At 72.2% G+C, this 113,738-nt stretch carries 102 protein-coding genes and 2 pseudogenes (2 of these 104 running past the window's edge); 46 read left to right on the top strand and 58 right to left on the bottom strand.

Features of this window, described 5'->3' with window-relative positions; translation table 11 throughout:
- Both OG247_RS05880 and OG247_RS05875 read left to right on the top strand, forming a co-directional pair.
- Nucleotides 1-15 carry the 3' portion of a bifunctional glycosyltransferase/CDP-glycerol:glycerophosphate glycerophosphotransferase gene (locus tag OG247_RS05880; protein WP_327251208.1) on the top strand. Its footprint begins 3,561 nt before the window's first position, so only the last 15 of its 3,576 coding nucleotides appear in the window; the start codon falls outside the window, past its left edge; it ends in the stop codon at nt 13-15.
- Between the two features lie 124 nt (nt 16-139).
- Nucleotides 140-622: a VOC family protein gene (locus tag OG247_RS05875; RefSeq protein WP_327251207.1), complete on the top strand. Its 483-nt coding sequence runs from the start codon at nt 140-142 to the stop codon at nt 620-622.
- Between the two features lie 59 nt (nt 623-681).
- On the opposite strand, the gene OG247_RS05870 is transcribed toward OG247_RS05875, so the two are convergent.
- Entirely contained in the window at nt 682-1,422 is a 741-nt protein-coding gene (locus OG247_RS05870; RefSeq protein ID WP_327251206.1) for an SIR2 family NAD-dependent protein deacylase, read from the bottom strand.
- A gap of 117 nt (nt 1,423-1,539) precedes the next feature.
- On the opposite strand from OG247_RS05870, the gene OG247_RS05865 reads away from it, so the two are divergent.
- Nucleotides 1,540-2,418 carry an ATP-grasp domain-containing protein gene (locus OG247_RS05865; RefSeq protein ID WP_327251205.1) on the top strand — a complete coding sequence of 293 codons (879 nt, stop codon included), beginning with the start codon at nt 1,540-1,542 and terminating at the stop codon, nt 2,416-2,418.
- A 97-nt stretch (nt 2,419-2,515) separates the two neighbouring features.
- Entirely contained in the window at nt 2,516-3,385 is an 870-nt protein-coding gene (locus tag OG247_RS05860; RefSeq protein WP_327251204.1) for a GNAT family N-acetyltransferase, read from the top strand.
- A gap of 8 nt (nt 3,386-3,393) precedes the next feature.
- On the opposite strand, the gene OG247_RS05855 is transcribed toward OG247_RS05860, so the two are convergent.
- From OG247_RS05855 to OG247_RS05845, 3 genes are all read right to left on the bottom strand, one after another.
- Nucleotides 3,394-3,837, bottom strand: coding sequence for a subtilase-type protease inhibitor (locus OG247_RS05855; protein WP_327251203.1), 444 nt, complete (start codon nt 3,835-3,837; stop codon nt 3,394-3,396).
- 186 nt (nt 3,838-4,023) lie between these two features.
- Nucleotides 4,024-4,482 (bottom strand): Crp/Fnr family transcriptional regulator, encoded by a 459-nt coding sequence (locus OG247_RS05850; protein ID WP_327251202.1) that lies wholly within the window; start codon nt 4,480-4,482, stop codon nt 4,024-4,026.
- A 130-nt stretch (nt 4,483-4,612) separates the two neighbouring features.
- A complete protein-coding gene (locus tag OG247_RS05845; protein WP_327251201.1) occupies nt 4,613-4,915 on the bottom strand; it encodes a hypothetical protein in 303 nt (100 codons plus the stop codon).
- 378 nt (nt 4,916-5,293) lie between these two features.
- On the opposite strand from OG247_RS05845, the gene OG247_RS05840 reads away from it, so the two are divergent.
- Nucleotides 5,294-8,026 (top strand): DNRLRE domain-containing protein, encoded by a 2,733-nt coding sequence (locus tag OG247_RS05840; protein WP_327251200.1) that lies wholly within the window; start codon nt 5,294-5,296, stop codon nt 8,024-8,026.
- 16 nt (nt 8,027-8,042) lie between these two features.
- On the opposite strand, the gene OG247_RS05835 is transcribed toward OG247_RS05840, so the two are convergent.
- A complete protein-coding gene (locus OG247_RS05835; RefSeq protein WP_327251199.1) occupies nt 8,043-8,312 on the bottom strand; it encodes an ArsR/SmtB family transcription factor in 270 nt (89 codons plus the stop codon).
- 36 nt (nt 8,313-8,348) lie between these two features.
- On the opposite strand from OG247_RS05835, the gene OG247_RS05830 reads away from it, so the two are divergent.
- Complete coding sequence (locus OG247_RS05830; protein ID WP_327251198.1) at nt 8,349-10,205, top strand: heavy metal translocating P-type ATPase; 1,857 nt, start codon at nt 8,349-8,351, stop codon at nt 10,203-10,205.
- Here the strand turns inward: OG247_RS05830 and OG247_RS05825 are convergent.
- On the bottom strand, nt 10,193-10,693 hold the full coding sequence (locus tag OG247_RS05825; protein WP_327251197.1) for a DUF3224 domain-containing protein: 501 nt from the start codon (nt 10,691-10,693) through the stop codon (nt 10,193-10,195). The two genes, OG247_RS05830 and OG247_RS05825, sit on opposite strands and share 13 nt — an antisense overlap.
- 102 nt (nt 10,694-10,795) lie before the next feature.
- Between OG247_RS05825 and OG247_RS05820 the strand changes: the two genes are divergently transcribed.
- A complete protein-coding gene (locus OG247_RS05820) occupies nt 10,796-11,863 on the top strand; it encodes a helix-turn-helix transcriptional regulator (protein WP_327251196.1) in 1,068 nt (355 codons plus the stop codon).
- Between the two features lie 80 nt (nt 11,864-11,943).
- Nucleotides 11,944-13,809: a hypothetical protein gene (locus OG247_RS05815; RefSeq protein ID WP_327251195.1), complete on the top strand. Its 1,866-nt coding sequence runs from the start codon at nt 11,944-11,946 to the stop codon at nt 13,807-13,809.
- Here the strand turns inward: OG247_RS05815 and OG247_RS05810 are convergent.
- Together OG247_RS05810 and OG247_RS05805 are read right to left on the bottom strand one after the other, a co-directional pair.
- On the bottom strand, nt 13,806-14,180 hold the full coding sequence (locus OG247_RS05810; protein ID WP_327251194.1) for a S26 family signal peptidase: 375 nt from the start codon (nt 14,178-14,180) through the stop codon (nt 13,806-13,808). The two genes, OG247_RS05815 and OG247_RS05810, sit on opposite strands and share 4 nt — an antisense overlap.
- A gap of 54 nt (nt 14,181-14,234) precedes the next feature.
- Nucleotides 14,235-14,708: a hypothetical protein gene (locus tag OG247_RS05805; protein WP_327251193.1), complete on the bottom strand. Its 474-nt coding sequence runs from the start codon at nt 14,706-14,708 to the stop codon at nt 14,235-14,237.
- Between the two features lie 154 nt (nt 14,709-14,862).
- Between OG247_RS05805 and OG247_RS05800 the strand changes: the two genes are divergently transcribed.
- Nucleotides 14,863-15,222 (top strand): hypothetical protein, encoded by a 360-nt coding sequence (locus tag OG247_RS05800; RefSeq protein ID WP_327251192.1) that lies wholly within the window; start codon nt 14,863-14,865, stop codon nt 15,220-15,222.
- Here the strand turns inward: OG247_RS05800 and OG247_RS05795 are convergent.
- From OG247_RS05795 to OG247_RS05785, 3 genes are all read right to left on the bottom strand, one after another.
- The gene (locus OG247_RS05795) at nt 15,171-15,734 is read right to left on the bottom strand and encodes an adenylate kinase (protein WP_327251191.1); all 564 of its coding nucleotides are present in this window, start codon (nt 15,732-15,734) and stop codon (nt 15,171-15,173) included. The genes OG247_RS05800 and OG247_RS05795 overlap by 52 nt on opposite strands.
- A 31-nt stretch (nt 15,735-15,765) precedes the next feature.
- Nucleotides 15,766-16,602 (bottom strand): MerR family transcriptional regulator, encoded by an 837-nt coding sequence (locus OG247_RS05790; protein ID WP_327251190.1) that lies wholly within the window; start codon nt 16,600-16,602, stop codon nt 15,766-15,768.
- 163 nt (nt 16,603-16,765) lie between these two features.
- Nucleotides 16,766-17,269, bottom strand: coding sequence for a hypothetical protein (locus OG247_RS05785; protein WP_327251189.1), 504 nt, complete (start codon nt 17,267-17,269; stop codon nt 16,766-16,768).
- Nucleotides 17,270-17,637: 368 nt separating this feature from the next.
- Between OG247_RS05785 and OG247_RS05780 the strand changes: the two genes are divergently transcribed.
- The 3 genes from OG247_RS05780 (at nt 17,638) to OG247_RS05770 (ending at nt 20,526) form a co-directional block, all read left to right on the top strand.
- A complete protein-coding gene (locus OG247_RS05780; protein WP_327251188.1) occupies nt 17,638-19,035 on the top strand; it encodes an MFS transporter in 1,398 nt (465 codons plus the stop codon).
- 387 nt (nt 19,036-19,422) lie between these two features.
- Nucleotides 19,423-20,184 carry a peptidoglycan-binding protein gene (locus OG247_RS05775; protein WP_327251187.1) on the top strand — a complete coding sequence of 254 codons (762 nt, stop codon included), beginning with the start codon at nt 19,423-19,425 and terminating at the stop codon, nt 20,182-20,184.
- Nucleotides 20,185-20,190: 6 nt separating this feature from the next.
- Nucleotides 20,191-20,526 (top strand): hypothetical protein, encoded by a 336-nt coding sequence (locus tag OG247_RS05770; protein WP_327251186.1) that lies wholly within the window; start codon nt 20,191-20,193, stop codon nt 20,524-20,526.
- Between the two features lie 151 nt (nt 20,527-20,677).
- On the opposite strand, the gene OG247_RS05765 is transcribed toward OG247_RS05770, so the two are convergent.
- Complete coding sequence (locus OG247_RS05765) at nt 20,678-21,421, bottom strand: SDR family NAD(P)-dependent oxidoreductase (protein WP_327251185.1); 744 nt, start codon at nt 21,419-21,421, stop codon at nt 20,678-20,680.
- A 328-nt stretch (nt 21,422-21,749) separates the two neighbouring features.
- Here OG247_RS05765 and OG247_RS05760 point away from each other — a divergent pair, with 328 nt between their 5' ends.
- On the top strand, nt 21,750-22,808 hold the full coding sequence (locus OG247_RS05760; RefSeq protein WP_327251184.1) for a LacI family DNA-binding transcriptional regulator: 1,059 nt from the start codon (nt 21,750-21,752) through the stop codon (nt 22,806-22,808).
- 28 nt (nt 22,809-22,836) lie between these two features.
- On the opposite strand, the gene OG247_RS05755 is transcribed toward OG247_RS05760, so the two are convergent.
- Nucleotides 22,837-23,352 carry a putative immunity protein gene (locus tag OG247_RS05755; protein ID WP_327251183.1) on the bottom strand — a complete coding sequence of 172 codons (516 nt, stop codon included), beginning with the start codon at nt 23,350-23,352 and terminating at the stop codon, nt 22,837-22,839.
- A gap of 75 nt (nt 23,353-23,427) precedes the next feature.
- Nucleotides 23,428-24,747, bottom strand: coding sequence for an ROK family transcriptional regulator (locus OG247_RS05750; protein WP_327251182.1), 1,320 nt, complete (start codon nt 24,745-24,747; stop codon nt 23,428-23,430).
- A gap of 284 nt (nt 24,748-25,031) precedes the next feature.
- Between OG247_RS05750 and OG247_RS05745 the strand changes: the two genes are divergently transcribed.
- Entirely contained in the window at nt 25,032-25,973 is a 942-nt protein-coding gene (locus tag OG247_RS05745; protein WP_442813227.1) for an NADP-dependent oxidoreductase, read from the top strand.
- Nucleotides 25,974-26,072: 99 nt separating this feature from the next.
- Here the strand turns inward: OG247_RS05745 and OG247_RS05740 are convergent, their stop codons facing one another.
- From OG247_RS05740 to OG247_RS05705, 8 genes are all read right to left on the bottom strand, one after another.
- Entirely contained in the window at nt 26,073-27,194 is a 1,122-nt protein-coding gene (locus OG247_RS05740) for a hypothetical protein (RefSeq protein WP_327251181.1), read from the bottom strand.
- Between the two features lie 40 nt (nt 27,195-27,234).
- Nucleotides 27,235-28,308 (bottom strand): DUF1996 domain-containing protein, encoded by a 1,074-nt coding sequence (locus tag OG247_RS05735; protein WP_327251180.1) that lies wholly within the window; start codon nt 28,306-28,308, stop codon nt 27,235-27,237.
- 121 nt (nt 28,309-28,429) lie between these two features.
- Nucleotides 28,430-30,619, bottom strand: a complete 2,190-nt coding sequence (locus OG247_RS05730; RefSeq protein WP_327251179.1) for a discoidin domain-containing protein — start codon at nt 30,617-30,619, stop codon at nt 28,430-28,432.
- 326 nt (nt 30,620-30,945) lie between these two features.
- Nucleotides 30,946-34,236 (bottom strand): poly(A) polymerase, encoded by a 3,291-nt coding sequence (locus tag OG247_RS05725; protein ID WP_327251178.1) that lies wholly within the window; start codon nt 34,234-34,236, stop codon nt 30,946-30,948.
- Nucleotides 34,236-36,134, bottom strand: coding sequence for an RNA ligase family protein (locus tag OG247_RS05720; RefSeq protein WP_327251177.1), 1,899 nt, complete (start codon nt 36,132-36,134; stop codon nt 34,236-34,238). Before OG247_RS05720 ends, OG247_RS05725 begins: the two co-directional genes overlap by 1 nt.
- A gap of 75 nt (nt 36,135-36,209) precedes the next feature.
- A complete protein-coding gene (locus tag OG247_RS05715) occupies nt 36,210-36,875 on the bottom strand; it encodes an NAD(P)-dependent oxidoreductase (RefSeq protein WP_327251176.1) in 666 nt (221 codons plus the stop codon).
- A gap of 225 nt (nt 36,876-37,100) precedes the next feature.
- Nucleotides 37,101-37,583, bottom strand: coding sequence for a hypothetical protein (locus OG247_RS05710; protein WP_327251175.1), 483 nt, complete (start codon nt 37,581-37,583; stop codon nt 37,101-37,103).
- A gap of 105 nt (nt 37,584-37,688) precedes the next feature.
- Nucleotides 37,689-39,440 (bottom strand): VanW family protein, encoded by a 1,752-nt coding sequence (locus OG247_RS05705; protein WP_327251174.1) that lies wholly within the window; start codon nt 39,438-39,440, stop codon nt 37,689-37,691.
- A 289-nt stretch (nt 39,441-39,729) separates the two neighbouring features.
- Between OG247_RS05705 and OG247_RS05700 the strand changes: the two genes are divergently transcribed.
- Both OG247_RS05700 and OG247_RS05695 read left to right on the top strand, forming a co-directional pair.
- Nucleotides 39,730-40,875 carry an NUDIX hydrolase gene (locus OG247_RS05700; protein WP_327251173.1) on the top strand — a complete coding sequence of 382 codons (1,146 nt, stop codon included), beginning with the start codon at nt 39,730-39,732 and terminating at the stop codon, nt 40,873-40,875.
- Between the two features lie 54 nt (nt 40,876-40,929).
- Nucleotides 40,930-41,466 (top strand): SRPBCC family protein, encoded by a 537-nt coding sequence (locus tag OG247_RS05695; RefSeq protein WP_327251172.1) that lies wholly within the window; start codon nt 40,930-40,932, stop codon nt 41,464-41,466.
- Between the two features lie 85 nt (nt 41,467-41,551).
- Here the strand turns inward: OG247_RS05695 and OG247_RS05690 are convergent, their stop codons facing one another.
- Nucleotides 41,552-42,541, bottom strand: coding sequence for a hypothetical protein (locus OG247_RS05690; RefSeq protein WP_327251171.1), 990 nt, complete (start codon nt 42,539-42,541; stop codon nt 41,552-41,554).
- Between the two features lie 240 nt (nt 42,542-42,781).
- On the opposite strand from OG247_RS05690, the gene OG247_RS05685 reads away from it, so the two are divergent.
- A complete protein-coding gene (locus OG247_RS05685; protein WP_327251170.1) occupies nt 42,782-43,309 on the top strand; it encodes a hypothetical protein in 528 nt (175 codons plus the stop codon).
- Nucleotides 43,310-43,404: 95 nt separating this feature from the next.
- Here OG247_RS05685 and OG247_RS05680 read toward each other — a convergent pair whose 3' ends face one another.
- Both OG247_RS05680 and OG247_RS05675 read right to left on the bottom strand, forming a co-directional pair.
- A complete protein-coding gene (locus tag OG247_RS05680; RefSeq protein WP_388495697.1) occupies nt 43,405-44,907 on the bottom strand; it encodes a DEAD/DEAH box helicase in 1,503 nt (500 codons plus the stop codon).
- Nucleotides 44,908-45,001: 94 nt separating this feature from the next.
- Nucleotides 45,002-45,496 (bottom strand): MarR family transcriptional regulator, encoded by a 495-nt coding sequence (locus tag OG247_RS05675; RefSeq protein WP_327251169.1) that lies wholly within the window; start codon nt 45,494-45,496, stop codon nt 45,002-45,004.
- 105 nt (nt 45,497-45,601) lie between these two features.
- Here OG247_RS05675 and OG247_RS05670 point away from each other — a divergent pair, with 105 nt between their 5' ends.
- A complete protein-coding gene (locus OG247_RS05670; protein WP_327251168.1) occupies nt 45,602-45,970 on the top strand; it encodes an HGxxPAAW family protein in 369 nt (122 codons plus the stop codon).
- Here OG247_RS05670 and OG247_RS05665 read toward each other — a convergent pair.
- The gene (locus tag OG247_RS05665) at nt 45,888-46,937 is read right to left on the bottom strand and encodes a 2-oxoglutarate and iron-dependent oxygenase domain-containing protein (protein WP_327251167.1); all 1,050 of its coding nucleotides are present in this window, start codon (nt 46,935-46,937) and stop codon (nt 45,888-45,890) included. The two genes, OG247_RS05670 and OG247_RS05665, sit on opposite strands and share 83 nt — an antisense overlap.
- A 222-nt stretch (nt 46,938-47,159) precedes the next feature.
- On the opposite strand from OG247_RS05665, the gene OG247_RS05660 reads away from it, so the two are divergent.
- Nucleotides 47,160-47,366, top strand: a complete 207-nt coding sequence (locus tag OG247_RS05660) for a cold-shock protein (protein ID WP_112449244.1) — start codon at nt 47,160-47,162, stop codon at nt 47,364-47,366.
- 95 nt (nt 47,367-47,461) lie between these two features.
- Nucleotides 47,462-47,992: an AAA family ATPase gene (locus tag OG247_RS05655; RefSeq protein WP_327257352.1), complete on the top strand. Its 531-nt coding sequence runs from the start codon at nt 47,462-47,464 to the stop codon at nt 47,990-47,992.
- A gap of 149 nt (nt 47,993-48,141) precedes the next feature.
- On the opposite strand, the gene OG247_RS05650 is transcribed toward OG247_RS05655, so the two are convergent.
- Together OG247_RS05650 and OG247_RS05645 are read right to left on the bottom strand one after the other, a co-directional pair.
- Nucleotides 48,142-48,834 carry a TetR family transcriptional regulator gene (locus OG247_RS05650; protein ID WP_327251166.1) on the bottom strand — a complete coding sequence of 231 codons (693 nt, stop codon included), beginning with the start codon at nt 48,832-48,834 and terminating at the stop codon, nt 48,142-48,144.
- A complete protein-coding gene (locus OG247_RS05645; RefSeq protein WP_327251165.1) occupies nt 48,831-49,184 on the bottom strand; it encodes a DUF1304 domain-containing protein in 354 nt (117 codons plus the stop codon). The genes OG247_RS05650 and OG247_RS05645 overlap by 4 nt, the downstream gene beginning before the upstream one ends.
- A gap of 112 nt (nt 49,185-49,296) precedes the next feature.
- Here OG247_RS05645 and OG247_RS05640 point away from each other — a divergent pair, with 112 nt between their 5' ends.
- Nucleotides 49,297-50,331 carry a BtrH N-terminal domain-containing protein gene (locus tag OG247_RS05640; protein WP_327251164.1) on the top strand — a complete coding sequence of 345 codons (1,035 nt, stop codon included), beginning with the start codon at nt 49,297-49,299 and terminating at the stop codon, nt 50,329-50,331.
- A 119-nt stretch (nt 50,332-50,450) separates the two neighbouring features.
- A complete protein-coding gene (locus OG247_RS05635; protein ID WP_327251163.1) occupies nt 50,451-52,190 on the top strand; it encodes a cation:proton antiporter in 1,740 nt (579 codons plus the stop codon).
- A gap of 40 nt (nt 52,191-52,230) precedes the next feature.
- Here the strand turns inward: OG247_RS05635 and OG247_RS05630 are convergent, their stop codons facing one another.
- The 3 genes from OG247_RS05630 to OG247_RS05620 all read right to left on the bottom strand — a co-directional run bounded on the left by OG247_RS05630 (nt 52,231) and on the right by OG247_RS05620 (nt 54,136).
- The gene (locus OG247_RS05630) at nt 52,231-52,455 is read right to left on the bottom strand and encodes a ferredoxin (RefSeq protein ID WP_327257351.1); all 225 of its coding nucleotides are present in this window, start codon (nt 52,453-52,455) and stop codon (nt 52,231-52,233) included.
- A 41-nt stretch (nt 52,456-52,496) separates the two neighbouring features.
- Nucleotides 52,497-53,687 (bottom strand): cytochrome P450, encoded by a 1,191-nt coding sequence (locus OG247_RS05625; RefSeq protein WP_327251162.1) that lies wholly within the window; start codon nt 53,685-53,687, stop codon nt 52,497-52,499.
- Nucleotides 53,688-53,797: 110 nt separating this feature from the next.
- Nucleotides 53,798-54,136, bottom strand: a complete 339-nt coding sequence (locus OG247_RS05620; protein ID WP_327251161.1) for a thioredoxin family protein — start codon at nt 54,134-54,136, stop codon at nt 53,798-53,800.
- A gap of 101 nt (nt 54,137-54,237) precedes the next feature.
- Here OG247_RS05620 and OG247_RS05615 point away from each other — a divergent pair, with 101 nt between their 5' ends.
- Nucleotides 54,238-54,507 (top strand): hypothetical protein, encoded by a 270-nt coding sequence (locus OG247_RS05615; RefSeq protein WP_327251160.1) that lies wholly within the window; start codon nt 54,238-54,240, stop codon nt 54,505-54,507.
- A gap of 4 nt (nt 54,508-54,511) precedes the next feature.
- Here OG247_RS05615 and OG247_RS05610 read toward each other — a convergent pair whose 3' ends face one another.
- Nucleotides 54,512-54,886: a DoxX family protein gene (locus OG247_RS05610; protein ID WP_327251159.1), complete on the bottom strand. Its 375-nt coding sequence runs from the start codon at nt 54,884-54,886 to the stop codon at nt 54,512-54,514.
- Between the two features lie 204 nt (nt 54,887-55,090).
- On the opposite strand from OG247_RS05610, the gene OG247_RS05605 reads away from it, so the two are divergent.
- A complete protein-coding gene (locus OG247_RS05605; RefSeq protein WP_327251158.1) occupies nt 55,091-55,450 on the top strand; it encodes a YciI family protein in 360 nt (119 codons plus the stop codon).
- A gap of 86 nt (nt 55,451-55,536) precedes the next feature.
- On the top strand, nt 55,537-56,766 hold the full coding sequence (locus OG247_RS05600; protein WP_327251157.1) for an RNA polymerase sigma factor: 1,230 nt from the start codon (nt 55,537-55,539) through the stop codon (nt 56,764-56,766).
- 31 nt (nt 56,767-56,797) lie between these two features.
- Here the strand turns inward: OG247_RS05600 and OG247_RS05595 are convergent, their stop codons facing one another.
- Entirely contained in the window at nt 56,798-58,282 is a 1,485-nt protein-coding gene (locus tag OG247_RS05595; RefSeq protein ID WP_327251156.1) for a condensation domain-containing protein, read from the bottom strand.
- Nucleotides 58,283-58,448: 166 nt separating this feature from the next.
- On the bottom strand, nt 58,449-58,880 hold the full coding sequence (locus OG247_RS05590) for a hypothetical protein (RefSeq protein ID WP_327251155.1): 432 nt from the start codon (nt 58,878-58,880) through the stop codon (nt 58,449-58,451).
- 49 nt (nt 58,881-58,929) lie between these two features.
- Here OG247_RS05590 and OG247_RS05585 point away from each other — a divergent pair, with 49 nt between their 5' ends.
- Nucleotides 58,930-59,679, top strand: coding sequence for a hypothetical protein (locus OG247_RS05585; protein WP_327251154.1), 750 nt, complete (start codon nt 58,930-58,932; stop codon nt 59,677-59,679).
- Nucleotides 59,680-59,719: 40 nt separating this feature from the next.
- On the opposite strand, the gene OG247_RS05580 is transcribed toward OG247_RS05585, so the two are convergent.
- From OG247_RS05580 to OG247_RS05570, 3 genes are read right to left on the bottom strand one after another with little or no spacing between them, the layout of a single operon-like run.
- Nucleotides 59,720-60,718: an ABC transporter ATP-binding protein gene (locus tag OG247_RS05580; RefSeq protein ID WP_327251153.1), complete on the bottom strand. Its 999-nt coding sequence runs from the start codon at nt 60,716-60,718 to the stop codon at nt 59,720-59,722.
- Nucleotides 60,715-63,531: a hypothetical protein gene (locus tag OG247_RS05575; RefSeq protein ID WP_327251152.1), complete on the bottom strand. Its 2,817-nt coding sequence runs from the start codon at nt 63,529-63,531 to the stop codon at nt 60,715-60,717. The genes OG247_RS05580 and OG247_RS05575 overlap by 4 nt, the downstream gene beginning before the upstream one ends.
- The gene (locus OG247_RS05570; RefSeq protein ID WP_327251151.1) at nt 63,528-66,875 is read right to left on the bottom strand and encodes an FtsX-like permease family protein; all 3,348 of its coding nucleotides are present in this window, start codon (nt 66,873-66,875) and stop codon (nt 63,528-63,530) included. The genes OG247_RS05575 and OG247_RS05570 overlap by 4 nt, the downstream gene beginning before the upstream one ends.
- A gap of 277 nt (nt 66,876-67,152) precedes the next feature.
- On the opposite strand from OG247_RS05570, the gene OG247_RS05565 reads away from it, so the two are divergent.
- Complete coding sequence (locus OG247_RS05565; protein ID WP_327257350.1) at nt 67,153-67,866, top strand: ABC transporter ATP-binding protein; 714 nt, start codon at nt 67,153-67,155, stop codon at nt 67,864-67,866.
- A gap of 64 nt (nt 67,867-67,930) precedes the next feature.
- On the opposite strand, the gene OG247_RS05560 is transcribed toward OG247_RS05565, so the two are convergent.
- Nucleotides 67,931-70,240, bottom strand: coding sequence for an ABC transporter permease (locus tag OG247_RS05560; RefSeq protein WP_327251150.1), 2,310 nt, complete (start codon nt 70,238-70,240; stop codon nt 67,931-67,933).
- The gene (locus tag OG247_RS05555) at nt 70,237-71,022 is read right to left on the bottom strand and encodes an ABC transporter ATP-binding protein (protein ID WP_327251149.1); all 786 of its coding nucleotides are present in this window, start codon (nt 71,020-71,022) and stop codon (nt 70,237-70,239) included. The genes OG247_RS05560 and OG247_RS05555 overlap by 4 nt, the downstream gene beginning before the upstream one ends.
- A 186-nt stretch (nt 71,023-71,208) precedes the next feature.
- Between OG247_RS05555 and OG247_RS05550 the strand changes: the two genes are divergently transcribed.
- Both OG247_RS05550 and OG247_RS05545 read left to right on the top strand, forming a co-directional pair.
- Nucleotides 71,209-72,132 (top strand): sensor histidine kinase, encoded by a 924-nt coding sequence (locus tag OG247_RS05550; RefSeq protein WP_327251148.1) that lies wholly within the window; start codon nt 71,209-71,211, stop codon nt 72,130-72,132.
- Entirely contained in the window at nt 72,129-72,845 is a 717-nt protein-coding gene (locus tag OG247_RS05545) for a response regulator transcription factor (RefSeq protein ID WP_327251147.1), read from the top strand. The genes OG247_RS05550 and OG247_RS05545 overlap by 4 nt, the downstream gene beginning before the upstream one ends.
- A gap of 94 nt (nt 72,846-72,939) precedes the next feature.
- Here the strand turns inward: OG247_RS05545 and OG247_RS05540 are convergent, their stop codons facing one another.
- The 3 genes from OG247_RS05540 to OG247_RS05530 form a co-directional block, all read right to left on the bottom strand.
- A complete protein-coding gene (locus tag OG247_RS05540) occupies nt 72,940-73,443 on the bottom strand; it encodes a GNAT family N-acetyltransferase (RefSeq protein ID WP_327251146.1) in 504 nt (167 codons plus the stop codon).
- 64 nt (nt 73,444-73,507) lie between these two features.
- A complete protein-coding gene (locus OG247_RS05535) occupies nt 73,508-75,421 on the bottom strand; it encodes a helix-turn-helix domain-containing protein (RefSeq protein WP_327251145.1) in 1,914 nt (637 codons plus the stop codon).
- Between the two features lie 97 nt (nt 75,422-75,518).
- Entirely contained in the window at nt 75,519-76,910 is a 1,392-nt protein-coding gene (locus tag OG247_RS05530) for an MFS transporter (RefSeq protein WP_327257349.1), read from the bottom strand.
- A 622-nt stretch (nt 76,911-77,532) separates the two neighbouring features.
- On the opposite strand from OG247_RS05530, the gene OG247_RS05525 reads away from it, so the two are divergent.
- A complete protein-coding gene (locus OG247_RS05525) occupies nt 77,533-77,682 on the top strand; it encodes a hypothetical protein (RefSeq protein ID WP_327251144.1) in 150 nt (49 codons plus the stop codon).
- Between the two features lie 122 nt (nt 77,683-77,804).
- Here the strand turns inward: OG247_RS05525 and OG247_RS05520 are convergent.
- A pseudogene (locus OG247_RS05520) lies at nt 77,805-78,465 on the bottom strand (DUF4394 domain-containing protein); the annotation flags it as partial.
- Nucleotides 78,466-78,482: 17 nt separating this feature from the next.
- Between OG247_RS05520 and OG247_RS44765 the strand changes: the two are divergent.
- Nucleotides 78,483-79,004, top strand: coding sequence for a transposase (locus OG247_RS44765; protein ID WP_442813583.1), 522 nt, complete (start codon nt 78,483-78,485; stop codon nt 79,002-79,004).
- Here the strand turns inward: OG247_RS44765 and OG247_RS05515 are convergent.
- Together OG247_RS05515 and OG247_RS05510 are read right to left on the bottom strand one after the other, a co-directional pair.
- Entirely contained in the window at nt 78,909-80,258 is a 1,350-nt protein-coding gene (locus OG247_RS05515) for a sensor histidine kinase (RefSeq protein WP_327251143.1), read from the bottom strand. The two genes, OG247_RS44765 and OG247_RS05515, sit on opposite strands and share 96 nt — an antisense overlap.
- Nucleotides 80,255-80,908: a response regulator transcription factor gene (locus OG247_RS05510; protein ID WP_327251142.1), complete on the bottom strand. Its 654-nt coding sequence runs from the start codon at nt 80,906-80,908 to the stop codon at nt 80,255-80,257. The genes OG247_RS05515 and OG247_RS05510 overlap by 4 nt, the downstream gene beginning before the upstream one ends.
- A gap of 192 nt (nt 80,909-81,100) precedes the next feature.
- Between OG247_RS05510 and OG247_RS05505 the strand changes: the two genes are divergently transcribed.
- From OG247_RS05505 to OG247_RS44760, 5 genes are all read left to right on the top strand, one after another.
- Nucleotides 81,101-81,685 carry a hypothetical protein gene (locus tag OG247_RS05505; RefSeq protein ID WP_267039866.1) on the top strand — a complete coding sequence of 195 codons (585 nt, stop codon included), beginning with the start codon at nt 81,101-81,103 and terminating at the stop codon, nt 81,683-81,685.
- A gap of 28 nt (nt 81,686-81,713) precedes the next feature.
- Nucleotides 81,714-82,994 carry a peptidoglycan-binding domain-containing protein gene (locus OG247_RS05500; RefSeq protein WP_327251141.1) on the top strand — a complete coding sequence of 427 codons (1,281 nt, stop codon included), beginning with the start codon at nt 81,714-81,716 and terminating at the stop codon, nt 82,992-82,994.
- Nucleotides 82,991-83,728: an ABC transporter ATP-binding protein gene (locus OG247_RS05495; RefSeq protein WP_327251140.1), complete on the top strand. Its 738-nt coding sequence runs from the start codon at nt 82,991-82,993 to the stop codon at nt 83,726-83,728. Before OG247_RS05500 ends, OG247_RS05495 begins: the two co-directional genes overlap by 4 nt.
- Entirely contained in the window at nt 83,725-84,954 is a 1,230-nt protein-coding gene (locus tag OG247_RS05490) for an ABC transporter permease (RefSeq protein ID WP_327251139.1), read from the top strand. Before OG247_RS05495 ends, OG247_RS05490 begins: the two co-directional genes overlap by 4 nt.
- Before the next feature lie 610 nt (nt 84,955-85,564).
- Nucleotides 85,565-85,885: a hypothetical protein gene (locus tag OG247_RS44760; RefSeq protein WP_442813226.1), complete on the top strand. Its 321-nt coding sequence runs from the start codon at nt 85,565-85,567 to the stop codon at nt 85,883-85,885.
- Between the two features lie 208 nt (nt 85,886-86,093).
- Here OG247_RS44760 and manA read toward each other — a convergent pair whose 3' ends face one another.
- The 4 genes from manA to mmsA form a co-directional block, all read right to left on the bottom strand.
- Entirely contained in the window at nt 86,094-87,245 is a 1,152-nt protein-coding gene (manA, locus tag OG247_RS05480; protein ID WP_327251138.1) for a mannose-6-phosphate isomerase, class I, read from the bottom strand.
- 184 nt (nt 87,246-87,429) lie between these two features.
- Nucleotides 87,430-88,539 (bottom strand): sugar-binding protein, encoded by a 1,110-nt coding sequence (locus OG247_RS05475; protein ID WP_327251137.1) that lies wholly within the window; start codon nt 88,537-88,539, stop codon nt 87,430-87,432.
- 82 nt (nt 88,540-88,621) lie between these two features.
- Nucleotides 88,622-89,944: a multiple monosaccharide ABC transporter permease gene (mmsB, locus tag OG247_RS05470; protein ID WP_327251136.1), complete on the bottom strand. Its 1,323-nt coding sequence runs from the start codon at nt 89,942-89,944 to the stop codon at nt 88,622-88,624.
- Complete coding sequence (gene mmsA / locus OG247_RS05465; protein WP_267039711.1) at nt 89,941-91,488, bottom strand: multiple monosaccharide ABC transporter ATP-binding protein; 1,548 nt, start codon at nt 91,486-91,488, stop codon at nt 89,941-89,943. The genes mmsB and mmsA overlap by 4 nt, the downstream gene beginning before the upstream one ends.
- 273 nt (nt 91,489-91,761) lie before the next feature.
- Between mmsA and OG247_RS05460 the strand changes: the two genes are divergently transcribed.
- Nucleotides 91,762-92,979, top strand: coding sequence for an ROK family transcriptional regulator (locus OG247_RS05460; protein ID WP_327251135.1), 1,218 nt, complete (start codon nt 91,762-91,764; stop codon nt 92,977-92,979).
- A gap of 40 nt (nt 92,980-93,019) precedes the next feature.
- Entirely contained in the window at nt 93,020-93,943 is a 924-nt protein-coding gene (locus OG247_RS05455; RefSeq protein ID WP_327251134.1) for an ROK family protein, read from the top strand.
- Nucleotides 93,944-94,450: 507 nt separating this feature from the next.
- On the opposite strand, the gene OG247_RS05450 is transcribed toward OG247_RS05455, so the two are convergent.
- Nucleotides 94,451-96,799, bottom strand: coding sequence for an ATP-binding protein (locus tag OG247_RS05450; protein ID WP_327251133.1), 2,349 nt, complete (start codon nt 96,797-96,799; stop codon nt 94,451-94,453).
- Between the two features lie 605 nt (nt 96,800-97,404).
- Nucleotides 97,405-98,571, bottom strand: a complete 1,167-nt coding sequence (locus OG247_RS05445; RefSeq protein WP_327257348.1) for an extracellular solute-binding protein — start codon at nt 98,569-98,571, stop codon at nt 97,405-97,407.
- Nucleotides 98,572-98,936: 365 nt separating this feature from the next.
- Here OG247_RS05445 and OG247_RS05440 point away from each other — a divergent pair, with 365 nt between their 5' ends.
- The 3 genes from OG247_RS05440 to OG247_RS05430 all read left to right on the top strand — a co-directional run bounded on the left by OG247_RS05440 (nt 98,937) and on the right by OG247_RS05430 (nt 102,825).
- Nucleotides 98,937-99,107, top strand: a complete 171-nt coding sequence (locus OG247_RS05440) for an FCD domain-containing protein (protein ID WP_327251132.1) — start codon at nt 98,937-98,939, stop codon at nt 99,105-99,107.
- 819 nt (nt 99,108-99,926) lie between these two features.
- Nucleotides 99,927-101,396 carry a hypothetical protein gene (locus OG247_RS05435; RefSeq protein WP_327251131.1) on the top strand — a complete coding sequence of 490 codons (1,470 nt, stop codon included), beginning with the start codon at nt 99,927-99,929 and terminating at the stop codon, nt 101,394-101,396.
- 265 nt (nt 101,397-101,661) lie between these two features.
- Nucleotides 101,662-102,825 (top strand): ricin-type beta-trefoil lectin domain protein, encoded by a 1,164-nt coding sequence (locus tag OG247_RS05430; RefSeq protein WP_327251130.1) that lies wholly within the window; start codon nt 101,662-101,664, stop codon nt 102,823-102,825.
- A 14-nt stretch (nt 102,826-102,839) separates the two neighbouring features.
- Here the strand turns inward: OG247_RS05430 and OG247_RS05425 are convergent, their stop codons facing one another.
- The 3 genes and pseudogenes from OG247_RS05425 to OG247_RS44755 all read right to left on the bottom strand — a co-directional run.
- The gene (locus OG247_RS05425) at nt 102,840-103,361 is read right to left on the bottom strand and encodes a hypothetical protein (protein WP_327251129.1); all 522 of its coding nucleotides are present in this window, start codon (nt 103,359-103,361) and stop codon (nt 102,840-102,842) included.
- 226 nt (nt 103,362-103,587) lie between these two features.
- Nucleotides 103,588-103,956 (bottom strand): hypothetical protein, encoded by a 369-nt coding sequence (locus OG247_RS05420; protein WP_327251128.1) that lies wholly within the window; start codon nt 103,954-103,956, stop codon nt 103,588-103,590.
- A 51-nt stretch (nt 103,957-104,007) separates the two neighbouring features.
- Nucleotides 104,008-104,073, bottom strand: a pseudogene (locus OG247_RS44755) (hypothetical protein); the annotation flags it as partial.
- Here OG247_RS44755 and OG247_RS05415 point away from each other — a divergent pair.
- From OG247_RS05415 to OG247_RS05405, 3 genes are all read left to right on the top strand, one after another.
- Entirely contained in the window at nt 104,064-104,351 is a 288-nt protein-coding gene (locus tag OG247_RS05415) for an RICIN domain-containing protein (protein WP_327251127.1), read from the top strand. The pseudogene OG247_RS44755 and the gene OG247_RS05415 overlap by 10 nt on opposite strands.
- A gap of 130 nt (nt 104,352-104,481) precedes the next feature.
- Nucleotides 104,482-105,429 (top strand): hypothetical protein, encoded by a 948-nt coding sequence (locus OG247_RS05410; protein WP_327251126.1) that lies wholly within the window; start codon nt 104,482-104,484, stop codon nt 105,427-105,429.
- Between the two features lie 369 nt (nt 105,430-105,798).
- Nucleotides 105,799-107,871 carry a glycoside hydrolase family 27 protein gene (locus tag OG247_RS05405; protein WP_327251125.1) on the top strand — a complete coding sequence of 691 codons (2,073 nt, stop codon included), beginning with the start codon at nt 105,799-105,801 and terminating at the stop codon, nt 107,869-107,871.
- Nucleotides 107,872-107,987: 116 nt separating this feature from the next.
- Here OG247_RS05405 and OG247_RS05400 read toward each other — a convergent pair whose 3' ends face one another.
- Complete coding sequence (locus OG247_RS05400; protein WP_327251124.1) at nt 107,988-108,425, bottom strand: ATP-binding protein; 438 nt, start codon at nt 108,423-108,425, stop codon at nt 107,988-107,990.
- A gap of 354 nt (nt 108,426-108,779) precedes the next feature.
- Between OG247_RS05400 and OG247_RS05395 the strand changes: the two genes are divergently transcribed.
- Nucleotides 108,780-109,049 (top strand): hypothetical protein, encoded by a 270-nt coding sequence (locus OG247_RS05395; RefSeq protein WP_327251123.1) that lies wholly within the window; start codon nt 108,780-108,782, stop codon nt 109,047-109,049.
- 85 nt (nt 109,050-109,134) lie between these two features.
- Nucleotides 109,135-109,584: an ATP-binding protein gene (locus OG247_RS05390; RefSeq protein ID WP_327251122.1), complete on the top strand. Its 450-nt coding sequence runs from the start codon at nt 109,135-109,137 to the stop codon at nt 109,582-109,584.
- 89 nt (nt 109,585-109,673) lie between these two features.
- On the opposite strand, the gene OG247_RS05385 is transcribed toward OG247_RS05390, so the two are convergent.
- The 3 genes from OG247_RS05385 to OG247_RS05375 form a co-directional block, all read right to left on the bottom strand.
- Nucleotides 109,674-110,729, bottom strand: coding sequence for a substrate-binding domain-containing protein (locus OG247_RS05385; RefSeq protein WP_327251121.1), 1,056 nt, complete (start codon nt 110,727-110,729; stop codon nt 109,674-109,676).
- A 344-nt stretch (nt 110,730-111,073) separates the two neighbouring features.
- A complete protein-coding gene (locus tag OG247_RS05380; protein ID WP_267039729.1) occupies nt 111,074-111,853 on the bottom strand; it encodes a sugar phosphate isomerase/epimerase family protein in 780 nt (259 codons plus the stop codon).
- 5 nt (nt 111,854-111,858) lie between these two features.
- Nucleotides 111,859-113,738, bottom strand: the 3' portion of a protein-coding gene (locus OG247_RS05375; protein WP_327251120.1) for a DUF2264 domain-containing protein. The gene runs 76 nt beyond the window's last position; the window shows 1,880 of its 1,956 coding nt (coding positions 77-1,956); its start codon lies beyond the right edge, outside the window; it ends in the stop codon at nt 111,859-111,861.

Below are 113,738 nucleotides of genomic sequence, written 5' to 3'. Positions count from 1 at the left end.
ATGCTCGACATGTAACCCGCAGGAGTGCATTCCGGGCTGGACACGGACCGGTCCCGACCCCACCGATGAGTTTCGGGGCCGGGACCGGTCTGTATGTGCGGGACGGATTTCCCCACCCCGCACACTCTGGAGGCAAGTCATGGCCAGCACCCCCTTCACCACGTGTCTGTGGTTCGACGGTGCGGCGGAGGCCGCAGCCGACTACTACCTGTCGGTCTTCAAGGACGGCGAGCGCGGCCGCGTCGGCCTCTACCCCGAGGGGAGCCCCGGCGTCGCGGGTGAGGTCATGGTCGTCGAGTTCGAGATCAACGGCCAGAAGTTCGTCGGCCTCAACGGCGGCCCCCAGTTCCCCTTCACCGAGGCGGTCTCCTTCCAGATCCACTGCGCCGACGACGCCGAGGCGGACTACTACTACGAGGCGCTGACCGCGGACGGCGGCCAGGAATCCGCCTGCGGCTGGGTCAAGGACAAGTTCGGGCTGTCGTGGCAGGTCATCCCGGCCGGGGCCATCGAGCTGATCTCCGACCCCGACCCGGGACGGGCCGCACGGGCGACGGCCGCGATGATGAAGATGAAGAAGCTCGACGTGGCGGAGATGCGGCGGGCGGCCGACGAGGGCTGAGGCGAGCCGAGGCGGGCTGAGGCGGGCCGGCAAGGACCGGCGCCGCTCGGCCCGGCCGGCTAGAGGAGCGCGCCGTCCGCGGCGATCCGCGCCAGCAGGGCGGGCAGCGCCGTCCCGATGGGCTCGCGGATCACCTCGTCGGCGAGGGAGTCGTACGGGGTCTCCTGCGCGTTCACGATGATCAGGCGGGCCCCGGCCTCCGCGGCCATCCCGGCCAGCGAGGCCGCGGGCTGCACCTGGAGCGTCGAGCCCACCGCCACGAAGACCTGGCACCCCTTGGCGACCGCGACGGCCCGCGCCAGCACCTCGGGATCCAGCCGCTCCCCGAACATCACGGTCGCCGCCTTCAGGATCCCGCCACACCCGAGGCAGGCCGGATCCGGGTCCCCGGCGGCCACCCGGGCCAGCGCCTCGTCCATCCCCGAACGGGCATGACAGGCCGTGCACACCACGGACCGCGCCGTGCCGTGCAGTTCGAACACCTTGCGCGCGGAGGTCCCGGCGAGCTGCTGCAGACCGTCCACGTTCTGGGTGATCACCCGCAGCGGGATCCCGGCGCGCTCCAGCTCGGCGACGGCGAGGTGAGCGGCGTTCGGCCGCGCCCCCAGGGCCCCGATCTCGGCGCGCATCAGCCAGGACCGGCGCCGGATCTCCGGATCGGCCATGTAGTACGCGTAGGTCACGAGCTTCTCGGCGTCGGCCTCCCGCCGCCACAACCCCTGCGGCCCCCGGTAGTCGGGAATCCCCGAATCGGTGGACATCCCGGCCCCACTGAACACTGCGACGAGCGGCTTTCCCATGGGGCCGACTCTAGGCAGCCCGGACGGCGTTCTCCACGGGTTTCTCCCGCGTCACCACAGGGGGGCGACCGGTGCATCCGGGACTCGGCTGCGCGCGGACATCCGTAGGGTGGCGGCATGTCGACCACCGTCCTGTACTGCTCCGATCCGCTGAACGAGCGCCGGGCCGACGCCCACTTCGCCGAGGAGGCACGCGCGGTGCGCGCCGCCGGGGGCGCCGTCGGGCTCATCGACCACGACGCGCTGCTCGCCCGCGACGCCGGCCGGGCCGTGGCACGGGTGCCCGCCGGGGCGGGGGCGCTCTGGTACCGGGGCTGGATGATCCCGGCGGCCCGGTACGCCGAGCTCGACGCGGCCCTGCGCGAGCGCGGATGCGCACTGCGCGTCGCTCCGGACGCGTACCGGCGCGCCCATGAACTCCCGGGCTGGTACGAGGCGTTCGCCGGGCTGACCCCGCCCAGTCGGTGGCTGGCGACACCCCCGGGCCGGACCCCGGAGCCGGACCGGCTCGCGGGCGCCGCCGCGGCGCTCCCCTCCCGCGCCGGCATCGTCAAGGACTACGTCAAATCCCGCAAGCACCAGTGGGCCGAGGCCTGTCACCTCCCCGACCTCGCGGACCGGGCCGCCGTCCACCGCGTGGTGAACCGCTTCGTGGAACTCCAGGGCGAGGACCTGGCCGGCGGGGTGGTGCTGCGCGCCTTCGAACAGTTCACGGCGGCCGAGGGCGTGGCCACCGAGGTGCGGGTCTGGTGGCGCGACGGTGAGCCCCGGCTGGTCACCGCCCACCCCGACAGCCCGTACGCCGAGGCCGCGGCGCCGGACCTCGGACCAGTGCGGGCCGCCGTCGCGGAACTCGGCTGCGCCTTCGTCACCACGGACCTCGCGCTGCGCGCGGACGGAGCCTGGCGGGTCGTGGAGGTGGGCGACGGGCAGGTGAGCGATCTGCACCGGGAGGCCGACCTCGAGGCGTTCACCCGTCTCCTGACGGGTGGTTGAGCCCGGCCGGGCCCCGATCCGGGCGGCCCCCGCGCCCCTTGCGGGCCTCGCGCGGGGGCGCACGGGTCGCAGGGGTGGATCTGGTACAACATCGGACATGACGGGACTGACTGGATTCGAGATCAACGGCGCGAGCGCCGCCGACATGGCGCTGCTCCGGGACTGGGCCGACGAGGAGGGCTGGAATCCCGGGGACTCCGACCGGTTCGCGTTCGCCGTCGCCGATCCGGGCGGTTTCCTCGTCGGGCGGCTCCGCGGGGAGCCCGTCGCCTGCATCTCGGCGGTCCGGTACGGCGCCGGCTTCGGTTTCATCGGCTTCTACATCGCCCGGCCCGACGTCCGCGGTCAGGGCTACGGGATCCGGCTGTGGAAGGCCGGAATGGAGCGGCTCGACGGGCGGCTCGTCGGCCTGGACGGGGTGGTCGAGCAGCAGCACAACTACCGCAAGTCCGGCTTCCGCTCGGCCTGGAACAACGTCCGCCACGAGGGGGTTCCGCGGACGGCCGGGGAACCCCCGCCCCAGGCGCCGTCCGGGGTGCGGATCGTGGACGCCGCCACCCTGCCCTTCGGGCAACTCGCCGCGTACGACCGGAGGTTCTTCCCCGAGCCGCGCGACGCCTTCCTCGCCGCCTGGGTCGGTCTACCCGGCCGTACCGCCCTCGCCGCGGTCCGGGACGGCCGGGTCGAGGGGCTCGGCGTCGTCCGGCCGGGCAGCGGCGCCCCGCGGATCGGCCCGCTCTACGCCGCCGACCCGGCCGTCGCCGCCGCCCTGCTGTTCCGGCTCGCCGAGCGGACTCCCGACGGCAAGGTCGCCGTGGACGTACCGGACGCCCATCCGCGGGCCGCCGCCCTACTGGGCGGACTGGGCCTGACCCCGACCTTCGAGACCGCCCGGATGTACACCGGCCAGGAGCCGGACCTCGACCTGACCGGCATGTACGGGGTCACGAGTCTGGAGCTGGGCTGATCTGCGGCTCAGATGGTGAAGACCGTGCCGGTGGTGTTCCACAGGGCGCACGGGTTGGCGTAGGTGTAGGAGTAGTTCATCCGGCGGCCCTGCCACACGCCTTCGGCGGTGACGGTCAGCGGGCTCCACTCCCGGGTACACGCCGCGTCGGGGCGCGGCTCGGCGAGCGCGTCCAGCTCGGGGGCGTACGCCTGTAACTCGGCGCACGCCGCGTCCGGGTCCGGGTGGGTTCCGCCGGGCCGGGGCGCGCAGACCAGCGTGACCGCGCGCAGCACCGTACCGCTCGCCGCGTCCTCGCCGTCGGTGACGCTCAGGACGAGCGCGGACGGGGCGTACAGGCTTTCGGTGCCGGCGGGCGCGGCTCCGGCGACGCCCGAGCCGGTGAGGGCGGTGAGGGCGGTGAGCCCCATGGCGGCGGACGACAGTCCCAGGGTCCTGGTGACGGATCGCATGTCGAACACTCCTCGCGTCGTTGCGTCGGATAACGGACGCGAGTCTTGCCCATGCGGAACCGGAACGCCCGTTCGCACCTCTACTTCTCGTCACGCAGCGCGCACGCATGACCGCAGACCGCAGTGGGTCGGAGGCGGCTGACCTGTGGGGGAGCGGTCGGCGGAATCGGCCCGAACCCGTCCGGATCAGCTGGCGGCGAGACGTGGCGCGTACAGGTCCATGAGGCGGGTCCGCGTCTGGTGCAGCCGCAGCGCGAGCACCCGTCCGACCCAGTGGCCGAGGGCGGACCCGAAGGCCGGGTCGGCGTCCATGAGCATCCGTACGGTCGTGGCGTCGAACTCGTACGCGCGGACCGGCGTCATGGCCTCGGCGCCCAACTGCCACACGTACGGCGGGAACAGCCACGACCAGCCGACCAGTTCTCCGGGGCCCAGGCTCTCGATGGGCGTGGGCCGGCGACCCGGTACCGGGATCTCCAAGGTCACCGTGCCGGAGCGCACGATCCAGAAGGAGTCCGCCCTGGTGCCCTCGTCGAAGATCCGCGCGCCCTCGCGGAAATTGACCTCACGGGCGTGCGACATGAGCCGTCCACGGTGTTCGGTCGACAGGACGGCAGCGATCCGGATGGGGGAAGGTGTGCTCACGACGGCCTCCGATCGGGACCCCCCGCTCCCCCCAGTGTCGCCGACGCCGGACCGAATCCGGGGCGTCCGTCTCCGGAGAATTGTCCGATTTTCGGCGGCGCAAACCCCGCGGACCGCGAGTGCGGCCCGGCTACTCCTCCGCACCGGCCTCCAGGCAGGCCAGCTCCATGGCGTCGAGGACGGCCTCGTGGCTGCGCCCGCTCAGTTCGGAGACGTTCTCGATCTGTGCCGTCGCCCAGGCCGCCAGGGTCATCACCAGCACGCGGAGCCCGTCCGTGCCGTACTCCGCGAGGACCTCGTCGGCGGCGTGCATCGCTTCCTCGGGCACCTGCTCCGGTGGTTCGAGCCCGGCCAGACCGCGGAGCAGGGTCAGGGTGCGGCGGGAGATCTCGGGGGTCATCCTCGCCAGCCGCGTGTCTTCTTCGTCGCTCATCCCGCTCCGCCCCTCCGGTCCCGCGCCCGCGTACGTCCCCGGGCGTGCGCTCCCGCCCGTGCCGTGCCGTCCTCCCAGGGCACCGTAGAGGGGCGCGGGCCCGGGTGGGGCGGCAATCGCGAGAACGGACCCGGCGTCCCACGGAGCGGACGCGTCGCGGACGGGCGGGTCCGGGCTCGTCGGGGGCCGGGTCCGGCTTCGGGGTGCGGGCGGGCGGTGTGACTTGGCATGTGATGCGTCAAGTGCGGTGAACGGAACCGGGATTCCCCCTAGGGTGCCGTGGTCACGGTCGTGGACATCCGTACGATGGTTTCCAGCCATTCGATGTGCCGCACTCCGTATTCCGTTTTCGCTTTCGTTTTCCGAACTGGGGGGTTCATGCGTAGATCCAGAGGGCTGGCCACAGCTCTCACCCTGGCGCTGGCCGGCACCTGCACGGCCATGGGCCTCGGCCTCGTCGAAGAGGCCGCGGCCATCACCCCGCCGGTGGCCTTCACCGCCGACGAACTGCCCACCTGGCAGGCCAACGGTGTCGTCTGGGCCCTGGCCGAGGCGGGCGACCAGGTCTTCGTCGGCGGCACCTTCTCCGAGGTCCGCCCGCCGGACGGCGCCGCCGGAACCGAGCAGGAGGCGGTGAACTTCGCGACGCTCGATGCCGCGACGGGCGCCCCGACCTCCTGCAAGCTGTCCTTCACCGTGGGCTCCGGAACCGCCACCGTCCGTGCGCTCGTCCTCTCGCCGGACAAAGCGACCCTGTACGCGGGCGGCTACTTCGGCGCCGTCAACGGCACCGCGGTCTCCAGCCTCGCCGCCATCGACGTGGCGACCTGCACCGTGAAGACCGGCTTCCGGCCCGCCTTCGCGGCCACCGTCCGGGCCCTCGCCGTCACCGGCGACACCGTGTACGCGGGCGGCGACTTCCTCACCGTCGCGGGCCAGCCGCGCGAGCGGTTCGCCGCCGTCGACGCGGCCGACGGCACGCTGAAGCCCTTCACCGCGAACGCCGACGAGCCGGGCCGGGCCGTAGAGCTCACCCCCGACGGCGAGAACGTGGTCCTGGGCGGTGACTTCTTCACCGTGGGCGGTACGAACAGCCACGCCCTCGCCGTCGTCGACGCGACCACCGGCGCCGTCACCAAGGCCTACCCCGGGTTCGTCGATACCAACTCGGTGGTCAAGGACATCGCCACCGACGCCACCGGCTTCTACACCGCCAACGAGGGAACGGGCGGAGGCGTCTTCGACGGCCGGATCGCCCTCAACCTGAGCGACTTCGGCCAGCGCTGGCGCGACACCTGCCTCGGCGCGACCCAGGCCGTGCTCCCGTACCAGGACGTGCTTTACAGCGCCTCGCACGCGCACGACTGCTCCAGCATCGGCGAGTTCCCGGACGGCCAGCGCCACCACCTGCTGGCCCAGCCGACCACCGCGACCGGCAAGCTGGGCTGGGCTCCCGACACCAACGACGGCATCGGCGAGGGCATCGGCCCGCGCGTGATGGCGGTCGGCTCCAAGGGCGGCGTCCGGTACCTCTGGGTGGGCGGCGAGTTCACCACCGTCAACGGTTCGGCGCAGCAGAGCCTGACGCGCTTCGCCTCCACCGGGGACACGGGCGCGCCCAGCGTCCCGGTGGCGAGCGCCGTGAGCTTCAAGCCCGGTGAGGTGCAGGTGCGCTGGCGCACCAGCCTCGACCTGGACGACGGCACGCTCACGTACAAGGTCTACCGCAACGCCGCGGCCACGCCGATCGCCACGGTCGCGGCGGACTCGCTGTTCTTCCGCCGCCCGCAGGCCTCCTGGACCGACACCACCGTCACCGCGGGACAGACCTACACCTACCGGGTGACCGCCACCGACGCGGCCGGCAACACCAGCGCCCTGTCGGGCACGGCGAGCGTGACCGTGCCGAACTCGCCCGACGCGTACCCCAGTGCGGTCCGCGCGGACGGCGCCCAGTTGTTCTGGCGCTACGACGAGTCGGCCCTGCCCTTCGTCGCGGACTCCTCGGACGGCGGCAATCAGAGCGGTGTGCACCTGAACGCACCCGCCCTGCGCCAGACGCCCGGTGCGGTCTCGGGCGCGAGCACGGCCATCGGCTTCAACGGCACGGACACCCAGGTGTACGGGGACCGCCGCCAGAACGTCGGCTCCACGTACAGCATCGAGACCTGGTTCAAGACGAACACCACGAGGGGCGGCAAGCTCGTCGGGTTCGGCAACAACCAGTCGCGCGGCAGCAGTCAGTACGACAAGCACGTCTACATGACCAACGACGGCCGGCTCGTCTACGGCGTCTACAGCGGCGGAACCCACACCGTCACGACCGCCGCCGCGTACAACGACAACCAGTGGCACCACGTCGTCGCGACCCAGGGCCCGGGCGGCATGACCCTGTACGTGGACGGAGTCCAGAAGGGCACGCTGGGCTTCACCGCGCACGAGAACTTCGCGGGCTACTGGCACGTGGGCGGCGACAGCCTCGGCGGCTGGCCGGACCGTCCGATCAGCGAGTACTGGGCGGGCCGGCTGGACGAGACGGCCGTCTACCCGACGGTCCTGAGCGCGGCCCAGGTGCAGAACCACCACACCCTGGCCTCCGCCCCGGCCGACTCGGTCGTCGTGGTCCAGGCCGCTGAGGACACGTACGCCAACGCGGGCGCCCCGACCACCAATTACGGGACGTCCGGCTCGCTCGCGGTGCGCGGAACCTCGTTCTACGCGGGCTACCTGCGGTTCAACCTGCCCGCGGCCCCCGCCGGCACGGTGCTCAAGGCGGCCACGCTGAGCGTGAAGACCAGCACCATGAGCGGCGCCGGTACGACGGACACGGTGTCCGTGCTCCCGGTCACCGGCTCCTGGACCGAAGCCGGGACCACGTACGCAAACCGCCCGGCACTCGGGGGCCCGGCGCTCGGCAGCTTCGCGGGCGTCCCGGAGGGGTCGGCCGTCCACACGACCGGCCTGGACAAGACCGCTCTCGCGGGCGCGCTCGGCAGCGCGTACAGCCTGGCGCTGAGCAGCGCCGGGACGGACGCGCTGTGGCTGTGGTCCTCCGAGGCCGCGGCCAACGAGGGCAGCCCGAAGCTGACGCTCACCTTCGGCGCGCCGTAGCGGGACCGGGCGGTTCCTACGGGCGTCCGCCGTGGTGGACGTGCGCCAGGATCTGCCGGAGCAGGGCCGCGACGTGCGCGTCGTGGAGTTCGTAGATCACGCTGCGTCCGTCGCGGCGGCCGGTCACCAGGTCGAGGTGGCGCAGGAGCCGCAGATGGTTCGAGACGGTGGGCTGGCCGAGGTCGAGTGCCTCGGCCAGCTCGCCGACCGAGCAGGGGGCGTGCAGCAGACGGGCGAGGATGCGGATCCTGGCCGGGGAGGCCAGGCCCTGCAGGACTTCGGCCACGGCGGCGGCGTCCGGTTCGGTGAGCGGCCCGGTTCCATGCCGGTCACCGGCTACGCAGGCCCCGCCCCGCAGGCCCTCTTCATCGCGGCGTACGCCTTCGGCGGGTTCTTCACCTTCCGTGAGGCCCTGCTCGCCGTACGCGGCGGCCGCTTCCAGGTCGACTTCCTCATGCTCGTCGCCGCGGCCGGCGCCGCCGCGATCGGGCGGTGGGAGGAGGGCGCCGTCCTGCTCGTCCTCTTCAGCCTCGGCCACGCCCTGGAGGGCTACGCCATGGGCCGGGCCCGCCGCTCCATCGAAGCCCTCGGCGCGCTGGCCCCGCGTACCGCCCTGGTGCGCCGGGGTCCGGGGGCGCCGGTGGAGGTCCCGGTCGAGGAGCTGGCCGTGGGCGACACCGTCGTCGTCCGCCCCCACACCCGCGTTCCGGCCGACGGTTTCGTCGCCGCGGGCACCAGCAGCGTCGACCAGTCGCCCATCACCGGCGAGAGCGTCCCCGCCGACAAGGCCCCCGTCGCCGACCGGGCCGCCGCCCTCGCCGACCCGGGCGCGACCGGCCCCGAGAGCCGCGTCTACGCAGGCACGGTCAACGGCTCCGGCACCCTCGACATCGCGGTCACCCGCCTCGCCGGGGAAAACACCCTGGCCAGGGTCGTCAAGCTGGTCCAGGACGCCGAGGAGCGCACCTCGCCGACCCAGCGGTTCACCGAGCGGTTCACGAAGTTCTTCGTACCGGGCGTCCTCGTGCTCGTCGCCGTCCTGCTCGCCGTCGGCGCGCTCACCGGCGAGCCCTTCGCCGACACCTTCTACCGCGCCATGGCCGTCCTCGTCGCCGCCAGCCCCTGCGCCCTGGCCATCGCCACACCGGCCGCCGTGCTCAGCGCGGTGGGCCGGGCGGCACGCGGGGGAGTACTGGTCAAGGGCGGGGCGCCGCTGGAGGAGTTCGGCCGGCTGCGGACCATCGCCTTCGACAAGACCGGCACCCTGACCGAGGGCCGGCCGCGCCTCACCGAGATCGAGCCCGTCCACGCCGCCGGACGCGAGGAGCTGCTGCGCACCGCCGTCGCCGCGCAGCGCCTCAGCGACCACCCCCTGGCCCAGGCCGTGGTCCGCGACGGCGCGGGACTCCTGGAGGGGGCCGCCACCTCCGAGGCGGGGAGCCTGCGGGCCGTCATCGGCCGCGGAGTCGTCGCCGAGCTCGACGGGGAGGCCGTCCACATCGGCAGCCTCGCCTACGCGGACACCCTCGCGGGCCCGCCCGTACCGGCTCGGCTCCGCGACCGTACGGAGGAACTCGCCCGGACCGGCCGCACCACCATGCTGGTCCGCCGCGGCAACCGCTGGCTCGGCACGCTCGGCCTGATGGACGCCCCGCGCCCCGAAGCCGCCGCGGCGGTGGCCGCCCTGCGGGGGCTCGGGGTGCAGCGGACCGTGATGCTGTCGGGCGACGACCAGCGGGTGGCCGACGCGGTGGGCCGCGCGATCGGCATGGACGAGGTCCGGGGCGGTCTGCTGCCCGAGGGCAAGGTCGCCGAGGTGACCCGGCTGCGCCGCACGGCCCGTACGGCGATGATCGGCGACGGCGTCAACGACGCCCCGGCCATGGCCGGGGCCACCGTCGGCGTGGCGATGGGCGCGGCCGGTTCGGTCGTGGCCCTGGAGACCGCGGACATCGCCCTGATGTCCGACGACCTGCGCAGGCTCCCCTTCATCACCGGCCTGAGCCGCCGCGCGAGCCGCGTCATCCGGCAGAACCTCTGGCTGAGCCTCGGCATCGTGGCCGTGCTCGTCCCGGCCACCGCCCTGGGCCTCGGCATCGGCCCGGCGGTCCTGGTCCACGAGGGCTCCACCCTCGTGGTCGTCGCGAACGCGCTGCGCCTGTTGCGCTACGCCGACTGATCAGCGGTCGCGGTGCCCCCGCCGTCGGAGGAGTGGTCGAAGGCGTGGTCGAAGGCGTATTCCACCGAGGTGTCGCCGTAGCGGTGGGCGAAGGAGCCGGAGCCGGCGAGGCCGGTGAGGCCGCCGGTGCCCGAGCCGGGGACCACGGTGAAGCGGCAGAGGGTGCCGGTGGTGTCGAAGGTGCCGTGTTCCTCCAGGACGAAGGAGCCTTCGCGGCCGTCGACGGCGCCGGTGACCAGCTCCATGCCGGTGAAGGTGCCGGTGCTCTCCCCGGCGTAGGCCACGGTGTAGGCGCAGGTCGTCGCGGGGGCGGTGAGGACCCCGGTGAAGGCGTTGGTGACGGTGGCGCGGGCCAAGCGGGGGAAGACGCCTTCCGGGCCGACCGGGTGCTCCTCCCAGTCCTTGAAGGTGAAGCGGTTCGCGGTGGGTACGGGCGTCGTCGTCGTGGTGGTGTGGGTGGGCGCGGGCGTGTGCGTCGGCGTGGGCACGGGGGCCTCCTGGTTGTGGGATCCGCGGGCCGTCGGCCCGTCCGTGCACAGCCTGGGCGGCTTACCTGACACCTCCTGTCAGGTAAGCGGGACAATGACCGCATGCGCGCCGACCGGCTCCTCTCCCTCCTCCTGCTGCTCCAGAACCGCGGCCGGATGACCGCCCCCGAACTCGCCGCCGAGCTGGAGGTCTCCGTCCGTACGGTGTACCGGGACGTCGAGGCGCTCGGCGCCTCCGGGATCCCCGTCCACACCGAGCGCGGGCCCGCCGGCGGATTCCGGCTCGTCGACGGCTACCGGACCCGCCTCACCGGTCTGACGGACGTCCAGGCCGGCTCCCTGTTCCTCGCCGGCGCCCCCGGCCCCGCCCGGGACCTCGGCCTCGGCGCGGACCTCACCGCCGCCCAACTGAAACTCCAGGCTGCTCTCCCCGCCGAACTCGGCGACCGGGCCCGCCGGATCCAGCAGCGCTTCCACCTCGACGCGCCCGCCTGGTTCCGCGACGCCGACCCCGTACCGCACCTCGCGCAGATCGCCGAGGCGGTGTGGGAACAGCGGGTCCTGACCACCCACTACCGCCGCTGGAGCGGCGCCGTCCACCGCGCGCTGTGGCCGCTCGGACTCGTACTCAAGGGCGGCATCTGGTACTTGGCCGCCGCCCGGGCCGCGGAGCTGGTGGAGGCAGGGGAGGGGGTGGAGCCGGGGCAGGCGGTTGAGCCCGCGGAGGCGGTGGAGCCCGGGGAGGCCGCTCCCGCTCCCGAGAAGGCCGGGGGTGGCGTGCGGACCTACCGGGTGGGCCGGTTCCTCTCCGTGGAGACCCCCGGGCAGCGCTTCGAGCGCCCCGACGGGTTCGAACTCGCCGCGTACTGGGAGGAGTCCGCCCGCCGCCTGGAGGCGGCCACGCGCCGCCGGACCGCCGTCGTACGGCTCTCCCCGCACGCCCGGCGCCTGCTGCCGATGTGGTTCGGGGCGGCGGGCGTCCGCGCCCTCGCCACCGCGGGTCCGCCCGACGCGGAGGGCTGGGCGGAAGCGGAACTCGCCGTCGAGTCCGGCTCCGTGGCCGTCGGCGACCTGCTCCGCCTCGGCGCGGACGCCGAGGTGCTCGGCCCGCCCGAGCTGCGCCGGGCCCTCGCGGACGCGGTGGCCGAACTGGCCGGTCGCTACCGATGAGAATCCGCTTGCGCCGAGCCCGGCGGCCCGGCGAGGATCCACGGCATGACGATGCGAAAGGGCGTTCTGCGCCCGGGGCCGTGAGCCCCCGACCGCCGGGTCCCGAGGGCCCGGCCGACTGTGTGGACGCCTGGCTGGAAGAGGCCGCGCAGGACCGTACCGGCCACGGCTACGGGGCGGCGCGCTCCGCGGTCTTCGACGCCGTACGCCGCGACGCCGACGGCCCCCAGGCGAGGCGGCTCGCCTCCCTGGCATCCGACGCGCGGGGCGGCGTACGGCTGTGGGTGATCCGGCTGCTCACCGATCTGGCATCCGGCGCCGAGCACCGTGCGGCCGGCGCCCGGACCGCGCTGCCCCTGCTGGACGACCCCGACCCGCCCGTGCGGCGCGCCGCCGCCTGGCTGCTCGCCGAAGCGGACCGGGCACGGGCCGAGGAGCTCCTGACCGCCCCCATGGACGGCCCGGGCGCACCCGACCCCGTGGCCCGCCTCGCGCTCGCCGAGGCCCTGCTCGTGCGGGGCGGGGAGGGTCTCGCGGAGCGGCTGCGCACCGACGCCGATCCGGCGGTCAGACTGCGCGCCACCCAGGCTCCCGAAGGCGCAGCCGTCCTCGCGGACCTCGACGCCGCCGGGACGCGGCTCGGCGGCCCCGGCAGCCGGCTGGCATGGCGGATCGGCACCGTGTGGGGGCTGAAGGCGCGCCGTTCCACCGACGAGAGCACCTGCTACGAGCAGGTCGCCCGGCTCGCGGTGCGTCCGGCGCAGGCGGCCCGCGTCGCGGCCGTGGACCTGGCGGAGCAGGCGATGCGTCACTGGCGGGCGGCCCCGGAGGCGCTCGTACCGCACCTGCGGCCGCTGCTGGCGGACCCCTGGTCGGGGCCGGCCGCCGCACACGTGCTCGGGGCCTCGCTGGAGGCAGCCCGGCTGTGCCGGGAGGAGCTGGCGGAGCCGGGCCCCGCCCGGGCGGCGACGGCCACCTTGGCGCTCGCCAGGATCGGGGACGTACGGGCCCTGCCGGAGCTCTGCCGGATCGTCCGCGCGGGGGCGTGCGGGTGGCAGCTCGGGGAGGCCGCCAGGGGGCTCGCCGACGTACCCGGCACGGACCTCGCCACGCTCGTGGAGGCGGCCGCGGCGGCCCTGGACCTGCCCGGGCCCTACGACGCGGGACGGGCACTGCCCGTCCTGAGCGCGTGTGGAGCGGCCGCGGCCCCCGCGGTGCCGGTGCTGGTCAGGATGCTGGCCGGGCTGCTGGCCGGGCTGCTGGCCGGGCCGGCGAGCGGCCGGGCGGACGATGGCCCGCGGAACCAGCAGGCGGGCCGCCTGGCGGGCAGCCTGATCGCCGCGCTCGGAGCCATCGGTCCGGCGGCGGCCCACGCCCTGCCCCTGCTCGACTCGATCCCCGAGAACGGGCCGGGCACCCGGGCCGGGCACACCGCCATGGCCCTGATCCGGATCTCCGGGGACCGCCGCCGGGCGGAAGAGACGCTCGGCAGGCTGGGCGACCGGCCGCGCGACATCGCCCTGGCGGCCCGGATCCTGGAGTGGCTGGCCGACAACGGCGGACTGGAGCCCCACCACCTGGCCCGCCTCGGGGAGAACACCGCCGACGCGGACCGCGCGCACCCGCGACTCCTCGCCACCCTGTGGCTGCACGCCGGGGACGAGCCGACTGGACCGTCGCTGGACGCCTTCCTGGACCATGTGGTGCGCGACGGATTCGGCCCGTACGTCTGCCGGATCCTCGCAGTCCTGGGCCCCGCGGCCGCCCCGGCCCTGCCCACCCTGCGGGCGGCGGCGGAGCAACGCGTCCGCATCCCCATGTACCTCGGCGACCAGGACCAGGAGATGCGCGAGGACGAACGGCTGGCCGAAGCGCTACGGGACACCCTGCGGCGGATCGACGGGCTGAGGCCGGGAGGACCAGGCCCGGGGAAAGAGACGGCCTAACCGGGCCCGCGCGTGCCCGCCGACCCGGCCGCGCGGACCTTTGCCGCCGCGCCGGGGCGGGGGACGTCGTCCACCGCGAGGCAGATGCCGAAGACCCGGTCGTGGCCGGTCCAGCCGTTGACCCGGCCGCGGTTGTTGGAGATCTGGACCCGGCGGCGCGGGGTGTCCACGGCCGTGACGAGGTGCAGGTACACCGTGCCGGAGACCCGGGCCAGCACGATGTCGCCCGGTTCCAGCAGCGGGGGGTGGGCCGGGGCGACACGGACGCGTTGCCGGCTGTGGACGAGCGGGACCATGGACGTGCCGGTGGGCCGGAACTCCACCGTCGCGCCCGCGCGGACACGTTCTGCCTGGACGTCGAGCATTCCCATCGGGCGAGTGTGCCCCGGCGCCGTGCCCGGCGGGTACCGGATTTCGGGCCGCCCTCAGGGAGTCGGTGGCGGTTCGACCTCCAGGAAACGGCGGCGCCGGGGGCCGCGGTACAGCAGACAGACCCAGCCCAACCGTTCGAGGGCGGCCGCGCAGGCCGTGAGGCGTTCCTGCTCCTCCTCGGCCGCGCCGCCGCCCGCCGGGCCGACCCAGGTCACCTCGACGCGGCCGTCCCCGGACGCGGCGGGGCCCACCCGGTAGCCGGTCCGGGTGCGCGGCCGCCCGTCCGGGTCCTGCGGATCCCGGGCCGAGGGCGGGAGGCCCGCCGCCTCCAGTACGAGGGCCACCGCGCGCGGCATCAGGCGCAGTTCCCACGGGGCGGGAACTCCGGCGCCCGACGGGCCGTTGACGAGCCGACGGATCTGCAACAGGCCTGCGTAGGCGGTACGCAGCTCCGCCGCCCGTCCCGCTGCGGAGAGTGCGGGGCCGTCGCCGTCGGCCGGTTCGAAGCCCTGCCCGGGTGTGTTCACGTACGGCTGTCCCCTCTTCCCCTGGTTCCGTCGTCCGATCCGATCCGATCCTGACTGATCCGGTCCGGTCCGGTCCGCTTCTGAGTACCTCACACCCAACGACCTGAGTATCCGGCCCGATTCCCGGGACGGCCCCCGCTGATCGAATGGGGGCATGACCTCCGAGACCGTCACCGGCACCGTGACCGCCACCGCGACCACCGCGAGCCGCCCGCGCATGCAGCAGCACGTGACCACCGCCGGATCGGCTCTGGCCGTGGCCCTGGTCCCGCTCGTGGTCGGGGTCCTGGTCGCCAAGGGTCTCGCCGCGGACCCGCACGCACCGGTCAACGCCCTGATCACCGGCGGCGGTCAGCGCGCCGGTCTGCCGCGGGCGGAGTGGCGCCGCCGCGGCCACGCCACGATGCGCCGGCTGCGCACGGCCCGGCGCGGAACGGTGCGGGGCGCCGTACGGGGTCGGGCCTACGTGATGGGCGGCCGCTCCGTGACGGGCGGCCGCCCGGCCGGTCGCTGAGCCCGCAGCCAGGCTTCGGCGGCCTTCGGGGAGCGCAGCCGCACCACCCGCAGCGGAGCGAACCGCCCGTCGCAGGCCAGCCCGCCGATCTCCGCACGCCGGGCCCCGTACTGGGACCAGGCCCACCACGCGGGGTGGTCGGCGAGCAGCCACTCGCGCCACCGCTCCCGGTTGCCGCCGAACAGCCGCTCCCGCAGCAGGCTGCGGCGCAGCGAGCGCACCAGCACCCGGCGCATGACGGTCCGGCGCGGCTGGTCCAGCCACACCACGGTGTCGGCCCGCCGCCACAGCACCTCGCGCGCGGACTCCGGCCCGTGGGAGTCGAGGATCCACCGGTCGCCCTCCGCGATCCGGGTCAGGTCCGCGAGGTAGGAAGGGCTGACGGCCCACCCCGGCCCGGAGAAGTGCAGCTCGTCCATCTCGTGGTAGGGCAGCGCGAGCAGCCGCCCCAACTCCCGGGCCAGGGTGGACTTGCCGGCTCCGCTGATGCCGACCACGAGGACGCGTTGCATCAGCGGAGCCTAACCGGTGGGGTGCCCGGCCTCAGGCGCCGAGCGGCTCCTGGAGTTCGGTGACCCACTGGTCCCGGTCCTCAGGGCAGGCCAGGGACACCTCGCGCGCGTAGCCGGCGGAGCGCTCCCCGTTCGCGTCGATCCACTGGGCCAGGGCCTGCGCGGTCGGCAGGACGGAGTCCATCGAACCCCGGTGCACGACCGTCGCCGCCCGCTCGACGGCGGGCAGCACGACGATCCGTACCTCGCCGCCGAGGTCCTCCGCACGCACGGAGGCGGCCACCGGCAGCCCGGCGTGGACCAGGACGGCGCCCGGCCGCTCCGGGTCGCCGGCGTCCTCGTAGTACGCGATTCCCGGGGCGGTCGGCGTGACGCCGGTGGCCTCGACGCGGCGGCACAGCTCGTCGTAGAGCGGGCCGATGACCGGGCCGATGTCCTGCCCCTCGTAGCTGCCCGCGACCCCGCTCAACTCGGCGAGGCGGACGGGCGGAAGGCTCTTCACGACGATGTCGATGGAAGACATGGTTCCCTCGTTCTCGATGATCCGGAGCCTCGTCTCGACCTGGGTCAGCCGGGCCGCCGCGGCGGCCATGGCCGACTCCAGTTCCGCCTGCCGCAGCCGCAACATGCCGCGCAGCTCCTCCGCGCTCACCAGCTCGTCGAGTATCGACCCCACCTGTTCCAGGCTGAAGCCGAGTTCCTTGAGCGCGATGACACGGTTGAGGCGGGCGAGCTGCCCGGCCTCGTAGTAGCGGTAGCCGCTGGCGGGGTCGACACGGGCCGGGTGCAGCAGTCCGAGTGCGTCGTAGTGACGCAGCATGCGGACCGACACCCGGCCGTGCTTGGCGAAGTCTCCGATGGTGAACATGACGCCTTCCAGTGCAGGCCCTGACACGGTGTGAGAGTCAAGCGCGCCCAGAATATGCGGCCATCGGGCCAGGTCAGCGGCTCAGGTCAGCAGAGCGGGCCGGCAGATCGGGCCAGTGGCTCAGGTCAGCGGATGGGGTCAGCGGATCGGGCAGCGGCTCGGCTCACCGGCCGGCCTGGCGGATGCAGAGATCCACGATGGAAGGCGGCAGGGAACCTTCCGCGGCCGCGCACAGCTCGTCCGTGCGGGGCAGCGGCGGTACGGGGGCGCGTGCGGGGCGGTCGGGCCGGGCGGCGGCCGTCTTGGGCGGGTGCGCGCGGCGCGGCGCGGCAGGCTTCGAGCGCCGTTCGGCCGCCGGGCGGGGGGCCTTGGCGGCGGGCCGGGCGTGTTCGGGTCGGCCGTCACGGTCGGCGCCGTTCTGATCGGCTTCGGCCCGGTCGGCTTCGGCCCTCGCCGGGAGTTCACCGAGGGGCAGCGGCTTGGCGGCGAGCCCGACCGGATCGGCCGCGGGCGACGCGTCGGCCGGTCGGCCGAGCTCCGGAGCGTCGGCGGGCGGTACGGAGCCGCGCGCGGGCACCTCGGCATCCCGCGGGCCGCCGACCGACACGCAGCCGGCGCTCGCGAGGAGGGCGACGAGGGAGAGGGGCAGGACCCGGCGCAACTGCATCGGACCACCATGCCGCACGGGCCGGAGGCCGGTTCCCGCGCTCGGGCGCGGGAGCGCGCGGAACACGGGGTGGGGAAGCGCCGTGGGCGCCGCCGGAACGGTCCTGCGGGGCCACTGTGATCGTTTCTGCCGTGACGGGAGGTTCACCGGTCCGGGAGAACGCGCACGTGGACGGGGGGTGGACCTGGCGCGGAAATCCGGACAAGGTTCGGATGGGAACGACAGTGCGGATGCCGGGGGAGGCGCGACCCCCGGTGCTCCGCGTTGCCGTGCCGGCTCCCCGGACGGCCCCGCCCGCCCGGCGGGAACGCTCCGGTGGGCCGCCCGCCAGCCTGCCCGCCTGCCTGACCCGTACGGAGTCCCGCCCCATGACCGAAGCCACCGCGCCCGGCAACGAACCGAACGAACCACACGTCCCGGAGCCGAAGCACCCGCCGGGCAACGCCCACACCCCGGCATCGGATTCCGGGCCGGCCGCGGTCCCGGACCGCGTGCCGGACAAGGCCGTCGCCGGATGGCGAGGGTGGGGAGCGGTGGGGGCGGTGGCGCTCGGTATCTTCTGCCTCATCACCTCCGAGTTGCTGCCCGTAGGTCTGCTCACCCCGGTAGGCGCCGATCTCGGTGTGTCCGACGGCACCGCCGGGCTCATGGTCACCGTGCCGGGGCTGGTCGCGGGATTCTGCGCACCCCTCGTCACCGTTGGCGCCGGCCGCCTCGACCGGCGGTGGGTGCTGGTCGTGCTGATCGCCCTGATGGCCGTCGCCAACCTGGTCGCCGCCGTGGCCCAGAACTTCGGGGTGCTGCTGGCGGCCCGGCTGCTCGTAGGGGTCAGCGTCGGCGGGTTCTGGGCCATAGCAGGCGGCCTCGCCGTCCGTCTCGTCCCCGCGCACCAGGTCGGCCGGGCCACCGCGCTCGTCTTCGGCGGAGTCCCCACCGCCTCGGTGCTCGGCGTCCCCGCCGGGACCCTGCTCGGCGAACTCGGAGGCTGGCGCTTCGCCTTCGCGGCCGTGGGCGGGCTCGGAGTCCTCACCCTGGCCGCCCTGCTCCTGCTGCTCCCGCCGTTGCCGCCGACCCGGACCATCACCTTCGCCCAGCTCCCCGCCCTGCTGCGGCGCAACCGCGCGGTCCGGGCCGGGGTGGTCGTCACCTTCCTGGTGGTGACGGGGCAGTTCACGGCCTACACGTTCGTACGGCCGATCCTGCAGGACGTGTCCGGGGTGAACGCCGCCTACGTGAGCACCCTCCTCCTCGGATACGGAGTCGCGGGCGTGGCGGGCAACTTCCTGGCGGGAGCGCGCGACCCGTACCGCACGCTGTTCACCGTGGGTGCCGCCCTCACGGTGATCCTGGCGTTGATCGCCCTCGTGCCGGGAACGGTCGCCGCTACGGTGCTGCTGCTGGCCTGGGGGCTCGTGTACGGCGGGGTCTCGGTCAGCCTCCAGAGCTGGATGATCAAAGCCGCCCCGGACGACGCGGAGGCCGCCTCCTCGTTGATGGTGGCGATGTTCAACCTGGCGATCGCCGCGGGCGCGCTGTCGGGCGGCCTCGCCGTCGACGGCATCTCGGTGCCCGCGGCACCGCTGGCCGGAGCCGCCTTGATGGCCCTGGCGGCCGTCACCGTCCGGGTCACCTCGACGTCCCGCACGGCCACGCGGGCAGTCGCGGGCTCGGGCGCGGGCTCCGGATCTGGATCGGGATCGGGATCGGGCGCGACCGCGTCGGCCGACGTCACCGACCGCGACGCTTCACCGGCCGACCGGCGATAGACCAGCGGCGGGCCCCGGGCCGGGAGTTGGCCGTCCGCGATGCGGACGGTCGACCACCCGGGCCCGACAGAGGGCCGGCGCCCCACAGGACGGTTCCGATGGAGAGGGCATGCCGGGCATGCCCAGACCGGGCGGATGGGGTGGATCGGACATCCGGCTTGACCTGGGGCATCTCCTGGGGAAAGAGTGCGCCGGTCGAACACCGTCATCCGGACCGACCCTGCCCGCGACGTGCCGTGTTCCGGCCGCCCGCGCCGGGACGGGCCCGGTCGCCCGACGGCGTAGGACCTGACCGGCCGGGTACGGGGGCCGACACCGCACCGCCGCGCCGGCCCCCGTACCCGCCGGGAGACAACCGTGTCCCCTGACCCCGATGAGAGTGGGCTCGTGCCCGACGACGATCGCTTGCTCGTACGCCCCTACGTGGCGCCCTCGGGCCCGCTGCCCGGTTCCTCCGCGCCCGCCTGGCCCGAGGAGTCCGGGCGGATGACCGTACCGACGCGCTTCGGGCCGCCCGCAGAGGCGCCCGGGCCTTCGCGCGTACCCGTGTGGGAATCAGGTCCCGCGCAGCAGGCGGCCCCCTCGGTGACCCCCGCGGCGGCCGACCGGCGGGGCAGCCGCCTTCCGTTCCTCGGACTCGCCCTGCTCGCCCTCGGGGCGGCCGGCGCCCTCGCGTTCCTCCTGCGCACCCCCGACCGGGAGCCCCCGCGCGCCGTGGCCCCGCCGGGCCTGTCCGTGCCGGTCCTCCCCGCGCGCAGCCCGGGGGCGGACGAGGAGCCCACCCCGGCCGTGGAGTCCGTACGCCCGTCCGCGCCCGGATCCCCGTCCGCGACGGCTCCGACCGGCGCCGGTCAGCCCTCTGCCGGCCCGTCGGCGGGTCCGAGCCGGGACCCGAAGCCGACGGGCCCGACGGGGCGCCCGACGCCGGGCGAGGGCGGGACCCTGAGCCCGGGGGACCGCGGGGCCGAGGTGCGCGCCCTGCAGGAACGGCTCCACGCGCAGGGGTTCACGTACGTCTCCGTCACCGGGGTGTACGACGAGCAGACCCGGCGCGGTGTCCACCAGCTCCAGCAGAACAGGAGCATCGAGGGCGACCCGCCGGGCATCTACGGACCGGCCACCCGCGCGGCCTTCGCGAGCGAAGGCTGACACCTCATGCATCAAGCAGAGGTACTGCTCGTGGGAGGGCGCGCGGGCGTCGGCGAGACGACCGTGGGACGGGAGGTATCGGCGCGTCCGCGCGCGGCGATGGTCGCGCACTGTGTCATCGAAGGCGACTTCATGGGGCAGGCGCATCCCCCACGGCACTCTGGGCAGGAGCTGGGCTCGGAGCTGGAGTCCGAGTTGGAGAGCAGCGTCCGTAAGGCGCGGACCCAGGATGAGCGGACGCCCCCGGACACGGTGCGTGTGGCGACCGACGGACGATCCGTGGTCGGCATCGCGCACGAGGTGCTGGGCGCCACCAACTGGCTGCCCAGCACCTCTGGTTAGGGCCGGTTAAGGCCTGTCGTCAAACTCCTGTCGTCGCCCGAAGGGCGGCCTGGACGTACTTGGCTTTCGCCCGGTGCGGCGAGAGCGCGTGCCGGGCGTCGCGAGGCAGACGGGAGTTTGACGACAGGCCCTAGGCCGGGGCGGCGTCCGTTCAGCGCCCGCCGGCGACGCGCAGGACCGTACCGGTCGTGTACGCGGCGTCCGCCGACAGCAGCCAGGCGATGGCCGAGGCCACCTCCGCCGGCTGCCCGGCCCGGCCGAGCGGGATCTCGGCGGCCGCCAGCGCGGGGCGGTCGGGGTCCCCCATGGCGGCGTGCATGTCGGTGTCGATGATGCCGGGGGCCACGGCGTTGACCCGGATCCCGTCCGGGCCCAGCTCCTTGGCGAGGCCCAGGGTCAGGGTGTCGGTGGCGGCCTTGGTCGCGGCGTAGTGGACGTAGCGGCCGGGACTGCCGAGGGTGGCGGCCGCGGAGGAGACGTTGACGATCGCCCCGCCGCCCGACTCGGCCATGTCCCGGGCGGCCCGGCGGCAACAGAGCAGGTACCCGAGGAGGTTCACGTCGAGCACGCGGCGCAGGTCCTCGACCCGGATGTCGGCGAGCCGCCCCGGGGTGCCGGTCACCCCGGCGTTGTTGACCAGCCCGGTCACCGTACCGAGCTCGGCTCCGGCGATGTCGAAGAGCCGCTCCACACCGCTCTCCTCGGACGTGTCACCGCGCACGGTCACACACCGCGCGCCGGCCTCCCGTACCCGCTCGGCGGTGGCCTTGGCGGCCGCGTCGTCGTGCAGGTAGCCGAGGACGAGATCGTGCCCGTCGGCGGCGAGCCGGACGCACGTGGCGGCGCCGATACCGCGACTGCCTCCCGTGACGATGGTGATCGGACGACGTGACATATGAGCCTCCTGCATGACGCATTACCCCGTGTCGTGCCCACACCTGGGATCGCGGCAGGCTAACACCGCGATATCCGGCGGACCAGCGGAAACGGCCTCCGGCAGTGACCTGCCGGAGTGCCTGCCGGAGCTCCTGCAGGACCTACCGGGCGAAGTCGCCACAGCGGCCGCGCACCCCGGGGGGACTACCGGCCGGGGGCGTCACCCAGGGGGCGACGGCCGGCTCGCAGCCGAACCGGCCCGGCCGGTCGAAGCGCGAGTGCTGTGCCGCTCCGGGGGCGATCGGGGGTCTGGGTGGGGTGTGAGCGCGGGCGGCTACAGTGCCGCCATGGACGCAGCGAGCACGGCCGCCGGTACTGGCACCGGTACGGCCACCGGCACCGGCACGGCCCCGACCCTGGAGGACGTGGCCCGCGCCGCCGGGGTGTCCCGGGCCACGGTGTCCCGCGTGGTGAACGGGGTCCGCAATGTGGACCCCGCCATCCAGCAGGCGGTCCAGCGGGCCGTCGCCGCGACCGGGTACGTGCCCAACCGTGCGGCCCGCTCACTGGTGACCCGGCGCTCGGGTGCGGTGGCGCTGGTGGTCTCGGGCGCCGGCGCGGACACCGGCCGGGTGTTCCAGGACCCCTTCTTCGGGCGCGTGGTGAGCGGGGTCGTACGGGCCCTGCGCCCGCGCGGTGTGCATCCGGTGCTGCTGTTCGCCGACGGGGAGGCGGACCGCGCGCAGGTGCTCGAATACCTCGCTCAGGGCGGCGGCGACGGGGCCCTGCTCGTCACCACCGACGGCCGCGACCCGCTGCCCGACCTGCTCGCGCGCTCCGGACTGCCCGCGGTGCTCTTCGCCCGCCCGGCTCCCGGGATCCCGCTGGACTGGGTCGACCTGCGCCACCGTGAGGGCGGTGCTCTGGCCGCGCGGCACCTCCTCGCCCGGGGCTGCCGGCGGCTCGTCGCGATCGGCGGCCCGGCGGACGTGCCGGCGAGCCGGGACCGGGTGGCGGGCTTCCGGGAGGCGCTGGCCGGAACGGCGGTACGGGTGGCCGAGGCGGACTTCACGCTGGACGGCGGCGAGCAGGCGATGCGCGCGCTCCTGGCCGAACGCCCGCACGTGGACGGGGTGTTCGCGGCGAACGACCTGATGGCCCAAGGCGCCTGTCTGGTGTTGCGCGAACACGGCCGCCGGATCCCGGAAGACGTGGCGGTGGTCGGCTTCGACGACTCCGGCGCGGCGGTGGCGTCCAGGCCCCGCCTGACGACGGTCCGCCAGCCGGTGGAGGAGATGGCGGCGGAGATGGTCCGCCTCCTCCTCGACCGGGTGTCCGGCACGGCGGCGCCCGAACCGGTGGAGGTGCTCTTCGACCCGGAGCTGGTGGTCCGCGACTCGGCGTGAGCGCTGCCGCCGGCCGTCGGCCCCCGGTTCAGCAGTCGAAGGCCGACCAGCAGATGTCGCTGCGCAACCGCTGGTCGTCGAGCACGAGTTCGCGGATCGCCTCCGGGAGCCGGTCGCGCTGCCACCGGCACTCCCGGCGCCCCGCCGCCTCCCCCTCGCCTTCCGGCGCGGCGGCACGTGCGGCCTTGATCGCGTAGGCGGCCGCGCCGAGCTCGTGCGCGGCGACGTGGGCCACGGCCCCGGCCTGGCCCGCGGCGTACGCGGCATGGCGGGCCGCGCCGCGCAGGTCCCTGGCCGCGCCCATCGCATGGCCGCCCGCCGAGCGCGATTGGGTCATCGTGACCTCGCCGCGCACCCACGCGCGGGCGTGCTCGATCGCCTGACGCGGTCGCGGGTCCTCGGGCCGGGCCGACTCGAACAGGTCGAGGACGTGTTCCGCGCAGGACGCCGCCCACAGGGCGAGGAGGTGATGGTCCGCGTCGGTGAGGGTCCCGCCCCGGCGGATGGTCACGAAGCGGGGGTCCCGGATCTTCGGGAGGATCATGGTGGGCGCTCCTTGGTCCGGCCGGCCGTCAGAGTACGCCGGGGAGGTCCGTGACCGCCCCGGCTCCGCCCGCCCCTACTCCCGCCCCGCCGCCGTCGCGGCGCCCCCGCGGGTCTGGAGGGACGTCTGCCAGCCCGGGGCTTCCGTCGCGGGCTCCGGCGGAGTGCGGCGGCCGCCCGTGGCGAAGAAGGCCGCCAGGGGGAGGGTGGCCGCGCCCACCGTGACCGCGTCCGGGCCCAGTGCGCCCAGGCCGATGGTGACCCGGGCCGCCGGGTGGCGCAGCGAGTAGCGCGTCGCGTGCTCCCGTACCGCCGGGAGGATGTGCGGGCCCAGCATCAGGCCCGCCCAGCCGCCGATCAGGATCCGCTCCGGCTGGAAGAGGTTGATGACGTCCGACAGGCCCGCGCCCAGGTACTCCGCGGTCTCGTCGAGCACGTCGAGTGCGATCGCGTCCCCGGCGCCGGCCGCCGCCAGCAGCGCGGCCAGGGCGTCCTCCTCGTCCCCGGCGCCCGCGTCCCCGCCGCCGCCCCGCTCCGCCCACCGGGCCAGGAGCGACTCGGCTCCCGTGTAGGCCTCCAGGCAGCCCAGGGCCCCGCAGCGGCAGCGCCGCCCGCGGACCTGCACCGTCAGGTGGCCCCACTCCAGGGGCGCGCTCCCGGTGGCGGCGCCGTCCGGGGAACCGTCGGTGATCAGGCTCGCCCCGACGCCGGAGCCGAAGAGCACGACCACCGCGTCCCGGGCCCCGCGTCCCGCGCCGAACCACATCTCCGCCTGGCCGAGCGTGCGCGCCCCGTTGTCGATGATGTACGGGACCCCGGGCGGCACGGCTCCCGTCGCGCGCAGCAGCGCCTCCAGCGGGACCGCGTCCCAGCCGATGGTCTGCCCGTGGACCACGGTTCCGCCCGGCGCGTCGCGGTCGACGATGCCGGGTACGCCGATGCCGACTCCCAGGAGCCGGTCCGTCCCGACCCCCGCCTGCTCCAGGACGGAGGCGATCCCGCTCCGTACGTGGTCGACGATCGGGCCGACGTCGTAACAGCCGCGCGGCTGCAACGGGAGTTCGGCGCGCGCCAGTTCGGTGAGGGTGAGGTCGAACAGCTCGACCCTGACACGGGTTTCGCCCACGTCGACGCCGATCATGTGCGCACTGCCGGGCGCGACGCGCAGCAGCGTACGGGGGCGGCCGCCGTCGGAGTCGACGACGCCGGCCTCCTCCAGCAGCCCGTCCGCGACGAGTTCACCGACCACGTTGCTGACGGAACCCGAGCTCAGCCCGGTCGCGGGGCCCAGTTCCTGCCGGCTCATGGGCCCGCCGAAGTACAACTGCTGCAGCACAACGCTGCGGTTGCCCCTTCGCAGGTCCCGCACCGTACGTCCACCGCGCCCCGCCGTCATGTGGCTCCTTCCGCCCTGACACCGATCGCAACATACCTGTGCGCGGCCCTTGGGCGCGACACTTTCCCGCTACTTAATTCACGTTCTAAATTAATAACTCGGGGGAATGGGGGCGTCGCGTGCCCGGTGGGAGCAGGGTGCCAGCACCCGGCCCCGTGCGCCCCGCCCCTTCCCGAACCGCTCCGCCGCGCCGTGCCCGCCCCTCCTCCCGGGGCGGGCGCGGCTCTTCGTGGTGGGATGGGGGGGCGGGGGGCACGCGACCGGCTCACGGAGAGGCGAGAGGTATGTCCGAGGACCAAGAGGGCACCATGCGGGCGATGACGTACGACACGTACGGCGGAGTGGAGGTGCTCTCCGAGACCCGGATCCAGGTGCCCAAGGTCGGCCCCGGAGAGGTCCTCGTCCGGGTCCGGTGCGCCTCCGTCAACCCCGTCGACTGGAAGATCATGGCGGGCGGGCTCGATGGCCTGATGGACGTCGTGTACCCCGTCGTCCCCGGCTGGGACGTGGCCGGAACGGTCGAGTACGTGGGCATCGACACCCCCGAGTTCACCGCCGGCGACGAGGTCGTGGCCTACGCCCGCAAGGACTACGTCCACGGCGGCACCTTCGCCGAGTTCGTCACCGTGCCCGTACGGGCCCTCGCGCCCAAGCCCGCCTCCCTGACCTGGCAGCAGGCCGCGGGGCTGCCGCTGGCCGGCCTCACCGCGTACCAGCTGCTGACACGGCTGGACACCGGCAAGGAGGACACCGTCCTGGTGCACGGAGCCGCGGGCGGAGTGGGCTCCCTGGGCGTGCAGATCGCCCGCGCGCTTGGGGCCCGCGTCATCGGCACGGCCTCCGCCCGCAACCACGACCGGCTGCGCGAGCTGGGATGCGAACCCGTCGAGTACGGCGACGGCCTCGCGGACCGGGTCCGCGCCCTGGCGCCCGACGGGGTCACCGTCGTCGCCGACTTCGTCGGAGGAGTCCTCGACACCACCCTGGCGGTACTGGCCGAGGGCGGCCGGCACGCCTCCATCGCCGACCACGCCGTGCTCGGAGCCGGAGGCCAGTGGATGTGGGTGCGGCCCGTCGGCGCCGACCTCGCCGAGCTGGGCCGGCTGGCCGACGCCGGTCAGCTCACCGTCACCGTCGCCGAGACCTTCCCGCTGGCCGAACTGGCGGCCGCCTTCGAGCTGAGCCGCGAGGGACACACGGCCGGGAAGATCGTCCTGGAGGTCTGAGCCCGCTGGAGTGCTCCGGCACACGACCGCGCGCCGCCTGGATTGCTTCCGGGCGGCGCGCGGGGTGTGCGTCGGGGCGTCGGGGCGTCGGGCCAGGGATCAGGCGTAGACGCCGAAGCGGAACAAGGAGTAGCCGTAGCCGGTGCCCCGTTGGTTCAGTTCGAGCCGTACGTACCGGCCCGACGCGGAGATGCCGCACGGGCAACCGCCGTAGCCGTCGTTCTGGAACGTCGACGCCGTCGTGGGCCGGTTCAGCGCCACGTTCGTGCCCGACACCGGTGGCGGGACCACCTTCACCGAGTGCTGCTCGACGCCGACGTTGCCGCGGCCGTCCTTGGCCTTGACGTAGAGCTTCCACGCGCCGGTCTTCGCCGGAGCGGTGACCTTGAGCGTCCCGTTGCCCGGATTCGTCGACGGCGCGGAGACCAGGCCGCCGCCCCCGTCGACGTACTTGCCGCCCCAGAGCACCTCGTACGCGAGCTGGTCGCCCTCGGGGTCGGTCGCCGGCGCCTGGACGGTGATCTCCTTGCCGGCCGGGACGGCGCCCGGATCGGCCACGGAGGGCACGGACGCCGTCGGCGGGAGATGGTCGCCCGCCGTGTCGCCGCCGTAGGCCCGCTTGACCGCGTAGAGGTCCAGGTCCGGCGAATTGCGCTTGTAGTACGTCCAGGCACCCACCCAGGCGTCGGTCGAGATGACCGGGTGGTTGGCGTCCATGCGGTGGATGGCCTTCGCCACGTCGTTCACGAACCCCGTGTACGCGTTGCGCTGGTTCTCCAGCTCGGTGCCGGAGGAGCAGTTCTGCAGGCCGAGCACCGACTCGTTTCCGACGTTCCACATCAGAACGGCCGGGTTGTCGCGGTAGGTCTGCACCCACTTGGTGAACTCGGCCAGCATGTTGTTCTTGTACGTCGTGTCCGCGACGTAGTTCGTGCAGCCGCCGCTGCCCGGACCACCGCCGGGCTGGAGCCAGAAACCGGCCACGACCTTGATGTTGTTCGCACCGGCGGCGGCGAACAGCCGGGCGCTGCTCCCGTCCGTGCCCCAGGTGACGCCCTTGACGACGTACGGAGAGCCGTTGACGGTCAGCTGCCAGTTGCCCTGGGAGCCGGTCACCTTGACCACGCTGCTGGCGGCCCGGGCCGGGCCGGCCGGGACCAGGGTGACCGCGCCCGCGAGCAGGGCGGCGGTCGCCACGGTGCCGCGCATGCGGGTGAGCATGCAGGAACCTCCTTGGGAGGAAGTGGGGGGAGCCGGCGCCCTACGGGAGGCGGCCGTCAGGGCCGAGAACGGTGCCGGCCTCCGGGTGGTACTGGTCGAAGCCGCGGTTGTTGCACTGCAGGCCGCCCTTGATGCACTGGTCGACCATGGCCTTCAGCGTGCGCTCGTCCCACGCGTTGAAGAAGTCGTAGTGGAAGGAGTGGCCGGACCCGCTGGCCAGCCTGACCTGCGACATGTCCCCGCTGACCGGGAAGGCCATCTTGAACTCGACCATCGGGACCGCGACCGGGTGGGAGGCGGGGCAGACGTTGTCGTTGTTGCCGGGCTTCGTGACCGGGTAGGCCATGTGCGCCTTGTGGTCCGGTACGTCGAGGTTCTTGCCGTCCCAGCAACTGGGCGACTGCATGCGGATGTTCAGCTGGGTGCCGGCCGGGCAGTTGGCCGGGAACTCGGTGTTCTTGAAGCTGTCACCGCACTCCCAGCCCTCGACCCAGCCCTTGTGCGCGCGGAACTCCGCCGCGGTCTGGGTCGGGCTGCCGACGAGGAACCGCAGACCCTTGGGGAAGGGGCGCACGCTCGTGTAGTCGGTGACCCCGGTCTTGTAGTAGATGACCTGGGGGCCGGTGGGCAGGATCTTCTGGTTGCCGTTGAACAGCGTCGGCATCCAGTAGCCGGACAGGTCGCCGACCGCGGTGCAGGCCGTGCCTCCGGCGCTCAGGGAAGCGGTGGTGCTGTCGGCGTTCGTGCCGGTGTTGCCCATGAAGGTGTGGTCGTGCGAGGCGCCGGGCCGGCCCGCGTACACGATCGGGTCGTCGGGCGCGGTCTTGGTGACCGCACAGTTGGCCTGGAACTCGTGGAAGTAGCGGTCCGGCGGGTTGTTCCAGGACGGGGTCACACCGGTGACCTGCGGAACGGCCGGGATGTACCCGTCGCCGTCGGGGTCGTCTCCCCCGGCCAGCGCCTCCACGGCGGAGTGGTCCATGTTCATGTGGACGGTGCCCGAGTCGGGCGAGGCCTGCGCGGTGAGCGTGGCGGCGCCGAGACCGGCGGCCGCGGTCACGGCGATGGCCGCCGAGACCACGAAGGCGGACAGGGTCCGCGGTCGGAGATGCATCGTTCGGCTCCTTCTGGAGGGAGGGGGTAGAGGGCGCGAGGGTGGGAGAGCGCTCTCTCGGTTGCCCCGGAAAACGCGGGGCGGCCGGTGGCCGCCCCGCGATCCGGGCGTCAGGGGTTGATCAGGGGAAAGAGACGACGGTGGAGGGGATGGTCGAGGTGCCCGAGGTCGGCGCGCCCGTGTTGTTGATGACGTGCTCGTACTGGCCGTTGCCTCCGAGCGAGACCACGAGGATGTCGTGGAACTTCACGCCCGGCTTCACCGGGACCTGGAAACCGTGGTCCTGACGGATCGTCGGGTCGACGTTGTAGTAGCAGTAGCTGCCCAGGCCCCAGCCCTCGTGGGTGTTGACCGAGTCGGCGACCTTGTAGGCGGCGAATCCCTTGACCGAACCGTTCTGGATCGCGGCCTGGTTGGGTGCGTCGTACGCCTTCTCGTTCTGGAAGAAGATCGTGCGGCCGCGCTCGCCGTTCCACTCCACGTCGTACTTGTTGAAGTGCTCGACGAACAGGCCGGTGGCCAGCACGTCGTCACCGTTGACGCGGAACCCGTAGTCGGAGCGGTTGGTCTCCCAGCCCACCCCGTCGCCGTGGTCGGCGCGCCAGATCCAGGTGTGGTCGACGATCGTGTCGTGGTTGTTGATCACCATGCCGGCCGTCGCCTTGCCGGCTCCGGCGCCGCCGACGCGGATGAACACGTCCTGGACGGTGGTCGGGTTCGCCGCGTGGTCCGTGGTGGTGCCGGCCGGGCCGACCTCCAGCAGGCTGGGGGAGTTGACCTGGCCCGCGTCGATCAGGAAACCGGCGAGCTTCACGCCGTCGACGTCGGCGACCTTCATCGCCGTCACCCCGTTGTCCGGGATGATCGTGGCGAGGCCGAGGCCCAGGACGACGGTGTCCGCGCGGTTGACCTGGATGGTCTGGTTGACGTGGTAGACGCCCGGGGTGAAGAGCAGGTGCAGGCCCTGGGCCAGTGCCTGGTTCATCGTCGCGGCGCTCGTGCCGGGCTTGACCACGTAGAACTGGCTCAGTGGGACCGAGGCGCCCTGCGGGGCCCCGTTGCCCCAGGAAGTGCCGCGCGCGTTGGTGCGCTTGGCCGGGACGAAGACCTTGTACTCGGAGCCGTCCAGGTAGAGGAAGGGCTTCTCGCGGGAGACGGGGGTGGTGTCGAGGGTGGTGTAGCGGGGTTCCGGGAAGCTCTGCGCGGGTGCGCCCTGGGTGCCGGAGAAGACCTGGTTCCAGACGCTGTTGGACCAGCCGCCGATGGAGCTGTCACGGGTGTACCACTGCTGCTGCGAGTAGTTGCCGACCTGGCCGTCGATCTTCGAGTCGGCGATGTAGCCGCCCGAGGCCCAGCCGTAGCCGTTCGGGGCCAGGTTGAGGCCGCCCTTGACGTGCATCCGGCGGAACGGGGCGGCCTGGGAGACGGCCCAGCGGTCGGTGCCGTTGACTGGGTTGAGGGCCAGGTTCTCGGCCGAACGCCAGAAGTTCTGGGTGGCGTTGCCGCCGAACCAGCCCGCGTCCACGGTCACGTCACCGTTGATGGTGGTGTCGTCCGGGCTCAGCCCGAGGCCGGAGATCGAGGTGTAGAAGCCGAGCTGAGCGTTGAGCCCGTTGTAGGTACCCGGCTTGAAGAGGAACTGGTAGCGCCCGGAGCCGAACTGCGCCGACTCCTGCTGGGCGAAGACCTCGTCCAGCTTGGCCTGGATGTTCGGCGTGGACGGATCGAAGACGATCACGTTGGGGCCGAGGTCGCCGCCGCCGGGGAGGGTCGGGCCGGTGCCGCCGGTGGTTCCGTAGGCCTGGAACTCCCAGAGGGAGTAGCCGTATCCGGTCGTGCGCTGGGTGCCGTACACGCGGACGTAGCGGGCATTGCCGGTGATGTCGTGGGTCTGGACCCCGCCGGTGGAGTTGGCCGTGGAGTAGGCCGTGGACCAGTTCGTGCCGTCCGTGGACAGCTCGACGCGGTACGCCTTCGCGGCGGCGGTCTCCCAGCGCAGGACGACCTGGCTCAGCTGGGCGGTGGTGCCGAGGTCGACCTGTATCCATTGGGGATCGGCGAACTGGCTCGACCAGCGGGTGCCGTTGTTGCCGTCGACGGCGGCGGAGGCGGGGGTGCCGGCGCCCTCGACGGAGGAGGCGGTCGCGGGCTTGCCCTGGGAGAGGAGCGTGGGCGCGGCTGTCGCCGCGGTGCTCGGGAGGAGCACGAGGAACGTCGCGATCAATGCGGCCGCCAGGGACGCGACGGTCAGCCGGGGTCGGCGCGGGGGGCGACTCGCCCGGTGGGGAGGGTGGGAAGAGAGGAGGGGCATGCGGGGCTACTCCTGACGTCTTGGATCCGGGGGGATCGAAGCGTGAGTGAACTGCCCGGGGCCGGGGCCGTCAAGGGTTTACACGTTCATGAACTGAAGATCCAATGACGTGTCAAACGCGCATCAGGCCTGTGAACTTGGAGTTTCTTCAATCCTTGTGAAAAGTGTTGACGAAAAAACTTCACAGGTCTCTACTGAGGCTCTGACCGCTCCGTCTCGCCGTGCCCGCTGTGGCGGGGCGGAGCTCCGGTCGGGAGCCCTCGCCGTGCATTCGGCGAGGGCGCCCGGTTGTCGGCCGGATGCTGCCGTGCGTTCGTTACTTGTCGTCAGGAGAGGTCGGGAACAGTGCCGCAGTCCGCCCACGTCACCTCGGTGCCGGGAAGCTTCGCCACCCACGGTGCGACGAGCGCGGCCAGCGTGCTCGCGTTCGGCGGTGTGTGACCGAGGCCGATCGCGTAGCGGGCCAGGGTGGCCGTCCGTTCGAAGGGCCGGGGCCAGGCATGGGCGTCCGCGAGGCCCGTCTGCGCCAGGGTGCCGAGCAGGGCGCGCAGCCGGCCGCGCGTGCGGCCCAGGTTGTCCTCGAAGCCGCCGGACCGGGAACCCGTCACCGTGACCACGGCCCAGGCGGCGTGCCGGCGGTGCGGGGGCACGGCGCCCGTGACGGCGAGCTGCGTCGAGGGGCTCTCCTCCAGCGCCTCCCACGCGGCGAACAGCTCCCGTGTCAACAAGTCCGCGGTCCCGGCGCCGACTTGGGTGGTGCAGCTACGCACCGGGGAGGAGGGTGTCAACACCGTGACGGAGCCCTCTCCGCCCTCTCCGCCCTCTCCGCCTTCTCCGTTCGTGCCGGCATCCAGGTCCGGGGCGGGTGCCAGGCTCACCGGGGTGCGCCAGTCCCAGGCGGCCCAAGTGGCGAAGAAGGTGCGCAGCAGGGGGCCGGGGGAGAGGCCGGGGGCGGAGCGGACCGTGTGGGCGGCCAGCACGGACCAGGCGACTCCCGGCAGACCGCCGAAGGGCGCCGAGTCCAGACCCCGGGACCGGGCCCAGGCCTTGACCTCGCGGGCCAGCCCGGCGAACGCCGCGTGCTCCGGGCCCACGAAGGCCCGTACCGCCTCGGCGTCGCTCACCGCACTCAGCGCCACCGCCGCGGCCCCGCCTAGCTCCGCCCGCCGGGCGACCGCCCGGTCCGGCGGCACCGGACCGGTGGCGACCACCACCAGGTCCACGTCCAGCCCGGCCGCGCGCAGCCGCAGGCCCGGCACCCGGGCGCCGGTGACCTCGCGAAGCCGCTCCGCCTGGGGCAGGGCCGACGCCACCAACTCCCGTACGTCCGCCAGGGCGACGGCGCCGGGCAGGGCCGCGACCAGGTCCAGATCCGCGTCCGGCAGCGCGCAGCCCATCCGACGCGAGCCGGCCAGGTGTACGACCCCCTCGGGGAGCGCCGCCGCGATCCGCGCCGCGAGGGCCGCGGCACCGGCCTCGGAACGGGCCGCGGCTCCCGCAAGGGCGGCATCGGCGCCGGCCTTGAAGCCAGCCCCGGCTCCGGCACGAGTCCCGGCCCTGGCCCTCCCCCCGGCTGGGGCTGGGGCTGCGGCTCCGGCTCGGGCGTCGGGCCCGGCTCCGGCTCCTGCCCGTGCTCCGGCTCCTCCTCCGGCCTTTGACGCGGCTCCGGCTCCTGCTTGGTCCCTTTCTTCGGCCCCTGCCTCTGCCTCTGCCCCGGCCCCGGCTCCTGCTCCTGCTCGGTCCCAAGCTCCGGCTCCAGGTTCGGCTCCGGACCCTGCCCCTCCTCCGGCCCTTGCTCCGGCGTCGGCCCCTGCGCCTGCGCCTGCGCCTGCCTCGGCCCCTGCTCCCGCGTCGGACCCCGCCGGCTCCGTGTCGCCGGATCGGGCCGACGTGGGGCGTGGGCGGTCCGGTGCCCAGGTGGTCCTTCCGGTGCCGAGTTCCACCGTCGCCCGGACCTCCATCGGGCCGTCGCCGCGCCGGGACAATACGGCGAGGGAGTCCACGCGCGCCGACCGGCCACCGCCGAGGCGTGCCGCGAACTCCCGCTCCGCACGCCGGGGATCGGGGCTGTGTCCCAGCGTCAGGTGGGGTGTGAACCCCTCGGCCCGGCCCCGGCAGCCCGGGAACCGCGCCGCCAGCGCCCGCCGGAGCTCCTGCCACGGTGCGTCGCCGGCTGCCGCGGGGTCCAGCCACAGGGTCGGGCCGAAGCCGTACACGCCCTCCAGCCGGGCCGTGAACGCGGCGGATTCGGCGGCCGCTTCGGCCAGCAGGGGCAGTGCCGCCTCGAAGGAGGACTCCGGCACGAAGCCGAAGAGCAGGTTCACGTGCGCCGGCCAGCGCTCCGCCTGCGGGTCGTGTGCGCGACGTACCGCCTCCACCGCCTCGTCATGCGGCGCCAGCCACGCCACCGCCGTCCGTGCGGTGGCGTGGACGTCGAGTACCGCGTGTCCGCGTCCGGGCCCGGACCCGTCACCCGTATCGTCTCCGTCGGCCGCGGGGTCGAAGTCCAGGGTGGCCTCGACCCCGTAGTGATCCGAGATGAACAGGCCGTCCGCCGACGCGGAGTCGCCGCGCAGGGCGGCCTCTGCCACGCGAACCCCCGCCGACCGCAACAGGATCCGGTCCAGGCGAGCCGCCCGGCCCGACAACGACCCCACCGCCGCGAGCGGATTGGCGACCGGATCGAAGGTGGGGGTCGAGTCCTGCACCCCGCGCACCTCGGTCCACGCGTCCCGCAGGCCCAGCGTCCCGGCCGGCCCCTCGGATCCCGACCGGCTGTCGTTGAAATCGCCGAGCAGGGCCACGTCGGCCGCCTCGATGCCCGACAATCCCTCGGAAAGTCGGGCCAGTTCGGCCGCGCGGCGGTCCTCGCCCCGCTCCGTGTGATCACTCGTCAGATGGGTGGCCGCGACCACCAGCGGCCCGCCCGCCGTGTTCACGGTCACGGCGACGACCGCCTTGTGCGGACCCAATAGGTGAACGCCCGCCTCCCGCACCGGAAGACGGCTCAGTACCAGCAGCCCGCTCTCCGCCACGTCCCGGCCGCGCGGGTCCGCGGCGACCGTGTACGCGGCCCTGACCCACGGTTCGGCGAGCAGCATGCCGAGCAGCTCGCGCTCCACCTCTTGGAGCGCGATGACATCGGCGTCGGCCGCCGCCAGGTCGGCCAGCAGCAACGGCCTGCGCCGGGCGGTGGCGATGCGCGGGGCGTCGTACCGGTCCCAGAGCGTGTTCCATGTCAACAGGCGTACGCGCGAAGGCTTCAGGGTATGGGTGGCGACCTCGCGCGCCGCCCGCCACGCGCCGTCACCGGAGGCGTCCCACGCGTACGGGGTCCGCGCCGTGAAGAAGGGTGCCCGCAGCAGCCTCGGGTCGCTGACCCTCCCGGCCGCGGTGCTGTCGATGATGTCGACGCCCGTCGCCCGGTCCCACACCAGCTCGCCGTCCGCTTCCACGAACAGCACCCGGTGCCAGGGGATGTCGCCCCCGGGTACGAAGGAGGGCAGGGGGATCCGCTTCGGCGCCGCACCGCGCTGCAGCAGTCCCAGCGTGAACCGGGCGGGATCGAAGCGGGGGTCCCAGCGGACCTGGTGGTAGAGCTCCTCGCTGGTGCGCATCAGCCCTCCCCACGGGTCGTCGTACGGGCCGAAGTGCAGGCTGCTGTACGGGCCGTCGCACGCACCGGCTCAGCGATCGTGCCCGCCGTGTCCTCGACGGCTCCGCCCGCCCCGACGTACCAGGTGCGGTGCGCCTCGCCCGGATAGGGCGGAGCGAACCTGCGCAGCTGCGAGGTCAGCACCTGTTCCGGCACCGGGTGCGCGCGCGTGGAGTTGCGGCGCATCAGCTCCGCCTCCTCGACCAGCAGCACCGCGTGGGTGACCAGCGCGTCCCGCCGCCGGGCGACCGTGCCCGCCAGCCCGCGCTGCCGGGCCGTGAGGGAGGTCGCGTCCCACACCACCGTGCCCCCTCGGCGCGCGGCCGAGGCGAGTGCGGCGTCCAGCCGGTCGAGGCCCTCGCGGAGCACGTCCGCGTTGTCCCGTTGGTCCGCCCGGGAACCCCTGGCGCCGCGCAGGTCGTCGAGGCTGATGTAGGCCTCGACCCCGGGCAGGTCGCGGGCGTAGGTGCTCTTCCCGCTGCCCGAAGGTCCGCAGAGCTGCACGAGCCGGGGGAAGGCGGCGCCGTCCCGCCAGCGCCAGGTCGCCGCGACCGCCTCCTCGGCGCCGGTCAGTCTGCCCTGCCCGAAGGCGTGGCGCGCTTCGGCCCAGCAGCGGTCGGCGGCGTCGTCGTCGCCACCTATGCCGGCTGCGGCGAGGGCCTCTCGGAGTCCGGCCCGCAGCGGGTCCAGCGGCGCGGGCCCGAGCAGCCCGGCCTCCTCGGCGTGCAGCGCGGACCACTCCACGCATTCGCCGGCCCCGTCGCCCTGCTCGCCGCCTTCGCCGGACCCGGGCGACCCGACAGGACCGCCGGGCCCGGAGACCGCGCCCGCCAGTGCGTGCAGCACCCCCAGATCGGCGGCCTCCGCCATCCGTACGAGCCCCGCTCGCCGTTCCGTGTCCGGGTAGGGGAAGGGCTTGCGCAGCGCCGGGTGGAGCCCGACCAGGTCGGCGACCCGTCGTGCGGTGGCCATCCCGAGCGGCCCCGACGCCAGCCGGGATGCGAGCGCGGCGCGCGGTACGCCGTGCAGGGCCGCCGCCAGAACTCCGGCCAGCCGGTCCTCGCCGGACCTGCGCACGCTCAACCCGTCGATGCGGTCCGCCACTTCGGCGACCAGGTCTTCGACTGCCGCCGCCTCGACTCCCGCCGCCTCGACCGCAGGGTCCGCCCCCACCGCGCGGAGCAGCCCGGCCGTGTCCGGATCCGCGCCCGACCGGGCGTCCCACAGAGCGGCCGCCGGACCGAGCCCGTTCACCACCACCTGGGCGTACATCCAGTGCGTGTCCGTCTGCACGTGCCCGCCCCGCACCCATTTGGCCACGCACCGGCCGAAGTCGGCGCGCTCGAAGCCGGCCGTCGTGCGCACGACGTACCCCTCCTGCCGCGCCGTGTCGAGTCGCAGGCGCCGCAGCGCCCGCTCGTCGAAGACGCCGCGCCACAGGACGCGCGGTCCCGGCACGCCGAGGCCGCGCAGGAAGAGCACCGTCCGGTCCCAGTCGAGGCAGTGGTCGCCGTCCCATACCGAGAACCCGTAGAACCACGCGTCGAGTTCCCCGTACGCGAGTGAATGCCGGGCGTAGACGTTCTCCCCGCAGACCCGCCAGCCGGCGGGGATCCCCGGGCCGATACGACTCTGCAGGGCCTTCACCCAGGCCCGCGACGGATGGTGGCCGGAATCGAGAGACCGTGCGTGCAGGCCGTCGGTGTAGAGGGTGGTGTTCTCGCCGTCGAGCTTCTCGGTGACCACGACCTCGCGCCCGGCGAACCCGGCCAGCATGCCGGGCCCGGTGGTCCGCACGTCGTCGGACGTCGCACCCGGAGACCAGGGCAGGTGCGGGGTCCGGGGGTAGTGCGTGCGCATGATCCGCTCCCTGCGGGCCGAGGCTGGTGCACGGTCACTCTAGGGAGGCGGAACGGGCCCGGAACAGCGAATATCTCAGTACCCGATGGTGAACCGCTTGCCCGCGTGCGCGTCGCGCTCGATCTCGTCCAGCAGGGCGACGGCGAAGTCCTCCGTGGAGATCAGACTGTTTCCGTGGTCGTCCACGACCAGGTCGTCGAGCCCCAGCCGGTACGCGCCCGTCCGGGTGCCCGGCTCGATCGTGGAGGCGGGGCTGAGGTTGGTCCAGTGGACCTCCTCCACCGGAACGGTCCGCAGGAAGTCGAGGGCGTCCCCGTGGGCGTGCATGACGGCGACGATCGGCGCCGGAATCCCGGCCTGGTCCCAGACCATCGGTCCGCCGGGGGTGCGCAGGGAGCCCGCCCCGCCGACGGTGACCACGCGCGGCCGGGGCCCGTCCGTACCGAGGGCCTGCACACCGCCGATCAGTGCCTTCGCCGCTCCGACGAGCGTGCCGGGATCCCCGGAGCCCGGACCGTACGCGCTGACCACCACGTCCTGTCCTGCCGAGACCTGGGTCACGGAGGCGGGGTCGAGGACGTTGCCGCGGACGACGGTGACGTCCGCGGAGCTGGCGTCGGACTCGGCGAAGTGCGCGGGATCGCGCACGACGGCCGTGACCTCGTGCCCGCGCCCGAGTGCTTCGTGCAGCACGCGGGATCCGATGGTGCCGGTCGCGCCGAAGAGAGCGATCTTCGCCATGGCCACTCCTGGAGGTGGGGGCTGGAGGGCCCCGGTCGGGGTCCGCCGGGCCCATCCAAGCGAATCCCGCCTCCCGGACCCGGCAGCGCCACGCGGTCAGTGACAGCGGGGCCGGTGGCGCGGCGCGAGTCACGGCGCGGTCAGTTGGGCGCCGCGGTCAATGGCACGCCGCGGCCAAGGGCACGGCACGGTCAGCGGAACAGCACGGTCAGTGGCACAGCACGGTCAGTGGCACAGCGCCACGATGGCCGGGTCCACCGTCCCCCGGGCCGCCGCGCAGAGCGGCGCCATGTCGTACGTGCGGTTCGGCGCGGGACGGGAGCCGCGGCCCTTCGCGGCCGGAGCCGCGGGCTTCTTCGGCGCGGCCCGCCGGGCCCGCTCCGGCCGGCGCCGCGGTGCGGCGGGCTTCACCCGGCTGCGCGCCCGGGCGGCCGGCGCCGCGGGCGCGGCCGGCCGCGGGGCGACGGCGGCTCCGGGCAAGGCGTTCGGGGGCTCGTCCGGCACCGGATCCGTGTGCTGCTCGGCCCCCGGCAGCGCCCCCAGCGGCCGGGCCTCGGTCGCCGCTCCCGGCAGGTCCGTCCGTACCTCGGCCGGCGCGGGCCGTGCTCCGGGCCCGGGAACGGCGCCCGGCCCGGCGGCCGGGCCCACGGTCACACATCCGGTCACACACCCGGCCGCCACGGCCAGCGCGACAATGATCAGGGGCACCCTCGGTCCCCGGCGCGACTCCATCCGCCCACCCTGCCCGACGAACGCCCGCTCACCCGCACGCGCTCACCCGCACGGGTGGTCCGGGCTCCTCGGCAGGGGGACTCAGCCGCAGGTCACGCTGTCCCTCGGTGTGTAACGGGTCTTCATCGTCTCCCGCTTGACCTCTTGCCCGCCCTTCACGAACACCCGGTCGACGGCGACGTCGAAGCCCTCCAGCGGGGACTGCGGTTCGCACTTCGGGCCGGTGTCCGTGCGCGTGGCGGGCGGCTTGACGTTCGTCCGCGGCCCCTTGGCCGCGCGGATCTCGTCGTACCGCTTCGTTCCCAGGAAGGTGATGGTGATCGAGGTGTCGGTCGCCTCGGCCTGGATGTAGAGGGCCTTGCCCGAGTCGTTGGCGAAGCGCAGGTCCAGGCTGCCCCAGGCCACGGTGGCCTCGCGGCCCTCCGGGTAGCGCTCGATGTAGAAGGAGTGCGCCCCGTACTCGACGGGTTTGACCCCCGAGAAGAACATCGCGTTGAAGACGGTGGTGGCCACCGCCGATACACCGCCGCCCGCGGCCTTCTCGTACTGGCCGTTGTTGATGATCAGACCGTCGACGAAGCCGTTCTCCTTCGTGCGCTCGCCGACGCGGCGGTTGAAGCTCCAGGTCTCGTCGGGCAGCACGAGGGAGCCGTTGATCAGCTCCGCGGCCCGCCCGATGTTCGTCGTACGGTACGGGGCCTTCTCGAAGTCGACGGTGAAGGAGGACACCTCCTCCTTGATGCCCAGCTGCCCGACCGTGTTCGATGTCAGCTTCGGCCCGACCTCTTCCGTGGCGACCTCGCCCGTGCGCTCCGCCGCACCCGCCCGCGTCAGCAGCGGGAGCACGGCGGCGGACAGGCCTTCCTCGGCGACGCGGCGTCCGGCCCGGCCCTCCTCGGCGACGGAGACCGCGCCGGCGGAGTCCGTACGCAGCTTCGCCTCCACGGGTCCCGGCGTGGCCCGGCGCAGCGGACCGGCCAGCTCAGGGTCGGCGAGCAGCGCCTTGGCGTCGAGGCGGGGCGCGAGGCGGCCCCGGCCGTCGTCCTTGAGGGTGAGGTGCTTGGCGAGGACGGCGGGGCCGACGGGTATGCGCTTGCCCTCCACGGTCAGGGTGACGGGCGCGGACACCGCCGGTTCGGCGAACTCCTTGAGCGCCCGCTCCGTCTCCTCCCGCCCGATACGGGGCTCCGTGCTCCGGACGGGAAGTACGACGGGCCCGCCGCGCTCCCGCTCCGCGGGACGGGTGTAGGACGAGCGGAGCACACCGAGGGAGCCGTCGACGTCGAGGTCGGTACCGGTGACCGGGGCCACCGCCCTGGCCTTGCCCTTCTCGAAGGAGACCGAGCCCTCCCGGGCCTCCTGCCGGGTCTTCGCACCGAGTCCGTCCAGGGCGGCGCGGGCCGCCTTCTCGTCGAGCCGGACCACGGGCTCCACGTCGGGATCACCGGACGAGAACAGTCGGCCGATCACGCTGACGGGGTCGGAGCCGGAGCGGGCCGCCCGGTCGACGGTGGCCCCGGTGTCCAGGGACAGGCCGAGCGTCGCCGGCTGCGCCTGCTCGGTCCGCTCTCCTATCCGCAGCGCCAGCGGGGCCGCGGCGGACGGGACGAGCGCACGGTTCAGGGTCTGCCGGGCCTCGGCGCGGCTCATCCCGCCTATGTCGATGCCGCGCACCTTCGTACCGGAGGCCATGTCGTCGCCCGCCAGCAGGCCCGCGACGTACAGCCCACCGAAGCCGAGGACCGCGACGCCGCCCGCCACGCCGGCCACGCCCGGGACGGTCCACCGTTTTCCGGTGGCCGCCGGGGTGCCCGTACGGGGTGCGCGTCGCATGTCGGGGTCTCTCCTCGCTCCGGTGACGTGGTCGGACCGGCGGTTTTCATGCCGCCAGTCCGCCCGGGGAACGTAGCAAGATCCGTGTAACCAGGTAATAAGGAGGTATAGGGGTGGCAAAGGGGATTGTGTGGATCTCCGTAACCCGGGGGCCGTCCGCGCTGTTGCACAGCCCGCGGGTTCACTCGTGCGCAACGCCCCGGCGAGGCCCGCGCGATGACCGCGCGAGGCCCGCGCGACGGGGCCGCACGGCATCCCCCCGCGGTGCCCTTACGGTGAATGGAGTCCGATGCCGCAGCTGACCGACGAGGACGTGACGCAGGACACGGGCGCATCCCCGGCCCCACCCGAGGCCCAGGCCCAGACGGAGGCCCAGACGGAGGCCCAGGCCCAGGCCCAGGCCCAGGCCCAAGTCGAGGCGGAGGCCGCGGCCGGGGCCGAGGCACCGGCCGCGCGTCCGGGCACGTGGATGACCCCGGAGGAGTACGGCGCCTCCCGCGCCACGCTCTGGACCGGCGCGGTCGTCCTCGTCACCGATGCCGACGGGCGCGTCCTGGTCCAGAGCGTCGACTACCGCCCCGACCGGCTGCTGCCCGGCGGTGCGGTGGACGCCGGCGAGTCACCGGCCGCGGCGGCCGCCCGCGAGGTGTACGAGGAGCTCGGCGTCGAAGGCCGCTACCCGCGCGGCCTCGCCGTCGACTGGGTCCCGGCCGACGCGCCCGGCATGCCGCCGGGGATGCGCTTCCCCGGGGAGATCCTGCACGTCTTCGACGGCGGCACCTGGACCCGGGACCGCATCGACTCCGTCCGCCTCCCCGCGCAGGAGATCACCGGCATCGACTTCGCCGAACCGGCCGAGCTGCCCGGCCTGATGGACGCGGGCGACGCCCGCCGCGCCCTGGCCGCCCTGCGGGCCCGGATCAACGGAGGCGGCGCCGCCCTGCTGGAGGACGGCCGCCCCACCACCCCCACCGCCCTGGACCGGCTCGGCGTCCTGCGCAGCCGCCGCGTTCCGCTGCACGGCACCTGGCATCAGGGGTCCGTCCCCGCGCACCTGACGCCACGGGACCCCGCCGGCTGGCTCTTCGCCCCCGACGGACGCGTCCTGCTGCTCGTCGCCCGCGCCACCGGCGCCGCCCGCCTCCCGTCCCCGACGGCGGGCCGCACCGCGGCCGCGGTCCCGCTCGGGTACCGGTACGCCGGCCACGGCGCCCATCCGCGCACCGCGGCCCGGCTCACGGCGCTGCCCCCGGGCCCGGATCCGGCGTACGCCCGGCTGCTGGCCACCCCCGACCAGGTCCGCGAACTCAGCGACTGGGGTCCGGCGGGCCACGAGGAACTCGCCGCCGTGCACGGCGCACGCACCCACCTGTCCCTCCCGTCACCGCCCCGCACCCCACCGACGGAACTCCCCGCGGAGGGCTGCCACTGGTGAGCGCAGAGCGGCTCAATCCCCGGTCCGTGGGCCCCGGTCCCGCAGCATGAGGGGATGAGCGAGACTGCGATCACCTACACCGTGTACGTCCAGGCCGACCCCGCACGGGTGTGGCAGGCCCTGACCGAGCCCGCGTTCACCCGCCGGTACTGGGGGCTCGACTTCGAGACCGACTGGCGGGTGGGCTCGACGATGGACTGGGTGGAACGCGGGGCGCGGACGAGCGATCCGGAGCAGGTGGTGCTGGAGTGCGTGCCGGAGCGGCTGCTCTCCTACACCTGGCACACCTTCACCCCGCAGTGGGCCGCCTCCGCGGGCATCGGCGAGGAGCTGCGCGCCGAACTGGCCCGCGAGCGGCGCACGAAGGTGACGTACGAGATCGAGCCGGTCGGTGACACGCTCGCGCGGCTGACCATCCTCCACGAGGACTTCGAACCGGGCAGCACCCTCCTCGGCATGTGCGGGCGCGCCTGGCCGATGCTCGCGTCCAGTCTCAAGACCCTCCTGGAGACCGGCGCCCCGCTCCCGGAGCAGGGGCACGCGAACGAACAGGGTTCCGGCGGCTACGAGGCCCACGACCCGCGGGCCTGAAGCGGCGGACGGGCCCCGCCGGATCCGGTCGGGTACCGGATCCGGTCGGGTACCGGATCCGGTCGGGTACGGGAGCCGGGTCCGGTCAGGTACGGGAGGGGACGGTGCAGCGCAGCGGCCCTGCGGGGATGTCGGTGCTCTCGTCGTACGGGTCGACCACCGGCCACGGCCGGTCGGCGGCCTTCGCCTCCTTCGAGAAGTAGGGGTGGACGAAGCCGTCGACCGTGCCGCAGTCGTGGTTGCCGAGCTGCCGGCGGTAGTCGGCCGGGACCAGCTTCCCGGCCGTCACCCCGGGGGACCCGGCCGGGGCGTAGAGCAGGACCAGTTGTCTGCGGACGACGACCCGTGCCACTTCCTCCGTGTCGGGCGCCGGCCCCGGCTCCGAGAGCGGTTCGGTGCGCCGCAGGGCGTAGACGAAGGTGTAGTCGGCGCGGATCCGCAGCTGTCCGGGGATGCTGCCGGCCTCGAAGGCCATCCTGCCGCGCACGCGGATGCCCTCGTCGGCCAGGGTGAGCTCGGCGGGGTCGAAGCGCGTGAACATCTCGGTGGGATCGCCGTCCGGCAGGCCGGGGGCGCGCAGGTGCTCCGTCAGCCGGGCACGTGCGGGCTGCTGCGGATCGAGCAGTTCCAGGGCCTGAGCGGGATGTCCGCCCCGGAGCACCACCCGATCCAGATTGGCCGCGACCACGAACTCCCGTGCCCGTCGAAGTCCTTCCGAGACCTGCCCGCGGGACAGTGAACCGACCGCCGCGGGAACGGGCAGCGGGAGGTCCTGCGCGTCGGTCGCCCAGGTACGGGCCGGCGAGCCGCGCAGCGGCAGGTTGGTCGTCGCCGGCCAGGCGTCGGGCCACAACCGCTCGTCGAGCGCGGCGGCGGCGTAAGGCTCGTCGGCGGGCCGCTCCCCGGTGCTGGTCACCAGCCACGTGGCCAGGCCGGCCAGCGCGAGGGCGGCGAAGGCTCCGACGGACGCGCGCCGCAGGCGCCGCCGCTGCCGGTCCGCGCGGAAGGCCCCTTCACGGTCCGGGTTCTGCGCCTCCGCCCGTAGTCGCGTGATGTAGTCCACCGGATCCGACATGTTCGGCCCCCGCCCTCGCCTTTGGTTCCGGCCATCCCACAGGTCGCCGTTCACGTGGCACAAGACGTGCCGTGATCACGTGATGCTCCTGTGACCTGCACGGATGTGGGCCTCGGGGTGTGCCGGGCCACGCGGCCGGCGCCCTGGTGCCGGCGCCGCCGCGGTGCCGCCGCGGTGCCGCCGCGGGCTTGATGCCACCCTGACAACGTGGCGTTCACCGGTGTCGTGTGGAATGTCCGCATGGGGAGAAGCGAGTACCAGATACGCCAGGGCGACCCGGAGCGCCGGACCGGGGGACCGACGGGCACGGTGGCGGTGAACACGCCGTCCGAGCACTGGCGCTACGCCCGGCACCTGGAGTCCCTGGCAGCCGTCTCCGGCCAACCCGCGGAAGCCGAGGCCGTCGCCGCCGTCCTGCGCGACCCGGACCTGGTGATGGCCGAGAGCGCGGTGGTCACGCACCTCGACCGGCGGGCGTCCGGGCTGCTGGCCGACGAGGCCTTTGTGGCCTGGGCGCAGGCCGTCGGAGCGGCCCTCGGCGGCCGCACCTTCGCCGCCCGCCGACTGCGCGAGTGGACCCTGCTGAAGGCCGTCACCCGGGGCGAGCCCTGGTCCCCGGCGGAACTCCTCGCCGCCTCCGACTGGTGTCAGCGCACGGCGGCCCAGTCCCTGCACTCCGACGAGGCCCTGCGCCTGCTCGCCGCGGGCGCCCGGACCCGCCGGGTCCGCAACGCGGCGGCGCAGCGGCTGCTGCGGCGGGCCGCTTGAACCCGTGACCTCACGGGATGCACGGGATGCACGGGAGGGCCGGAACCGCTCCCGCGGTCCCGGCCCTCCGTCGTGCTGCTTAGCGCCCCGTCGTACTACTTCGTACCGCGCCGCACCCGCGCCGCCGCACGGGCCTCGGCGGCCTGCCGGGCCTCGATGGTCTTGCGGGACTCCTTGCCCTTGCCGGGCCGCCCGGGCCGGGTGCCGATCCCGCGGAAGCCGAGGTCCGAGCCCGAGGGCCGGCCCTTGGCGTCGGTGGCCGCGGCGCCGGCCAGCGGTACGCCGGAGGGGGCCTTCGCGCCGGTGATCCGGCTCAGCGCGGCCTCGCCGGAGCGGACCTGGGTGATGGTCGGCCGGATCTTGGCGTCGGCCATCAGCCGGACGATGTCGCGCCGCTGGTTCGGGGTGACCAGGGTGACGACCTTGCCGGACTCGCCGGCCCGCGCGGTGCGGCCGCCCCGGTGCAGGTAGTCCTTGCTGTCGGCCGGCGGGTCCACGTTGACCACGAGGTCGAGGTCCTCGATGTGGATGCCGCGCGCGGCGACGTTGGTGGCGACCAGGACGTTCAGCAGGCCGTCCTTGAACTGCCCGAGCGTCCGGGTGCGCTGCGGCTGTGACTTCCCGCTGTGCAGACCCTCGGCGCGTACGCCCATCGCCCGCAGGTGCTTCACGAACTGGTCGACCCCGTGCTTGGTGTCCAGGAACATCAGCACCCGGCCCTCGCGCGCCGCGATCTCGGTCGCGGCCGAGACCTTGTCGGCCGCGTGGATGTGCAGCACGTGGTGGTCCATCGTGGACACCGAAGCGGACTGCGGGTCCACGGAGTGGCCGACCGGGTCCTTCAGGTACCGCTGCACCAGCTGGTCCACGTTGCGGTCCAGGGTGGCCGAGAACAGCATCCGCTGGCCGGCGTGGTGGCACTGGTCGAGGATCTCGGTGACCTGCGGCATGAAGCCCATGTCGCACATCTGGTCGGCCTCGTCGAGGACGACGATCTTCACGCGCTCCAGGTGCACGTCGCGCCGGCCGATGAGGTCGCTGAGCCGCCCCGGGGTGGCCACCACGATCTCGGCGCCGGTGCGCAGCGCGCCCGTCTGCTTGCCGATCGACAGTCCGCCGACGACCGTGGCCATGCGCAGCTTCAGCGCCTGGGCGTACGGGGCCAGGGCCTCGGTCACCTGCTGCGCCAGCTCGCGGGTCGGTACGAGGACCAGCGCGAGCGGCCGCTTCGGATCGGCCTGCTGCCCCGCCGTACGGGCGAGCAGGGCCAGGCCGAAGGCGAGCGTCTTGCCGGAGCCGGTCCGCCCGCGGCCGAGGATGTCGCGGCCCGCCAGGGAGTTGGGGAGGGTCGCCGCCTGGATGGGGAACGGCTGTGCCACCCCCTGGTCGGCCATCGTCGTCACCAGCTCAGGGGGCAGGCCGAGCTCCGAGAAGGACTCCACCGGCGGCAGCGCCGGCGTGGTCGTCCGGGGCATTGAGTACTCGCCCTGGGGGCCGAGGGTCCGCGGGGTCTTGCCGCCGCCCTTCGCACCGCCCTTCGGGCCTGCCTTCGCTCCGGGCTTGATGCCGAAGCGCCCATGAGGTGACGGGTTCTTCATGCAGAACCTTCCGTGAGGCGTGTTTCGAATGTTTGGGCAAGATGATCGGGAGCGCGACGCGAACGTCGCCAAAAGGCAAATTTTACCATCGGGGTTACGGGGCCACCGGCCCGAGTTCCCCGGCCCGTACCCGGTCCAGATGGGCGGTGACCTCGGCCGTCGCCCGCCCGAACCAGTCGGCGATGACGGCGATCTCGTCCGGGGTGTACTCGGCGAACACCGCGCCGAGCCGGGCGTAGAAGGGCTCGTAGACGGCGAAGATCCGGGCGGCGGCGGCGGGCTCCGCGACCACCCGTACCCGGCGCCGGTCGGCGGGATCGGGCTGCCGGCTCGCGTACCCGGCGCGTTCCAGACGGTTGAGCACGCCGGTCACCGCGCCGGTGGTGAGGTTGGTCAGCTCGGCGAGGTCGCCCGCGCCGAGCGGGTCCTTTCCGGCGCCCAGGATGTGGCCGAGGCAGGTCAGGTCGGTGACGTTCAGCCCCAGGAGCTGCGCGACCTCCTGCTGGCCGACGATGCCGAGGGCGACGTACCGGTCCATGCGCGACAGCGCTTCCTGGACCGTGGCCGCGGGGCGGGGCTTGCCCTGCACGCGGTTACTCCTTAGCATCTAAGTTACTTAGCTCGTGAGGTAAATGGCTTTCTCCGTAAGAGAACGCCTTTCGAGCCTACTGAACCGACGAAGCAGGGGAGAACGATGAGCGCTCACGGCCACGTGGACCTCGGCCACACGGTGGCGGGCTGGACCGGCACCGCGATCGCCCTGGTGGGAAGCACGGCCGCGGGCGCGGCCCTGTGCGCCTCCTGGACCCCGGGCATCTGGATCGGCCTGGGGGTCGTCGCGGCGGCGGGCGTCACCACCTGGCTGCTGCACCTCGCCGGCTGGGGCAAGCCGAGCGGGCCCCGCCCGGAGAGCCAATGGGACTGGCGGGTCCGCGACACCGCGGCGCACACCGGCCACGCCGACTGCCTCGGCTGCCGGGTCAGCGGGCCGCGGCGAGGTGCCGCAGCAGCCCCTGCGTCTCGATCCGCCGCGTCGTTGCCCGCCGCGGATAGCACCGCATGAACATCCGGGTGAAGTGCTCCCCGTAGTGGATCACCGCGGCCTCCGCGCCGCCGTCCCCGCCCCGCTGGGACCGTGCCGGGTCGAGGGGGCGGATCCGAGCGCCGAAGCGCGGCTCGTGGAAGTAGGCGAGGGCGTACCGCTCCCGGTCCGCGAGCCGCACCCGGTGCGGGGTGGACAGCAGCGCGCCGCCGGTCATGAACTGGAGGATGTCCCCGGGGAACACCGTCAGCACCCGCGCCACGGGCCGTACGGGGGTCCAGCCGGGCAGGTCCTCGGCGAAGCCCGCCGTGCTCTCGCCCGGCAGCCAATTGCGCGGGCGCACCTCACCCGGCACCGGAGGCCGCACGAAGAGCCCGCCCACCTCGTCCTGGGCGGCGATCACCAGGAGCCCGTAGTCGGTGTGGGCACCGATCCCGCGCTCCGCGGTCCGCTCGGCTGCGGGGAAGCGCAGCACCCGCATGTGGTGCCAGCCTCCGCGGGTCAGCCCCGCGAGCCGGTCGATGCCGGCCGGTCCGAGGCCGAGTCCGAGGGCCACGAGCCGCAGCAGCCGCTCGCCGAGCCCGCCGACGCCCGCCAAGTAGGCCTCCATGGCCGCGCGGTAGCCGGGGGAGGGCCAGGGGACGGGGCCGTGGCAGGGCAGGCCGGCGGCCGCGACCGGAGCGATGTCGGGGGTGATGGTGAAGATCTCCGAGGCGTCCGGCCGGCCGTCCGTCACCTCCTCGCCCGAGGCGATGTACCCGCTGTACGAGGTGTCGTTGACGCACGCGGCCTTCTCCGCCGCGGGCCGGGCGAAGAACCGCCGGCTCGCCGCCAGCGCGGCCCGCGTGCGGGCCTCCTGCCGTCCGTCGGCGGCCACTTGGAAGATCCCGTCGCGCTGCCAGGCGCGGACCATCGCCCCGCCGAGCATGGTGTCCGCCGTCGTTCCCGTGACCCGGGCCGGCACCCGGAACGTCGCGAGCTCACCCATGTCCGTCCCCTCTCGAAGACTCCTCCGGAGCGCCCCGCCGAGGTCCTTCCCGGGGCCCCTGCGAAGGCCTGCTCCCCCGTTTCACGGATGGGACGGAGAAAAGTTCGAATATCCGGAAGCACCCCGGTTGGCCGCGCTTGGCGTGTGCTCGAGCCGATCAATGGGCAGGATCGGGTCCGGCCGCGTGTGCGGCCGGTGGAACGTTGTGAAGGATCAGTACAGATGGCAACTGGCATCGTGAAGTGGTTCAACTCGGAGAAGGGGTTCGGGTTCATCCAGCAGGACGACGGTGGCCCCGACGTGTTCGTGCACTTCTCCGCCATCCAGACCACCGGCTTCAAGGAGCTGGCGGAGGGCGCGAAGGTCGAGTACGACGTGACGCAGGGGCCGAAGGGGCCCCAGGCGGAGCAGGTGGTCGCGATCGGGTAGCACCGCTTCACGAGCCCAGCCCGTGACGGAGCCCCGCCGGATCTTCCGGCGGGGCTCACGCACGTCCGGGGCGGACGGGTAGCGTGAGCCGGATGATGACCGGCACGCCGGACACCCGGCTGATCGTGCTGCGCGGCAACTCCGCCGCGGGCAAGTCCTCGGTGGCGGAGGGCATCCGCGACCGCCACGGGCGGGGCCTGGCGCTCGTGGGCCAGGACAACCTGCGCCGCGTCGTCCTGCGCGAGCGGGACACTCCCGGCGCCGCGAACATCGGGCTCATCGGCAGCGTGGCGCGCTACGCGCTGGACCACGGCTTCCACGTCATCGTCGAGGGGATCCTCTACGCGGACCGCTACGGCCCCATGCTCGACGCGCTGCGCCGGGCCCACCGCGGGCCGACGCACTTCTACTACCTCGACGTGCCGTTCGAGGAGACCCTGCGACGCCACGCGGGCAAGCCGCATGCGGCGGAGTACGGCGAGGCGGAGATGCGCGAGTGGTACCGGCCCCTCGACCTGCTGCCCGGCGACTGGGAGAGCGTCATCGAGGCGGAGCACTCCCTGGAGGACACCGTCGCCCGGGTCATGGCCGAGACCGGGCTGAGCACGGAGGGCCGAACCCTCTGATCACGGAGCGTTCTCCGCGACGCGGGCCGTTCTAGGGCCTGTCGGGGTGGCAGGCGGCCGGTGCGCCCCGCCCCACCCCCCGGGTGGAAGCCCCGGCCGGGTTCCGGAGCGGTCCCGGTAAGACGCCCGGCCCTGTCGGCTTCCGTGGATCACCCCGCTCGGTGGAGTGCTACGAGGAGCAGCCAGATCCGGTCCGCCAGCCCGGCAGGGTCCGCCAGGTCGGCGGGGAGATCGCCGTGCAGCCAGTCCGCCAGGACGGCGGTGAAGGTGGCTGCCACGGCCGAAGCGACCAGCTCGGGGCGCGGAGCGCCCACCGCGGTGCGCTCGGCCCGGCTGCGCTCGCGCAGCTCCCGGTACAGGCGTTCGCCGAGAGGGCCGCCACCGCCGGGCAGGAGCAGGGTGCGGTAGAGGGGGGCCCGGTCGGCCGCGCCGCCGAGGAACGCGGCGAGTGCGGCCGGGGGCCGGGCCGGGGGAGGCGGCGGCGCGGCCGTCGACGGGGCCGTCTGCCAGGCGTGCAGGGCGTCGACCGCCGCGTGCACGACGTCGGCGCACGCGTCCACCGCGAGCGCGGTGAGGTCCTCGTAGTGCAGGTAGAACGTGGCCCGGCCGACGCCCGCCCGGCGGACCACCGCCGAAACGCTGACCTCGGCGAGCGGCCGGTCCGCGCACTCGGCGAGGAGGCTCTCGCGCAGCCGGGCCCTGGTGCGGGCGGTGCGGGGGTCGGTTCGGGGGGTGGCGCCTGCTCCCGCGGCGGCATCCGTGGCGGCCGGTCCGTCGGGGCTCGCACCGGCGTACGCGCCCGGTCCTGCGGGCGGTCGCACGCCCTGCTCGCCGGAGGTCATCCGGCGAGCAGCGCCGCGCCCAGGGCGAGGGCGCCGGGCAGCGCCTGGGCGACGAGGATGCGGCGGTTGGCGGTCGCGGCCCCGTACACCCCGGCGACGATCACGCAGACGAGGAAGAAGATCTGCGTGGCGAGCGAGTCGATGACGAGGGACCAGACCAGGCCGGCGGCGAGGAATCCGTTGTAGAGGCCCTGGTTGGCGGCGAGCGGGGCGGTCAGGCGGGCCGTGTCGGCATCGAAGCCGGACAGGGCCCGGCCGGGCGGCCGCTGCCACAGGAACATCTCCAGGACCAGGAAGTACACGTGCAGCGCGGCGACGAGGCCGATGAGGATCGTTGCGACCGTGTGCACGGCCACCTCCCTGGGGGCGGGGTGAGCGGAGGGCGGTCCCCCCGACTTCCTGGACAACTGTACAGGAAGTCGGGTCGCGGCCGGCCGTCCCCGGCGCGGCTACGCTGACCGCATGACTGCGCACGTATATGAAGACTTCGCCCCCGGATCCCACCGCGAGGCCACGCTGATCCGGCACGCGCTCGGCAGCGTGCACGAAGAGGCCCTGGTCGCGGGCCTGGCGGGCGGTATCGGCTTCATGTACTTCGTGTTCGAGTACGCCGGCCGGCCGCCGATGCCGACGATCGTCGCCCAGGCCCACCCCGACCCCTGGGTCCAGGTCGCCCTGACCCGCCTGCGCATCCCGTACGAGGCCACGCGCAGCGCCAAGCCCCGCTGGAACCGGGTCGAGGCCGCGCTCGACGCCGGGGCCCCGGTGTTCTGCACCGTCGACCGCTCCGCCCTGCCCTGGCACGGCCCCGCGCCGATGGTCGAACTGGCCGCCGCCGATCCGTACGTGGTGGCCGTGGTCGGCCATGACGGTGACACCCTCCACGTCGACGACCCGGCGCCCGGTCTGGACGGGGCCGGGGGCCCGTACGCGATCGGCCGCGAGGAGTTCGGCGCCGCCTGGTCCGGCCACAAGAAGGGCCGCCACCAGATGGTGGTGACCACCGGGAAGCCCGCGGGCGACCCCGACCTGGACGCGGCGATCGCCGCCACGGTCTCCCGCCTCACCGGGCCGGTGCTCGGCAACCACTTCGACGTCAACTTCGGCTTCTCCGGCATGGAGAAGTTCGCCGCGCAGCTGCGCGACACCGGGACCAAGACCGGCTGGGAGCGCCGCTTCGCCACGCCCGAGGCCTTCGCGCTGGGTACGCGGCGGCTGTACGCCTGCCTCGAGGAGGAGTGGACCGCCCCGGGCGCCACCCGGCCGCTGTACGCGGACTTCCTCGACCTCGCCGGGCACGGGGAGGCCGCCGGGCTCTTCCGCGACTCCGGGCGGCAGTGGTCGCGGCTCGCCGAGCTGGCCCGTACGGCGGACCCCGGGGCGGACGCCGCGGGACGGCGGGAGCTCTTCGACGCCTGCGCCGGGCTCGTGGACGGCGCCCTCGCGCTGGAGCGGCAGGCGGTCGCACTGCTGCCTCAGGCGGCGCCCGCCGAGTGAGGGCCGCGCGGGGTCGCGTCAAAGGTTGAGTCGCTCAATTTTTGACGCGGCAAAACCTCTGGGCGTACGGTGGACAAATCGTCCCCGAGCACCCCTGAGGCCCTGTACCGCGCATGGAAATGACCCTCGCCTCGATCGTCGGTGTCAGCAGCATCGTCGCCGTCGCCGCCTTCTCGAAGCGGCTCGGCCTCGCCGCCCCCCTGAGCCTGGTGGTCGTCGGCATCGCCCTCAGCTTCGTACCGGGCGTGCCGGCGCTCGCCATCGAGCCGGAGTGGGTCCTCGCGGGCGTGCTGCCGCCCCTGCTCTATTCGACGGCCGTGAACATGCCCGCGTCGGACTTCCGCCGCAACATCAAGGCGATCAGCGGTCTCGCCGTCCTGCTCGTGGCCGTCACCACCCTCGGGGCGGGCTGGCTCTTCCACTGGCTCATGCCCGGCCTCGGCTGGCCCGCCGCCTTCGCCCTCGGCGCCGTGGTCAGCCCCACCGACGCGGTCGCCGCGACCTCCATGGGCAAACAGCTCGGCCTGCCGTCACGGCTGCTGACCATGCTGGAGGGTGAGGGGCTCGTCAACGACGCCTCCGCCCTCGTACTGCTGCGCTCCGCGATCGCGGCCATGGCCGGAACCGTCTCCCTGGCCGGGGTCGCCGGGAACTTCCTCTTCTCCGTGGCCCTGGCCACCGCCGTCGGCCTCGTCGTGGGCCTGGTCAACGTCCGGGTCCGGGCACTGCTCAAGGACAGCCTGCTGAACACGGCGATCTCCTTCGTCGTGCCCTTCGTCGCCTTCCTGCCGGCCGAGGAGTTCCACGCCTCCGGAGTCCTCGCGGTCGTCGTCGCGGGCCTGGTCACCGGCCATCAGGCCCCGCGCTTCCTCAGCGCCCAGGACCGGCTGGCCGAGGCCATGAACTGGCGCACCCTCGCCTTCCTGCTCGAAAGCGCGATCTTCCTCCTGATGGGGCTCGGCCTCAAGGGCCTCCTCGACCAGGTCGCCGCGGACGGGCTCAGCGCCTGGCGCGCCCTGTTCATCGGCCTCGCGGCCGCCGCCCTGGTGATCGTGGCGCGCATGGTGTTCGTCGCCCCGCTCATCGCCTCGCTGCGCAAGGACGCGCAGCGCGCCGCCGAGAAGAAGCCCCGGCTCGACTGGCTCATGGACCGGCTCGGCGCCCCGGAGTTCGAGCGGCAGGCCCATCCGCTGCGCCCCCGCAGGGAGCTGACGCCCCGCCGCAGGGAGCAGATGAAGGAGCGCGTCACCCGCGCCTCGGCCGACGTCGACTTCAAGGTCAACGAGAGCCTCGGCTGGCGCAGCGGCGTGGCCCTGGCCTGGGCCGGGATGCGCGGGGCGATCACCGTCGCCGCGGCCCAGACCCTGCCCGAGGACACGCCGTACCGCCCCCAGTTGCTGCTCATCGCCTTCGTGGTCGCCACCACCACCCTGTTGCTCCAGGGCCTGACCCTGCCCGCCGTGATCCGGAAGGTGAAGATCACCGGCGACGACCCGGTCCGCTTCCAGGAGGAGTACGGGCGGCTGCTCGACGAGGTCGCCGCCGCCGGCCGGGCCGCCCTGGACGAGCCGGGCCTCGTCCAGGGCGACGGCAGCCCGTACGCGCCGGAGGTCCTCGCCAAGGTCCGCGAGGACGCCCGGCTGGACCGCGAGGACGGGCACGGCAAGGCCCCCGCCTTCGACGGCGCGCGCGAACAGTACGTGGACCTGCGGCTCGGTGTGATCGCGGCCTCGCGGGACGCCGTACTGGCCGCCCGCTCGACCGGGATCTACAGCTCGCAGGCCATCAACCAGGCCCAGCAGGGGCTGGACCTGGACGAGGCCCTGTTCCAGCGCCTGGGCGCGGCCACCCGGCACTGAGCCGGCGGGGCCCGCGGCGGCCCCGTTCAGGCCGCCCCGCTCAGGCCTCCTCGACCCTGACCGCCGACACCGGGCAGGCGCGCACGGCCTCCCGCAGCAGCGGGTTGCCGCCGCCGTCCTCGCGGCCCGGCAGCACCGCGCCGAAGCCGTCCTCGTCCTGGGTGAACACGCCCGGCGCGGTCAGGGCGCACTGCCCGGCCCCGATGCAGACGGCCGTGTCGACGAAGACGCGGCTCGCGGGGCTCCCGGGGCTCCCGGGGTTCACCTGACCTGCCGGGTTCACCGGACCCGCGGGGTTCACCCGGCTCACCACGCCACGGGGAGTTCGAGCATGCCCTGCACGGTGTCCCCGGGCTTGAACGGGATCCGGTCCGGCTCGGCCGCCAGCCGCAGGCCGGGGAGCCGTTCGAAGAGGGTGCCGAGAGCGATCTCCATCTCGGCGCGGGCCAGGTTCTGGCCCAGGCACTGGTGGATGCCGAAGCCGAAGGCCAGGTGGTGTCGGGTGGGCCGGTGCCAGTCCAGGAGGTCGGGCTCCGAGAAGACGCTCTCGTCACGGTTGATCACGGAGGTGGAGAAGATCACCCCGTCATCGGCGCGGACGGTCACCCCGGCGATCTCGATGTCCTCGGCCGCCACCCGGAGCATGCCGTCCGCGATCGACAGGAAGCGCATCAGCTCCTCCACAGCCGCCGGCAGCAGGGACGGATCCGTGCGCAGCTCGGCCAGCTGCTCGGGGTGGCTGAGCAGGGTGAACGTACCGAGCGAGATCATGTTGGCCGTGGTCTCGTGTCCCGCGATGAGCAGGATCGCGGCCAGTGAGACCAGCTCCTCCACATCGGTCTCGCCGGTCTCCAGCCGCCGGATGATCAGCTCGTCCAGCAGCCCTTCGCCCGGATGCTCGCGCTTGTGGCCGATGAGCTCGCGCAGATAGCCGTTGAGCTGCTCCCGGGCGTCCTCGACGTCGGCGAGTTCCGGGCCCCGCAGCAGCCGCCGGGACTGGCTCTCGAAGAACTCGTGGTCCGCGTACGGGACTCCGAGCAGCGCGCAGATCACCATCGACGGCACCGGCAGGGCGAAGGCGCCGACCAGTTCGGCGCGGGGCCCGGCGGCGACCATCCCGTCGATCAGCCGGTCCACGGTCTCCTGGATCCGGGGGCGCAGGGCCGCGGTGCGCCCCAGCGAGAAGCTGGGGATCAGCATCCGGCGCTGGGTGTTGTGGACGGGGTCGTCGACACCGAGCAGGGCGGCACGCCGGTTGCTCAGACCCTTGAACCGCCTGGTGGGGGCGGGGAAGGAAAGGTTCTGCCGATCGGCGGAGAGCCGGCCGTCGGAGAGCAGGGCCCGCGCCTCGGCGTGCCCGGAGACCACCCACACGGAGCGGCCGTCGAAGAGGGTGACCCGGGAGAGCGGCCGGCCCGTCCGCAGCGGCTCGTAGGCCGCCGGCGGGTGGTAGGGACAGGTCCGGTCCTGGGGGAAGGCAATGGTTTTCTCGGACATGCAGCACCTCGCACGCGATGGTTCCGTTTCGCCGGGATCCATTACATGCCTCAGGCACCTATCCGATCCATGTGACTTTCGGCCAGATCGCGCGCCTTCGCCCGGACGGCTCAGAGATGGGCGTCGAGGAACGCCCGGAACTCGCCGGCCGTCATCGGCCCCGCCTGGGTGGCCACGGGCTCGCCGCCCGCGATCAGCACGGCCGTCGGGGCCCCCGTCACCCCGTACCGCTTGGTCTGGGCGGGGCAGCGGGTGATGTCCACGCGCACCGCGGTCAGCCGGATCCCGTACTCCTGCGCCAGTGCGGCGACGACCGTGTCCATCGCGCGGCAGGGCTCCAGGGCCTTCGGCCAGCTCCCGCAGAAGTAGGCGAGCACCGGCCCCTGCGTCATGCCGAGGATGAAGTCGAACTCCTGGTCCTCCAGTGGCTGGTGTACCCGACGTGCCATGGATGGTGCTCCGCTTCGTGTGCCGTGCGATCCGAACGGCTCCCATCATCGCCGACAGGCCCGAGGGCCCGTTGTCAGTGCCGTCTGTGAAGCTGGCCGGTATGGACGACAGGATGCTCCGGCGCCGGGTCTACGGCGCCGACCACGACGACCCCGACCCGGGTCCGCTCCCGGGGCACGCCTACGGAGAGCTCGTGGGCGGTCCCCTCGACGGACTGCTGCTCGACATCACGGGCTGGAGCGGACCGCAGCTCGCCGAAGAGGCCCGGCTCCCCACGGAGATAGGGCGTTACGGACCCGGCGGCCGGGCCCACTACCGCCGCCGCGCCGCCGATCCCGGCCACTGGGACTGGGCGGGCGACAGCCGCTGAGGCTTCAGCCCGCCGCGTTCCGGCCGACCTTGCGGGCCCACAGCACCAGCGGGACCTGGAGCGGCAGCCGGCCCAGGGCCACGGCCCGCAGGGCGGGGGAGCGGTGGCGGGCGTCGGCGGCCATCTTGACGTTCGCGGGGAACACGCCGACGAAGAACGCCGCCGTCGCCAGCGCCGCGACCCGGCGGGTACGCGGGTGCGCGACGCCGGCCGCGAGCGCGAGCTCCGCCACGCCGCTCGCGTACGTCCACTGGCGCGGGCTGCCGGGCAGCGAGCGCGGCACGGTCGCGTCGAACTGCTTGGGGGCGACGGCGTGCGCCACCGCGGCGCCGGCCAGCAGACCGGCGAGCAGGAGCGGTGAGGAGGGCATGCGCGGCATCGAGGATCCTCGCGGAGGGGCCTGGGCCCGGCGATCCTACTCGCCGGTAGCTCAGGGTGGGGCGGTGACCGGATGCTCCGCCGCCGAGCGCGCCCCGAAAATCTCCGAAGATTTTTCCGGGAAGCTGTCGATCCCGGCGTCTCCCGTTCGACGCAGGGGTGAGAGGCGGGGAGGGTCCCCGTCCTCCACCACCGAGGAGTCACCATGCCGCGCTTCCTTTCGATGATCCGCATCGACGAGCAGAACCTCACCCCCGACACCCCCTTCCCGGCCGACTTCAACGACCGCATGGGCGCGCTGATGGAGGAGATCACCAAGGCCGGGGTCATGCTCGACACCGCCGGCCTGCTCCCCACCTCCGAGGGGACCAGGGTCACCTGGTCCGGCGGGAAGCTCAGCTACACCGACGGGCCCTTCACCGAGACCAAGGAGGTCGTCGGGGGGTACGCCCTCATGCAGTGCAAGGACAAGGACGAGGCGCTGGAGTGGACCAAGCGCTTCCTGGAGATCCACCCCGAGAACTGGACGGTCGGCGCCGAGCTCCGTCAGCTCGACGGAAGCTGACGGCAGCCGGCAGCCGGCGGCAGCCACAGCCGCGCGCCGTTTGCCCTGCCTCGTCACGGCTGCTCTGATGGGTAGCCGTGACGGCAGTGAGTACGACCCGAGCGGTCGAAGCGGTGTTCAGGATCGAGTCCGCGCGGATCATCGCGGGCGTCGCCCGGATCGTGCGCGACGTCGGCATCGCCGAGGAGATCACCCAGGACGCGCTGGTCGCGGCGCTGGAGCAGTGGCCCGTCTCCGGGGTGCCCGACAAGCCGGGGGCCTGGCTGATGGCCACCGCCAAACACCGGGCCATCGACCTCGTCCGCCGCAAGGAGACCTACGCGCGCAAGCTCGCCGAGGTGGGCCGCACCCTGGAGGACGTCCCACCGCCGGAGGAGGAGGGCGCGCTCGCCGACCCCGAGTCCATCGACGACGACCTGCTGCGGCTGATCTTCACCGCATGCCACCCCGTCCTCGCCACCGACGCCCGGATCGCGCTGACCCTGCGGCTGATGGGCGGCCTCACGACCCAGGAGATCGCCCGCGCCTTCCTCTGCCCCGAACCGACCGTCGCCCAGCGGATCGTCCGGGCGAAGCGGGCGCTCGCGAAGGCGGGGGTGCCCTTCGAGGTCCCGTACGGAGCCGACCGCGAAGAGCGCCTCGCCTCCGTCCTGGAGGTCATCTACCTCGTCTTCAACGAGGGCTACTCGGCCACGGCCGGCGACGACCTCGTCCGCCCCGCCCTGTGCGAGGACGCCCTGCGCCTCGCCCGGGTCCTGGCCGGCCTGATGCCCAAGGAAACCGAGGTCCACGGCCTGGCGGCGCTGCTGGAGTTCCAGGCCTCGCGGATCCCCACCCGCACCGGCCCCGACGGGGAGCCGGTGCTGCTCGCCGACCAGAACCGGTCCAAGTGGAACCGCCTGCTGATCCGCCGCGGCGTCGAAGCCCTGCACCGGGCGGGAACCGGCCCCTACTCCCTGCAGGCCGCCATCGCCGGTTGTCACGCCGACGCCGTCCGTTACGAGGACACCGACTGGCGGACGATCGCCGCCCTCTACGGACGGCTCGTCCTGCTGATCCCGTCACCGGTGATCGAGCTCAACCGGGCCGTCGCCGTCTCGATGGCCGACGGCCCGGCGGCGGCGCTCCCTCTGGTCGACGCCCTGACGGCGGAGCCGGCCCTGCGCTCCTACCATCTGCTGCCGAGCGTACGGGGAGACCTGCTGGAGCGGCTCGGCCGCCCGGCGGAGGCACGCGCGGAGTTCGAACGCGCCGCCTCGCTCACGCGCAACGCCCGCGAACAGACCCTGCTGCGCGCCCGCGCGGCCCGCCTCTGAAGCCCGCCGCTGTCGGGAGACGCGAACCGGATCAGCCGCGGCGGGCGAACGCCGCCACGTCGAGCGGGGTCCGCGCGGGCCGACGCGGCGGGGTCAGCGCGATGGGACGGCGGAGCGAGCCGTGGCGGGCGATCTCCCGGACCGTCTCGCGCAGGGCCTCCAGGAAACCGTCCATGGTGCGGCGGGCGGCGGGGGTGTCCGAGTAGATCGAGTTCATGTGCAGCCCGTCCGCGTCCCGCTGGAACCAGGAACAGGCGCCGTTGGCCTGCGCCGACCACACGTGGGAGGTGGGCCGCCAGTCCTCGTGCCGGTCGGCGCCCGGGCACTTGCGCATGTCGATGTACGAGAAGAAGTTCACCGGGTACGGCCAGGAGCGGGCGGCGAACTCCCGGGGAGCGAGCAGCTCCCAGGCCCGCACGAACGGTACGTCGATGTGGTCGATCATCTCGTTGAAGCCGGCCCGTACCGAGGACATGACCTGCTCGAAGTCCCGGCCGGGCGAGGCGTCGAACTCGATGGGCATGGTGTTGACGAACCAGCCCACCGAGTTGCCCCAGCCGGCCCGACCGCGCTCGCTCACCGGCATGAACCCCCGGTAGACCCCCGGCCCGCCCGCCTCGCGCAGACACACCGCGACGGCGGCGAGCACGCCCATGAACGGCTTGCCGTCCACCGCCAGGCACGCCTTCTCGAAGACCTCCGCCTCGGCGGCGTCCAGCAGTGGGGAGGCCTCGTTCACGATCGAGTACATCCGGCCCGGCTCCACGCCCAGTTCGAGGGGGAAGCGCGGGAAGAACTCGCCGCCGCCACTCGCCATGAACTCCTTCCAGTAGCCCAGCCGTTCGTCGTCCGCGTCGATGGAGAGAAAGCGGGCGCGCTGCTCCTCGGCGAAGTCGAGATAGCTCGGCGCGGGCGCCGCGTCGGGCAACTCGCCGCGGCGCAGGGCCTCGTAGCCGGTCTCGACCTCCTGGACCACGATCGGCATCGACATCCCGTCGCAGACGATGTGGTCGAAGGCCAGGTAGACGGTCGCCGAATCCTCGCGCAGTACGGCGCCCATCGTGAACAGCGGCCAGGACAGCGTGTCGATGCTCCGCTTGAACCGCTCCACCAGGAAGCCGGTCAGTTCCTCGGTGCGGTCGAAGTCGGCGACCTGGACGGTGTCCAGGGCCAGTTCGGCGGCGGGGATCGGAGCGCACGCCAACTCGCCTGCCAAGCGCCGGAATTCACAGCGCAGCACCTCGTGGCGGCGGACGAACGCCAGCAGCGAGCCGGTCAGCGCGTCCTCGTCCAGGGGGCCCGCGACCTCGAAGGTGACGGCGATCCACGACGCGGTCGGGTCGTCGGCCGCGCGGCTCTCCTCGGCGACGGTGAAGTGCTTGTCCTGGTTGAAGGAGGCCCTCCTGTCCGCCGTGCCGTCCGGACCGGGGGACTGCACCCCGGCCGTGGACCGCAACCGCCACTCGACGACCCGGCCGGGTGCCATGTGGTGCATCTCCAGAGGAAACTGCCGCATTCCGTCATCCCTTCGACCCCCGAGTCAACCCCGAGCGCCTAACGACACCCGGGCCACGGAAGTGACGCGCGCCAGGGGGTTCACCGGGAGGCGCGCAGCGCGGACCGGGTGCACGGGCCCGGCGCCCGGCTCCGGCGGGCGGTCCCGGTGACCGGCCCCGACAGGTTCACCGCAGGCGGCGCAGGAGCGCGCGGAGCCCCCTCGGGCGCGGGGCTTCCCGCGCATCGGGGAGACCGGGTGCATCGGGGAGACCCGGCGCGTAGGGGGGACCCGGCGCATCGGGGAGATCGGGTTCGTCCGGGCCGATGCTCTCTTCGACGGCGTCCGCGAGGCGGGTCAGGAACGCGCGGAACTCGGCCTCGTCGTACGGGCGCCGTCCCGGATACGGTTCGAACGCCGAGGCGAGCACCGCGTCGGAGGCGACCGCCGCGCGCAGGCCCGCCGCCTGCCGGTGCAGCGGCTCGTCGCTGAGGGGGCGCACCCGCAGGGCGACCGCGTAGCGCCGGACCAGGTCGTCGTCGAGCGCGGACCCGTCGCTGTGGAACATCGCGTCGTACAGAACGCAGTTGACCAGCCCGGTCACCCACGGTTCGACCACCCTCACAAACCCTTCTCTCTCCCGGCCCGCACTCTGGCAGACTCGGCCCATGACCACCGCTCCCGCCGTCGTCTGCGAAGTCCCCGACGGCCTCGGTCTCATAGAAGTCACCGGGGACGACGGCGCCAGCCTGCTCCTCCTCGGGGGCCGCCCCGTCGTGCTGGAGGGCAGCGACTTCTGCGGCAGCGTCGGCTGGCTGGCCTCGCGCGCCACCGGCCCGGGCGCTCCCACCACCGCGGAGACCAAGGCCCTCACCGCATGGCTGGCCGCCCCGGAGCTCGCCGTCGACCCGCTCACCGGGAGCTTCCTGCCCCCGGACCCGGAACGGCTGCGGCCCCTGCTCTCCCTCCTCGCCCCCGGCCGGTACGCGATGACCGCCGCCGCGGCCCCGCACCCGCTGCGCGTGGTCCACCCGCGCGCCGAGCACGTCGAGAGCTGGTACGCGGACGAGGAGCTCGCCCTGCTCACCACCGACCACTGGCCCCCGCCCGACAGGGACGCCGTACGCGCGTACGTGCGGCGGATCCGGGCAGGAGCCCGGCCCGCGCTGGTGGCCCTGCGCCCCGCCGTGGATTCCATCGCCGCCTACCTCCTGGACGGTCATCACAAGCTGGAGGCCTACCACCTGGCCGGGATCCAGCCCCTGATCATCAGCCTGACCCCGGTCGCCCCTGCGCCGTTCCGGCTCCAGGACTGCGAGCCCGTCCGCGAGGTCTTTCCCGGAGAGCCTCTGATCCGGATGTTCCGCTACATCCGCGAGGACGCGGACGAGGCGGCGCGGAAACGACGCACGGGCTGAACGGGGATCCGGGGAGGCAGTATCGGGATCCCGGGGTGGCTCAGCCCGCGGCAGACTCCTGCACGCCGCCGCCGTCCGCCGTCGTGCCGGTCGCGTCGTCCGGGCGCAGTTCGATGTGGTCCGCGGCCAGGTCCACCGCCACCCGGTGTTCCATGCCCAGGGCTTCCAGGAACTTCTGCGGGAGCTGTACGCGCCCCGTGCGGTCGAGCATCACGTACTCGCGCTCGCTCACCGACTCGGCGCCGTGCTCGTCGGTGACCGTACGGCGCAGCACCTCGCTGCTGGTGCGGCCGTCGCGCATCGCCACCGTGCGCCGGACCTCGCCCGCGACGAGCGGGTCGTGGGTCACGATGACCACGGTCGCGCCCAGTTCGCGGTTGACGGTGCGGAAGGCCTCGAAGATCGCCCCGCCCGTCTCGGAGTCCAGCTCGCCGGTCGGCTCGTCGGCGAGCAGCACCGCCGGATCGTTGGCCATCGCCACCGCGATGGCCACGCGCTGCTGCTGGCCGCCGGAGAGCTCGGCGGGGCGGCGGTTCGCCAGATCGCCGATCTCCAGCGCTTCGAGGAGCTCGCCGGTCCGGACCGCGTGGCGCTTGGCGGCGCCGCGCCGGCTTCCCTTCAACTGCATCGGCAGGGCGATGTTCTGCGCCGTCGTCAGGAAGGGCAACAGGTTGCGGGCCGTCTGCTGCCAGACGAATCCGACCGCCTCGCGCCGGTAGCGCAGCCGGTCCCGCGCCGACATCTCCAGCAGGTCGTAGCCGCCGACGCTGGCCGTGCCGGCCGTGGGCACGTCCAGTCCCGCGAGGATGTTCAGGAGCGTGGACTTCCCGCTGCCGGACGCGCCGACCAGGGCCATCAGATCGCCCTGCGCCACGGTCAGTTCCAGTCCCTGCAGGGCCTGTACCTCGACCCCGTCCGTACTGAAGATCCGCACCAGGCGGTCGCAGGCGATGGCCGTGTCCGCGCCGTGCCGGCGGGGCTCGGCGGCGGCCAGGGCCTGCCGCCGCAGCTCCTCGTAGGTGGGCTGATCGCTGTTCACCGCTGGTCTCCCGCTCTCAACTCGGTCGTGATCTGTCGCCTGCCGGAGATCGCCGCCTCCGCGAGCACGGCCCCCGCGACGAGGACGGCCAGGCCCAGGGCCTGGGTCAGTACGGGCATGACCAGGACCTGCAGACCGGCGGGCACCCGCGTGCCGACCAGCGTGGTCAGGTCCACGGCCGGGCCCAGCAGCGCGACGGCGCCGGCTGCGAGCAGTGCGCCGCCGAGTGCGGCGGCCAGTGCCAGGGGCACCGACTCCACCAGGATCAGCCAGATCCCCTGCCGGGGCCGCAGACCCATGGTGCGCAGCCGCGCGAGCAGCGCCGCGCGGTCGGGCGCGGCCCGGACCAGGGTCAGCAGGACCGCCAGCAGTGCGAAGCCCGCGGCTCCGGCCAGCGAGGCCCAGAACAGCCGCTCGGCGGAACGCTGGAGCGGGTCGGAGCCCAGTTCGGCGACCGTGGCGGAGCTGGTACGGACGCGATAGCGGTCCGCGGGGGCCGCCGGCTCCGCGGTGCGGACCGCCTGCTCCAGCCGGTGCTGGTCGACGCGGCCGAGCGCGAGCCAGGTGTTGGGCAGCCCCATCTGCGGGACGGCGGCCAGCACCTGGGCGGCCGGCAGCACCACGGTGGTGTACTTGGCGCCGGGCCGGGCGGGGGTGCCGGTGACCACTCCGACGACCGCCAGCTTCAGCTCCCCGCCGTTCTCGAGCCGCAGCTGGAAGCCGGAGGTGTCGTCGTCGGCGAGGTCCCGGCTGATCAGCGCGGGCACCTTCGCGCCCGAGGTGCCCGCGGCTCCGGCTGCCAGGAGCGCCGGATCGAACCGGGCGCTCCCGGCCGCCTCCGACAGTTTCGCGTACTCCACCGGGTCCGCGACGACCACGGAGATCTGGGTGCTGCCCGTTTTGGTGCCGTAGAGGAACACGTTGTCATCGGTCCACACCTTGACGGAGGACCGTACGCCGGGAAGCGCGGCCGCCGCCTTCGTCAGGGAGTCCGGGAGCGTGCCGCCGGGCGCCGAGAGCTGCGCGTCGCCGCCGACGGCCGCGCGCGCCGCCTCGAACCGGGCGTCGGCCACCCCCGTCAGCACCGTGGCGCCGAAGCCCCCGGTGGTGACGGCCAGCAGCATCGCGATCAGGGGCAGTACGGACGGACGTGCGCGGCCCCCGGTGCCCCGCGCGGCGCGCGCCAGCCCGAGGAAGCCGATCAGCCCCGGGCCCCGCCCGGCGGCCCGGGCCAGCGCCCCGACCAGGGCGGGCTGGAGCCGGGCCAGCAGCAGGCCGCCGCAGAGTGCGAGCAGCAGCGGGGCGGCGACCAGCAGCGGGTCCACCCCGGCGCCGGCCGGGGCGACCCCGCGGGAACGGACCTCGAACACCGCGGCCGCGGTGGCCGCCAGGGCGAGCAGCTCGGCGACCAGCCGCCGCCGCGGGCCCGGCGGGCGCTTAGGCGACAGCAGCACGAAGGCCCGTACGGGGACGGCCAGCAGTGCCAGGAGCGTGGCGGCCGAAGCGGCCATCAGGGTGCCCGCCGAGCGGGGGGTCGGCAGCAGGATCACGGCGAGCGCCGTCGCGAGAGCGGCGGCCGGCAGCACGGTGACGGCGTTCTCCGCGAGCAGCCGGCGCACGATGCCGGCGCGGGAACCGCCGCGGGCCAGCAGCAGCCGCAGTTCGGACTCCCGCCGGTCCGCGGTGAGCCCGGCCGCCAGACAGAACACCACGAACGCCACTCCGGCGACCCCGGCCGGTCCCATCGCGGCGAGCGGCGCGGCCGCCTGCCGCCGGGCCTCGGCGAGGGCGAACTGCTCGGGGAGGTCGGAGGTGACCCGCAGATCGCTCCGGTGGGTCTCCTGGGTGAGGCGCGACGCGGTCGGGCCGCTGACGTACGAGGCGACGGACTTGGCGGTGGCCGGAAGCTGGTCGGCCCGCAGCGTCCCGGTCTCCACTGGGATCCGCCAGAAGTCCTCGCTCGCCGTGTCGCCCCATTCGGGGAGCCGGCCCAGTGCCTCCGGGCCGACGAGGGCGTCGGTGCGCCAATACGCCTGCGGCGGATGGGTCGGGGCCAGGGTGAGGCACGCACGGATGAGGCAGGTGAAGTCGGTCCAGTAGTCCTCGGCGTCGTCGTTCGCGACGTAGAGCCCGACGACCTCCGCCTTCACGGTGGTCAGGGCCTGGCCGGTGGCGGTCTCCAGCACCATGCCGACCCGGACGCCGATGGTCTTCGCCGCGCTCTGCGACAGCGCGACGGGCACGGGACTGCCGGGCGCGGGGGCGGGCGCGCCCGGCCAGCGTCCTTCCACCAGGCGGACGTGCTCGGAGGCCGTGCGCAGGTGGTGCAGGCCCAGCCGCGGCGGGACCCCGTCGGGGGCGGTCAGACCGGGGTTGGCCAGCGGCCGGGCACCGGCCGAGGACCCGTGGACGGGGCCGGCTGCGGCGACGGTGAAACCCGGGGCGGTACGGGAGACCAGGGTCGCCAGTACCTCGTCCAGGTTCTGCGTGCTCTGCTCCCCGTAGCGGGGGCGCGCAGTGACGTACAGGCTGGTCTGGGCCGGCCCGCGCGACTCCAGGAAGGAGCGCAGCGCCTGGTCGGTACCCCGGTCCATGGCGCGCGGCAGGGCCGCGGAGAGCAGGACGGCGACGAAGGCCAGGGCCGCGCCGAGCAGGGCGCTCAGCGGGGTCGCGCGCAGCCGGGTCCGTACCCAGGGCGCCGGCGGGGGCACGGCGCCCGGGACGGAACGGCCCGGCGTTTCCGGTCCGGTCGGCGTCGCTGCGGTCCCGCCCTGGGCGCGCCGGTCGGCGTTGGTCGCGGCCGGCCCGGTCATATGTCCTCCACGTGCCGCAGCCGGTCGGCCGGCTTCGAGCGGTTCTGATTGCGCCGGCCGCCGAAGACCGCGGACAGCAGCGGTACGGCGGCGATGGCGGCGGCGAGCAGCAGGGTCCGCGCCGCGGGCAGGTCCACGAGCACCTCGGGCACCGGGCGGCCGGCGGCCGGGGTGAGCACGGTCAGCGGTACGACGAGGTGGACGATGACCACGCCCAGCCCCAGCCCGACCGCGGTACCGAGCCCCACCAGTACGCAGCTCTCGGCGGTGGCCGACCGGGCCAGGTCCCGGCGCCGGGCGCCCAGCGCCATCAGCACCGAGAACTCCCGGGCCCGCTCCCGGGCGGCGGCCGCGGCGGAGGCGGCGAAACCGATCGCCGCCAGCACCGCGCAGGCCACCGCGAGTGCGGCCAGCGCCCCCTGCGGGCCCGCGCTGAGCGGATCGTCCAGCAGGGTCGCGGCCACCTCCTCGCGCAGCCGCACCTTCTGCGAGCCGGCGCCGGAGCGCAGTTCCGCGGCGGCGCGGGCCGGGGCCGGGTCGTCGGCGGAGGCGGCCGGCAGCCACCATTCGCCGGGCGTCGGCAGCTCCCGGCCGCCCGCCGCGAGAAGCCGGGCGGCGGAGTCCAGGTCGACGGCGATCGCGGTGTCGCCGGCCACGGGCAGCGAGCCGACCGCAGCGGTGACCCGGACCGGGACGGTGACGCCGTCCAGCTTGACCGGCACCAGATCGCCCACGGTCCCGCCGATCGCGGACAGGTACGCCCGGGTGGCGATCCCGGGAACCTCGGCGGCCGGAGCGGGCCCCGGCGTCAGGCCGGCCTGGACGCCTCCGCGTTCACCGGAACCGTCCCGGTAGCGCAGCTTGACCAGGGCCGGGCGGCCCGTCGCGGACCCGGAGTCCGAGAGCAGTTCGGCGGCCGGGGAGCCGTCGTTGAGCGGCGGCGCCGACAGCTTCCAGCCGGGTGCGGGCACGTCGACCGGCGCCGCCGCGCCGTCCCTGGTCTGCGCGACCGAGAGGCCGCGTACGGTCAGCTCGTCGAAGATCTTGACCGTGGTGCCGGGCTCCTCGGAGCCGGCACCCGGTTCGGTGTTCGGATCGACACCCGGGAGCGGGCCTTCCCGGTCGTACGAGAACACGAGCCCGGCCAAGCTGAGCGGGGTGGCGGCCGACCCGATGGGCGCGCCGAGCATCGTGCCGATGTGCACGGACACGGTGGCGTCACCGCTGTCCGGGAGCTGCACCATCGCAGCCCGGTAGGTGATGCCGAACCGGTCGCGCAGCAGCAGCCCGAGGCCGGGGCGGCCGCCCGCGCCGGTGGGACGTACGGAGACCGAGAGGTCGATGCGCTCCGGATGGCCGGGGAGGGGGATCCCGGAGGCGGAGGCGGAGGCGGGGGCGGAGGCGGCGGGGGAGGGGGCCAGCGGGGCGAACAGGTCGCGCAGGGGGCGCCCGTCGCGCAGGTCGGCGCGCAGGGCTAGCCGGTCGGCGGCGGCCGCCGCGTCCAGTGCCAGCACCTGGCCGGTGCGCCCGCCCGGCAGTTCCTGCCGGGCACGCAGCACCGGCAGGACGCGCTCCCCGCCGGGCAGCGCCGCGTACCTGCCGCCCCGGCCCAGCGAGGGCAGGTCGCTCTCGGATATCAGCAGGCCCCCGGCGGTGGTGAAATCGGCCTGGTCGCGCTGGGACGCGGACCACGCGGTGTGCTGGCCCAGCGCCAGGACCCCGCTGGAGACGGCCAGTACGAGCAGCAGCACCGGCCCCGTGGCCCGTCCCGGCCGTCGGGCAAGCTGCCAGCCGACCAGCGCCGGCCCCAGACCCCGGCCCCGGGCGGCGATCCGCGCGCCGAGCCGTGCCGCGAAGGGCAGCAGCCGCAGCACCAGCAGGGTGCCCGCGCACAGTGCCAGCGTCGGGGCGGCGACCAGTACCGGGTCCACGCCGAACAGCCCGTCGGAGCGCGCGGCCGGGCCGGCGTCGCCGGCGCCGTACCGGGAGAGCTGCTGGTAGGCGAGTACGGCCAGGGCCACCAGCGCCAGGTCCGCGCCGGAGCGGGCGGCGCCGGCGACGAGCGCCTGGCGGCGGCCGGTCCGGTGCAGGGCGGCCGCGGCGGAGCCCCGCAGGACGACCGGGAGGGTGGTCAGCACGACGCACCCGAGGGCGCAGCCCGCGGCGACGGGCCAGAGCAGCCAGCTCCGGGTGACCGTGAACGGCACGTGCGCCAACGAGCCGTAGCCGCCGAGCAGGCGCAGCAGCGGCGGGGTCAGCAGGGGCGCGAGGAGGGCGGCCGGCAGCGCCAGCAGCAGCGACTGGGCCGCGGTGAGGACACCGAGCCGGCCGCGGGAGGCGCCGCGCGCGGCGAGCAGGGCGCGCTCGCCCTGCTGGCGCTCCGTCAGCAGGTGCGAGACGAGCAGCAGCGCCGCCCCCGCGAGCACGGCCAGCTGAAGCGCGCCCACCAGGAGGGTGGAGCGGGCGACGGTCAGACCCGACCGCAACTCCCCGAGCAGCGCGGGAAGCTCGGTCGACGGAGCGAGCCCGGCAGTGCCCTGGAGCTCCTTCAGGGCCTTGGCGGACCGACCGCGGACCGCCTCGGCCGTCGCCGCGTCCACGGTGGAGAAGTCCGCGGTGAGGAGCACGGCGCGGCCGTCCTGGACCAGCCCGCCCGCGGTGAAGGCGGAATCGTCCACCAGCAGCGGCCCGTAGGTGGCGAATCCGGCGACCTGGAGACCGCGCGCACCGAGCGGATCGAGCCGCCAGTACGGGGAGTCCGGGTCGGCCGCCCGGTAGACGCCGGTCACCAGCACGGTCAGCGGGGAGCCGCCGTACCGGTCGTCGAGCCGCACCCGCGCGGGCAGTGCTCCCTCGGCCAGCCCGAGCCGGTCCAGCGCCGCCTTCGGCACGGCCACGGGAACCGGGCCTCCGCGATCGGAGACCGGTCCGGCGACGGGCTGCGGCCAGGTCCCCGCGAGGAGCCGTACCCGGTCCTTGGCGAAGGCCGCCAGCAGCGTCAGATCGGCGTCCTTGCCGGGGGTGTGCGGGCCGGGCAGCCCGTACGCACGGCTGCGCGCCACGCTCTCGGTACCGGCCGGGAGGGGGCCGAACAGCTCGCGCGCGAAGCCCCGTACCGCCTCGTCGTCCTTGGCGCGGTCGGCCGCCGGGTGGGAACCGGTGACCAGTACGGTGCCGCGCGCGAGACCGGGCTCCTGGAGGGCCTGACGCAGTCCGGCGTCACCCACTCCGCGGGTGAAGGCGAAGAGCGCGGTGAGCACGGTCGTGGTGATCAAAACGGTCAGCAGAACGGCGGCTGCGAGCGGCAATCGCCCGCGCAGCCGGCGCACGACGAAGCCGAGCATGTGCCTGTTCCTCCCCCGCACCGGACTGGTGACCCCGGATACCGGACGATGCTGCCAGATTCGAACAGATAGCGGAAGGGACTTGCGTGAGTGGTGCAACGGATGAACAAATCGTCGGGGCGGGACCGCAAGAAGGCCGTTCTCGGCCTTCATCCGCTCATCCGCTTGGAGGGGGAGCCGCAGCATGACGCAGGACCAGGAACGGCGACAGGAACCGGGACAGGAACCGGGACACGCACCGGGACACGCACCGGGGCAGGACGCCGGGGCGGCGCCGATGGTGGTGGTGCACGACGTGCGGCGCAGTTTCGGGACGGGTCAGCAGGCGGTGCACGCCCTGCGCGGAGTGTCCTTCGAGGTCCGCCGCGGCGAACTCACCGCGCTCAAGGGGAGGTCCGGTTCCGGCAAGACCACCCTGCTCAACCTGGTCGGCGGCCTCGACACCCCGACCGGCGGCAGCGTCGCCCTCGACGGCACCGATCTGGCCGGCCTCGACGAGGACGGCCGCCTCGCGCTGCGCCGCGACCGGATCGGCTTCGTGTTCCAGTCCTTCGGCCTGATACCGGCCCTGACCGCCGCCGAGAACGTCGGGGTCCCGATGCGGTTGCGCAAGATACCGGCGAAGCAGCGCGAGGAACGGGCCCGCACCCTGCTCGCCCTCGTCGGCCTCTCCGAACACACCGAGCAGCGCCCCGGCGAACTCTCCGGCGGCCAGCAGCAGCGGGTCGCCGTCGCGCGGGCCCTCGCGAACGAGCCCGATCTGATCATCGCCGACGAGCCGACGGGCCAGCTCGACTCCGACACCGGCCGGCAGATCATGCGGCTGCTGCGAGCGGTGGTGCGCAGCGAGGGGGTCACGGCGCTGGTCGCCACGCACGACCCGGCGCTGATGGAACTGGCGGACCGGGTGGTGGAACTGCGCGACGGGCGCATCGTGGAGGCTTCGTCCCAGGACGCACCGGCTGCCGGGGAGCTGGCCGAGGCCCCGTAGGACCCGCTGGGCTGAGCCGCGGGTAATACGGGTACTACGGGCCTGCTACGGGTACTTCGGGGGACTACTCGGTGTGCAGGGCCGCGGCGATGGTCGTCCGGGCCGCCGAGCGGGCCGGGATCAGCGCGCCCAGGACGGCGATCGCGATGCCCGCGCACAGCATTCCGGCGAGCTGCGGCGCGTGCCAGACGTCCTTCATCGACTCGGGGAAGGCGACGATGCCCACGTTGTCCACGACGAGCCGGTGCGCGACGATCCCGAGGGGGATCCCGAGCAGCCCGCCTACCAGGCCGAGTCCGGTCACCGAGGTCACCGTCATCGCCACCACCTGACGCGGGGTCATGCCGATCGACTTGAGCATGCCCAGGTCGCGGCGGCGGTCGCGGGTGTTCAGCAGGACGGTGTTGAAGACCCCGAGCGAGGCGACGAGGGTCAGCATGACCGAGAACACCGAGGAGAAGCCGATGACCGTGGTGGTGGCGGCGTTGACCTTCGCGGAATTCACCACCTCGGCGTGCAGTCCGGGGTCGGCCGAGTCGACGGCGTCCGCGTACGCGCGGGCGTCCGCCCCCGGGGCCAGCCGGACGGTGTACTCGACCGGGCTGCTGTCCGGGGCGAGTTGGCCGAGCGTCTCCCAGGTGGATTCGAGGGCGCGGGCGTCGCTGTCGATCAGCTGGCCGACGACGGTCGCGGCCGCCCGCCTCCCGTTGGCCTCCAGGGTGACCCGGTCGCCGACCGCCAGTCCGCGTTCGGTGAGGAAGGCGGGGCCCGCCGCGATCTCGCCGGGTCCGCTGGGCGGCCGGCCTTCCACGAAGGCCTCGGCCGGGGACGAGCTCCCCCGGTAGAAGTTCCCGAAGGCGGGCTGTGTGTACCCGACCAGCCCGACCTGGGTCAGCGCGCGGGCCTGTACCTCCTGCGCACCGAGGGACCGCAGCCGCTCCTCGATCTGGGGGTCGCTCAGCAGCGGCTCGTGGTGGTTGTTGCCGTGGCCGCCGACCAGGACGTAGACCACCGTTCCGCCGGGGCCGCGACCGGTCTGCGCGTACGAGACCATCGTGCTGGTCAGGCCCGTCGCCAGGGTCACCGTGGTGACACCGAGGACGATGGCGGCCGTGGTCATGAAGGCGCGTCCGGGGCGGGCGAACGGGTGGCCGAGGCCGAGGCTGACGGAGCGCGGCAGTCGCGAGGAGGCGAGCAGGCGCTGGACGCGCAGCCCGCGCCCGGTGCGCGGCGCACCGCCCGCGCTGATCGCCCGCGCGGCCGGCAGCCGGTGCGCGCGCAGGGCCGGTACGAGCGCGGTCAGCAGGACCAGGGCCGGCATCCCGGCCAGGCACGCGACGCTGAGCCAGGGCGAGACGGTGCTCACGCCCGCGGTCCCCGTCTCGATGCCGGAGAACGCGATCTGCAGGATGGGCGCGGCCAGCGCGTTGCCGAGCAGGGTGCCCAGAACGCAACCGGCCACGGCGGGGACCGAGACCATCGTCAGATAGACGGCGACGACCTGGTTCGGAGTGAAGCCGATGGCCTTGAGGACGCCGATGTGCCGGTTGCCGGAAACGACGGCGCCGCTGACCACGTTCGCGACGATCAGGGCGGAGACGAGCAGGCCGAGGACGCCGAAGAGGGCGATGAAGGGCAGATAGGCGTCCGCCCGGGCGGAGAAGGCCTTCTTGAGGGTGAGGTAGGTCTGCGCGGCCGTCAGCGCGCCCGCGGGAAGTCCGTCCGTGGCCCGGGCGAGCGAGTCGCGCAGGTGCGCGCCGGTGGACGGGTCGGTGAAGCGGTACAGCATCTGCGCGGACGTGGGGCGGAGGGCCGAGGCCTGCTCGGGTGTCACCCAGGCGCCGGCCGACTTGCTCATGCTCGTCGCGAAACCGACGACGGTGAGCGTCGGGCGCCCGGGTACCTCCAGTTTCGTACCGAGGAGATCGGCGTACGGAGTCCCGTCGATGGCCCAGTTGACGACGATCTCACCGGGTGCCTGCGGCCAGTGCCCCATCAGGACTTCGATGCGGTCCACCGGCCCGGCCGGATCGGCACGGCCCACCACGGTGAGGGGTCCGGCCGGCATCCAGAGCCAGTCCCCGGGGACGTCGACGACGGCCTGGTGAAACGGCCCCGCGGCGGCCTCCACACCGGGGCGGTCCGCCGTCCGCGCGAGCTGGGCGTCGGAGACCTTCCCCGGGTCGTACGTGGCCACGGTGTGCGCGCCGCGCTGGGCGGAGTACGCCTTGTCGAAGGGGCCCGAGGCGGCGGAGAGCAGGCCGAGCGCGAGCAGGACGGTCGTGGTGGAGCAGAGGACGACGAGGCCGATGACGAACGTCTGGACCCTGCGGCGCTTCACGGCGGCGCGGGAGGCCCGCCACACGGCGCTCACGCGGAACGCTCCAGGGATTCGCCGTCCAGCGTCTCGCCGTCCAGCGTCTGGCCGTCCAGCTTCCCGCTGTCCGGTTTCTCGGCGTCCAGGGCGCGTTCGCGGGCGACGCGGCCGTCGGCCATTTCGACGAGGCGGCCGGCGCAGCGGGTCGCCAGGTGCGGGTCGTGGGTGACGATGAGGAGGGTCTGGCCTATCTGGTTGAGGTCGATCAGCAGGTCCATCACCTGCTCGCCGGAGCGGCTGTCGAGGGCGCCGGTCGGTTCGTCGGCCAGGAGCAGAGCCGGACGGTTCATCAGGGCGCGGGCCACACCGACGCGTTGGCGTTCGCCGCCGCTGAGCGTCGTCGGGTAGTTGTTGCGGCGGTCGGCGACCCCGAGCTCGTCGAGGAGCTCCAGGGCGCGGCGGCGGGCCTGGCGTGCGGAGGTGCCGGTGAGCTGGGCGGCCAGCGCGACGTTGTCGAGCGCCGGCAGGTCGTCGATGAGGTTGAAGAACTGGAAGATCATGCCGACGTCGCGGCGGCGGTAGAGGGCGAGGCCGGTCTCCGTCAGGCTGCCGAGGTCCTGGCCGTGCACGCTGATCGCGCCGGCGGTCGGCCGGTCCAGGCCGGCCACCATGTTGAGCAGCGTGGACTTCCCGCAGCCGGAAGGGCCCATCACTGCGACGGCCTCGCCCCGGCGGATCTCCAGGGACAGGGCGTCGAGCGCCAGGGTGTCGCCGTACTCCTTCGATACGCGGTCCAGTCGGACGACGACCTGGCCGGCGCTGTCGTGATGAGGTGTCATGGCACGAACCTAGAAGGCGGGGCGGGAGGGCTGCGTCACCCCCCGGATGTAAACGGCAGGCGGGGTCATCCTGGGGATGTACGCGGGACGGAACCGGGAGAGGGATGTGGACTACACGGGGTGCCTGCGAAGGTCGGGTGGAAGAATCCTGGAACGATGATCACGGGCGGGGGAGGGGGAGTTGCTGTGACGACGGGATGGGTGGTCGCCGCCGTGGTGGCCACGGTGGGTGCGGTGTCGGCCGGGTTCGGGCTGACCGTGGCGCTCCTGCGGGCCCGCGCGGCGCACCGGGCGGCGATCGAGGAGCGCGGCTGGCTGCTGGAGCGGGAGAGGGAGGCCGCGGCCCGCACGGCGGTCGACGCGGAGCGGGCCCGGATAGCGGCGGAGCTCCACGACATAGTCAGCCACAACGTCAGCCTGATGATCGTCCAAGCCGGCGCCGCCCGGGAGGTGTTGGCGACGATGCCGGTGGAGGCGGCGGCCGCGATGGCCGCCGTGGAGAAGGCCGGGCGTACGACCATGACCGAACTGCGACACCTGCTGGGCCTGCTGGCGCCCGCCCAGGACGGGAATGACGAACCGTACGGGGAGGGGACCGCCGAAAGGCGTCATCCTGCGGCGGAGTTGGCGCCGCAGCCGAGTCTGAGCCGGCTCAGTCCGCTCATCGACCGGATAGCCTTCGCCGGGCTGCCGGTGGAGGTCCGGATATCCGGCGAACCGCGGCCTCTGCCGGCCGGGATCGACGTCACCGCCTACCGGATCATCCAGGAGGCGCTGACCAACGCACTCAAACACGGGGACGGGGTGAAGGCCGAGGTGACGGTGAGATACGCGGACCAGGCGCTGAGGGTAGAGGTGCTCAACAGCGGACCGAGCGTGCTGTCCGGAGAACGGATACCCGCGCCGACGGGGATGCCCGCCCCGGCCGCGTCCGCCGCGTCCGCCGCCTCCACCGCGTCCGCCGTGTCGCGCCCGAAAGCGGACGGCGCGGGGCACGGGCTGGTCGGCCTGCGGGAGCGGGTCGCCGTGTACGGAGGGGACTTCGACGCACGCCGCCGCCTCGGTGGCGGGTACCGGGTCCGGGCCCGTCTCCCGCTGGAGCGGCCGTGACCACGCACGCCCCGGCCGCCGGGCCGGACCCGAGGACGGCCTCGCCCCGGGTGGTCATCGCCGACGACCAGGAACTCGTCCGCACCGGATTCCGCATGATCCTCACCGCACGGGGGATCGACGTGGTGGGGGTGGCCGCCGACGGGGTGGAGGCCGTATCGGAGGTGCGCCGTCTGCGCCCCGACGTCGTCCTGCTCGACATACGCATGCCCCGGCTGGACGGACTGGAGGCCGCCCGGCAGATCCTCGCCGAAGCCCCGGAATGCCGGGTGATCATGCTGACCACCTTCGACCTCGACCAGTACGTCTATGCCGCACTCGCCGCCGGAGCCAGCGGGTTCCTGCTCAAGGACGTCACCCCCGAGTACCTCGCCAACGCCGTACGGATCGTCGACACCGGCGACGCGCTGCTCTCCCCGTCGATCACCCGCCGACTGGTGGAGCGCTGCGCCTCGACATCGGCCGCGCGCGGCGGCGGCGGGGCCCCGGCATCCCACCCCGACCTGGACGCCCTCACCCCGCGCGAGCGGGAGGTGCTGACCCTCATGGGCCATGGCCTCTCCAATGCCGAACTGGCCCGGGAGTTCACCCTCAGCGAGGCCACCGTGAAGACCCATGTGGCCCGGATCTTCGCCAAGCTGAGCCTGCGCGACCGCGCCCAGGCGGTCGTACTCGCCTACGAGACGGGCCTGGTCACCCCTGGAACGGCCTAGGGTCTGTCGTCAAACTCCCGTCTTCGGGCGACGACGGGAGTTTGCCGACCGGCCCTGGAGATGTTCCGCGCGGACTCCTCCGGCCGGCCTCGTGTCACGGCAACTCGCGTGTGAGCCATACATGCTCACCACGGTCGTCCGTGGCAACGCGATGCCGCTCGAAGCCGATCTTCTCGAGGACACGGAGCGAGGGTGTGTTCCACGGGCCGACGGTCGACCAGAGCCGCTTTCGCCCGGTCGCGATGGCGGCATCGACCACCGCCCCGGCCGCCTCCGTGGCGTAGCCGCGCCCGTGTGCGCTCTGGAACAGCTCGTACGCGATCTCCGGCTCCTCCAGGGTGGAGCGGCCGATGATCAGCCCGCAGTAGCCGATGAAATCGCCTTCGTCACGGCGCTGGATGGGCAACAGGGCGATCCCCGTCTGCGCCGTCGCCGCGAGCAGTTCCGCTATGGACGTTCGGATGTCCTCAACCTCGTGGGTTCCCTTGCCGCGTTCGGCGAGCAGGTCGCAGAACGCGGCGGCGTCCGACTCGGCCCACGGCCGCAGTATCAGCCGCTCGGTCTCGAGGTGGAACGACATCATCTTGTACGGAGTCATGCTCCCCACTCTGCCTCAAGGGCCACCGTGCACTGCGGCCGGAGTGCGGGGCGTGTCCCACGGATCAGGACCGCGGCGGGCCGGAGCCGGCCAGGAGATGCAGGCGCAGGGCGAGTTGGAGCTCCAGGGCGCGGGCGGGGGTGTTCCAGTCCTCGCCCAGGAGCCGGCGGATCCGGTCGAGGCGCTGCACGACGGTGTTCACGTGGATGTGCAGCGCGTCCTTGGCCTTGGAGAGGCTCGCCCCGTGGACGTAGTAGGCCTGGAGGGTGCGGACCAGCTCGGTGCCCCGCTGGGCGTCGTAGTCGATGACGGGGCCGAGTACCCGGTCGACGTACCCGCCGACGTCACCGTGGTCCCCGAGCAGCAGGCCGACGAAGCCCAGGTCCGGCAGGGCGGCCCCGTGGCCGGTGTGGCCCAGCGCGTGCAGGGCCCGCAGGCAGCGCACGGCCTCGGCGTACACGCCCGGCAGCCCGCCAGGGTCGCCGGCCGGCCCGGCGGAGCCCACGGTGACGGGCGTGCCCACCGCCTGCCCCAGCTCCACCGCCAGGGACCGCGCGAGGTCCCCGGGCCGCTCGGCCGGGGCGAGCAGTACGACGTGGCCCTCGTGCAGCCCGGCCAGGCCGTCGAGGGCGCGGGCACGGCGGGCCGCCTCCGCGGAGAGCCGGGGCCGCAGCGCCGCGTCGCAGTGCAGCACCAGGAGGGAGTGCGGGCGGGCGAGGTCGACGCCGAGCTTGCGGGCCCGGATCGTCCGGCTGCCGGTGTCGGGGGTATGCCCCGGGCTCCGTGGGGTCAGCAGGTCGCTGAGGAGTTCACCGCGCACCCGGTCCTCGGCGTGGGCCACGGAGCGGCGCAGCAACAGGAGGAGCGCGGTGACCAGGCCGGTGCGTTCGAACAGCCGCCGGTCGCTGTCCGACAGCTCGGCCCGGCCCGTCAGGGCGATGCTGCCCAGGAGTTCGGGCCCGGCCAGGACCGCGCAGACCCAGACACCGTCGACCGGCACGGCCCGGCCGCCGGATCGGGAGGCCGCCACCCCCTGGGCGGGCGCGCCGATCGGCTCCGTGGCGACCCGGGCCAGCTCGGCGCCGTCGGCATCGTGCACCACGAGCCCGCCCCGCAGCAGGGCGGCCACCTCTCGGGCCACATCGGTGACGTCGCCGCCGCGCAGGACCAGATCGGTGAGCCGGTCGTGGGTCTCGGTGGCCAGCCGCGCCGCTTCGCTGTGGGCCCGGGCGGTCTCGGTGGCGGCGTTCAGCTCGACCAGTGCCGTACGGGTTTCCTCCAGCAGCCGCGCCCCGTCGATGGCGACGGCCGCGTGGTCGGCCAGGGAGGAGAGCAGCGCGACGGCGTCGGGAGTGAACGCGCGCACCGACCGGTCGGCGGCGTAGAGCACCCCGATGACCCGCGAGGCGACGCGCAGCGGCACGCCGAGGATGCCCCGCAGCCCCTCCTCGCGCACCCCGGCGTCGATGGTGCTGGTGTGCCGGAAGCGGTCGTCGGTGCGATAGTCGGCGCTGGCGTACGGCCGGGCCGTCTGCGCGACCAGCCCGCCGAGGCCCTCGCCCATGCCGAGGCGCAACTGCTGGAAGGCGGCGGAGACGGAGCCGTCGGTGACCCGCATGAACGTATCGCCCACGACGGGGTCGTTGAGCGTGAGGTAGGCGCAGTCCGTACCGAGCAGGGTCCGGGCCCGCCGCACGATGGCCCGTAGCACCGCGTCGAGATCGCGCAGCGCCGCGAGGTCGCCGGCCGTGTCGAAGAGGGCGGTGAGCTCCGCCTCGCGCCTGCGGTGCTGGTCGAGCGTGCGCCGGATGTCGAGAGCCACCCGGGTCGCCTCCTCCACGAGGGCCTGCTCGGCGGAGCCGGCACCGGCGCTACGGGCCTGCGCGCCGGGCCGCGCGAAGTGCTCGACGGGCGCGCCCTGGGCGAGCAGGTCCAGGAGCTGCCGCAACGCGGTCGCCTGCGCGGTGGGATCGTTCACGGGGCCATGGTGGCAGCCTCCGGTACGGGGTGGCGAGCGGGTCCGCCCGCCCGACCGGACGTACCGGTCACGGGGGCGGCCCGTCGTGCGGGCGGGCTCAGGCGGGATCGGACACCTTGGCGGCGTACCCGCTTCCCGCGGACGACCCTGCCGGCCCCGCCGCCTCCGCCTTCGGGACGGACAGGTCGCGGCCCCGGGTCTCGCGGGCGAACAGGACGGTGAGGGTGGTGACGAGGGCGGCCGCGCTCAGATAGACGGAGACCGGCACGGAGGAGCCGTAGTCTTTCAGGAGCTCGACGGCGATGATCGGGGCCAGGGCCCCCGCGATGATCGAGGCGAGCTGGGAGCCCATCGAGGCGCCCGAGTAGCGGACCTTGGTGTCGAACATCTCCGAGATGAAGGCGGCCTGCGGCCCGTACATGGCCCCGTGCAGCAGCAGCCCGGCGGTGACGGCGAGGGTGATGACGGCGAACGACTCGGAGTCCACCAGCGCGAAGAACGCGAACGCCCACAGTGCCATGCCGGCCGAACCGATCAGCGTCACCGGCCGGCGCCCGATCCGGTCGGACAGCGCGCCCCAGGCCGGGATGGTCAGGAAGTGCACGGCCGAGCCGATCAGGAGCGCGTTGAGCGCGGTGGTCTTGGGGAGCCCGAGATGGGTGGTGACGTAGACGAGGAGGAAGGAAGTGAGGACGTAGTACGAGATGTTCTCGCCGAACCGGGTGCCGATGGCGACCAGGACCTGCCGCCAGTCCTTGCGGAACACCTGGACGACGGGGGCCTTCTCCTCCTCGCCCCGCCCCGAGGCCGCTGCCTCGGCCTGCGCCGCGAGGAAGACGGGCGACTCGGACACCGAGAGACGGATCCACAGCCCGACCATCACGAGGAGCCCGGAGAGCAGGAAGGGGATCCGCCAGCCCCATGCGAGGAACGTCGCGTCCGACTGCACCCCGGCGAGCAGCGCCAGTACCCCGGTGGCCAGCAAGTTCCCCCCGGGAGCCCCGGACTGCGGCCATGAGGCCCAGAACCCGCGGTGCTCGGCCCCTCCGTGCTCGGACACGATCAGCACGGCCCCGCCCCACTCGCCGCCCAGCGCGAACCCCTGCACCAGGCGCAGCACGGTCAGCAGGATCGGCGCCCAGACCCCGATGCTCGCGTGGGTGGGTAGCAGCCCCATCGCGAAGGTGGCCCCGCCCATCATCAGCAGACTCAGCACCAGCAGCTTCTTGCGCCCGACCTTGTCCCCGAAATGCCCGAAGACCACCCCGCCCAGCGGCCGGGCGAGGAACCCGATGGCGTAGGTGAGGAAAGCGATCAGGGTGCCCGTGAGCGGATCGGCGGTGGGGAAGAACAGCTTGTTGAAGACCAGGGCGGCGGCGGTCCCGTAGAGGAAGAAGTCGTACCACTCGATGGTGGTCCCGATGAGACTGGCGGCAACGATCCGTCTGATTCCGGATGGAGCCTTGGGGACAGTTCCGGGGGAGACCATGTGCACCACTTCCAGGGTGTCTGCGGGGACGTCGGGTGTGGCCACAACGTAGAAGTCCCCAGGTCAGCGGTATATGTGGCGTGCCGTCACAATCAAACCCACCCGAGTGTGTCCGGCCACCATAAGGTCCGAACCGATTCCCTGGCACCCCTCCGGAAGCGGGTGGGAAGCCCCTGCCGGAATTGCAGAGTTACAGCCGTTTTGGGGTCGTGGTGCTGACTCCCGTGCTGACTTGGTGCTGACCTGAAACCCCATGTCAGCACCCCTCGCAACCTGTCCCGTGCTGACTTGGTGCTGACTACGCAGCGTTGAGAGCGTCGTGACTCCGGTCGAGCCGACACAAATCGGAAACGGCGGGGAGCTCGGATCGGCCCCGCTGTCGAGGTCCGGTTCGTGTTCAGGGGCGGCCAGCACGACGTCGCGTGTAACCAAGGTCCGCGACCGCGCCTGACATGCCGCGGGTGCCCTGGTCGACGCGGTCAACGCGACCCTGCCCGAGCGCGCCGAGAAGGCTGGGGAGACCGTCGAAGGTTCGGCCTTTGTCACCGTCCACGCCCTGACCGAGCCCGAGCAGGACAGGCGGACACGCGTATTCAGGCTCGGGGCCGGGGCCGTCGCCCTCGTGACCGTCGTGCTCACCGTCGAGGCGGTACGGCTCGACATGATGACCGACCTGTTCGGCAAGACGGGGAACTATGTGTACACGGACATGCACGGCCAGAGCCGTTCCATGTACACCCAGAGCCGCGTCGAGATCATCCAGGTCACCTAGCACCCGCAGAACCCCGGCACCGTGGTCGCCTGCCAGTCATTGCTACGCAGGTCCATCTGGGCCATCGTCTGCGCGGGCATCCTCCTCCTCGGCCTCGCCGCCGACATCCTCGTCGTCAGCTCCTGGTTCAGTGGCAGAGCGATGTCGGTGACCTGCTGCCGGTTCAGGTGAACCTTGGTTGGTGGCCTTGCCGGTGAGGATGTTGATCTCGTACAGCCTGTAGGAGCTGCCCGTGCTGAGGGCGGCGAAGCCTTTGTTCGTGCCGGTCTTGGCGTTGAAGTAGATGTCGAAGCCGGCGTCCGGTACGGCGTTGATGCCGAGGTTTCCGGTGGGGGCGAGGGCGCCGGTGTTGGCGGGGGACTGCAGGGAGATCCGGTCGGCCATCGTGTCGAGGTCGAACAGGGTCGTCGCGGTCGCCGCGTTCAGGTCGTTGTTGGTGTAAGCGGCGCCGGTGACGCCCATGGCGGTCGACGGCGGGGTGGTGGGGTTGGTCAGCGTGCCGTCGAGGGTGGTGCCCAGGGTGGCCGTGGCGTCGTCGATGTTGTGGCGCAGGTTCTGGCCGGTGTCGGAGATGACGCGCAGCCGGTTGGCGGCCGGGTTGAAGTCAACTCCGAACCGCGTGCCCGACAGGGCCACGGTGAGCTGGGAGACCTTCACGGCCTTGGCGTTGGTGGTGCTGAGGGTGTAGATGCCGCCGCGGTCACCGACCCCGTAGAGCTTCTCGTTCTGCACCCGGAAGTCGATGCCGACGAGCTTGGTGTCACCCCGCAGACCGGACACACGGCACCCCGCTCAGAGTCATCACGACCGCGGCGAACGTCAACGACGTCACCCAGACCCTCGCCCTGGTCGACGGCATCCCACCCGTGGCGGGCCGTCCCGGCCGACCCCGCAGGCGCCCGGACGCCCTGCTCGGAGACAAGGGCTACGACTCCAACCCCAACCGCGATGAGCTGCGTAAACGCCGGATCCTGCCCGTCATCTCACGCAAGGGAGCCCCGAACATCAAGGGCATGGGCAAACGTAAGGCCCCGACCGCAGTGCGGTCGGGGCCTTCGTCGTTCCGTGGTTGCAGATTCGGTTCAGGTCACCCGATCAGGCACTGTCATCAGCATCGATCAGGAGCCGCTGGGCGGCATCGCGGTGTTGCCGCGAGTCGGCGGAGCCCAGAGCGAACTTCTGGCCGAGGTCACTCGAACCTCTGGTTCCGAAGGGCACCCGACACCTCACGTGCTGGGCGATACGGGGCTGTTGGTCTGCGGGGACCGATACCCGGCGGGCGCCGGCTGCGGGCTGCGGGTACCGATGGCGACGGTGGGTAGTTGAGGCAGGCTGACGTGGACCTCCAGGCCCCCGTCGGGGTTCGGACGGGCGGTGACGGTCCCGGCATGGACCTGGGCGATGGAGCGGACGATGGACAGGCCCAGTCCGGCGCCCTTGGTGGAGCCGGTGCGAGCGGTGACGCCTCGCCGGAAGGGCTCAAACAGCTCGGGGAGGGTGTCCGCGGGCACGTAGGGTCCGCTGTTGTGGACGACCAGTCCACCGTGCGGGGATGTGCGGATCTGCAGCGCGCCGCCGCGGTGGTTGTGCCGGATCGCGTTCTGGACCAGGTTGGTCACGAGGTGGGTGAGCAGGACCGGGTTGCCCAGGACGCTGACCGGGTGCAGGTCCAGGTCGACCGTGACGCCGGAGGCGGTCGCGACGGACTCATGTTGGCGGGCCACCTCGGCGGCCACTTCGTCCAGCGCGACCGGTTCGCGGTGGGTGAGCCCTTGTTCGCCCTGGGCGAGGAGCAGCAGTCCGTCGATGAGGCGTTCGGCACGGCGGTTGGCGTCGAGGAGCTGCTGCCTGACCGTGTTGAGGCTGTCGGGTGAGGGGGAGGTGTCGGCGAGACCGATCTGGATGGCGGCGCGTTGGATGGTCAGGGGGGTGCGTAGTTCGTGGGAGGCGTTGGCGATGAAGCGCCGCTGACTGGAGAAGGCGTTGTGCAGCCGGTCAAGGAGGTCGTCGAAGGTGTCGGCGAGTTCCTTGAACTCGTCGCGGGGGCCGGTGAGGGCGATCCGTTCGTGCAGGTTCTCCCAGGACAGCCGCCGGGCGGTCGTAGTGATCGCGTGGACCGGTCGCAGGACGTGCCCGGCCATCCACCAGCCCAGCAGCATAGCGAGGAGCACCAGCAGGGCGAGTGCGATGCCGGAGACGGTCAGTAGCTCCTGCAGCATTTCGTGCCTGTACCGCGCGATGGCGTCGGTCACCGCCCCCGGCACGATGTTCGGCGGCTGCACGGCCGACTGCCGCCATTGCCCGGGCAGCGAGGGGAGCGGTCCGACGATGGGGGGTCGGGAGCCGAGCGGTGTGCCCGCTTCGGTTCCGACGGACACGGTCCTAGCAGTGGCCGTGCGCTGCTGGAACCACAGGTAGATGACGGTGATCAGTAGCGTGCCGGCGAGGAAGAACAGTCCGCCGTACAGGGCGGTCAGGCGGACCCGTACGGTCGGCAGCAGGCGGCGTACCTTCCTGGGGTGGTCGGCCTGGACGGGCGGGTGGACGGGGTTGGGGTGCACGGGCGCCGCGTTCATATCCGGTAGCCGATGCCAGGCAGGGTCTCGATCATCGGGGGCTGTCCGAGTTTGCTGCGGAGCCTGGAGAGGGTGACGCGGACGGCGTTGGTGAACGGGTCGGCGTTCTCGTCCCAGGCGCGTTCCAGCAGCTCCTCCGTGCTGACCGCCGCCCCCCTGGCCCGCAGCAGCACTTCGAGGACGGCGAACTCCTTGCGGGACAACGCCAGATAGCGGCCGTTCCGGTGGACCTGGCGGTTCGCGGCGTCGAGCACGAGGCCGCCCTTTTCCAGGATGGGCGGCAGTGCGGTCTGGGTGCGGCGGCCGAGCGCCTGGACTCGGGCGACCAGTTCGTCGTATTCGAAGGGCTTGGGCAGGTAGTCGTCGGCGCCCAGCCGCAGTCCTTGGACCCGGTCGGCCACCGTGCCGGCTGCGGTGAGCATGAGGATGCGGGTGCGGGCGCCTCTCCCGGTCAGCTCCCGGCAGATCTGGTCACCGTGGACGCCGGGCAGGTCGCGGTCCAGCACGAGCACGTCGTAGTCGTTGACCGCCAGCCGCTGCTGGGCGCTGGGGCCGTCGTAGGCGATATCGACGGCCATCGCGTACGCGCGCAGACCCGCTGCCACCAGGTCGGCGAGCACGTGCTCGTCCTCGGCCACCAATACGCGCATCGCTCGTTCCCTTCTTCCTGTCCGCGGGTCGCCGCCGGGCATATATCGGGCGCCGGCTTTCCCTGCGCCAAGTGGTATCGCGTCGAATGTTTCTGCGGCATAACAGAAAACTGGAACGCCCATGAAATGCCGAGCCGCGTATTCCTTGGTGCCGACGGCCGAATCCGGCCCTAGGGCGAAGGGTACGAGAAGATGAAGATCAGCACACTGATCCGGCCTGCTCCCACGCTGCGCACGCCTTCCAGGCTCCGGCGGGGGCTGGCCGGTGTGGGGGTGGGAGTGGCGGCACTGGTGCTGGCCGGCTGCGGCGGCGGCCAGGACGGCGGCCCGAAGGTGGCCAGCCTCGGCAACGGCTCGCAAGCCGGGAGTTCGGCGAGTCCGTCTCCGGGGGCGGCGAACCCCGAGGACGCACAGCTGCAGTTCGCCCGCTGCATGCGCGACAAGGGCGTGGACGTGCCGGACGCGCAGGCGGGCGGTTCCGTCAGGCTCGGCGGTCCGGGCCAGGACCCGACCAAGGTGCAGGCGGCCCTGCAGGAATGCCAGCATTTCCTCAGCGCCGGCGGTTCGAGCATGAACGACCCGAAGGCCAAGGACATGCTCACCAAGATGGCCCAGTGCATGCGCGAGCACGGCGTGAACATGCAGGACCCGGACGGAAGCGGTTCGCTGCGCGTCGAAGGAAATGTGGACCCGCAGAAGATGGACGCGGCGAACAAGGCGTGCCAGTCGGTCATGTCGAAGCCGGCCGGCTCTGCGCCCGGGAGCGGTGCGGGATGATCCACCGACAGAACAGGATGACGTGCCAATGAACCCTGACCACGGCGCAGCGGCCGGCCCCGGCACGGTCACCGGCCCACCCGACCCCGACCCGATCACCGCTGCCCTCCCGGTACCCGGCACGCCTGCCTCCGAGGCGGCGCGCCCTGGCCGGCGGGGAGGTCGCTGGCTGGTCGTCTGCACGGCGCTGGTCTTGGTGGCAGGCTGCGCCGCAGCGTACCTCGCGGTCCGCCCCACGGGAGACAAGCAGGTAGCCGGCACGGCCCGGCCGACGACAGCAGCGGTCACCAGAACCGACCTGGTGGAGCAGGACAAGGTCGACGGGACGCTCGGCTTCGACGGCTCCTACACGATCACCGCGGGCTCCGGTTCCGGTCCCGGCACGGCGGGTGGCGGCCCATCCAGGACGTCCGGTGCGTCGAACGCGGGTGCCAACGTGCTGACGTGGCTGCCCGCTCAGGGACAGACCATCGAGCGCGGCCAGCAGGTCTACCGCGTGGATGACAAGCCGGTTCCGCTGCTGTACGGGTCGGTCCCGTCCTGGCGTGACCTGAAAGTGGGCGTGTCCGACGGTGCGGACGTGCAGGAGCTGAAGGAGAATCTCAAGGCCCTCGGCTACGGCAGCGACCTGGCCGACAACAAGCACTTCAGCGATGCCACCGCCCAGGCGGTCAAGAGCTGGCAGAAGGCTCAGGGGCGGTCACAGACCGGCACGGTCGCGCTCGGGGATGTCGTGGTGGAGCCCACCGCGATCCGGGTCGCCTCCGTCACCGGGACGGTCGGCGCCCCCGCTTCCGGCACGGTGCTGAGCGCCACCGGTACGAACCGGGTGGTCAGCGTGAACCTGGCGACCGGCAAGGTGGCCTTGGCCAAGCAGGGAGCGGCCGTGCAGGTACAGCTGCCTGGCGGCACGACGACCTCAGGTCACATCAGCGACGTCGGCACCGTCGCCACAGCCCCCGACAACGCCGGCAGGGCGGGCCCGGCAGGCAACAGCCAGGCCGGCTCCGGAACCGACAACGCCACCATCAAGGTGAAGGTCACGCTCGACAAACCCGCGGACGCGGGCAGACTCGACGGGGCCCCGGTCACGGTGCTGTTCACCAGCGACGAGCGCAAGAACGTGCTGGCCGTACCGGTGACGTCGCTGCTGGCCACCGTCCAGGGCGCCTACGCCGTCCAGGTCGTGGCCGACGACGGCACCACCCGCCTGGTGCCCGTCACGCTCGGCATCTTCGCCGGTGGCAACGTGGAGGTCACCAGCCCGGACCTGCACGAAGGCGTGAAAGTGGAGGTCCCCTCCTCATGATCCCCGTCATCGAACTCGACGGCGTCGGCAAGTCCTACCCCGGGGGCGTACACGCACTGCGCGAGGTCTCCTTGCGGGTATGGCCCGGCGAGCTGCTGGCCGTCGTCGGCCCCTCCGGGTCCGGCAAGTCGACGATGCTGCAGCTCATGGGAACCCTGGACCGGCCAACCGCTGGACACGTCAGGGTGATGGGCCACAACGCCGCCCGCCTGACCGACCGTCAGCTGTCAGCCGTGCGCTCCCGCTGGATCGGCTTCGTCTTCCAGCAGTTCTTCCTCACCCCACACCTGAGCGCGGTGGAGAACGTCGCCACCGGGCTGCTCTACCACGGTGTGCCACGACGACGCCGCCGCTCCCTCGCCGCCGAGGCGCTGGGACGCGTAGGCCTGGGCCACCGGCTCGCCCACCGGCCCCACGAACTCTCCGGCGGTGAACGGCAGCGCGTGGCCATCGCCCGCGCCCTGGTGGGGCGGCCCGCGATCGTGCTCGCCGACGAGCCCACCGGAGCGCTGGACTCCGCCTCCGGCACCCAGGTGATGCGGCTGCTGCACGAGCTCAATGCCGACGGCACCACCATCGCCGTCATCACCCACGACCAGACCATCGCCCGATCGCTGCCCCGCCGGGTCGAGATCCTCGACGGCCGCATTCGCTACGACAGCGAACCACTCGACCCGATGACAGCCGCGGTGATACTGCCCCCGCCGCGCTACGAGCCTAGGGACGAGACGTGAACACGGTCACCGCACCGACCCGGACCGAGGCACCCGCCCCACTACCGGCGTCCGCCCGCCTCAGCCCCGGCGACGTCATCCGTGTCGGACTGGTCGGCGTCCGCGGGCGCCCGCTGCGCGCGTGCCTGTCCGCCCTCGGCATCGCGATCGGCATCGCCGCGATGGTCGCCATCCTCGGCATCACCGCCGGCAGTCAGGCACAGATCGAGGCCCAGATCGCCAAGGTCGGCACCAACCTGCTCACCGCCACCACCGGACAGGACCCGTTCGGAACCAAGTCCGAACTACCCGCGGAATCCGCGACCATGGTGAGCCGGATCGCACCCGTGCGCCAGGTCTCCGCCGTGGGCACGGTCTCCAACGCCACCGTGCACCGCAACGACAAGACCGACCAGCGCGACACCGCCGGCATCGCCGTCCAGGCCACCCGGCTCGACCTGCCCGCCACCATCGGCGCCACGATCGCCAAGGGCACCTGGCTCAACGCGGCCACCGAGCAATACCCCGCAGTCGTCCTCGGCTCCGTCGCCGCCGACCGGTTCGGCATCCACACCCCCGGCACGGCCGTCTACCTGGGCGGCCAGTGGTTCACCGTCGCCGGCATTCTGAGCCCCGTCACCCTCGCCCCCGAGATCGACCGCTCCGCCCTGATCGGCTGGGACGCCGCCGCCAAGCTCGGCTTCGACGGACACCCGACCACCATCTACGTACGCTCCGCCGACGAGGCGGTCAACGACGTGCACGACGTTCTCGCACAGACGGTCAACCCGCAGCACCCCGAACAGGTGAACATCAGCCGCCCCTCCGACGCCCTCACCACCGCGCTCGCCGTCAAGAACACCTTCAAGCTGATGTTCCTCGGGCTGGGAGCGATCGCCCTGCTGGTCGGAGGTATCGGAGTCGCCAACACCATGGTCATCTCCGTGCTCGAACGACGAGCCGAGATCGGCCTGCGCCGGGCCATCGGAGCCGGCCGCGGCCAGATCAAGCTGCAGTTCCTCGCCGAATCCGTGGCCCTCTCCGCCCTCGGTGGCATCAGCGGCGTGGTCATCGGTCTGGCCGTCAGCGTCGGCTGGGCACTCAACCAGAACTGGCCCGTCACCATCCCCACCCAAGCCGTCCTCGCCGGCGTAGGGGCCGCCGTCACCATCGGAGCCCTCGCCGGCCTCTACCCGGCAACCCGCGCTGCCCGCACCTCCCCCGCCGAAGCACTCGCATCCAGCTGACCACCACCGTTCACCACACCCGGTGCTCCTCACGCGGACAAGCAACTCCCCGGTCTCAGTTCTGGTCTCATTCACCACCGTCCGGCCAGGTTCAACGACTGGTCAACGACCACCTCCGCCGCAGGTCAGCACCGGTACGGACGCCGGTGAACTGCATTCGAGAGAATTGGAAAGCGTGTTGGGCGCATTCCCCGTACCGCGGGGAATGCGCGAGCCCTGGCCTCCTGGAGGTCAGACAGGCTGCCCTCGAACAGAGGCCGGCCACCACTGCATGAGCCGAGATCGGGTCATCGGCTGGATTCACGGTACAGAGGGCGGCCGTCCCATCCCGGGGCCGACCTGGACCGAAGGCTCCGCATCGTCGCTGGCGGCTAGAGTCGAATCCGTGAGCGAGAACGAGCACGAAGCGAAGATGGCCCACCCCCGCATGGCGGCGCTCGTACCGGCTGGCCACTACCCTGACCGCCGCCCGCCGCTACCCTGCGGCCGCGCTGGAGGGTCTCTATCGCAAGCGGTGGGAGCAAGAATCCGCGTACTACCCACTCCGCCACACGATCATGAACGGGCGCGTCCTGCGCTCTGGTGACCCAGCCGGCGTCGAGCAGGAAGTGTGGCCCTGCTCACGCTCTATCAGGCACTGCCGACTGTGATGGGCGAGGCCGCCGAGTCCCTGCCCGGCAACGGTACGGACCGCTGCCGCTTCACCGTCGCCCTCCAGACCGCCCGTGACCTGGTCGTCCAGCCCGCCGGCATCGACAGCTCTCCAGATGGCTACCAGTGGCCTCATCCACAAACTCGGCCCCGGCCTCTACGCCGCCAGAGCATGGACACCAACACCGCTTGCATGACCTGCGAGAACGCTAATTACCCGGCCTTGGGCCAAATCCCCCGGACCGAGGGCGCCTTCGGCGAGCGTCAGCGGCTCGCATAGCCAGACGAGTTCCGTGCGGAGCACGTCATCGCTACGTGAGTCCGATCTCGGAGGAAGCCGCAGACGTTCTCGTGCTCAGTGGTTTCGTCAAGCGAACAGAGCCTGGAAGGTCATGTCGGACTTGGCCGCTTTGCATTCTCGGCGCACGGGAATCGATACGCGGGGGAGACCGAGAGCGCTCAGCAGCAGCCGGTCGGACAGCGTCGCATCAGGCTACGACGGTGGCGCGAAAGACCGTGCCCGTACCGGAGAGTTCGGTCGTTTCGTCCGCCGGCACGAAGACCGACTCGCCGGGGGAGAGGGTCACTCCGCTCGCCTTGGGCCGACCTGCGACGGCGAGCAGGATCTGAGGCGTGGGGGCGGTGAGGTCGGTGGGCGCGGCGCCCCGCGACCGTACGAAGCGGGAGAGCCGGAACTCGTCGACGGGGGTGTCGTAGATCTCCTCGCCCGACGCCGAGGTCCGGGGGCGCAGAACGGCCGGTTCGTTCGGTTCGAAGCGGACGATCTTCAGCAGCTCCGGGACGTCGATGTGCTTGGGCGTGAGTCCGCAGCGCAGCACGTTGTCGGAGTTGGCCATGATCTCGACGCCCAGGCCGTCGAGGTAGGCGTGCGGGACGCCCGCGCCGAGAAAGAGGGCCTCGCCGGGCTGGAGTTCGACGTGGTTGAGCAACATGGCGGCGATGACGCCGGGATCGCTCGGGTAGTGGTGGGCGAGGGCGGCGTACGGGGCGTGCGCACCGCCGAGGCGGGCGGCGGCCGCAGCGGCTTCGGCGACCGTGTGCACCATCCGCTCGCGGTCGGCAGTGAGCAGGGCCGTCATGACCTCGCGCAGCGCGGCGTCTTCGGGGCGCACGTCCAGCAGGTCGACGTACGGCTTGAGGGAGTCGACGCCCAGTGCGCCGATGAAGCCGGCTGCCTCGATGGGGGTGCGGAAGCCGCACAGCCCTGTGAACGGTGTGAGAGCACAGATCAGTTCGGGCTTGTGGTTGGCGTCCTTGTACGTGCGGTGGGGAGAGTCGATCGGAATTCCCCCAGCCTCCTCGGCGGCGAATCCGGCCCGCGCCTGGGCGAGGTCGGGGTGTACCTGGAGGGAGAGCGGGGCGCCGGCGGCGAGCAGCTTCAGGAGGAAGGGCAGGCGCGGGCCGAACGTGTCGACGGCCGCGGCGCCCAGTTCGCGTACGGGAGCGGCGTCGATGAGCTCGTTCAGAGGTCCGCGCGCCGTGCGGGACGGCGCGCCGGGGTGGGCCCCCATCCACATCTCGGCCTGGGGCTCACCGGTGGGGGCGGTGCCGAGGAGTTCCGGGATGGCGGTGGTGGAGCCCCAGGGGTAGGGGCGGACGGTGTTGTCGAGGCGGTCCATCGAACGTTCCAGCTTCCTCGGTGCGGGAGGTGACTCCGCGACGTGGGCGGTGCGGGGGCCGTGCGGGAGGGCGCGCAGGTGCGCCTTCGGCGCGCGTGTGGACAGGCGCGCCCGTACGGAACCCGTGGCGGCATACAGCGACGCGCGCGCCGGAAGGGGGCCGGCGCGCGCGTCAGTGGTGCGGCTACTTGGTGAGGGCAGCCAGCTTGGGGTCGGTGGCGTAGGCCTCGGCCGCGTTGGCCTTGGTCACGATCACCGGCGGAAGCAGGTAGGCCGGGACGATCTTGATACCGTTGTCATACGACTTCGTGTCGTTGACCTGCGGCGCAGTGCCCTCCTGCAGGGCCTTGACCATGTTGATGGTCTCCGAGACCAGCTTGCGGGTGTCCTTGTTGATGGTGGAGTACTGCGCACCCGCCATGATGGACTTGACCGACTCGGCCTCGGAGTCCTGGCCGGTGACGACCGGCAGCGGCTTGCCGGCGCCCTTGACCGAGGTGAGGATGGCGCGGGCGAGGGTGTCGTTCGGCGAGAGGACGCCGTCGAGGGTCTTGCCCCCGTTGTAGGTGGAGGTCAGCAGCGAGTCCATGCGCTGCTGGGCGTTCTCGGCCTTCCAGCCCTGGATGGCGGTCTGCTTGACGTCCGTCTGGCCGGAGCCGACCACGACGTCACCCTTTTCGATGAGCGGCTTGAGGACGTCCATCGCACCGTTGAAGAACACGGCGGAGTTGTTGTCGTCCGGCGAGCCGGAGAACAGCTCGATGGTCCACGGCCCCGTCGGCTTCTTGGCCTTCATGCCCTCCAGCAGCGCCTTGCCCTGCAGCTGACCGACCTCGAAGTTGTCGTACGCGATGTAGTAGTCCACGTCCGGGGTGTTGGTGATGAGGCGGTCGTAGGCGATGACGGTCGCACCCGACTCCTTGGCCTGCTTCACCTGGGTCGAGAGCTGCGCGGCGTCGGTCGCGCCGATGACGATGACCTTCGCGCCCTTGGTGACCATGGCGGATATCTGGTTCTGCTGGTCGGCAACGGTGCTCGAGGCCCCCGCGTACTGAACGTCGGCCTTGAAGCCCGCCTCCTTGAGCCCGTTGGTGAACAGGTCACCGGCGAGGACCCAGTTCTCCGAGGTCTTGGACGGCAGAGCTACACCGATCAGGGAGTCGGCCGCGAAGCCCTTGGCGGAGGAGGCAGTGCCGCCCCCCTGGCCATCGCGCTCGTTGGAACAGGCGGTGGCACCGAGCGCCATCATGGTCACGGCACCGACCGCGACTGCCTTCATAAAGAGGTTGCGCATGGTGAATTCCTTTTCGTGGGCCATCGCGGGAGGGGAGTCCAGCGGAGGGTGTCCGCCTAGGCGGACAGCGGGGGATGTCCGCCTAGGCGGGGGTCTTGCGGTGCGACAGCGGGCGAACGGGGAGCGGTTCGCTGTCGCTGGGTGAAGCAGGCCGTTCGGCCGCGGGCGATGACCCCTGGCGGCGGAACGGACGTGTGATGGAGCCGATGACCGAGAAGCGGCCCTGGCTCTTGTTGTAGACGTCGAGCGCGACGGCGAGTAGCAGCACGAGACCCTTGATGATCTGCACCAGGTCCACGCCGACGCCCATGAGCTGCAGCCCGTTGTTGAGCAGCGCCATGACCAGGCCGCCGACGATCGAGCCGCCGATGGTGCCCAGGCCGCCGGAGACTGCCGCGCCGCCGATGAACACCGCCGCAATCGCGTCGAGTTCCCAGCTCAGCCCGTCCTGCGGACCGGAGGCCGCCGAGCGGGCCACGAAGATCATGCCGGCCAGGGCGGAGAGGATGCCCATGTTCGTCATGACGAAGAAGTTGACCCGCTTGAGCTTCACGCCGGACAGCTCGGCCGCGCGGGCGTTGCCGCCCACTGCGTAGATGCTCCGGCCGCCGACGGTGTTGCGGGTGTAGAAGGAGTAGACCAGCACCAGGACGATCAGGATGATGCCCGACACCGGCAGGCTCGTCCCCACGCGACCGCCCGCGAAGCGCAGCGTGGCGAAGATGATGACGCCCACCATCAAGGCCACGCGCACACCGGAGATCCACAGGGGTGCGCTCTGCGTGCCCATCTCTCGCCGAGTGCTCCGGGCACGCGATTCCCGCCACACCACGGCGACACAGGCGATGATGCCCAGCAGCAGCGTCAGGTTGTTGTAGCCGGTGCTGGGGCCGACCTCGGGCAGGTAGCCCGCGCCGATCGAACGGAAGCCCTCGGGGACCGGGACGGTGTCGGCGTTGCCGATGAACTGGTTGCCGCCACGGAATATCAGCATGCCCGCCAGCGTGACGATGAACGCCGGGACGCCGACGTAGGCCACCCAGAATCCCTGCCAGGCCCCGATGGCCGCGCCGACCAGCAGGCCGAGCAGGATCGCCAGCGGCCACGGCAGGTCGAAGTGTTGCATCGACTTGGCGACCACGATCCCGGTGAACGCCGCGATCGAGCCGACCGAGAGGTCGATGTGCCCCGCGACGATCACCATCAGCATCCCGATGGCGAGGATGAGGATGTAGGAGTACTGACTGACGACCGCGATGAGGTTGCCCGACGTCAGCGTGAGCCCGTTGGTCAGGACCTGGAACAGGAGGATGATCGCCACCAGAGTGAAGATCATGCCGAACTGCCGGCTGACGGAGGTGCTGCCCCCGAAGAGGTTCTTCTTGACTTCTTGGAATCCGCTCATGACACCGGCATCTTCTTGTTAGTGGTCATCTGGGTCATCAGGCGTTCGGGGTCGACATCGGCGCGTGCTACCTCGCCCGTGATGGCCCCCTCGAACATCGTGTAGATGCGGTCGCACAGACCGATCAGCTCGGGGAGTTCCGAGGAGATGACGACGACCCCCCGGCCCTGCGCGGCGAGCCGCTGGATGATCCCGTAGATCTCGAACTTCGCGCCGACGTCGATACCGCGTGTCGGCTCGTCGAGGATCAGCAGGTCCGGGTCGGTGAACATCCACTTGGCCAGGACAACCTTCTGCTGGTTGCCGCCGGAGAGCGTGGCGACGCCCTCATCGACCGTGGGTGTCTTGATCCGCAGGTCGCGGCGGTACCCCTCGGCTACGCGGTACTCGGCGACCTGGTCGATCACACCACCCCGCGCGACCTTCGCGGGCTTGGCCGCCACGACGGAGGTCTTGATGTCGTCGAGGAGGTTGAGACCGATCGCCTTGCGGTCCTCGCTGACGTAGGCCATGCCGTGCTTGATCGCGTCGGAGACCGACTTCACCTGTATCTCCGCGCCGTTCTTGAAGATGCGGCCTCCCAGCCACACCCCGTAGGACCGGCCGAACAGGCTCATCGCGAGCTCGGAGCGACCGGACCCCATCAGACCCGCGAAGCCGACGACCTCGCCGCGGCGCACCGTGAAGTTGGACCCCTTGCACACCAGTCGCTCGGTGGAGATCGGGTGGCGCACCGTCCAGTCGCGGACCTCGAAGAGCACCTCGCCGATGTCGGGCGTGTGGTCGGGAAAGCGGCTGCTGAGCTCGCGTCCCACCATGCCCCGAACGATCCGGGCCTCGTTGACCCCGTCGGCGTGCACGTCGAGCGTCTCGATGGTCCGGCCGTCGCGCAGGATCGTGATGGAGTCGGCGATCGCCTCGATCTCGTTGAGCTTGTGCGAGATGATGATCGACGTGATGCCCTGCCGCTTGAACTCGCGCAGCAGGTCGAGAAGGTGCCGGGAGTCGGCCTCGTTGAGCGCGGCGGTCGGCTCGTCGAGGATCAGCAGCTTCACGTCCTTCGCGAACGCCTTGGCGATCTCGACGAGCTGCTGCTTGCCGACGCCGATGTCCATGATGAGCGTGTCGGGGTCCTCTTTGAGGCCCACTTGCTCCATGAGTTCCAGGGCACGGCGCTGGGCGACCTTCCAGTCGATGGCCCCGCGCCTGCGCGGCTCGTTGCCCAGGAAGAGGTTCTCGGTGATCGACATGCCGGGAACCAAGGCCAGTTCCTGGTGGATGATGACGACGCCGGCGTCCTCACTTGCCCGGATGCCCCTGAAGCGGACCTCGTGGCCGCCGTAGAAGATCTCGCCGCCGTAGGTGCCGTGCTGATGCACCCCGCTCAGCACCTTCATCAGCGTCGACTTCCCGGCGCCGTTCTCCCCGCATATGGCGTGGATCTCGCCTGTGCGCACTACCAGGTTGACCCCGGCTAGGGCGGTCACGCCCGGGAAGGACTTGGTGATCGAGCGCATCTCGAGCAAGGCCGGGGCGGCGCTCATGACAGGAGCTCCGCTCCGCGCTGCCGACTGGGACCGGACCGGACCGGTCCCAGCGGGACAAAGGGTGATGTTGGCATCGTTTTCTCCCAAATCCTCTCCCGCATCCGGACCGCAGTGAATGGGGTGACACATCCACTGCTTGGACCTCATGTGCTGCGGGGTGTTGCTTGTGGCGAGACTGTAAATCCAATTGTTTTACTTAGTCAACGCCCTGGTGCAGAATGTCGTCAGCGGCAGATCAGGGAGGCCTCCATGCGGCGAGCGGGAACGAATTTGCCCAAAGTCGGGCGTTACAACCAGGCGGTAGTGCTGGAGCAGATCCAGAGAGCCGATGGCACCAGCAGGCTGGAGATCGCCCAGAAGACCGGCCTGACCCCGCAGACCGTGTCCGGGATCGTCCGACGGTTGCTCGACGAGGGGACCGTGCGCGAGGACGGGGCGAGCCGGGTGAGCAGCGCCGGGAAGCCTCGCACCACCCTGCGGATCAACGCCGACGCGGGCAGCGCCGTGGGCGTGCACTTCGATCCGACCGAACTCGCGTGTGTCGTGGTGGACCTGCTCGGCAGGCCGCTGGTCACGAAGCGGGTCCCGACACCGGCGGGCGCGGAGCCGGCTGAAGTCGTGGCCGCGATGGCGGACCTGGTCGAGGAAGTGCTGACGGAGGCGGCTGTGCCCCGTGAGCGCGTCCTCGGCCTCGGGCTGGCCAGCCCCGGCCCGATCGACCAGGAACACGGCATGGTGGTGGCGCCGCCACAGCTGGCACACTGGGCCAGGGTCCCGATCAAGCAGATGCTCGGCAAAGCCACCGGTCTGGCCGTGACCCTGGACAACGACTCCAGCGCCGCGGCGATCGGCGAACGGTGGGCGGGCGCCGGACGAAGCGCCGCGAACTTCGCGTACTTCTTCATCGGTACCGGCATCGGTGGCGGACTGATCCTCAATCACCAAGTCCACCGTGGCGGGTCGTTCAACGCCGCGGAGTTCGGTCACATTTCCGTCGTGCCGGACGGTCTGCAGTGCTACTGCGGGAACCGGGGCTGCCTGGAGACCCTGGTGAGCCCGGCCGCGATCGTCGTCGAGACGCATCGCAGGCTCCTCGCGGGCGTGGGGAGTTCGCTGGCCGAGCGCTTCCGAGCCGATCCAACCTCGGTCGACCGTGCGGCCGTCCGTGACGCGTTGGCCGCCGGTGACCCGCTGGCCACCGCCGTCTTTGGTCAAGCCGCGCAGCACCTCGCCACCGCGGTGGTGAACGTCGTCAATGTGACCGACGTCGACCTGGTCGTCTTCGGCGGCCACGGCATCCGTCAGGTCGGAGAGCTCTATGTCGAAGCGGCCAGGGAAGCCGTCGCCACCAGGGTGATGTCCCGTCACATTCGCGTAGTGGATGTGACGTTGTCCCCGCTGGGCGCCGATGCTGCTGTAGTGGGCGCCGCGGCGCTCGTCCTCCACACCACTTATTCGCCGCACCTGTCGGCACTCCTCTCGGACTGAACGCGTCAGCTCGGACTGGCCGCAACAGAAAGGACCCTCCATGGACCAGGAAGCCGTGCTCGCGGTGGACATCGGGGGCACGAAGATCAGCGCGGGCCTCGTAGACGCGAAGGGCCGGGTGTACCGGCACGCCGAGGTCCCCACACCCGCCACCGGTCCCTTGCTCGACGACGCGCTGCGGCAGCTGCTCACATCAGTGCTGGACGGCGCGATACCCCGGGCCGTGGGCCTGGCGTGCGCAGGGCCGGTGGATCCGCCGCGCGGCACGGTGAGTCCGGTGAACATCCCGGCCTGGCGGGACTTCCCGCTGGTGAGCCTGGTCGGCGACATCGTGCCCGGTGTACAGGTGGGCCTCGTGGGTGACGCCATCGCTGCCGCGCTGGGCGAGCACTGGCTCGGCGCCGGACAGGGGGCGGTCGCGATGCTAGGCATCGTCGTGTCCACCGGCATCGGAGGAGGCCTCGTGCTCAACGGGATGGCGTACCCGGGTCCCAGCGGCAACGCCGGCCACATCGGCCACGTGGTGGTCGACCCGGCCGGCCCGCCCTGTGTGTGCGGTGCGACCGGCTGCGTCGAGACGTACGCCAGTGGCCCGTCCATGGTCCGCTGGGCCCGCGAGCAGGGCTGGACCGGATCCGACGCCCGTGCCCTCGCTGCAGACGCGGCAGACGGCCAGGTCGTGGCCGTGGCTGCGTTCGACCGCGGCACCCGAGCTCTGGCGCGCGGAATCATCGACACCGCGACGCTGTGTGACGTCGACCGGGTCGTGATCGGCGGTGGGGTGGCGGCCGCGGGCCCGGTGCTGTTCGAACCGCTGCGGCAGCACCTGGCACAGTCGGCCACTCTGAGCTTCGTGCGGCGCGTGACCGTGGAACCGTTCGCGATGGGACGGCACGGCGGCCTGCTCGGCGCCGCACGCACCGCATGGCTCGCGTCGCAGGTCGACGCGGTGGTGTGCCGATGACGGGCGCCGCGACGCGGCGGACGGCCGACGCACTGACCTGATGTGCGCGCGGTCCGGCGCCGGCGTGATAGGGCGGAACGATTCAGTTCCGACGGCGAGCGGCCCGCGGGGCTCCGGCAAGGCCGGGGCCCCGCGCCGGGGCCCCGCGTCCCTCACCTCGGCTTTTACCTTTCGGTACGTCGTTCGGCTCCTTTGGCCGCGAGCAGGGCCGCCCGCGGCCAAAGGGTGCGGGATCGGGGATGCGCAGGGACCGTAGGGCAGGAAGGAAGCGGCTGCTGTGGTCATCGGAACTCCCTGAAGCGTGGGCAATGCCTACACGCTCCCCGGTACCTGCGCCGCACACATCCGTAGGACTACCTACTCCCTACCTGGACGCCCCTCGGTCGGGTAGGGGCGTGCCCGGCCAGGGGTCTCAAGCTCCTACGCGCCACTGGCGGCCGGCGGAGATGCCTTCAGCCGCAGTGGGTGGGGCCACCGGGCGGGGCGCCGGGCTCCGCAGCCTCGTGATCAGCTCTTGCCGTGTCGGGTGGCCCAGGCGGCGACGTGGGCACGGGAGGTCAAGCCGAGCTTGGTGAGGACGTGGTCGACGTGCCCTTCGACGGTGCGCGGGGAGATCACCAGCTTCGCGGCGATCTGCTTGTTGGACATGCCCTGCGCGACCAGCTCCGCGACTTGCTGTTCGCGCGCGGTCAGCGGATTGGGCTCGGCCGGTGCGGCGCTCGCCTCGGCTGCCGGCACGGGCTCCTCCTCGGCGCCGAGTGCGTAGTCGACCGCGGTGCCGAGGTCGAAGGCGAAGCCGCGGGCCACCCCCGCCTCGAACGGGGTCTCGCCGAGTCCCTGCCTGATCTGCGAGGTGGCGGTGTCGACGAGGGCGGACTCTGGGTCGCTGACGAACTCGGAAATTCCGAACACGCGGGAGATGCGTCGACGTGCGCCGAGCAGGACGGCAGCGCGTGCGAGATCGCCGTCAGCCGCTGTTGAGCACAACAGGACCACTAGGGCCGCCGACAGACCAAGCGGGTTGTTGAACTCGTGCGCGATCCTGATGGCTTCGCGCGTGTACGTGATCGCGGAGGTGTTCTCACCGGCGCCGTACTCCGCGACGGCCCGACTGATCAGTGTCCAGGACAGGGCGAAACGCTCACCGAACTCGATATTGCAGCGCTGCGTCTGCTCGAAGGCGGAGACCGTCTCGTCGTAGTTGCCGAGCAACGCATGCGCGACGGCCAGCATGCTGTGCGAGGCTGCGCGCTCGGGAGCTCCGGCGTACTCCGGGCAGGAAAGGGCCTCCCTCGCGTGGGCGATCGCCGCGACAAAATCGCCGCGGTGTACCGCGAGCTCCGCCCCGACAGCGAGAGCACGTGCGGTCAGCAGCGGATCGTGCAGCGTGCGCGCCAGCGCCAGGCCTTCCTCCCAGGCCGCCTCCGCAGCGGCGAGGTCCTGCTGGCTGGCGCAGATCGAGGCCAGGTTCCGCAGGGACATGACGCGTGCAGGGCTCGGCTCCGTGCTTGCGGTCAGGGCACGCTCCAGCCACGCCCGCCCCTCGGCCATTTGGCCGCTGCCGTGCCAGTACTGCAGGAGGGCGGCGGTGAACCTGAGTCCGGCGTGTTCCTCCCCCGGTGTGGAGAGGCAGTACTCCATGGCGGCGCGCAGGTTGCGGTAGTCGCGGCGCAGACGGCGTGACCACGACAGCTGGTCGGGGCCGTACCACTGCGCTGCCATCTGCTCGGCGAGCTGGAGGTACCAGTCGCGGTGGCGTCGGACCAGTTCCGCTTCCTGGCCCGTGGCGCGCAGCCGGGTGCGTCCGTAATGGGCCAGGGTCTCCAGCAGCCGGTACTGCGCCTGCCCGAGATGCTCCTCCTGGACGAGGACGGACTTGTCCAGCAGCCCGGCGACCAGCACCATGACCGCCTCGGGCGGGACGTCCTCGCCGGAGCAGACTCCCTCGGCCGCGTCGAGGTCGAACCAGCCGGCGAAGACCGAGGCACGCGCCCACAGCAGCCGCTCCTGCGGCGAGCAGAGCTCATAGCTCCAGTCGATCGCCGCCTCAAGGCTGCGATGCCGGGCCGGCGCCGTGCGGTCGGAGGTGCCCAGAGAGCCCAGCCGCTCCTCGAAGCCCCGCACGAGCTGTCCCGGTGTGAACATCCGGGTTTGGACCGCGGCCAGCTCGATGGCCAGCGGCAGGCCGTCCAGCCGTCGGCACAGCCGAGCCACGTCGGGCCAGTCGTCCCGGGCCAGGGCGGCCCCACCGACTGCGGCGGCTCGCTCCGCGAACAGCACCAGCGCCGGGTACTGCGGGGGCCCGGTGGAGCTGCGGGCGAAGTCCTCACCGGGCTCCGGATCCGCGGCCGGGACGGACAGAGGTGGCACCCGCCACACGTGCTCACCGGTGAGCCACAGCCGTTCGCGGCTCGTCGCCAGCACCCGTACCTGCGGAGCCTGCCGGATGACGGCGTTGATGAGGGCCGCGCACTCTTCGACGACCTGCTCGCAGTTGTCGAAGACCAGCAGCATCTGCCGCTCGCGCAGGAACTCGGTGATGATCTCAGTCGGATCACGGTCCGACTGGTCGTGGATCTCCAGGGTCTCCACCACGGCGGATCCCAGTGCCGACCGATCCGACACCGAGGAGAGGTCGAGGAAGCGCACCCCGTCCGAGAACGCCCGACGCAGTTCTGTCGCCACACGCGTCGCCAGCCGTGTCTTGCCGACGCCGCCGACGCCCGTCAGGGTTACCACCCGGGCCTCGGACAGCGCGGCCTTGACCGCGCCGATCTCCTGTCGCCGCCCCACGAAGCTCGTCAACTCGACCGGCATGCCGGCGTCACCCCAGCGGGTCTGCACGGCAGTGACCATATTCGGAACGGTAGGTCGGCCCTGGAGGAACGTCAAAAGGTGCTCGGCCCGGTGGCCGGCCGCTGCTGGTGTGTTGTCCTAGGTGTGGATATAATGTTTATGCCCGATTTGATGGTGGCGCAGGGCGCTGAAACTCATGATCGCGGCGGCCTAGTCGAGGTGCCGGTGTGTCCAGGCCCGCGGTGTTCCGAGCGCTGGCTGCGCTGGCGGATGCCGGGGTGGTGGAGTTACCGGTAACCGAGGACAGCGGCGCCGGCCGCCCCGCGGCGCGCTCGGTTCCCGTGGAATGCGGGCACGTGACGGGCGTCGACATCGGCCCCCACGAGCTCTTTGTGACGGTCGCCGACCCGGCGGGCGCTGTGCTTGCAGAGCGGCGTGTGGTCACTCTGCTCGGGGCGGCCGAAGTCACGGTGGTACGTCCTTCAGCGGCATCGTCCCGCAGTGCCTTGCTGCTCTCGCCCCTGACACCGACGTCTACGACGTGGTTGCCTGGTGCTCTCCCATCCCGCTCAGCTCCATCTCCCTCGGGCCTGAAGTGTGCCGGCGTAGGGGCGAGAACCGCTCTGCCGGACGAGTCGTCCTCGGGTCCGATTGCCGTCCGTCGCCTAACGCGGTTGCCCCTCGGCCTTCTTGGCGTCGTTGGCTATCCCGTCCAGGGCGGTGGAGGGGCTGCCGCCGGAGGTCATCGCGGTGCCTATATTTCGCTTGATGCTGTCGCTCACCACGGCCCATGAGTTCTTGCCGACGGGGGGCAGCTCCGAGGTCGGCAGCTCCTCCAGGAACCTCGCCAGGTCTTCGTGCCCGGCATCCGCTTTCATCTGCTGGGTCACCGACATGGTGACGGGCAGCAGATTGTTGCGCGTTGCGAATTCCTTTACGTTCTTGTCCTTGAAGACGAAGTTGAGGAACGTGCCCAGTTCCTCGCGGTGTCCGTTCCGCTTGAACGCCATCATCCAGTCGACCGCCGCCGGGGCCGGGGTGCTCTCGCCGCTGCGGCTCGGCACAGGTACTACGCCGACTCTGATCCCTGCAGCCTTTGCGGCCTGCAGCAAGGAGGGATACCCGTTGACCATGCCCGCCTCGCCACGCAGGAACGCCGCGTAGGCGTCCCTGCGGTTGAGCTTGTTCACCGGGACGGGACCGGTGAGCCCCTCCGTGACGAGGTTCTCCTTCAGCCATTTCAAGCTGTTGACGTTGTTCGTCGAATTGATCGTGTACGACCCGATGGAGCTGGTGTATCCGCCTTCGCCTCCCAGCATCCAGGCCATCGTCTCGATCTGGGCCTCCTCGGGCCCCAGCGGCACGGCTATCGGGTACGAGACACGGGTGCGGCTGTTCAGCTTCTGAGCCGCCGCCTTCAGCTGGTCCCAGGTCCTCGGGGGGTTGGGGATGCCTGCTTTTGTGAACAGGTCCTCGTTGTAGAAGAGGAGCCGGGTCGAGGCAGTGAACGGCATGCCGTACTGGGTCTTGTCGTGTTCTCCCGCGACGGCGAACGAGCGCACGAAGTTCGCCTGCACGGTGATGGAGAGCAGGCTGTCGACGGAGTAGAGATCGCCTCGCTCTGCGAAGTCGGCGTACGACTTCAGCTGCGCCAGGTCCGGTGCTTGGCCCGCCTTGGTCATGGCGGCGACCTTGCCGTCCACGTAGTCCCAGGGCTCGACGTCCACCTTGACCTTGATGTCGGGATGTGCGGCCTCGAACGCGGTGATCAGATCGTTCCAGTACTGCTCGGTGTTGTCGGACTGGCCCCTCACCTCGTAGTCGGCAACCACCAACCGCAAGGTGACTCCTTCGACGTGTTTGTCGGCGCAGCTTGCCGTGGAGAGGGAGAGGACCAGAGCGGTAGCGGCCGCTGTCAGGACATGGCGGTGCCTCGGCACGGTGTTACCACCTTCTTGTGTGCGGGAACTGACGGCAGAATTGCCCGCCTCGCCGCCGGATGTGGAGGAGGCGGGCAGCTCGTGGTGCTACTTGACGGATACGGCCGACAAGTAGGAGACGACAGTGCGCTCGATGAGCGCGGACAGGATGGCGACGGGCACGATGGCGATGACCGGGCGGGCGAACAGTGGTGAGGTGGTGGAGCTCTCCGTAGGCCTCGCCGCGTCGCTGAGTCGGACCCAAAGGGAGGGCGTGGGTGACCCGCATCTTGGAACAGCACCGGGCGGTCTACGAGGCCATCGCCAGCCGCAATGGCGACCTTGCACGCTCGTGGATGACCGTGCACGTCGCTGGGGTGGACGTTCGCGCCACGCCATATCGGCGCCCGCGCGGTCGGGTTGGAGCTCCCGTCGATCGGCGAGCATAGCACCGGGTTCCCGCTTCCGGCGGTGATCAGTTCATTGCCTCGAGCTCCTCGGCCGCTCCCACGCAGTCATCGGATCCGTCGCGGATGAATAGGTACAGGCCCCTATTGTTCCGCTGGCGACAAGGCGCTTCTGTGGGACATGTCCGGTCCGTTCTTCAGGTCGGACAGGGGGCCTCACCGCAGGGAGTCGCCATGAACCGTCCTCATGCTCCCGACCACCGTCAGGTCGCTCGGCCTGCTCGGTCGTGGCGGGTCTCCGCCCTCCTCTCGCTTTCCTTGGTCCATACGGGCCGACGGATCAGGCGAAGGATGAGGCCTCCATTCGGGGCCGGCGACAGCCCTGGCGAACCGCACGTCCGGCCGTGGTCCCGGATGCCCGGGTTTCGGTAGCCCCACCGCCCGCCGTCTGACGGCGGCGCCCCTGAGCGACGGCCCGCGGCCGCCTTCCCGCCCTGACCGGCGCGGCCGTGGGCCGTCTTCCTGTGCCATGCGGACGGTTCCATCAAAGTGCGATCCCTCCCTTGTTCGTCGCTGATGCAGCCATTTTTTACCGGGGTGTTGACTAGATAAAACAATTGGATTTACAGTCCTGGCCACCGGAGTAGCCGCAGCGCACGAAGGCTGGCAGACCCTCCACCAGGAACGGGCCCTGGTCCCCGGTATGCCGATCACCGAGAACGTCCAGTACCCCACCATCGACGGGGTCGCCGCCCCTCCGCCGCGTATCGGTGGCGGCCCCTCGAACGGGCTTCCCCTCGCCGGCGCATCACCCCGGAAGGTCCTGCACCACACCCCTGCCTCACCCATCAAGGAGCCGCCATGTCCGGAATCAGCCGTCGCAACATCAACCGGGGCGCGTTGGGCGTCATCGGACTGTGCCTGGCCGCAACGGCGTTGCCGGCGGGCGCAAGCGCAGTGCTCCTGGCCAGTCCCGCCAGCGCAGCGACCAGTAGCGTCGTCCCGATCGATTTCTCCTCGCTGACCCAGCCCACCGACGCCGTCTCCAACCAGGTGGTCACGGTCCTGCGCAACAGCAACAAGTTCGCGGTGACCACTTGGTGGGACACCACGAAGAACTACGACGCGCAGACGGGCGCCTACCTGGACTTCGGCGGCACCGGTGAGAACAACATCCGCCCGGGGGCCGCGCAGGTATTCGGTCTGGCGACCGCGCTGAGCATGGGCGTGTACTCCCCGACCCAGACCGGGGTGACGAAGGCGGCAGCAGAGGCGATGGCCGTCAAGCTGATCAGCTCGCTGGCCTACCGGCACAAGGTCAACCTGGGCAGCACCGGCTGGGGCGACCACTGGCAGAGCGCGCACTGGACGGCCTTCGCCGGCACCGCCGGCTGGCTCATGTGGGACAAGCTGTCCACCACGGACCGCGAGAATGTCCGCAAGATGGTGGAGTACGAGGCCAACCGCTACAACACCTACCAGCCCGGCTACTACCGCAACGCCGACGGCACCTACGCCTCCCCCGGCGACACCAAGGCCGAGGAAGTCGCCTGGAACAACACCGTCCTCGCCCTGGCCGCATCCATGATGCCCGACCACGCCAACAAGCAGACGTGGATGAAGCAGGTCGTCGCGCTCTCCCTCAAGGCCAACTCCCGGCCCTCGGACGTCGGCACCGGCGCGGACGCCGGGAAGACCATCAATGGCTTCAGGCTCGGCAGCATGGCGGGCTCCAACGTCAACCAGGACGGCACCGTCGTCAACCACGACATCGTCCACCCCGACTACATGGAGTCGTTCGCCATCAACCTCAGCGGCGCGCTCACCCTGGGCCTGTCCAAGCAGGACACCCCCTACGCGGTACGCCGCAGCTATGACCGCATGTACGACGCCCTCGTCGACCTGAACTTCCCCGCCGGCACCATGCCCTACACCGACCCCAAGATGGCGACCAAGAAGTTCAACAGCCCCGGCGGGAAGATCTACGCCGGCACCAACACCACCCCGGGTGACAACAGCGACATCTACTACCCCATGGGCAACGACTGGGGCTCCTCCCGGCGCATGCAGTTCGCCACCATGGATGTCTTCGCCGACAGCTTCAAGGAAGACGGCCTCGCCAGCGTCAAGGGCGCCACCTGGGCTGCCCAGCACCTCAACAAGGTCCAGAAGATGCAGGAAAGGTCCGCCGACCGACGCACCTACACCAGCGCAGGCGAGGACTACTACCCCGGCCGGGAAGAGTGGGTCTCCCACCACGCCGCCTGGGCCTACCTCGCCAGAGTCATCAGCACCAACGGCATGTACAACGTCACCCAGGCCTCCTACTGACGGGACCCTCCACCGCGACGACGGTCCGCTGGTTCTCCAGCGGGCCGTCTGCGGTCGTGGGTGTCCTGGGCACTGCGTTGGACCAGCTGAGGCATCAGGGCGACCCATCGCGACATCGCCCGTGCCGAACCCCTGCGGTTCCGGCCGCTGGGGCGCGTCGGTCAAGCGCCCGGCATCACTTCGCGGCTCCAGCCGCAGGGCCGAAGACCGGCATCCCCCCACACGGACGGTCGGCAGGTTCCATCCGGCCGCTTCCACCCTGCACATGACTGGACGGACCATGCCCAAGCATATGAAGAGACATTTCACCCCGACCGCTCTCGCCGCGGCCGGGCTTCTGTTGTTTGCGTCTCACCCGGCCACCGCAGCGGTCAAGGGAGGCAATGTATCGATCGGCTGGTCGATCCCGAACGTCCCCTCCTCGGGGCTGACCAACATCACCTTCCCGCTCACCGTCCACAGCGGCACCGCCCACCAGAGCGGCCTCTACTTCGCGCAGATGTACAGCTTCCAGAACAACCGCGCTTACATCGGGCTGCAGCCGCGCATCAACAAGGACGGGAAGGAGCGCCTGCGCGGTGTCTTCTCCGTCTTCGGCGACGGCACCTCCACAGCCGACCCCAACTGCAGCAGTGGTGCCGACGGCGGATCCGGCGTCAGCTGCGGGGTGGAGTTCAACGCCGCCTACGGCCACAAGTACAACCTCAAAGTCGCCCGTACGGGCACCAACACCTGGACCGGGACAGCCACCGACAGCGTCACTGGCACATCGACCCACATCGGCACCTACAAGCTGGCGTCCGGCAGCGGCAACCTCAAGGGTTACGAGAGCGGCTTCGTCGAGTACTACCTGAAAATCCCCAGCTGCTCCATGATGCCCCGCACCGACGTTGACTTCCTCGGCCCCACCTCCACGGACGCAGGAGGCCTGACCGGCACGAGCAAGGCCTACGACGAGTACCAGGGCGATTGCATCGGCAAGGCGCAGTACCAGGTCACACCGGTCGGTAACGGCGCGCGCGTGACCCGCGGCCTTGCAGGTACCAGTACCTCCCTGCTGATCTCGAAGGCGTCCGGCAAATGTTTGGACAACTCCGGCTCCAGCACAGTCAACGGCAATCCGGTGGCCATCTATTCATGCGGCTCCGGAACCAACCAGCAGTGGACGGCTTACCCGGGTGGCCAGCTCACCGCCAACGGCCAGTGCCTCAGCACCTCAGGACAGGGCACCACCCAAGGCACCGGGGTCACCACATGGGACTGCACCGGCAACACCAACCAGCAGTGGTCCTTCAGATCCGACGGCACCCTCCGTGGCGTCCCGTCCGGGCTGTGCCTGGGTGTTGTCGGAGCGTCCACAAGCAGCGGCGCGAAGACCGAGCTACAGAATTGCAATGGCGGTACCGGCCAGCAATGGACACGCGGCTGAGCACCCCTGAACGGTCAGCCGGCAACACGCAGGGTGACACGGAACGTCCGCGGGCCCGGCCGACTCACGCCGACGATGCTGACAACGCACTCGTCATCGCGCTCGGCGTGGATCTCCCACTCTCGGAATCCGGCATCGGACTTGTAGGCGACGGCTACCAGCGTGACCGCGGACCCGTCGGCCGTGGGGTTCGCCCACCGCAGGCGACCGTCCAGTCGCAGCGGCACCATCCCTCCCACCGTGAGCGTCACCGTCCGCCCGTCGTTGTCCTCGGTGAGGAAACCCGGCGCGGACGGGAACGGAGAGGCCGGTCGCGAAGGCGGCACGGACAGCGGCGGCGTTTTCTCGGCGTTCTGCACCGCTTGCAGGAACGGGGTGTGGGCCTTCAGGTCACCATCGGTGTCGACCAGCTCGCCCGCGTCGAAAGCACCGTTGGCGAAGTTCAGCCAGGCCCCGAGAAGCTGACGGTCGAAGGCGCGCTTCGGGTTCAGCAGAGTAAGGAAGAGGGTGCTTGCCGCCTTCTGCTGTGTGGACATGCCGACGACCTCCGAGAAGACCGCGCTCGAGTGCTCGACGATCCTCAGATAGCAGTCGAGCCGTTCCTTGCCGAGCCCGGTGAGGTCCCCGGTCAGGTACTTGACGTACCAGACGTCGGCCAGGAGGGACAGCGGCGCGTTGCCCTGGACGACGAGCGGTATCCGGTCGGATCCGGTGCCCCCGTCGTCGTGTGCGATGAAGGAGAGGCCTTACAGGCACGGCTTGTCATAGGCGTGCCTGTGTGTCCGTCACATCGCGCGACTGAACGCTCGGACTGCGGTCCGGGTCGGGGTTCGGCGGGTTGACCAGGGAGGTGGTCGCGGTGTGCGGCGAGCCGTCGCCCCAGTCCCAGGTCGTGGTGTCGTCGTCGCCGAAGGCGACCTGCCTGCTCAACGTGAGGGTGGAGTCCGGCCGGTTGTTCTCCGACTGTCCCGGCAGGGGTACGGGCTTGCCGTCACCGGGATCGATGGTGGCGGTGAGCGGGTCGAGCCAGCCCGGGTCGGTGACCGTACCACTGACCGTGAGCGTGCCGCCCTCTTCCCGCGGCCCGGCGACGGTGAAGGTGATCTCGGGCGCGACATTGGTGACGGTCACGGTCGCTGTGTCCGTGTCCGTGTCCGCGCCCGCCGCGTTGCCGACCCGCAGACGCGCGGTGTACGTACCGTCCTGGCCGACGCGGTTGAATACCGGGTTGACGCCGGTTGCGTCGTCGTAGGCCCCGTCGCCGTCGAAGTCCCAGGTGTACGACGTGCCTCCGCCGGGGTTCCTACGAGATCGTCAACGCCGAATCCGGACTGTGCGCCGACATCAGCGGTGGTTCCACGGCGGTGGGCGTCGAGGTGATCCAGTGGACCTGCCACGGCGGCACCTACTCCGTCGCGTCGGTTCGTAGCGGACTGTTGCTCACAACCGCCTCCACGACCGCCGGCTCGCTGGTGACCCAACAACCGGACACCGGCTCGTCCCTCCAGCGGTGGACCATGTCCTGATGGGCAGGGGCCGGCCGGCACTCGGGAGTGCCGGCCGGCCCACCGGGGTCACTCGCGAGCGGTCACCAGGCAGGTGGCCCGGACGGGGTTGCCGCCTTCACCGGCCCTGGCGGACGTTCCAGGCGGAGACGTGGGCACGGGAGGTGAAGCCGAGCTTGGTGAGGATGTGCTCGACGGCCGTAAAGCGGTCGACCCGCCGGAGTCGATGGACCGGGACAAAGCGGCCCGGCTGTTCGCCGAGCACCCGGAGGCCTTCCTGTCGGGCCGGTCCCTCCCGGTCACGGCGGATCCCTCACGGCGCGCCGTCACCCGGGGAGAATTCGTAGCCGCGCACCTCCAGGCCGCCGGCAGACCTACTGGTCATGGCTTCACCCGTGACAACGTGCGGGACGGCACGGCGTACTACGCCTACGACGAGCCGTCCTGCGGCATCCGGATGATCTGCCTGGACACCAACTGCGTTCAGGGCGGGGCAGACGGCTGCCTCGACGCCGAACAGGGGCGCTGGCTGGAACGGCGCCTGGCCGAGGTGCACTCCCGCCACCGGGGAGCCGACGGTGCCGAGCGCCGGACCGGGAACGAGGACCACCCGGTCGTAGTCTTCTCCCACCACGGCCCCGACACGCTGCTGAACCATCGGGCCATGGCGCCGGACTCCTCGGGCCCCCTGCCCCTCGTGAGCGCGGACGAACTGATCGAGCTGCTGCACCGGTTTTCCAATGTTGTTTTGTGGTTGAACGGACACCGGCACGTCAACAAGGTCACCCCGCGGCCGGACCCGGCAGGGTACGGGGGCGGATTCTGGGAGGTCAGCACGTGCTCGGTGATGGACTGGCCGTGCCAGGCCAGGCTGGTCGAACTCCTGGACAACGGTGACGGCACACTCTCCGTCCTGTGCACGATGGTGGACCACGACGCCCCGGTCAGCCCGGACCTGACCCGAGGGCGCCCCGCGCTCGCCGCACTCCACCGTGAGCTCGCCTCCAACGCGCTCTGGTCCGGCCCCGCCACCGCCGGCACACCCGCCGACCGCAACGTGGATCTGCCTCTGCCCTTCCCCTGGCGGCCGGGACTGTAGATCGGACGCATCGCCCGCGGCACCGGCTACGGCTGCTCGCTTCTGCCCCTACGGAGAGTGGACCGATTGCAGCCATCTGCGATCAGATGCTCAATTCAGTGTTCACTTGATACACATCTATTGACTCCGCTCCGGCCATGGCTTCAGGATGGCGACAGTCGAAGAACCGCACTGGTCCGCCCCATCGTCCCCCGCGGCCCGGACTCCAAGGACCCCTTGGGAGTGATGCGGACGGCCAGTGGCCCACCCCAGCCACACCACGTTCCCGACACACATCCGGGCGACGCTGTAGCCGTCAGGCCTGTCGCTCCCCGCGCCCCGTACGCACCCCTCCTCCACACCATTCGCCGAGCACAAATGGAGCTTCCTGTGCCCCCCTCCCAGCACATGGCCTCGTCCGCAGCGAAGGCCGTCACCGGGCCCCGCCGAGCCCTCCGGCAGACCGCTGCCCTGCTCACCGCGACGGCGAGCCTGACCTCCCTCGTCATTGCGGCCACGACCCAGCCGTCGGTCGCGCTGTCCCGCCCCGTCCCGGGCGACACGGTCAACGTCGACCACTCCTATGCCACCACGCCGAAGATGATCCTGCGCTCGGAGGGCTGGCGGAACACGACAGCGGCCAGCATGAAGAAGACGGCCGATGACGCCGTCTCCACCGGTCTCCGCGATCTGGGCTGGAACACGGTCTCCTTCGACGACACGTGGGCCGTGCGGGGCGACTGTACCGACTGGGACACCAATGCCACCGTCGTGCCGAACTGCAAGGACGGGCGCGACACGGCCACCGGCAACCTCATCCCGTCGCCGACGAAGTATCCCAACGGTCTGAAGGACGTCGGCGATTACCTGCACGGCAAGGGGATGCTCTTCGGCGTATACACCAGCGGTGGCAAGTACATGTGCGATACGGGTGGGCGTTCGGCCGCCTCTCCGGGCAGCTACGACAACTTCGAGAAGGACTTCAAGTTCCTCGCGAGCGCAGGCGCCGACTACATCAAGCTCGACTACTGCGGTGAGCCGAACACGAGCAACAAGTGCTGCTACACCATTCTCGACAGCGACACCGAGATCAACTCGGCCATCGAGTCGTCGCGCCGGGCAGCCGCCGCGATCAACGCGGTCAAGACGGACGCGGACCCCGGCAAGCGTCGGTCGATGGTGCTGAACATCTCCGCGCCGGCGTACGCGAACTGGGAGAACGACACCTACGACACGCCGCTGTACCAGCGCATGATGAACAGCATCGGGCCGGCCGGACACGCCTACCGCATCGGCGGTGACGTCGGCGGCACCAGCTGGGCGGGCACCGTCGGACTCGTCGACATGGTCGAGCAGATGCGCTCGTACGGCAAGCAGGGCCACTTCCTCGACCCCGACCGGCTGTACTTCGACGATTCCGTCCTGACGAGCGACAACAAGCTCGGCGGCTACGGGATGTGGGCGATGCAGAACAGCCACATGGTCGCGATGGTGCGGAACTCCAATTCCAGCGGCGCCATCTCGGCCACGCAGGCGAACCTCATGAAGAAGGCCGACCTGATCGCGGTGGGGCAGGACGCGTTGGCCGTTCCGGCGAAGCGGGTGGCCCGGGGCACCGGGTACGACGTGTTCGCCAAGCCTTTGAGCAACGGCGACTACGCTGTCGCGATCATGAACCGTTCGGCGACGGCGTCGGTCACGGCCACGACGCGGGGCTCGGTGATAGGGACAGCCGCGAAGGCGTTCACGCTCTCGACGATCCTCGGACCCAACGTCTCGTCCATCGACGCGGCCGGCAGCTTCAGCGTCACCGTGCCGGCGGGCTCGACGGCCATGTACCGCCTGAAGGCCGCTCCTACGGCCACGTACACCGGGTGGAACTTCGGGCTCGACAGCTCGACGGCCCGCAACGCCACCGCGATCACCGACGGTGACGCGCCGACCGCGGGCACCTGGGACGCGAGTGGTCGTACCCTGTCGTCCGACCGGCTGGCAGGCAACGCCCAGCTGCCGAACGGAACGGCGCTCAGCGTCAAGGCCGGGCAGACCGTTACGGTCGGCGGCGTCGGCTACACCTGGCCGAACACCACGTCCGGGAACTTCGACTCTGTCAAGCCGGTCGGGCAGACGATCGACTACGCGTACACCGGTTCTACGGTGAACTTCCTCGGCGCCTCGGGCGTCGGCGAAGCCGGTGGGTCCATACGCCTCAACTACAGCGACGGCACGTCCAGCACGTCGACGTGGGGCTTCCCCAGCTGGAGTTGCGCGCCCGCGACGAACTACCCGGCGACCGTCGCGTTCAAGGTGTTCGGGCGCAATGACACCCGCGGCCCGGCGGACCTGGGAACCGGGTTCTGTGTGTACACGAAGTCGGTGTCGATCGCGTCCGGGAAGACGCTGGCGTCCATCACCCTGCCGAACGCGCCGAGCGTGCGCGTCTTCGCCATCAAGGCGAACTGACCGTCCGATCCGGCGGTCATCGCCGGATCGATGACGATTGCAAGACAAGGAGGGACCCCGCCGGGTGGGTAGCGGCGGGGTCCGATGGTATGCGGGGCCGGTACGGGCCGGCGTTCTCAGCTGAGGTGGCACCAGACGGTCTTCCCGTTCGGGAGGGGAATGGTGCCCCAGCAGGTTGCCAGTGCGTCCACGAGTGCGAGGCCGCGTCCGTGCTCTTCGTCGGCGCCGGAGGTCCTGGCGACCGGCAGTCGCGGGTCCGCGTCGGTCACGGCGATGGTCAGGTCGTAGCGGTTCCAGTACACGTCCAGGTGGACCGCGCAGGGCGTGCTGCCGGTGTCGGCGTGCGTCAGTCCGTTGCTGAGCAGCTCGGTCGCCAGCAGCGAGGCCGTGTCGATCAGGTCCTCGGTGCAGCCGAAGGCCTCGAGGGCCTCGACGAGACGCCGGCGCAGGGCGCTGATGCCCGCGACGTGGTCGGTGGTGAGACTCAGCTCGGGGCGCTGGTCGGCGTCCACGGAGGTGGACCGGGGCTGGAGCTGAACGGCTGCGGTGGACATTTGGACTCCCGGGATCAGGCATATCGGGTGGTGTATCCAGATTTGCCGGTCCGAGGGTGGTGCACAGCCGTGGTACTACCTGTTCGGTACCTGTACGTGGAGCACGTAGTCCACTCGCGCAGGCGCGGGCGGCGTCCGCGCCTGGGAGCGCAACCTCAGGTTGACGGGGCTTGGGGTCCTGGCGCGCACCAAGAGCCTGATCCCCTGAACCAACCCGACGGTGCGGTGTCTGAGGAAGCCCTGCTCGATCGCAATTGATCGAATGATCAATTGCATGTTCATGTAATATCAATATCGTGACGTCGATCTGGCCCTGTCGCAAGATGGCGGCGCGCGTGACTACCGGGCAGCGGCATGGTTGCTCCTGTTGTTCGTGTCCCCGGCCGTGGGTGGTTCGTACCGCGTTCCGGCCGAGCCGGCTCCGCCATCGGCTCCTCGGCCACCGGCTTCACCCTCAAGGACCTCTGGACGAAGGCCACCAGCACGAGCACGGGCACCCTTTCCGCCTCCGTGCCCGCGGGCAGCCGCGACCTCTACCGGGTCAATGCCGGCACCACCTTCACCGGTGGGACCAAGGCCCAGCTGACTTACGGGGCTGATCCCGTGGCGGCTCGTCCTTCGTGACGGGCCGCTCGTACGTCGTCTCCTGACGACCTACTAGATCCGTAGCCTGGCCGTCGAGAGCAGCCGGGGTGTGAAGGAGGTTCACATGACCAGTGCTGAGCAGAGCGACCGTCGTGCCCGCACGCCCCACCTCCACCAGAACGCACAGAGGCTGCAGAGCGCGCTGTGCGTCATGCCCGCCGCGGCCGCGGCCGTCCCGACGCTCAGACGCCTGACCCGCAGGTTGATCGAGCAGTGGCACCTCCCTGAGGAGGTCGGGGAGGCCGCGGCTCTCATCGTGACGGAGTTGGCGGCCAACGTGGTGCGGCACAGTGGCAGCCCCGAGGTGGCTCTGCGGATCACAGTGGGCGACGGCCGAGTGGCGGTTCAGGTCCGCGACTTCGGCCAGTGGCGATCTCCTCGTCCGCGCTCGGGGGGCGCGATGGCCGGCGGTGGCCGCGGCCTGGACCTCGTCGGCGCCTTCGCCACCGGCTGCGAGATCCTGTCGACCGGTGCCGGCACCAGGGCGACGGCCTCGATCGCGCTGCCCGTCTGAGTCCGTCACCTTGTTCGCACGGCACCGGGCACCGGGAGATCTTCCCGGTGCCCGGTGCCGTTCTCAGACGCGGAAGGCGGAGCAGGCCCTCAGGGCGTGACGCCGGAGGAGGCGCGGAGCTTCAGTTCCGGCAGCAGTTCGACGTGGTGCGTGGGGAGAGACGAACCGCCGTCCAGCCGATGGAGCAGCAGGTCCAGTGCTGCCGCGCCCACGGCTCGCTTCGGCGGCGCGACCGCGGTCAGCGGTGGAGCCGCCAGAGCCGCGAAGACGTCGTCGTACGAGACCAGGGCGACGTCCTCGGGTACGTGGAGGCCACGCGCGCGGAGCAGCGGAGTGAGCTGGATGGCGTCCCGGTCGTTGTGCACCAGCACGGCCCGCACACCCGCGGCGGTGCCTTCGGCGATCCGCGCGGCGACCGAGTCGGGGTCCGCCCCGGGCTGGGGGATGTCGATCACCGGTTGCGGTTCGAGCCCCAACAGCCGGACGCCCTCCTCGTAGCCGGCGCGCACCTGGTGCGCCGTCCAGGTGTCCGTGCGTGCTGCGAGCAGCACCGATCCGTGCCCCAGCGAAGCCAGGTGACGCAGGGCCAGCAGGACGCCGTGCCGATGGTTGGACGAGACTCCGTCCAGCTCGGCGCAGACACTGCCGGCGGCGGCGCGCCGCTCGACGAGGACGACCGGCACCGGCAGGTCGCGGAGCCAGGCGCTGCCCTCGCTGTGGGCGTCCACCCTCCAGTCCGGGGTGACCAGCAGTCCGTCGACATCGGATTGCATCAACTGCTCCACCTGGGCGCGATCGTCCGAGGCCCCGTACGCGGCGACGCCCAACACCAGGCGGGCACCTGTACTCGCCGCGGCCGAGCGTGCACCGGCGATCACTTCGTCGAAGTACGAACCAACCGTGGGGACGAGCATGCCCACGACCCGAGGACGCCGGGCGGGGGCGGCAGAGCTGCCGCTGAGGGGCATCGAGACCGAGCCGTGGGAGCGTTGCACCAGCCCCATGTCGGAGAGCGTCGCCACGTCCCGGCGGACGGTGACCGCAGGAAAGCCGAGCCGCTCGGCCAGATCCACGACGCGAACCGCGCCGAGTTCCCGGACGACATCAAGGATCCGGGCCCGGCGTTCCTCGGCCGTGATCGTCATGCTGCTGTATCCCCTTTTCGTGCCCGACGGCTACCTGGTCCTACTGGTGGGATCAATTTGTATCATTCGATCGAAAGGCGCGGAACACCTTTCCCGCACACCCCTGAGCCTGGTGCACCTCCTCGTGGCGGTCGGACCAGGAGCTGCTGCGCATGCCGTGAACGCATCGAAGAGCAGGTCAGAGGCCGATGCGGGTGAAGTGGACTGCCGTGGGGACGGGCTCGGTCCTGCGTGGAGGCTGATCATTTCTCGATCGACTCACCCGAGAAATAGGCGGACGCTTCCTGTCTGGGGGCGATTCGGCCCGCAGGGACGACGGCAGAGGGCGGCCGGGAGGGGAGCCGTCAACCCTCCCGCGAGGCGAGGAAGCGAGCCCCGGCCGCGAGGAGCCCCGGCAGCGGCGGTGCCGAGGGGAACCACGGCGCCTCGTACTCCCAGGACACCCAGCAGCCGGCCGGCAGCAGGCTCAGGCACGCGTCGAGCGGCAGCATGCCGGCACCGAGCGGCAGCGGGGTGAGGTCGTCCGGACCGGCGATGTCCTTCACCTGGACGTAGCCGAGGTACGGAGCCAACGCGGTGAACGACTCCGGGGGAGACTCACCTGCCAGGTGGGTGTGCAGGACGTCCCAGAGCGCTCCGACGGACGGATGGTCCACCAGGTCGAGCACCCGGGCCACATCCTGTCCGCCCCGGTGCGAGTCGTGGGTCTCCAGCAGGATCCGCACGCCGAGGGCGTGGGCGGTGTCCGCTAGGGCGGCCAGGCGGAAGGCCGCCCTCGCGTCGGCCTCGGCCGTCGGCCGGTCGCCGCCGCGCAGGAACACCCGCAGGTGCGCGGCACCGAGGTCGGTGGCCAGCAGTAGCTGGTCGCGGACCTCGGCGAAGAGCTCGCGGTCGTCGCCCGGAGCCCCGACGCCGGCGTATCCGGTCAGCGCGACCGGTGTGATGCCCGCGGCGGCGATGGCCCGGGCGGCCGCCCTCCGTTCGGCGCCGGTCATCGCCGGGTGGATCGGTTCGCCGGGGGCGCAGCGCAGTTCCAGCCCACTCCAGCCGTGAGCTGCGGCCAACCGCAGGACCTCGGCGAGCGGCCGACCGGGCAGGCCGAGGGTAGAGAGTGCGATTCGCACGATGGTCAGTCCTTCGGGGTGACGGTGCTGACGGTGACCCGGCCCGGCCCGAGGAGCGCCTGATGTCCACTGCCGTCCGGCCAGAGCACGCGCACCGACCGGCCCTCGACGCTCACGTGCGGCACCCGGAAGGAGCGCGGGTCGGATCCGGAGAGCCGTGCGGTGGCGACGAGGAGCGCGGGGCCGTGCGCCGGCGTACGGCCGGCGAGCACGGGTACCGCGGCTGCGGTGCCGAAAGCGGTGCCGGTCGGGACAGGCTGGCAGCTGGACTCCGTGAAGCCGTGGAGGCCTTGGAGCGCGGACGTCAGATTGGCACTCGGCCCGGTGGCGGTGGCCGTGGCCAGGAGGCCGTCGCACGTACTGTTCACGTGGTTCCCGGCCGCCGCCCAGCCGCTCTGGCGTACCTCGGTGCCGGGCTCGGCACCGGCGACTAGGTGGACGTGGACCTCCTCGGCGCCGGAGGCCAGGACGAGAGAGGTGACGGTGACTCCGTCCAGGTCGAGGCCGCCGAGCCGTGGGCGGTGGGCTGATGCCGCCCAGCCGTCGCCGGTTCCGAGCGGCCGGATCCGACCGCGCTCGCTCGACTTGCCGGCGACGACCAGACCGAAGTGGTTGTCCGGGGGGCCTTCGAAGGCCGGCCCGGTCGCGGTGGAGTAGGCGAGCCGTGCGTAGAGCGGGCTGTCGGGCAGTACCTCGTGGGCCGGCTGGTCGTCACTGCCGTGGTTGTGCAACCGGACGAGCCCGTCGGCGGCGGTGGACTGGATCAGCCAGCCGGGTCGGGGCAGGGCAACGGTGGCGTCCGCGGTCTCTGATGGGCCCGGTTCCTCGACGGCGGTCCACACCGGGTGGTCGGCCGGCAGGAGGAGGCCTACGAACGCCTTGCTCGCCCAGTAGGGCGAGGCAGGACCCGAGTACTCCTGGACCATCGGTGCGTACGGCCCGGACCAGCCGAGCGTGAGCAGACCGTCGGCGTCGAGGGCCCCGCGGTCGAGGAAGTAGCGCAGGGCGCCGGAGGCGAGGCGGCGGGTGGTGCCGGGGGACAGCGGTGTGTGACCGCTGAGGGCCCCGGCCCACAGGGGAGCGGTCGCGGCGAAGCGGTAGATGAGCGAACGGCCCTGGTGGAGGGGGGCGCCGTCCGCGCCGAAGGTGCGGGCGTATCCGTCGAGGTGGGCGGCGAGCCGCGGGCCGTAGACGTCGAGCAGGCGGCGGTCGTCGGCGAGGTGGGCGTGCAGGACCGGGTAGAAGTGGAAGGCCCAGCCGTTGTAGTGGTCGAACGCCCGGGGGCGGCCGTCGGTGTACCAGCCGTCGCCGAGGTACCACTGCTCGATCTTCTCCAGACCACGGTCGACAGCGCGCCGGTCGGCGCCGTCCGGGTCCGGGACCGACCCGGCCGGGCCGCCGGTCTCGGAGAGGAAGCCTCCGACCATCGCGGGAAAGAGCCACCAGTTGTTGTCCACGTGGGTGACCCGCAGGGCGGGGGCCAGCCAGGCGCGTACGCGGGCGCGGGTCGGCTCGTCCATCCGGTCCCAGAGCCACCGGCGCGTGAGGCGCAGCGCCACGGCGATGGAAGCGGCCTCCACCAGTGCCTGGCAGCGGTCGGTGATCGCCGGCCAGGAGACGAGGTCCCCGTCGGCGAGGTCGCGCTCGGCGGTCGGGGTGCGGGTGCCCGCGGCCAGGCCGGCGGCGTACTTCGGCAGCAGCCCGTGTGGATCCTCGCCACCGGCTCCGGCCACTCGGAAGGCGGCGAGCAGGAAGGTGCGTGCGTAGCCCTCCAGGCCGTCCGAGCGCCGGCCGGACACGCTGGGCCGTTCACCCGGGAGGTTGATCAGTGCGTGCTCGGGGCCCGCGTGCCGCTCGACGGCAGTGAGCAGGCCGTCGGCCACGG

Source organism: Streptomyces sp. NBC_01244 (genome assembly GCF_035987325.1).
Lineage (GTDB): Bacteria > Actinomycetota > Actinomycetes > Streptomycetales > Streptomycetaceae > Streptomyces.
The sequence above is the reverse complement of the archived record's forward strand: the minus strand, read 5'-3'. Positions and strand labels throughout refer to the sequence as shown.

Coding starts and splice junctions, on each gene's coding strand:
- OG247_RS05530 (WP_327257349.1), bottom strand. CDS start 76,910: ATGGTCTCCCCCGGAACTGTCCCCAAGGCTCCATCCGGAATCAGACGG.
- OG247_RS05665 (WP_327251167.1), bottom strand. CDS start 46,937: ATGGGTGAGCTCGCGACGTTCCGGGTGCCGGCCCGGGTCACGGGAACG.
- OG247_RS05515 (WP_327251143.1), bottom strand. CDS start 80,258: ATGAACGCGGCGCCCGTGCACCCCAACCCCGTCCACCCGCCCGTCCAG.
- OG247_RS05640 (WP_327251164.1), top strand. CDS start 49,297: ATGACTGCGCACGTATATGAAGACTTCGCCCCCGGATCCCACCGCGAG.
- mmsA (WP_267039711.1), bottom strand. CDS start 91,488: ATGAGCGCCGCCCCGGCCTTGCTCGAGATGCGCTCGATCACCAAGTCC.
- OG247_RS05615 (WP_327251160.1), top strand. CDS start 54,238: ATGGACGACAGGATGCTCCGGCGCCGGGTCTACGGCGCCGACCACGAC.
- OG247_RS05735 (WP_327251180.1), bottom strand. CDS start 28,308: ATGCATCTCCGACCGCGGACCCTGTCCGCCTTCGTGGTCTCGGCGGCC.
- OG247_RS05785 (WP_327251189.1), bottom strand. CDS start 17,269: ATGCAGTTGCGCCGGGTCCTGCCCCTCTCCCTCGTCGCCCTCCTCGCG.
- OG247_RS05555 (WP_327251149.1), bottom strand. CDS start 71,022: ATGACACCTCATCACGACAGCGCCGGCCAGGTCGTCGTCCGACTGGAC.
- OG247_RS05430 (WP_327251130.1), top strand. CDS start 101,662: ATGACTGGACGGACCATGCCCAAGCATATGAAGAGACATTTCACCCCG.
- OG247_RS05540 (WP_327251146.1), bottom strand. CDS start 73,443: ATGACTCCGTACAAGATGATGTCGTTCCACCTCGAGACCGAGCGGCTG.
- OG247_RS05830 (WP_327251198.1), top strand. CDS start 8,349: ATGCCGGTCACCGGCTACGCAGGCCCCGCCCCGCAGGCCCTCTTCATC.
- OG247_RS05670 (WP_327251168.1), top strand. CDS start 45,602: ATGAGCGCTCACGGCCACGTGGACCTCGGCCACACGGTGGCGGGCTGG.
- OG247_RS05720 (WP_327251177.1), bottom strand. CDS start 36,134: ATGCGCACGCACTACCCCCGGACCCCGCACCTGCCCTGGTCTCCGGGT.
- OG247_RS05435 (WP_327251131.1), top strand. CDS start 99,927: ATGTCCGGAATCAGCCGTCGCAACATCAACCGGGGCGCGTTGGGCGTC.
- OG247_RS05745 (WP_442813227.1), top strand. CDS start 25,032: ATGTCCGAGGACCAAGAGGGCACCATGCGGGCGATGACGTACGACACG.
- OG247_RS05855 (WP_327251203.1), bottom strand. CDS start 3,837: ATGCGATCCGTCACCAGGACCCTGGGACTGTCGTCCGCCGCCATGGGG.
- OG247_RS05810 (WP_327251194.1), bottom strand. CDS start 14,180: ATGGGAATGCTCGACGTCCAGGCAGAACGTGTCCGCGCGGGCGCGACG.
- OG247_RS05730 (WP_327251179.1), bottom strand. CDS start 30,619: ATGCCCCTCCTCTCTTCCCACCCTCCCCACCGGGCGAGTCGCCCCCCG.
- OG247_RS05500 (WP_327251141.1), top strand. CDS start 81,714: ATGAACCCTGACCACGGCGCAGCGGCCGGCCCCGGCACGGTCACCGGC.
- OG247_RS05570 (WP_327251151.1), bottom strand. CDS start 66,875: ATGCTCGGCTTCGTCGTGCGCCGGCTGCGCGGGCGATTGCCGCTCGCA.
- OG247_RS05800 (WP_327251192.1), top strand. CDS start 14,863: ATGACCTCCGAGACCGTCACCGGCACCGTGACCGCCACCGCGACCACC.
- OG247_RS05770 (WP_327251186.1), top strand. CDS start 20,191: ATGCATCAAGCAGAGGTACTGCTCGTGGGAGGGCGCGCGGGCGTCGGC.
- OG247_RS05655 (WP_327257352.1), top strand. CDS start 47,462: ATGACCGGCACGCCGGACACCCGGCTGATCGTGCTGCGCGGCAACTCC.
- OG247_RS05450 (WP_327251133.1), bottom strand. CDS start 96,799: ATGGTCACTGCCGTGCAGACCCGCTGGGGTGACGCCGGCATGCCGGTC.
- OG247_RS05565 (WP_327257350.1), top strand. CDS start 67,153: ATGGTGGTGGTGCACGACGTGCGGCGCAGTTTCGGGACGGGTCAGCAG.
- OG247_RS05395 (WP_327251123.1), top strand. CDS start 108,780: ATGGTTGCTCCTGTTGTTCGTGTCCCCGGCCGTGGGTGGTTCGTACCG.
- OG247_RS05510 (WP_327251142.1), bottom strand. CDS start 80,908: ATGCGCGTATTGGTGGCCGAGGACGAGCACGTGCTCGCCGACCTGGTG.
- OG247_RS05650 (WP_327251166.1), bottom strand. CDS start 48,834: ATGACCTCCGGCGAGCAGGGCGTGCGACCGCCCGCAGGACCGGGCGCG.
- OG247_RS05455 (WP_327251134.1), top strand. CDS start 93,020: ATGGACCAGGAAGCCGTGCTCGCGGTGGACATCGGGGGCACGAAGATC.
- OG247_RS05400 (WP_327251124.1), bottom strand. CDS start 108,425: ATGTCCACCGCAGCCGTTCAGCTCCAGCCCCGGTCCACCTCCGTGGAC.
- OG247_RS05860 (WP_327251204.1), top strand. CDS start 2,516: ATGACGGGACTGACTGGATTCGAGATCAACGGCGCGAGCGCCGCCGAC.
- OG247_RS05690 (WP_327251171.1), bottom strand. CDS start 42,541: ATGTCGGATCCGGTGGACTACATCACGCGACTACGGGCGGAGGCGCAG.
- OG247_RS05585 (WP_327251154.1), top strand. CDS start 58,930: ATGACCACCGCTCCCGCCGTCGTCTGCGAAGTCCCCGACGGCCTCGGT.
- manA (WP_327251138.1), bottom strand. CDS start 87,245: ATGGACCGCCTCGACAACACCGTCCGCCCCTACCCCTGGGGCTCCACC.
- OG247_RS05595 (WP_327251156.1), bottom strand. CDS start 58,282: ATGCGGCAGTTTCCTCTGGAGATGCACCACATGGCACCCGGCCGGGTC.
- OG247_RS05845 (WP_327251201.1), bottom strand. CDS start 4,915: ATGAGCGACGAAGAAGACACGCGGCTGGCGAGGATGACCCCCGAGATC.
- OG247_RS05840 (WP_327251200.1), top strand. CDS start 5,294: ATGCGTAGATCCAGAGGGCTGGCCACAGCTCTCACCCTGGCGCTGGCC.
- OG247_RS05715 (WP_327251176.1), bottom strand. CDS start 36,875: ATGGCGAAGATCGCTCTCTTCGGCGCGACCGGCACCATCGGATCCCGC.
- OG247_RS05495 (WP_327251140.1), top strand. CDS start 82,991: ATGATCCCCGTCATCGAACTCGACGGCGTCGGCAAGTCCTACCCCGGG.
- OG247_RS05390 (WP_327251122.1), top strand. CDS start 109,135: ATGACCAGTGCTGAGCAGAGCGACCGTCGTGCCCGCACGCCCCACCTC.
- OG247_RS05605 (WP_327251158.1), top strand. CDS start 55,091: ATGCCGCGCTTCCTTTCGATGATCCGCATCGACGAGCAGAACCTCACC.
- OG247_RS05760 (WP_327251184.1), top strand. CDS start 21,750: ATGGACGCAGCGAGCACGGCCGCCGGTACTGGCACCGGTACGGCCACC.
- OG247_RS05620 (WP_327251161.1), bottom strand. CDS start 54,136: ATGGCACGTCGGGTACACCAGCCACTGGAGGACCAGGAGTTCGACTTC.
- OG247_RS05685 (WP_327251170.1), top strand. CDS start 42,782: ATGGGGAGAAGCGAGTACCAGATACGCCAGGGCGACCCGGAGCGCCGG.
- OG247_RS05790 (WP_327251190.1), bottom strand. CDS start 16,602: ATGTTCACCATCGGAGACTTCGCCAAGCACGGCCGGGTGTCGGTCCGC.
- OG247_RS05705 (WP_327251174.1), bottom strand. CDS start 39,440: ATGCGACGCGCACCCCGTACGGGCACCCCGGCGGCCACCGGAAAACGG.
- OG247_RS05820 (WP_327251196.1), top strand. CDS start 10,796: ATGCGCGCCGACCGGCTCCTCTCCCTCCTCCTGCTGCTCCAGAACCGC.
- OG247_RS05680 (WP_388495697.1), bottom strand. CDS start 44,907: ATGAAGAACCCGTCACCTCATGGGCGCTTCGGCATCAAGCCCGGAGCG.
- OG247_RS05795 (WP_327251191.1), bottom strand. CDS start 15,734: ATGCAACGCGTCCTCGTGGTCGGCATCAGCGGAGCCGGCAAGTCCACC.
- OG247_RS05875 (WP_327251207.1), top strand. CDS start 140: ATGGCCAGCACCCCCTTCACCACGTGTCTGTGGTTCGACGGTGCGGCG.
- OG247_RS05610 (WP_327251159.1), bottom strand. CDS start 54,886: ATGCCGCGCATGCCCTCCTCACCGCTCCTGCTCGCCGGTCTGCTGGCC.
- OG247_RS05385 (WP_327251121.1), bottom strand. CDS start 110,729: ATGACGATCACGGCCGAGGAACGCCGGGCCCGGATCCTTGATGTCGTC.
- OG247_RS05505 (WP_267039866.1), top strand. CDS start 81,101: ATGAAGATCAGCACACTGATCCGGCCTGCTCCCACGCTGCGCACGCCT.
- OG247_RS05755 (WP_327251183.1), bottom strand. CDS start 23,352: ATGATCCTCCCGAAGATCCGGGACCCCCGCTTCGTGACCATCCGCCGG.
- OG247_RS05870 (WP_327251206.1), bottom strand. CDS start 1,422: ATGGGAAAGCCGCTCGTCGCAGTGTTCAGTGGGGCCGGGATGTCCACC.
- OG247_RS05660 (WP_112449244.1), top strand. CDS start 47,160: ATGGCAACTGGCATCGTGAAGTGGTTCAACTCGGAGAAGGGGTTCGGG.
- OG247_RS05725 (WP_327251178.1), bottom strand. CDS start 34,236: ATGCGCACCAGCGAGGAGCTCTACCACCAGGTCCGCTGGGACCCCCGC.
- OG247_RS05765 (WP_327251185.1), bottom strand. CDS start 21,421: ATGTCACGTCGTCCGATCACCATCGTCACGGGAGGCAGTCGCGGTATC.
- OG247_RS05475 (WP_327251137.1), bottom strand. CDS start 88,539: ATGCGCAACCTCTTTATGAAGGCAGTCGCGGTCGGTGCCGTGACCATG.
- OG247_RS05635 (WP_327251163.1), top strand. CDS start 50,451: ATGACCCTCGCCTCGATCGTCGGTGTCAGCAGCATCGTCGCCGTCGCC.
- OG247_RS05425 (WP_327251129.1), bottom strand. CDS start 103,361: ATGTCCACACAGCAGAAGGCGGCAAGCACCCTCTTCCTTACTCTGCTG.
- OG247_RS05575 (WP_327251152.1), bottom strand. CDS start 63,531: ATGACCGGGCCGGCCGCGACCAACGCCGACCGGCGCGCCCAGGGCGGG.
- OG247_RS05750 (WP_327251182.1), bottom strand. CDS start 24,747: ATGACGGCGGGGCGCGGTGGACGTACGGTGCGGGACCTGCGAAGGGGC.
- OG247_RS05780 (WP_327251188.1), top strand. CDS start 17,638: ATGACCGAAGCCACCGCGCCCGGCAACGAACCGAACGAACCACACGTC.
- OG247_RS05865 (WP_327251205.1), top strand. CDS start 1,540: ATGTCGACCACCGTCCTGTACTGCTCCGATCCGCTGAACGAGCGCCGG.
- OG247_RS05740 (WP_327251181.1), bottom strand. CDS start 27,194: ATGCTCACCCGCATGCGCGGCACCGTGGCGACCGCCGCCCTGCTCGCG.
- OG247_RS05695 (WP_327251172.1), top strand. CDS start 40,930: ATGAGCGAGACTGCGATCACCTACACCGTGTACGTCCAGGCCGACCCC.
- mmsB (WP_327251136.1), bottom strand. CDS start 89,944: ATGAGCGGATTCCAAGAAGTCAAGAAGAACCTCTTCGGGGGCAGCACC.
- OG247_RS05625 (WP_327251162.1), bottom strand. CDS start 53,687: ATGTCCGAGAAAACCATTGCCTTCCCCCAGGACCGGACCTGTCCCTAC.
- OG247_RS05700 (WP_327251173.1), top strand. CDS start 39,730: ATGCCGCAGCTGACCGACGAGGACGTGACGCAGGACACGGGCGCATCC.